Genomic DNA, 111,293 nt, shown 5'->3' with positions numbered 1-111,293 from the left:
CTGGTCTCGCGCAGGTCGCTTTCGATGGCTTTGCGCTCGGTGATGTCGAAGATGTGGCCGTGCCACAGCACCGTGCCATCGGGCATGCGCTGGGGCAGGGCGTGGCCTTCCACCCAGCGCTGCGCGCCATCGGCATCGAGCATGCGGAATTCCTCGTGCCACGGCGACAAGGCCGCCGCCGACGCTTCGCTCGACGCCAGGAAACGTTCGCGCTCGTCGCGATGAATGTGTCGCAAGAAGCTCACAGCGTCGGCGCGCGCGCTTTCCGCGTCCAGGCCGCACAGCCCACGAATACCTTCACTGACGTAGGTCAAGGTGTATTGACCGTCGGGCTTGCGCTGCAGCTGGTAGACCATGCCGGGCACGAGATTGGCGATGCCCAGCAGCCGTTCCTCGCTCAGGCGCCGCTCGCTCACGTCCCAGGTCACGCCGATCAGGCGCCGCGGTTGGCCGTGGACATCGCGCTGCAGGCGGCCCTTGGATTCCAGCCAGCGATGCACACCGCCTGCTCCGACGATGCGGTACTTGGGGCCGTATTCGTCGTTACGGGCCAGCGTGCTGGCCAAGGCTGCTTCCAGCACGGCATGGTCGTCCGGATGGACGACGGTCAGGAAGTCGGCGAACTGCCAATCGGTGCGGCCGCGCTCGAGGCCGAAGAACGCACCGTAATTGGCCGACGTGCGCACGGCGCCGGTCACGAGATCGCGATCCCAGAACACCACGTTGATCGATTCCATGGCGATATCGAGCCACGCGCTGTTGTCTTCGAGCTGTTCGTTCAGCACCGCGACGTCGGTCACATCCATGACCAGGCCGAAGCGATAGCGCTTGCCGTGGTCACGGATCTCGCCGTAGCGCGCCTCGATGTTGCGAAGCGCGCCGTCGGGTCGACGGATGCGGTAGCGGATGGCACGCGAGGCAAGATGCGCTCCACCCTCGCAAAGCCTGATTTCGTCGAGGTAGTCGGCGCGGTCCTCCGCGACGATGCGCGCCACGAAATCGGCGAACGGCCAAGGACCCTCGCGGTCCTCGAAGCCGAAAATTTCTGCGCACGACGGCGAGCCGCTCACCAGGCCCGAATCGACATCGCGCTCGAACCAACCCATGCGCGAGCCGGCGAGCGCCACTTCCAGGCGTTTCTCGATGCTGGCGAGGACAGTCGTCGGACCGTCGGGGTCAAGTACTTGCACGTTGCGAGAGTGGCTCATCGGCAATCTCCTGAGCACGGGGGGTCCGTCCGGCACTACTCTCGCGCTGCGAGGGCGCGGACAGGGGCGGGCGCGGTGGACCGTTCAAACTGGCGCCGCGGACACGCGGCGGGCCCCCGACTGGGGCAAAGGCATGCGGTGAAGGGCAGGTCGAAGGCGCGACCACCATGGCGTGGGGTGGAGGGCCGGTCCGGGGCATAATGCCACACGGCGCGTGCCGTATATCGGCCAGCGGCGCTGAAACTTGCATGGCGCCGACGATGGCGCGCGCCCGCGCCCGGGATTGGAGGGCGGGCACATGCTTCGCCATGGGCATGGAGCCGTGCTCGCCGTACCGATAGTCTGACTGCATTGCCACACGGGAACCGTCATGCCGCTGTTCGACCGCATTGAATCCCACGCTTCCCAGGACCGTCTCGAACGGCTGATCGAAGACAGGCTGGCGCCGGGCGCCGACACCGCGGCCATCGATGCGGTGATCTGGAAGCTGTTCGGCGAGCGCTGGGCGGTGATGTTCACCGACCTCATCGGCTTCTCGCGCCATGTCGCCGAGTTCGGCATCGTGCAGTTCCTGCAGACCATCCATATTTCCCATCGCCTGCTGGTGCCGTGCCTGGAACGCGGCGCGGGCATCCTGCTCAAGACCGAAGGCGACAGCATGCTGGTCATCTTCCGCAGCCCCGGCGATGCCTTGCACGCCGCCATCGACATGCAGCGCTGCCTGTCGGCCTACAACGCCGTGCGGCCGCGCGCCGAGCACGTGCTGCTGGGCGTCGGGGTGGGCTATGGCGACGTGCTGCGCATCGGCGATGCCGACGTGTTCGGCGCCGAGGTCAATGCCGCCGCCAAGCTCGGCGAAGACACTGCCGTGGCCGGCGAGATCCTGTTGACCGCCGCCGTGCACGAGGCGGTGGCGGCGGACGGTCACGATGGCTTCGAGGCGCTCGAAGTCGCGCCGCCCGGTACGCACGCGGCCTATCGCCTGCGCTATCGCGTCTAGCCGTCGCGCTGGACCCCCCGCGCCGCGCTCGGGCAGAATGCCGCGCTGCGACGAACCTCGAAGGGCAGGGCATGACGCTTCCGGAAAATGGCTTGTGCGAACACCGCGTGACGGTCGGCCGTGACTGGCTCGATTACAACGAGCACATGAACGTCGCTTATTACCTGAAGGCCTTCGATGATGCCGGCGAAGGTTTGACCCTGGTCATCGGCATGGGCGCTGATTACACGCGACGCACGAATAATTCCTGGGTCGCGCTCGAATCCCACATCACGTTCCAGAACGAAGCGCTGCTGGGCGACGAACTGCGCATCGAATCACGCGTGCTCGATTTCGACGACAAGAAGATGCATCTCTACCAGGAGATGTATCGCGGCGACGAATTGCTCGCCACCCACGAGCAACTGGGCCTGCACTTCGACACCGTCGCGCGCCGCGCCAGCGCTTTCACGCCGAGCGTGCGCGCAGCCCTAGAACAATTGCATGAAGCGCAGCGCCAACTGGCGCGACCGGTGGCCGTCGGGCGCTCCATCGGCATCAGGCGCAACAAGCCGGCGGCCTGAACGCCGGCCCGTACCGTATCCGGTCCCGGAGATTGCGATGCGACTGAACACCCACGCGCGACAGGCCGGCTGGCTGCTGCTGGCCGTGGTCGCGCTGCTCGGCACCTGGTCGCAGATCCTGGACTATCTCGAGCTGTCGTTCCTCGACGCGCAGCGCCAGTTCTGGCGCGACACCTTGCTGCATCCCGCCAGCCGTTTCGCCACCATCGATTTGATCTTCGTGTGTATCGCCGCGAGCGCGTGGATGCTGGCCGAAGCGCGCCGCCTGCGTATCGGCATGGTGTGGGGCTACGTGGTGTTCGGCTGCCTGGTCGCGTTCAGTGCGGCCTTGCCCTTGTTCATGTTCGCGCGCGAACGCGCCCTGGCGCGGCGCTGGGAAGACGAACGTTCGCTGGCGACGGGCGACCAGTTGGGCGTGCTGCTGTTGGTCGCGTTCGGCTTAGGCTACCTGTGGATGGCGACGCGCGCCGCCTTTCCCGGCTGAGCGCGCGCCGCTCAGAAGCGGCCGTTGCGCAAATCGTCGACCGCCTGCATCAACTCTTCGCGCGTGTTCATCACGAACGGGCCGTAGCGGGCCACCGGTTCGTTGAAGGGCTTGCCCGCCACCACGATCACTTTCGCGCCCTCGTCGCCGGCGGTGAGCGCGACCGTCGGCCCGGCCGACAGCACCGCCAGGCGCCGATGTCCGACCAGCGTCGGGTCGGCATCGCCGACCGTCACCGCGCCCTGGTAGCAATACACGAAGGCATTGTGCGTGCCGGGCAAGGCCACCGTTTCGCGCGCGCCGGCGCCGAACTCGATGTCGACATACACCGGTTCGGCCTCGATGCCCGCCACCGGCCCTTGCGCGCCGTGAAACGCGCCGGCGATGACTTTCATGCGATTGCCGGCGGGCGTGATGACGACCGGAATGTCGGACGGCGCAATGTCCTGGTAGCGCGGCGCCATCATCTTCGAGCGCGCCGGCAGGTTGACCCACAGCTGGAAGCCCCACATGAGGCCGTTCTCCTGCTCCGGCATTTCCGAATGCAGGATGCCGCGCCCGGCCGTCATCCACTGCACGCTGCCGGCCTGCAGCAGGCCGCTGTTGCCCTGGTTGTCGCCGTGGCGCATGCGGCCCGCCAGCATGTAGGTGACGGTCTCGAAGCCGCGATGGGGATGGTCCGGGAAGCCGCCGATGTAGTCGTCCGGATCGTCCGACACGAATTCGTCCAGCAGCAGGAAGGGATCGAGCTCCGGCAGCGTCTGGCCACCGATGACGCGAAACAGGCGTACGCCCGCGCCGTCGGAAGTGGCCTGGCCCTGCACGATGCGGGTGACGCTGCGCTCGGTGTGAGTGGGGTTCATGGGCGGGCCTGGTGGGGGGGGTGGGGCACGATACGAGCCAGGAACGCCGGAATCCCGCTCAAATTGTGGGTCAGACTTCAGTCTGATGCCCGGCAGCGGGCTTCGGTCCGTATTCGGCGCGATGTCAGACTGAAGTCTGACCCACAAAGGGTGGCAATGCCACCAATCTAAAGGGTGGCAATGCCACCAATCTCCAGCTCATGCATGGCCGCTCTCGATGTCGACATGCGGCGCGACGAAGGCCATGAGGCGCGCCAGGTCGACGGCGCCCGACTGGCGCGCCACTTCGAAGCCATCGCGAAACACCACCAGCGTCGGGATGCTGCGAATGTTGTGCTGATGGGCGGTGCGCGGCGCGGCCTCGGTATCGACCTTGGCCAGGATCACGCGTGGCGCAAGGCGCTGCGCGGCCTGCGCGAACACCGGCGCCATCATCTTGCACGGCCCGCACCAGGCGGCCCAGAAATCGACCACCACCGGCAGCTCGCTGCGGCCGACGTAGCGCTCGAAGTTGCGATCGTCGAGCACGATGGGCGCGGTGCTGAGCAGGGCCTGCTTGCAGCTCCCGCAGCGCGGCTGGTCGCCGAGGCGGGCGCTGGGTATGCGGTTCAATTGCGCGCAGTGGGCGCACACCAGGATGACGGCTTCGTTCATGGCGCCTAGATGGCGGCGCCGCGCGGCATTTCAAGCGCGATAGGCGCGCCGCGCGAACTTCGCTAGGATCGCGGCCGCCGCGGTGCAGGCCGCGCGATGGCTCGCCAGCCTTTGCGCCGCATTCTGTAGGTGCGAATTCATTCGCACATTCGACACCGGGATGAGGGTGTTCGACGAGGTGAGTGAATGTGCGAATGAATTCGCACCCGCAGGAACGCGCGGACGTGCCGGGCGACAGACAAACCGCGCCGCGCGCGCCGAGCTTCGGCGAGGCGCTGCGCTATTGGCTGCGCCTGGGCCTGATCAGCTTCGGCGGGCCGGCCGGGCAGATCGCCATCATGCACCAGGAGCTGGTCGAGCGACGCCGCTGGATCTCCGAGCGCCGTTTCCTCCACGCACTCAACTACTGCATGCTGCTGCCCGGGCCCGAAGCCCAGCAGCTCGCCACCTATATCGGCTGGCTGTTGCATCGCACGGCGGGCGGCATCGCGGCCGGCGTGCTGTTCGTGCTGCCGTCATTGCTGCTGTTGATCCTGTTGTCGTGGCTGTACGTCAGCTACGGTCAGCTGCCGCTGCTGGCGGCGCTCTTCTACGGCTTGAAGCCGGCGGTCACCGCCATCGTGCTGCAGGCCGCCCATCGGATCGGCACGCGCGCGCTCGCCAATCGCTGGCTGTGGGGGCTGGCGGCGCTGTCCTTCATCGCCATCACGGTGTTGCACGTGCCGTTTCCGTACATCGTGCTGACGGCGGCGCTGCTCGGCGCCGCCGGCGGCCGCTGGTGGCCGGCCTTGTTCGCGGGCGGTGCGCGGCATGCCGCGCAACAGGCCAGCTACGGCGCGGCGCTCATCGACGATCACACGCCGCGTCCGGCCCATGCGCATTTCCGTTGGTCGCGCCTGGTTGCCGTGGCGCTGCTCGGCGTGCTGCTGTGGGCGGCGCCGATGGCGGCGCTGCACCTGCTGCGCGGCGCCGACGACACCCTCACGCACATGGGCTGGTTCTTCACCAAGGCCGCGCTGCTGACCTTCGGCGGCGCCTACGCGGTGCTGCCCTATGTCTACCAGGGCGCGGTGACGCATTACGGCTGGCTGACGCCGGCGCAGATGATCGATGGCCTGGCGCTGGGCGAGACCACGCCCGGGCCGCTGATCATGGTGGTGGCCTTCGTGGCCTTCCTCGGCGGCCACGGCGCGAGCCTGCCGGCCGGCGTCGCACCGCTCACCAATGCCGTGCTGGCGGCGCTGCTGGTCACCTGGTTCACGTTCCTGCCGTCGTTCCTGTTCATCCTGGCCGGCGCGCCGCTGGTCGAATCGACGCGCGACGCCCTGCATTTCACCGCGCCGCTGACCGCCATCACGGCGGCGGTGGTCGGCGTGGTCGCCAGTCTCGCGGTATTCTTCGCCCACCACACGTTTTGGCCGGCGGGCCTGGACCAGGCGCCGGACTGGCCGTCGCTGGCGGTGGCGGTGGCGGCGTTCGCCGCCTTGTTCCATTGGCGCATCGGGATGGTGCGCGTATTGGCGAGCTGCGCGTTCGCCGGCATCGTCATCAAATTCCTGTTTTGACCGCGGCTGCATCCGCACGCGCATCGCCACGATGCCGCGGGCGCCGCCCAACCCGGAGCATTCCAGCGTGAACCAGCCCGCTTCCCCCCAAGCCCACGACGACACCGACCAGGACGTGGCGCAACTCATGGCCGACAGCGCCGCCGATTTCTGCGCGCGCGCCTTGCCGCGTTCGCGCCTGCGCGCGCTGCGCGGCGCCAGCCCGGCCTTCGATCGCGCGCACTGGCAGGCCATGGCCGAGCTCGGCTGGACAGGCCTCGTGGTGCCGGACTATTGCGGTGGCCTCGGCGCGCCGGTCGCGGCAATGCTGGCCGTGAGTCGTCAGCTCGGCGCGGTGGCCGCGCCCGAGCCGCTGCTCGAGAGCGCGGTCGCCGCCGCCGCCCTGCTCGGCGAGATGGCGCCCGACGATGTGCTGCTGCCGGCGCTGCTGTCCGGCCACCAGGTGTTGGTGGCGGCCCTCGATGAGCGCGGCGGTGAGCTGTTCGCGCGGCTCGAGGTACGCGCCGGCCGGCATGCCCATGTTCTCAGCGGCACCTGGCCCCAGCTGCCGCTGGGGCGCGATGCCGACGGCTGGCTGTTGCCCGCCATGCTGGGCGGCAAGCCGGCCTGGTTTCACGTCGCGTGCGGTGCGCCCGGCGCCGAGCTCGAGGATCTGCCGCTCGCCGATGGCAGCCGCGACGCACGCCTGGTGCTCCGCGAGTGCCCGGCGCGCCTGCTCGGCAGCGACGAGGTGGCGCGCGATGCCGCGAACTACGCGCGCGTGACGGTGGAGCTTGCCTCCAGCGCCTACCTCTTGGGGCTTGCCCATGCGCTGTTCGACATCACGCGGGAATATCTCGGCACGCGCCAGCAGTTCGGCGTGCGCATCGGCAGCTTCCAGGTCTTGCAGCACCGCATGGTCGACATGTACCTGCAGCTGCGCCTCGGCGACGCGGTGGTGGCGGAGGGCGCGGCGCTGGTCGAACAGGGCGGCGCGGTCGCCGCGCGCGCTGCCAGTCGCGCCCGTCACCGCGCCTGCCACGCGGCGCTGCTCATCGCCCGCGAAGCGGTGCAGCTGCATGGCGGTATCGGCTATACCGACGACTGCGATGTCGGCCTGTATCTCAATCGCGCGCTGGTGCTGGCGGCGCGTTACGGCAATGCCGCCGAGCACCGTGCGCTGCTGGCCGCGCAGCGCGGCGCGCTCGTTGCCGAGTCCGCCAAGGCGGTGACGGTCGATATCGATGCCGCCGCGCCCGACGGCGACTGGAACAGTCTCAGTGACGACGCCTTCCGCGCCACCGTGCGCGGTTGGTTCGAGACCAACTACCCGGCGGCCCTGCGCAATCCCTCGGTACGCCTGCGCTGGGCGCAATGCCGCGACTGGTACGCCGCCCTGTATACGCGCGGCTGGGCCGCGCCCGCCTGGCCGACCGCGCACGGCGGCATGGGGCTCAACGCCGACAAGCTCATGATCTTCACCGAGGAGAAAGAGCGCTGGGGCGTGGCACGCACGCCGGACCAGGGCATCATCATGATCGGCCCGGTACTGATGCGTTACGGCACTTCCGAACAGCAGGCTTATTACCTGCCGCGCGCCTTGTCCGGCGAGCACATCTGGTGCCAGGGCTATTCCGAACCCAACGCCGGTTCCGATCTCGCCTCGCTGCGCACCCGTGCCATTCGCGATGGCGACGAATACGTGATCACCGGGCAGAAGATCTGGACCACGCTCGCCCAGGACGCGACGCACATGTTCTGCCTGGTGCGCACCGACGTCGACGCCAAGCCGCAGGCCGGCATCAGCTTCGTGCTGATCGACCTGTCGGTGCCGGGCATCACCATCCGCCCGATCCGCAACATCGCCGGCGACGAGGAATTCTGCGAAGTGTTCCTGGACGGCGTGCGCATTCCGGTCAGCGCGCTGGTCGGGCGCGAGAACGACGGCTGGACCATCGCCAAGGCGCTGCTCGGTTTCGAGCGCATCTTCGTCGGCAGCCCCAAGACCTGCCAGTACGCGCTCAATCGCCTCGACGCGCTGGCCACCGCGCGCGGCCTGTATGCCAACCCGGTGTTCGTCGACAGGCTCACCGCCTACGCGCTCGACGTCGCCGATCTGGAGTCGCTGTACAAGGAATTCGCCGCCATCATCAAGCGCGGAGATACCTTGGGCGCCGACGTCTCGCTGCTCAAGATCTTCGCCAGTGAATCGTTCTCGCGCTTGAGCGAATTCATCCTCGAATGCGGCGGCGCGGCCGGCGCCTGCGTCGGGGAAGCGCGCTTCGGCGAGGCTGGCGTCGACGTGCTGAGTCCTTACTACAATGCGCGGCCGACGCCGATCTACGGCGGCAGCAACGAGATCCAACGCAACATCATCGCCAAGCAGGTCCTGGACTTGCCGTCGCGTTGAAATCGAACAGCGCGCCCAGGCGCCGAGAGCCCGCATGAAAAAAGATCACGAGCAATTGCCCACCGACAACGTTACCTACGGCGATCTGCCGAGCGTCACCGGCGGACCATTGTCGGCCATCCGGCCCGAAGATCGCGCCGCCGCCCGGCGTGGCGCGCAGATCCTCGCCGCCGCGCTCAAGGCCGAGGGCGTCGATTGCCTGTTCGGCTACCCGGGCGGCGCCAACGTCGAGATCTTCGACGTGCTCGACGAGTTCGACATCCGTTGCTACCGCACCGAGCACGAGCAGGGCGCGGTGCATGCCGCGCAGGGCTTCGCGCGCGCCACCGGCCGCATCGGCGTATGCCTGGCAACCTCGGGCCCGGGCGCCTGCAACCTCGTCACCGGTCTCGCCGATGCCAACAGCGATTCGACGCCGGTGGTCGCCATCACCGGCAACGTGCCCAGCCACCTGCTCGGCAAGAACGCCTTCCAGGAAGCGGACATCTGCGCCATCACGCGGCCCATCACCAAGGCCAGCCTGCAGGTCGAGCGCGTGGTCGACATTCCGCAGGTGGTGCGCAACGGCTTTGCCTTGGCCGGCGGCAATCGCCCCGGCCCGGTGCTGCTGGACCTGCCCAAGGACATACAGCAGCACGTACCGCGCGACCCCGAAGGGCGTTACGTGGCGCCGCGCATACCGGCCGTTATCGATGCGCCCGAAACGCCGCTGGGCGGCATCGCCGAACCCGTGCTCAAGCAGTGCGTACGCATGATTGCCGAAGCCGAACGCCCGGTGATCTATGCCGGCGGCGGCGTCATCAGCAGCGGCACCGAGGCCGAACTGGTGGCGCTGGCGGAAAAACTCGGCTGCCCGCTCACCACCACCATCATGGGCCTGGGTGCGGTGCCGGCCGGCCATCCGCTGTGGCTGCACGTGCTCGGCATGCACGGCAGCTACGCCGCCAACGTCGCCGTCAACGAAGCCGATCTCGTGATCGCGCTCGGCGTGCGCTTCGACGATCGCGTGACCGGCAACGTCGCCGAGTTCATCAAGCACGGTCAGATCATCCACATCGACATCGACCGCAACGAGATCAACAAGAACAAGGTCGTGACCTTGGGCGTGAGCGCCGATCTGCGTATTGCCATGGCGCAGCTGCTGGCGGCGGTCCAGCCCGCCCGATGCGACGCCTGGCGCAGCTACCTGGACGAGCTGAAGAGCCGGCATCCGCTGGTGGCGCGCCATCAGGACACGCTGACCGGGCCGGCGGCCATTGCGCTGCTGTCGGACATGACCGGCGGCGAGGCCTTGGTCACGGTCGGCGTCGGCCAGCACCAGATGTGGGCCATGCAGCACTACGCGGTCAAGCGCACGCGTTCGTTCCTGTCGAGCTCAGGCTTCGGCACCATGGGTTATGGCCTGCCGGCCGCCATCGGCGCCAAGGTCGGCGCGCCCGGGCGCATGGTCATCGACATCGACGGCGACGGCTCACTCAACATGAGCATCCACGAGCTGTCGACCCTGCATCGTTATGGCCTCGGCGTGAAAGTGGTGTGCATCAACAACCAGTGGCTGGGCATGGTGCGCCAGTGGCAGGACATGATCTACGGCGGCCATCGCGCCGAATCGTCATTGGCCGATCCGATGAGCGTAAAGCGCAGCGACGACACCGACATCTATCCCGATTTCGTGACCATCGCCGCCGGCTACCGCGTCAAGGCCGAACGCGTGCGCACACGCGCCGAACTGGCGGCCGCCTATGCGCGCATGCTCGAAGATCCCAATGAGCCGTACCTGGTCGACGTGATCGTCGACCAGGAACAGAACGTCTACCCGATGATCCCGGCCGGCGGTACCTACAAGGACATCATCCTGGAACCGTAGGTGCGAATTCATTCGCACATTGCGCTTGTCAGGCTGAAGCCTGACCCACAAGGAAGCCACTGGCCAGCCAGGTCGAATGTGCGAATGAATTCGCACCTACAGCGTCAGGTGCCGCGTCTCACCGTGGCGCATGAGCCAGAAGTCGTCGTCCGTCAGATTCGCAGCGGCCAGCGCACGCCGCAGCCGCTGCGGCGGCTCGTCCAGCGGCTCATCGGTCAATACGAAAGTGCCCCAGTGCATGGCGACCGAATGGCGGGCATGCAGATCGTGGTGGATCTGCACGGCCTCGTCGGGGTCGGTGTGCATGACCTGCATGAACCAGCGCGGCGCGTAGGCGCCAATCGGCAAGGCCGCGAGATCGACCGCGCCGAGGCGCGCGTGGATGTCCTTGAAGTCCGGTGAATAGCCGGTGTCGCCGGCGAAGAAGAAGCTGAAGGACGGGTGATCGAGGCGCCAGCCGCCCCACAGTGAGCGGTCGCGGTCCCAGGTGCCGCGCGCGCTCCAGTGCTGCACCGGCGTGAAGGTCAGCGTCACGCCGGCGTGCGAAAAGATCTGCCACCAGTCGAGTTCGGTGACGCTGTTCAAGCCGCGCCGTTTGAACCACTCGGCAAGCTTCAAGGGCACCATGTAACGTGGCGGTCCGCCGGCCTGGCGCGCGAGGCGCGTAACCGTGGCCTCGTCGAGATGATCGTAGTGATTGTGCGAAATGAGTGCGAGGTCGATGTGCGGCAGCGCTTCGACTTCGATGGCCGGCGGCATCCAGCGTTTCGGTCCCATTCGCTTGAACGGCGAGGCGCGCGGCGACAGATGCGGATCGGTGATGACGTTGAGCCCGCCTATCTGCAGCAGGAACGTCGAGTGACCGAGCCAGGTCAGGGTCGGCACGTCGCGATTGGCGCGCAGCCATGCGCTGTTCGGCACGTCGTGCGGAAACTGCCAGCCACCCGGCGGCGGCTTCGGCACGCCGTCTCGCCAGCGCTCGCGTTGCCAGGCCCAGAAGCTGCCGCGCTTCCAGCCTTCGGGATAGTTGTTGCGGAACCCGGTATCGGTGTGATGAAAGGGGCGCTCGGTCATGGCCGCATCATACGCCGACAATCGCCAGAAGCTTCTTGTGGGTCAGCCTTCAGGCTGACAAGCAAAATCAAACCGAGGTCGGCCTCGACTCGAATGTCAGACTGAAGTCTGACCCACAGAAGATCGCCTAGCGCACCATGCTGAAATCAGCCGGCGGGTAGTAGGGCGTGTCGCCGAGCGCATCGACCGCTGCCCAGAACTCCGGGCCTGAATTCAACTGGCCGACCTTGTCGGGGTCGAGCATGTTGGACTGGCGACGGTAGTTCCAACTGTCGGGACACAGGCGCACGGCTTCCTTGAAGTGATGCTTGGCACGTTCGAGCTGGCCGTGGGTGTAGAGATGACGGCCGAGCTTGACGTGGGTCGCCGCCAGCACGTCTTCCTCCTTGGGCCCGCGCATGCGCTTGCGCACTTCCTCGGGTGACAGCACGTAGCGACTCTTGGCGCCGTTACGCGCCCAGTCACGCACCGCGTCGACATAGGCATTGCGTATGCTCATGCCCTCGGCCGCCGCGGCGTCCGGGATCTCGAAGGTTTCGCGGTTCATGTGCCTGACCATGTCGGCGCTGCCGGCCGATTCGGCGGGGCGCACGATATGCCCGTTCTCATCGATCCACACGCCCTGCGGCACGTTGACCATGCCATACAACTCGGCGACCACGTGCGCTTCATCGATGAGGCAGGTATAGGTCGGCGGTGCCTGGCGCGCCCACAGATCCTCGGACCAACCCATCAAACGCGCGAGCATGGCCGGGCGTTCCTTGCAATCGACGGCGCGGATGCCGGCTTCGACGGCGGCCTTGCCGGCGGTATCGAAGGCGACGGCGATGATCTCGAAATTCAAACCCTTCAGCTCTTCGTACACTGCCTGCCACACGGACAGGTCAAACGAACAGCCTCAGTAAGAGCCCCAGGAATACATGAAGACTTTCTTGCCGCGAAAGTCCGACAGCTTGTGCAGCTTGCCGTCGATATCGGGCAGGCAGAAGTCGGGCGCTTCGAGCGAGAACAGCGAATCGCGACGCTTGCCCAGCGATTCGCCGAAGGCATAGGCCTGGCTGTCGTGGAGCATGGGCTGGCCCATGTAGGCCGCGAACGCGGCGAGATCGACCCGGCCCTGGCCGTCGGTCCACGCCGGCTGCGTGCGCACGCAGGCGTCGCCACGGCACAGGCCTTCAGGTTCGACTTTCCAACCGGTGGCCTGGGCGAGGTCGGCCGCCGTCAGCCACAGGTGAGCGCCGTCGGCGACGGCGTTGATGCCCTCGCTGACCCGCTCGTCATAGAGAATGGTGCTGGTACTCACGCTGGATTCCTCCTCCTGCTAGGCGCGCTGCGCGCGGGAGAAATCTAAGCTGTTTGGGCGCTCAAGGGGAAGCGGCGGCGTGTCCCCGGTCCAGGCGGCCCACCAGCAGCGCGGCGAGCAGCGCGATCAGCGCGCCGGCCCAGAACGTCGCGGCCGCGCCAAAGGCCTGCCACAGTCCGCCGGCCAGCACGCTGGCGAACAGCATGGCCACACCGCTCGTGAGGTTGAACAGGCCGAAAGCCGAGCCGCGCAGGGCGGCCGGCGCGTGTTCCGCCACCAGCTTGGCGAGCAGGCCCTGGCTCAATGCCATGTGCAGGCCCCACAGCGCGATGCCGCTGAACACGAGCGCCAGGCCATCACCGAGCGCGAGCAGCACATCGGCCGCCATCAAGGCCGCCAGCGAGGCCAGCAACAGGCCGCGCGCGCCGATGCGGTCCGACAGCGCGCCAGCCGGGTAGGCGCCGAGAGCGTAGACCACGTTCATCGTCACCAGCACCAGCGGCGCCAGCGCCAGCGGCAGCCCGCTGTCGTGCGCCTTGAGGATCAGGAAAGCCTCGCTGAAGCGCGCCAGAGTGAACACCACGCCGAGTGTCACCACCCGCCAGTAAGGCGCACCGAGGCTCGCCAGTTCGGCGAGCCGCAGCGGCGGCGCGCGCGGCGCGTGCGCCGCGGGCCGCTCGGCATCCTCCACGCCGACCAGCACGCACAACACCGCGAGCGCGGCCGGCAGCGCCGCAAACCAGAACACGCTGCGCATGTCGTTGGCGAACACCTGCATGAGCACGATGGCGGCCAGCGGCCCGATGAACGCGCCGACCGTGTCGAGCGCCTGGCGCAGACCATAGGCGCGGCCGCGCTGCTCCAGCGGCGTGACGTCGGCCACCAGCGCATCGCGCGGTGCGCCGCGCAATCCCTTGCCGATGCGATCGATGAAACGCGCGCCGAACACCAGGCCGGCGCTGGCGGCGAGCGGGAACAGGGGTTTGGACAGCGCGCCGAGGCCGTAGCCGAGCAGGATGAGCGGTTTGCGTCGGCCCATGCGATCGGACAGGTAGCCGGAAAACACCTTGGCGATGGCGGCGGTCGCTTCGGCCACGCCATCGATGATGCCGACCAGCATCACGCTCGCGCCGAGGGTGGTGGTGAGGAACAGCGGCAACAGTGCATGGATGGTCTCCGACGAGGCATCCATCAACAGGCTGACCACGCCGAGCGCCCAGACCGTGCGCGGCAGGGGACGGTGTGCATCGGCGCTCGCATTCATCGCCGCACCTTGCGTGGCGTGGTCAAGAAAAGCAATGCCCCGCGCGCGGCGTGCACGCATTTGGGGCCGCGACGATCACGGCGGTGCAAGGGCGCGCCGTTGTCACGAATGCAGGTGGCCTAGACGCGGTAATCGCAGGCTTTTTTTGCTGGCCCCGATATTGCTAAGTCTTCGACGGGAGATGGCCCAATGCCGGGCTCGGTTGATTCGCAACCGTTCCCTGCCGGTTGCAACGGCGCACCGGGTATGTGCTCGCGCGTGATGTCCACGAGGTCCGCGCGCCGCACCCCAAGCCGACAGCAACCGCATGAGGAACCGAGCGTGAGCACGACATCCCGACGCCATCGCGAGATGGCCAGCATCTTGATGACGATGATGATCATGGCAGTAATGCGCAACGCGCCGGCCGACGATTTGTGGCGGGCCTTGAGTGGCGGCAAGCCCGATTTGCTTCTGCGCTATCGCTTCGAAAACGTCGACGACGGCCAGCAGCCACGGCTGGCCGATGCCTATGCCAATACCTTGCGCAGCGCGCTCGGTTACAGCACCGGGCTCTACCATGGCTTCGGACTATATGGCCAACTTGAAGACGTACGCGCGCTCGGTGACGAGGATTTCAACGACGGCGGCCACAACGGCGTGCTGTCGCGCGCGGCGGTGGTCGACCCGCAGGGCACCGAGATCCAGCAGGCCAACCTGCGCTACCGAGGCCTGCCCAAGACCCAGGTCACGCTCGGGCGCCAGGAAATCGAACATCGCGCCGCGCCGTTGCATCGCTACGTCGGCAACGTGCTGTGGCGCCAGAACTGGCAGAGCTACGACGCGCTGCGCGTGGTCAACGACAGCATTGCGGCACTGCACGTCGACTATGCCTACGTGTGGAATGCCAATCGCATATTCGGCGAAGACAATCCCCTGGCCGATCGCGCCGACTTCGATCTCGATGCTCATCTCATCGATCTGAGCTGGCGCGGCATTCCGTATTCGACGCTCGAACCCTACGCCTACCTGCTCGATTTTGGCGACAACCGTCTGGCCGCCACCCGCGCGCTCTCGACCGCGACCTACGGCGCGCGCTTGCAGGGCGCCTACGACCTGGTCGGCTCGGCCTCGAAGCTGTTGTACGCGGTCGAATTCGCCCATCAGCAGGACTACGGCAGCGACACCCCGGTCGACATCAGCGTCAATTACACCCTCGGCGAGATTGGCGTCACGCGCGCGTTCAACCACCCGTGGCTGGAAACGCTCACGCTCAAGGCCAGCGTCGAAGTGTTGGGCGGCGACGGCGCGGTGACGGTCGGCAAGGGCAAGGTCGCGCGCGCCTTCCAGACGCCGCTCGGCACCAACCACGCCTTCCAGGGCTGGGCGGATCGCTTCCTCACCACGCCCGCCGATGGCGTGGTCGACGTCTACGGCACGCTCGCCGTGAAGACCATGGGCGCCAACTTGATGGTTGTCTACCACGACTTCGACGCCGAGCGCGGCGGTTACGACTACGGCAGCGAGTGGGACGTACAGCTCACACGGCCGTTCTTCGAGCACTACACGCTGGGCATCAAGCTCGCGCGTTACGAAGCGTCGGGCAACGCCACCAACCTCGCGCGCAACGGCGCCGCCAGCGCCGGCAAGCAGGCCTACGATCTGACCAAGCTGTGGCTGTGGGCGGAGATGAAGTTCTGATGCGCATCCTGCTCGTCGATGCCTACCCGGAGCGCGCGGCGGTACTGGAAAAGACCCTGCTCGCGGCCGGTCATCACATCGTCGCGCATTTCGATCACGGGCGTTGCCTGCGCGAGCAGGTGCTGCGCGTCGCGCCCGACATGGTGATCATCGACATCGACTCGCCCAATCGCGACATCCTCGAGGACATGCACGCCTTGAATCGCGAACAGCCGCGGCCGGTCGTGATCTTCACCCAGGATGGCGACGAGAGCCTGATCAAGAACGCCCTGGCGGCCGGCGTCAGCGCCTACGTGGTGGGGGATCTCGAGCCGGCGCGGGTGGCGCCGGTGTTGACGGTCGCCATCAGTCGTTTCGAACAGTTCCAGGCGGTGAAACGCGAACTCGACGACGCGCGCAGCGCACTTGCCGAACGCAAGCTGGTGGAAAAGGCCAAGGGCATACTCATGAAGCAGAAAGGCATGGACGAGGGCGCCGCCTACGCGGCGATGCGACGCATGGCCATGGATCGGAATCTCAAACTGGTGGAACTCGCGCGCTCGCTGATCGCCGCCGCCGAGCTCCTGGCCTGAAGCGCGCGGGAGCGCCATCACCATGACCCATACCATCAAGCGGCGCGTCGAACACGAACAAGTGCGCGTCGGCTACCTGGCCCTCACCGATTGCGCGCCGCTGGTGGTGGCGGCCGCGCTCGGCTTCGACGCGCGTCACGGCATCCGCATCGTGGCGTCGCGCGAACCGTCGTGGGCGGCGGTGCGCGACAAGCTGCTGGGCGGCGCGCTCGATGCCGCGCAGATGTTGTACGGCCTGGTGTACGGCGTGGAGCTCGGCATCGGCGGTCCGCGCCGTGACATGGCGGTGCTGATGACACTCAACCAGAACGGCCAGGCCATCACGCTCGGCAACAGTTTGCGTGCGTTGGGCGTAACCAGCGGCGCCGAGCTCGCCGACTATCTCGAACACAGCGGCGAGGACGCGCATTTCGCCCACACCTTTCCGACCGGCACCCACGCCCTGTGGTTGTACTACTGGCTGGCGGCGCACGGCATCGATCCGTTGCGCGATGTGCGCACCTCGACCGTGCCGCCCATGCAGATGGTCGAACGCCTCGGCGAGGGCAGCATCGACGGCTACTGCGCCGGCGAGCCGTGGAATGCCCGCGCGCTCGCCGCGGGTGTCGGCTACACCGTCGCCACCTCGCAGCAGGTATGGCCCGAGCACCCGGAAAAGACCCTCGCCGCCACGCGCGCCTTCGTCAGCGCGCGGCCGCGCGCCGCGCGCGCGCTGGTCATGGCGGTACTGGAGGCATGTCGTTATCTCGACGAACTGCCCAACCGCGTCGGCGTCGCCAACCTGCTGGCCAGCGAAGACTGCCTGGGCTTGCCGGCCTCGCTGATCGCGGCGCGCCTCGGCGGCGACTACATCGATGGTCTCGGTCATCACTGGCAGGACGAACACGCCATCCGCTTTCACGACGCGGGCCGCGTGAACTATCCCTACCTGTCCGACGGCATGTGGTTCATGACCCAGTTTCGACGCTGGGGCCTGCTCCATCACGACCCGGACTACGCGGCGGTCGCGGCCGCGGTCAACCAGTCGGCGCTGTACGCGGATGCGGCCGCCGCGCTCGGCGTGCCGCTGCCGGCCTCGCCCCTGCGCAGCGCGCGTCTCATCGACGGGCGCGTGTGGGACGGCAGCCAGCCGGCCGCCTATGCGCGGGAATTCGACATCGCGTTTCGCGCCGATGCGCGCGCCTCGGCGTGACAGGCGCTGGTGCATGACGCACACAAATGGCGCGCGCGGTCGGCCAGGCATCGCCAGGACGGCGGGCAAACCTTCGATTTTCCCGCATGCGAGGCCCGGTCACGTATTGGCAAGCATGTTGCAACTGTGAAAGCAGACGGATGCACGCGGCGCCAGTGAGCGCCACCCGTCGCGAAGAACGCAGCGCTGCGTTCCATTGAACGATGCTGATGGCGGTCCAACGGCGGGCCTCCATCAACGACCAGGACAACGGTGTCTCGCGCACGACTTTCGAGTCGCTGCCGGACGCCGTTTTTTTTTGCCCGCGGCCAGCACGAGCGCCGCCTGCGACGAGGAATACGAGATGCCGAACACCGCCGTCACCTGCCTGCCACGACGCCTCGCGGCCGCCTGCCTGGCGCTCGCCGCGCTGTGGAGCGGCGGCACGCTCGCCGCCACGCCCGAACAACAGGAACTCAAGATCGGATTCATCAAGCTCACCGATTGCGCACCGCTGGTAGTGGCCTACGAGAAGGGCTACTTCGAAGACGAAGGCCTGTACGTGACCTTGGAAGCGCAGGCCAACTGGAAAGTGGTGCTCGATCGCGTGGTCGACGGTTCGCTCGACGCGTCGCACATGCTGCCCGGCCAGCCGCTGGCGGCCGCCGCCGGTTTCGGCCCGCCGGCCGACCTGGTCGGCGTGGCGGTGATGGGCGTCAACACCCTGGCCGTGACGCTCGGCAACGAAGTGTGGAGCGCGCTCAAGCCGACACTGCCGCTTGCCGACGGCCTTCCCGTGCATCCCATCACGGCCGATCACCTGAAGGGCGTCGTCGATGGCGTCAAGGCCGGTGGCAAGCAGTTCGCGATGGGCATGGTGTTTCCGACTTCCACGCACAATTACCTGTTGCGCTACTGGCTGGCGGCGGGTGGCATTCATCCCGGTTTCTACACCGCCACCGACAGCACCGGTACCACCGATGCCGAGGTGCTGTTGTCGGTCACGCCGCCGCCGCAAATGCCGGCCACGCTCGGTGCCGGCACCATCGCCGGCTTCAGCGTCGGTGAACCGTGGAATCAGCAGGCCGGATTGAAGGGCATCGGCGTGCCTGTGATCACCGCCGCCGAGATCTGGTCGCGCACGCCGGAGAAAGTGCTGGGCCTGCGGCGCGACTTCGTCGACAAGAATCCCGAGACCGTCAAGGCGCTGGTCAAGGCGGTGATCCGCGCCGAGCAGTGGCTGGATGCCGATCGCGGCGCCAACCGCGCGGAACTCGCCAAGATGCTGGCGCGCCCCGAATACGTCGGTGCCGATGTGACGGTGTTGAGCGGGCCGCTGCGCGGCCAATACCAGTACGAAAAAGGTGACGTGCGCGCCACGCCCGAAGCGAACGTCTACTTCGCGGCGCACGCTGGTTATCCCTTCTACGGTGACGCGGTGTGGTATCTCACGCAGATGCGCCGCTGGGGACAGCTGCCGAAGGCGCAGAGCGACGCCTGGTACACCGACACCGCGAAGAAGGTGTACCGCGCCGATGTCTACCGCGCCGCCGCCGAGGAACTGATCGCGGCCGGCGGTGCCGACGCGTCGCTGCTGCCGCCGGCCGACAGCGCGGTGGCGGGCGCGTCGAAGTTCATCGACGGCATCGAGTTCGACGCCGCCCAGCCCAACGCCTACCTCGCCAGGCTCGCCATCGGCCAGCAGGGAGGTGCGAAATGAGCTTCGCCTCTTCCGCCAGTTTCTGCGAGCGCATCGGGCTCGACTGGTTCGCGCCGCTGCTGCGCCTCATCGGCGGCGAACATCCGGCGCGGCAGTTGAAGGCCATGGCTGAACTGTGCGGCGTGCCGCTGCTCGCCATCGCGCTGTTCCTCGGCGTGTGGCAGCTCATCGCCGGCAATGTCGAGACCAGTCTCGGCGCCTTGCCGGGGCCGCGCGCGGTGGCGGCGGAGTTCGGCAAGCTGGTTGCCGAGCACGGCGCCGAACGCGACAAGGCGGCGGCCTTCGCCATGCGCGAGGCCAAGCGCAATGCCGAGCGCGTGGCGCGCGATCCGGCCTTCAAGCCGGTGCAGCGTGCGTGGACCGGCAAGCCGACCTTCTTCGACCAGATAGTCACCAGCCTTGTCACCGTGTTCACCGGTTTCGTGCTGGCGACCTTGGTGGCGGTGCCACTCGGCCTGCTGTGCGGCAGCAGTCGCGTGGTGCAGGCGGCGCTGAATCCGCTCATCCAGGTCTTCAAGCCGGTGTCGCCACTGGCGTGGCTGCCGATCGTGACCTTGCTGGTGAGCGCGGCCTACCAGGGCAACGACGGCTGGCTGTCGAAGTCCTTCCTGGTGTCGGCCATCACCGTGACGCTGTGTTCCTTGTGGCCGACGGTCATCAATACCGCGCTCGGCGTGGCCTCGGTCGACCGGGATCTGATCAACGTCGCGCGCGTGCTGCGACTGTCGTGGCCGCGGCGTATCACGCGCATCGTGCTGCCGGCGGCGCTGCCCTTGATCTTCACCGGCATGCGCCTGTCGCTGGGCGTCGGCTGGATGGTGCTGATCGCGGCCGAGATGCTCGCGCAGAACCCCGGCCTCGGCAAATTCGTGTGGGACGAATTCCAGAACGGCAGTTCGCAATCGCTGGCCCGCATCATGGTCGCGGTGCTGGTGATCGGCTTGGTCGGCTTCCTGCTCGACCGTCTCATGTACACCTTGCAGCAGCTCGTCAGCCGCGGCGCGACGGCGCGCTGAGCGCGGGAGGACTGGTCATGGCATTTCTTGAACTCGACGCGCTGTCCAAGCATTACGCGCAGGGCGCGACACGCATGGAGGTGCTGCGCGATATCAACCTCGAAGTGGCGGAGGGCGAGTTCCTCGCCATCGTCGGTTTCTCCGGCAGCGGCAAGACCACCTTGCTGTCGCTGCTCGCCGGTCTCATTTCCCCCGACAGCGGCAGCATTCGCCTGCGCGGCGCGGCGGTGAGCGGCCCCGGCCCCGATCGCGGCGTGGTGTTCCAATCCTACGCGCTGCTGCCGTGGCTGACGGTGCGCGACAACATCGCGCTTGCGGTCGATGCGGTATGCGCCGCGCGCTCGCGGCGCGATCGCGCGGCGCTGGTCGAGCACTACATCGAACTGGTGGGCCTCGGCCACGCGGCGCTGCGCAAACCGGCGGCGCTGTCGGGCGGCATGCGGCAACGCGTGGCGGTCGCGCGCGCGCTCGCCACCCAGCCCGATATCCTGTTGCTCGACGAACCCTTGTCGGCGCTCGATGCCCTGACCCGCGCGCGCCTGCAGGACGAGATCGAACGCATCTCGCAGGCCGAGGGCAAGACCGTCATCCTCGTCACCAACGATGTCGACGAAGCGCTGTTGCTGGCCGATCGCATCGTGCCGCTGACGCCCGGGCCGGGCGCCACGCTCGGGCCGCAATTCATCGTCAACCTGCCGCGGCCGCGCGAGCGCGCCAGCATGAACGATCACGCCGGCTTCAAGGCGCTGCGCGCCGAGGTCACGCGCTGCCTGCTCGGTTACGCCGAGCAGCAGGCGCGCGACACGGAGACCAATGCCAACACGCCCTTGCCGGCGGTCACGCCCATCACGCAGCTCGTCGAGGCGCCGCCGCGTGCCTACCAGGACGCCGCGCGCTCCGCCATCACGCGCGGCTACGTCGAGTTCCATGACGTCACCAAGACCTATGCCACGCCGGACGGCCCGCTGAACGTGGTGGAGGGCTTCAACCTCAAAATGGAACGCGGCGAAGTGGTGTCGCTGATCGGTCACTCCGGCTGCGGCAAGTCGACGGTGCTGTCGATGATGGCGGGCCTCACCGAGATCTCGGGCGGCGGCATCATCCTCGATGGCCGCGAGATCTGGCACGCCGGCCCCGATCGCGCGGTGGTGTTCCAGGCGCCGTCGCTGCTGCCGTGGCTGTCGGCGCGCGACAACGTGATGCTGGGCGTGGACAAGGTCTATCCCCATGCACAGTCCGGCGAACGGCGCGACATCGCCGAGTACTACCTCGAGCGTGTCGGCCTCGGCGCCGCCATGGAGCGCCTCGCCGGCGAGCTGTCCAACGGCATGCAGCAGCGTGTCGGCATCGCGCGCGCGTTCGCGTTGTCGCCCAAGCTGCTGTTGCTCGACGAACCCTTCGGCATGCTCGACAGCCTGACGCGCTGGGATCTGCAGGAAGTGCTGATGGAGGTGTGGAAGCGTACCCAGGTCACCACCATCTGCATCACCCACGACGTCGACGAAGCGCTGCTGCTGGCCGATCGCGTGGTGATGATGAGCAACGGGCCGCGCGCCCGCGTCGGCCACGTGATGAGCGTCGACCTGCCGCGGCCGCGCACGCGCCAAGCCTTGCTCAACCATCCGCGCTACTACGAGCTGCGCCGCGAGGTGCTGAACTTCCTCGGCGAGCACGACCACGTCGCAACGCCCGGCGCCGCGACACCGAACACCAACACGCCAGCCAAGCCGGGGGTGCGCGGCGCTCCCAAGCAGGCGGCCTGAACATGAATTCCTCAATGGGAGCGACGACGATGCGCGAAAAACTCGTGATCATCGGCAACGGCATGGCGCCCGGGCGCGTGCTCGACGAACTGTTCGATAACGGCGTCGACCGTTACGACATCACCATCTTCAACGCCGAGGCGCGCGTCAATTACGACCGCATCATGCTGTCGCCGGTGCTGTCCGGCGAGAAGCGTTTCGAAGACATCATCATCCACGACGACGCCTGGTACGCGGCGCACGGCATCACCCTCTACAAGGGCAAGCCGGTGATGGCCATCCATCGCGCCAGCAAGACCGTGACCGCGATCGACGGCAGTTCGGTGCCCTACGACAAGCTCCTGATCGCGACCGGCTCGCGGCCCATCATTCCGCCCATGCCGGGCCATGATCTCGTTGGCGTGGTGAGCTACCGGGATCTCGACGATGTCGACGCGATGCTGGCGGCGGCGCGCCGCGGCGGTCGCGCGGTCGTCATCGGTGGCGGCTTGCTGGGCCTCGAAGCGGCGGCGGGCTTGAAGGAGCGCGGCATGCAGGTCACGGTGCTGCATCTCGCCGCCACGCTCATGGAGCGCCAGCTCGACAGCGCCGCCGGTCACCTGCTGGCGCAGGCCTTGAGGCAGCGCGGCATCGAAGTGGTGACCGAGGCCAACACCCGCGCCGTACTCGGCGACAGCCACGTGCAAGCGGTGGAACTCCACGACGGGCGGCGCTTCGACGCCGACCTGGTGGTGTTCGCCATCGGCATTCGTCCCAACACCAGCCTCGCCGCCGCCGCCGATCTGGACGTGGCGCGCGGCATCGTGGTCGGCGATGACCTGCGCACTTCCGATGCCGACATCTTCGCGGTCGGCGAATGCGTCGAGCATCGCGGCCAGTGCTATGGCCTGGTGGCGCCGTTGTACGAGATGGCGCGGGTGGTGGCATCGGAACTGGCGGGCAACAAGGCCGCCTACGCTGGCTCGCAGGTCTCGACCAAGCTCAAGGTGACCGGCATCGACGTCTACTCGGCCGGCGACTTCGCCGATGGCGAAGGGCGCGAGGAGATCGTGTTGCGCGACGCCGCGCGCCACACCTACAAGCGCCTGACGCTGGCCGACAATCGCATCGTCGGCGTGGTGCTGTTCGGCGATACCCGCGACGGCGCGTGGTTCTACCAGCAGATGCGCGAAGCGCGTGACGTCAGCGACACGCGCGACACGCTGATCTTCGGCCAGCACTACGCCGGAGGCGCGGCGCTGGACCCTACGGCGGCCGTTGCAGCCTTGCCCGATGACGCGGAGATCTGCGGCTGCAACGGCGTATGCAAGGGCAAAATCGTCAAGGCCATCGCCGGCCAAGGCTTGAAGACGCTGAACGATGTGCGCGCCCATACCAAGGCTTCGTCGTCCTGTGGTTCCTGCACGGGCCTGGTCGAGCAACTGCTGAAATCGCAGCTCGGCGCCGCCTACAGCGTCGACGCCGTGCCGGCCATGTGCGGCTGCACGCGTCTCGGTCACGACCAGGTGCGGCGGCTCATCCTCGCCAAGGAACTGAAATCCATTCCGGACGTCATGCAGAGCCTGGAATGGACCACCTCCTGCGGCTGCGCCAAGTGTCGACCGGCATTGAACTACTACCTGCTGGCGGCGTGGCCCGGTGAATACCAGGACGACGCGCAGTCGCGCTACATCAACGAGCGCGCGCACGCCAACATCCAGAAGGACGGCACGTTCTCGGTGGTGCCGCGCATGTGGGGCGGCATGACCACGCCGGCCGAGCTGCGCGCCATCGCCGATGTCGCCGAGCGCTTCGCGATCCCGGCGGTGAAGGTCACGGGCGGACAGCGCATCGACCTGCTCGGCGTGCGCAAGCAGGACCTGCCGGCGGTATGGGCCGAGTTGAACGCGGCCGGCATGGTCTCGGGGCACGCCTACGGCAAGGCCCTGCGCACCGTCAAGACCTGTGTCGGCAGCGACTGGTGCCGTTTCGGCACGCAGGATTCCACCGGCCTTGGCATCCGTCTCGAGAAATACCTGTGGGGCGCGTGGACGCCGCACAAGGTCAAGCTCGCGGTGTCGGGCTGCCCGCGCAACTGCGCGGAAGCGACCTGCAAGGACTTCGGCGTGATCTGTGTCGACAGCGGCTACGAACTGCATTTCGCCGGCGCCGCCGGCATGCATCTCAAGGCCACCGAGATCCTGTGCAACGTCGCGACCGAAGACGAAGTGGTGGAGTACTGCGCGGCAACCCTGCAGCTCTACCGCGAGCAGGGCCATTACCTGGAACGCATGTATACCTGGGCGGCGCGGGTCGGCGTGGCGACGGTGCGCGACACCATCGTCACGCGCGCCGATCTGCGCGCGGCGCTGGTGGCGCGTTTCGACAAGGCCCAGCACTACGCCAGGCACGATCCCTGGGCGCAGCGCGCGCACGGTCGCGAGAACGGCGAGTTCCGCTTGATGGCGCGCGTGGCGCGGCCGAGGGTCAGCGCATGAACGCACCGCACAGACATTGGCTGGACGTGGGCCTGGTCAGCGACATCCCGCGGCGCGGCGCGCGGCGCGTGGAAACGCCGTGGATGGCCATCGCGTTGTTTCGCACCATGGACGACCGGGTGTTCGCGCTCGAAGATCGCTGCCCGCATCGCAACGGCCCCTTGAGCCAGGGCATCGTGCACGGCGCCCATGTGACCTGTCCCTTGCACAACCAGGTCATCGGTCTCGAATCGGGCCGCGTGCAGGCGCCCGATCACGGCTGCGTGACCAGCCTGCCGGTCAAGGTCACGGACGGGCGCATCACGCTTGGCCTGCCGCTCGCCATCGGCGCGGAATAGACCGTGGGCGCGCACGGCGTCAAGACCACCTGTGCCTACTGCGGCGTCGGCTGCGGCATGCTGGTCAGCGTCGCCGCCGACGGTGCGGTGAGCGTGGCCGGCGATCCCAACCATCCGGCCAATCATGGCCGCCTGTGCGCGAAGGGCGCGTCGCTGGGCGAGACTCTTGCGACGGAGGGGCGCCTGCTGAAGCCGCGCGTGCACGGCGTGGAAGTGGATTGGGAAGCGGCGCTCACCGAAGTCGCGAAGGGCTTCACGGCCACCATCGCCGCCCATGGCCCGGACTCGGTGGCGTTCTACGTGTCGGGCCAACTCGGCACCGAGGACTACTACGTCGCCAACAAGCTCATGAAGGGCTACATCGGCAGCGCCAACATCGATACCAACAGCCGCCTGTGCATGGCTTCGTCGGTGGCCGCCCACAAGCGCGCCTTCGGAGAAGACGTGGTGCCCGGCGTGTACGCCGATCTCGAGCAGGCCGCCCTGGTGGTGCTGGTGGGGGCCAACCTCGCGTGGTGTCACCCGGTCCTGCATCAGCGCCTCATGGCCGCGCGTGAACAACACGGCACGCGCATCGTCGTCATCGACCCGCGCGCCACCGCCACCAGCGAACACGCCGATCTGCACCTGGCGCTGGCAGCGGGCAGCGACGTGGCCTTGTTCAACGGCCTGCTGCGTTTTCTGAACGACGCGGATCGGTGCGCGCGTGACTACATCGCCGCCCACACCCGCGACTTCGACGCGGCGCTGGCCTGCGCCCACGACTACGACATCGACACCGTGTGCGACATCACCGGCCTCGAACGCGAGGCGGTGACGCAGTTCTATCACTGGTTCGCGGCCGAGCCGCGCACGGTGAGCGCGTGGTCGCAAGGCGTCAACCAATCGAGCGCCGGCACCGACAAGGTCAATGCCATCATCAACTGCCATCTCGCCACCGCGCGCATCGGCCTGCCGGGCTGCGGCCCACTGTCGCTGACCGGCCAGCCGAACGCCATGGGCGGGCGCGAAGTGGGCGGCATGGCCAACACGCTGGCGGCGCATCGCGAGTTCGACGAAGCCGGCGCGGCGGCGGACGTGCAGGCGTTCTGGCACAGCCCACGCATTGCCACGCGCGCCGGCTTGAAAGCGGTGGAGATGTTCCAGGCCGTCGCCGATGGTCGCATCAAGGCGCTCTGGATCATGGCCACCAATCCGCTCGTGAGCCTGCCCGACAGCGCGGCGGTGGCCGCCGCACTCGCGCAGTGTCCGCTGGTGGTGGTGTCGGACATGAGCGCGGAAAGCATCACCGCCGAAGCCGCGCACATCGTGTTGCCGGCCGCCGGCTGGGGCGAGAAGGACGCCACCGTCACCAATTCCGAACGGCGCATCTCGCGACAGCGCGCGTTCGTCGCCGCGCCGGGCGAGGCGCGGCCGGACTGGTGGATGGTGTGCGAAGTCGCCAAGCGCATGGGTTACGGCGCGGCCTTCGATTACCAGGCGCCGTGGCAGATCCTGCGCGAGTACGCGAGCCTGACCGCGCAGGGCGGCACGCGGGTATTGGACCTCGGCGCGCTCGCGAGCTTGAGCGCCGAGAGCTACGACGGTCTCACGCCGCGCCAATGGCCGCTGCCGGCCGGCTGCCTGCCGCGCGCCGAGCGGCGCCTGTTCGCCGACGGCCACTTTGCCCATGCCGACGGACGCGCACGCTTCGTCGCCACGCCTTACCGCGGGCCGCGGGCGCGCGCCGATGCGCGCCATGCCTACACCATGAACAGCGGCCGCACGCGCGATCAATGGCACACCCTCACGCGCAGCGGTCGCGTGCCGCGTCTCGGCAGTCATTGCGCCGAGCCTTACGTCGACATGCACGGCGCCGACGCCGCCGCGCTCGGGCTCGGCGACGCGGCCCTGGCCTGCCTCGAGCGCGATGGGCAGGGCGTGCTGCTGCGCGTGCGCGTAAGCGCCGCGCAAAGCCCAGGCACGGTGTTCGTGCCCATGCATTTCTCCGCTGCCCATGCCAGCAATGCCGGCATCAACGCGCTGGTGCCGGCGGTCACCGATGCGATTTCCGGCCAACCGGAACTGAAGGCCGCGCGCGTCGCGGTGCGCGCCTTCAACGCCGCCTGGTACGGCTTCGCGGTCACGCGTAGCGATGTCATGCCGAGCAGCGCCTACTGGGCGCGCATGCGCTGCGCCGCGGGCTGGCGCATCGAGTGCGCGGACACGCGTGAACTCGACGATATCGACGCCTGGTTCGCAGGCCTGGCCGGCGAGCAGCGGGCCGACGATGACATCGTCGTGTGTCGCGACCGGGCGCGCCATGCCTGGCGCGGCTACCTGTTGCGCGATGGTCGCCTGCACGCCGCGCTGTACGTGGCGCGCACGCCGGTCGCGGTGGCGCGCGAATGGCTGGTGGCGCAGCTCGGCTGCGTCATCCAACCCGCGCAGCGCATGGCGCTGGTGGCGGGTCGCGATGCGTCGAGCGCCGCGACGGCGGGTGCGCCGCTATGCGCGTGTCGGGCGGTCGTCGCCAGCCGCATCCGGGAAGCGGTGCAGGCCGGCCATCACAGCTTGAGCGCGATCGCGCACGCGACCGGCGCCGGCAGCCAGTGCGGCGGCTGTCGCATCGAGGTGCAGCGCGTGATCGACGCCGAACGCAGGTCCTTGCTCGGCGTCAGCTAGGCGCACATTCCTTCGCGCCCGCGGTTGGCGAAAGCGGGCCGCCAGCGTGACAATGGCGTCCATGAATCGCGTAGCCCCCATCCGCGGACTATCGCGCCTGCTGTGGATGCTGGCGGGCGCGGCGCTGTTTGCCGTGGGCGCGCTGGGCGTGGTGTTGCCGGTGTTGCCGACCACGATTTTCTGGTTGGGCGCGGTGGCCTGTTTCGCGCGCAGCCATCCGGCGCTGGCGGAGCGCATCCTGGCGCACCCGGTGTTCGGGCCGCCGCTCAGGCGCTACCGCGATCACGGCGTCATCGAGGCGCGCGGCAAGCGCGCCGCCATCACGGCGATGGCGGTGTCGGGCCTCGCCACCGTCGTCATGACGCGCTCGCTGGTGATCAGCGCCGGCGTATGCGGCACCTTGGCGCTGGTCGCCTTGTACATCGCGACGCGGCCCGAAGCGGCGCCTTGCGCGCCGCGCGACGAACGTCTCGACAAGTTGCCCGAGCGCGGTTGACGCGGTCTCGACCGCCGCCGCACCCCGCTTCGGGGGCTGGTGCGCGCATGACTTCCGTTGGGATGATGTCGCGCATCTTCATCCGCAACCAGGGAGCCTAGCCATGCGCCTTTCCGCGCCCCGTATTCCGCCGCTCGAATCCGACCAATGGAACGCCACCGCCCGCGAAGCCATGCAGCCCTTCATCAAGGCCGGCAGCGACTTCAACATCTTCAAGACCATGACCAACCACGCCGATCTGATGAAGCGCTGGATGGTGTTCGCCAACCATGTGCTGTTCAAGCAGAGCCTCGCGCCCCGCGAGCGCGAACTGCTGATCCTGCGCATCGGCTACCTGTGCAAGGCCGGCTACGAGTGGGGACAGCACGTGCAAGTGGCGCGCGGCTATGGCATGACGGATGACGAGATCCGCAGCGCCAAGAGCGGGCCGTCGACGCCGGGCCTGTCGGAGCTCGACCGCCTGTTACTGCAGGCCACCGACGAACTGCATGCCGATGCGTTCGTCAGCGACGCGACCTGGAATGCGCTGGCCAAGCTGCTCACCACCGAGCAGTTGATGGACATGGTGTTCACCGTCGGCCAGTACAACCTGGTGTCGATGGCCTTGAATTCTTTCGGTGTGCAGCCCGACGAGGGCTTGCCGGGGTGGGATATCTGAGGGGTAAACAAATTGTGGGTCGGACTTCAGTCTGACACCGACACGATCAGCGCATGGGCCGCTGCGTGCATGTCAGACTGAAGTCTGACCCACAGTGAAACGGACTCAGCGGAACGCTTCAGCCCTTCGAATGCGAGCCGTCGCACATCGGTTGCTTGGCGGTCGCCTTGCAGCCGCAGAAATAGACCTTCTTGGATTCGGTGGCGTCGTATTTCAGCGGCGTGATGCCGGTGTCCTTGTGCGCGCCGTCGCAGAACGGCTGCTTGGCGCTCTTGCCACAGGCGCACCACCAGTAGCTCTTGCCGGCTTCGACGTCGACGGCGTAGGGGGTGTTCGAGGCGCGGACGGGTTCAGTCATGTCTATCTCCCTGGTGTTGGCGGCGCGTCGCGCCCGGCTTGATGGCCGGGCGCCGGGCGCGGTTTTACTTCTTGGTGCCTTCGATGCCGAAAGTCAGTTCGACGGAGGTCGAAGCCGGCCCGAGCTCGTAGTTCACGCCGAAGTCGGCGCGCGTCATGGTGTAGGTGCCGATGAAGCCGGCGCGGTAGCCGCCCCACGGGTCCTTGCCTTCACCGACCTTGCTGACCGCAACTTCGATGGGCTTGTCGACGCCATGGAAGCTCAACACGCCGGACAGCACGCCCTTGTCGGCCGTGCCCTTGTAGCCGGTGCTCTTGAAAGTCGCCTTGGCAAACTTGTCGACTTCCAGGAATTCCTTGCTGCGCAGGTGCTTGTCGCGCTCGGCGTGATTGGTGTTGATCGAGGTGGTGTCGACCTCGATGGCGATGCTGCTCGCTTCCGGCTTGGCCGGATCGTAGCTGAAGTTGCCGGCCAGCTTGTCGAAGCGGCCGAACATCCAACTGTAGCCCAAATGCTGGATCTTGAATTCGATGAACGAATGGGTCGGATCAATCTGGAAGTCGGCGGCCGGCGCGAGCGCGCTGAACGCGCCGGTCAGACCGAAAACCGCGGCCGCGAGCGTGCCCTTGGAAATGAGTTGCATGATGTTCTCCTGCTGCGTTGATGAAAGGCCGCGTCGCCGTCAATGAACGGCGGCGTGACCGGAACGAAAGGCATAGGCATCCATGGCCACCACACCGTACATGTAGCTGTGGTGCAGCCGCTCGCCCGACCATGACACGCCGGCGGCGCCGAGTGCGACATGCAAGGGCAGGAAATGTTCGGGACTCGGATGGGCGCGTGCGCCGTGCGGGGCGCAGTCGCGATAGCCAAGCACCGCGTCGCTGTCGCCGGCGGCGATGCGCGCCGCCAGCCACTCGCAGAATTGTTCGCAATAGGGCGGCGTGTGTTCGGCCTGCGCGGTGCCGCGCTGGGCGCGGAAATCGGCGAGGTTGTGCGTGACCGAGCCCGAGCCCATCACCAGTACGTTGTCATGGCGCAGCCCGGCCAGCGCGCGACCCACGCGGAAATGGAACAGCGGTGACTGGGCTGGGCACACCGACACCTGCACCACCGGGATGTCGGCGGCCGGGTACATGCAGGCGAGCGGTATCCAGGTGCCGTGATCGAAGCCCCGGCTGTCGTCGCAACGGGCGGCGATGCCGGCCGCTTGCAGGCGCGCCGCGATGTCGTGGGCGAGGGCGGCGTCGCCGCTTGCGTCGTAGCGCATGTCGAACAGCGCCTGGGGAAAGCCGAAGAAGTCGTGGATGGTAGCGGGCCGCGCGCCGCTCGCCACCTGTACTTCGTCGGTCTCCCAATGGGCGGTGACGGCGACGATGGCGCGCGGCCGCACCAGCGTCGCTCCGAGGCTGTGCAAGAAGTGCCGCGCCGGCCGGTCTTCCAGCGCGATGGTGGGCGCGCCGTGGGAGACGAACAAGGATGCGATGTGATCGATGACGGCCGTCCCGGGGGCAGGGGGGTGCGCAGGGCACAAGCCCGGCATTATGGACCCTGACCAAGGCGATACAATCCCGCCCGAACGAAATTCGTTGTTTCGTTTTCGAAGACAATACAGAGGGACGGATGGACAAGCTGAGTGCCATGCGCGCATTCGCCAAGGTGGCCGAAAGCGGCAATTTCTCCAGCGCCGCGCGGCTGCTCGGTCGCTCCAAGGCGGTGGTCAGCAAGCAGGTCGCGATGCTCGAAGCGTCCCTTGGCGTGCAGCTCCTGGTCCGCACCACCCGCCAGGTGCGTTTGACCGAGGCCGGGCGTCGCTACCAGGAGCGCTGCGCACAGGTGCTGGCCGAACTCGACGATCTCGAATCGAATGTCCGGCAGAGCGAAGCCTCGCCGCGCGGCCTGTTGCGGGTGGCCGGCCCCCAGACCTTCGCCGAGTTGCACCTGTCGGCCGCCATGCGCGAGTTCCTGCGCCGCTTTCCCGATCTCAAGGTGGAACTGGTGTTGACCGATCGCATCGTCGACCTGGTCGACAACGGCTTCGATGTCGCGATCCGGGTCGGCCAGCTGGAGGATTCGAGCCTGCTGGCACGGCGTCTGGCCTCGAGTTCCATCATCACCTGCGCGGCGCCGGAATACCTCGCCAGGCGCGGCGTGCCGCGCACCCCGGAACAGCTCGCCGCGCACGACCTGGTGCTCGACGCCAACCTGCGCCAGCCCGGCACCTGGCGATTCCGGCGCGGCACGCGAACCATCAACGTGCGCGTCAGCGGCGCGTTGCAGGTCAACAGCGCATTGATGGTGCGCCACTTCCTGGTCAGCGGCGCGGGTATCGGGCTGTGCCCCGAGTTCGTGGTGCGGGACGATCTGGAAGCGGGGCGGCTGGTGCCGCTGCTGGAGCAGTTCAGTGGCTATGATCTCGGTGTGTACGCGGTCTACCCGCATACCCGTCACGTGCCGAGCCGCGTGCGGGTGTTCGTCGACTTCCTCGCCGATTACCTGGCCGGCGCGTCGTGACGGCGCGCCGGCCGGCACATCACTTCACCGGCTCGAGCACGATGACCGGGATCTCGCGCGCGGTCTTGGCCTGGTAGGCGGTGAAGGGCGGGTACATGGCCGCCATCTGGTCCCAGATGGCCTTGCGCTCGGCGCCGCTCGCCACGCGTGAGCGCGCCTTGAAGACGTCGTCGGCGACCTGCACCTTGCATTCGGGCTGCTTGGCCAGGTTGTGGTACCAGCCGGGATGCTTGGGATCGCCGCCCTTCGAAGCGATGATGGCGTAGCCGCCGGAGACCTTGCCGTACAGCAGCGGCATCACCGATTCGGCGCCGGACTTGGCGCCGGTGGTGGTCAGCAGCAGGGTCGGCAGTGGGCCCGGGCCGCCGGCGAAGGTCGAATCCCACAGGTGGCCGGCCGCGCCGTCCTTCAGGTATTTTTCGCGGTGCTGGGCAATCCAGCCAGATTCGCTGGCTTCACGTATCGGGTCACTCATGGACGGTTGGCTCCTGTTTTGACGTGCACGGCCGGCGGCCGGGCTGGCCGCATTGTGCGATGTTCCCCGCCTGATGCAAGCCGTCGAACGCGCCGTCGCGCTGCCGCTAGAATTGATCGCCATGAGCAACCCCAAGCTGTTGGAAGAATTTCGCGCCTTCGCCGCCGCGCCGCGCGGCGCAGTCGAAGCCGCGCTGCTGGTCGGACGCGCCATCGCCAAGGATTTCGATGCCGACTGGTGCCGCGCCGAATTGACGCGCCTCGCCGCCGAGGCCGGCGACGATGCCGCGCACATCGCCGCCTGCCTGCAACGCGCGGGCTTCGCCGGCGCCAGCGACTACTACCGCGTGGCCAACAGTTCGCTGGTCGAGGTCTTGCGCAGCCGGCGCGGCATACCGATCTCGCTGGCCATGGTGTTGATCGGCGTGGCCGAGCGCCGCGGTCTCGCCGCGGTCGGCATCAATTTCCCGCGACACTTCCTGGTCGCCATCGATGGGCAACTGGTCGACCCCTTCACCATGCAGCTCACTTCGCGTGACAACTGCCAGGCGTGGCTGGCCGCCAACGCATTGCCGGACGAGGGCGCCTTCCAGGTCGCGTCGCCCATCGACGTGATGCTGCGCATGTTGAACAACCTGCGCCTGTTGGCGCTCGGCCAGGGCAATCACGCCGAGGTCATCGAGTTGTCCGATTACCAGCTGGCGGTGGCGCCACAACCCTTGGCCATCCACATGGAGCGCGTCGAATCGTGGCTGGCCTTGGGCGTGCCGGGCATGGCGCGCCATGAACTCGAATGCGCCATCGAGCTCGCACCGCACGATGCGCTGCGCGCGCAACTCACCGCCAGGCTCGCGACCATCGAAGCGAAGCCGTCGAGTTTGAATTGAGCACGGCGAGGCATGCGTCACCCTGTAGGTGCGAATTCATTCGCACATTCAAGCTGGTTGGCCAGTGCTCTCCTCGTGGGTCAGGCTTCAGCCTGACAAGCGCAGTGTGCGAATGAATTCGCACCTACGGTAAGAGCGCCTCGATATTGGCGGGCCCCATCGCGCGTTGCCCGCTTTCAATCTCTTCGATCATCTTTGCTATGCGTGCGTTCAAGGGCGCGGGCCGGCCGATGGCCGCGGCCTTGTCGGCCAGGTAACCATTGAGGTAGGGGATCTCGGTGCGGCGTCCGCGCCGCAGACTTTGCAGGGCCGACGGCAGCACCGCGCCATAGCGCTCGACGAGACCGGCCACCGCGTCGCGGCATGCCGCGCGGGTTACCGGCCCGGCGTCGCGCGGCAGGTAGAAACGCGCATGGTCGATGACGATGCGCTCCTCGTGGATGCCATAGGCGTGCGCGGTATCGAGCGCTTCGCGATACACGCCAAGAAACGCTTCCTGGCCGCTCGGCGTCACCACCAGTTCACCGAGCACGGTGTTGGCCACCGCGCACAGGCCCGACACCGCGCAGTTCCACGCGAGCTTGGCCCACAACACGCCTTCGATGTTGGCGCTGATGGTGGTTGGCGCCGCGACATCGAGCAGGGCCTTCAAGGCGGCGAGGCGCGGCGTCGGCTCATGCACGCCGGGCTGGCCGATGAACAGCGCGCCACGCGTGTTGCGCGTGTAGCAGCCCGGCGCGGTCATGACGGCGCCGAACACCACGCTGACATTCACCACCCGCTCGGCGCCGCACAGCGCGGCGATGCGCTCACCGACCATGCCGTTCTGAAACGACACGAGGCTGCCATCGCGCGTCAGCCATGGCAGGGTGGCGCGCGCCGCATCTTCCACCGCGCCGGCCATCATCAGCAGCCAGGCGCTGTCGAAGCGCGCATCGCGCGGCAATTCGTCGAGCGCCGTGTAGGCCTCGGCGGCGACCGTGTAGCGCTGTTCGGGCGTTTCGATGGCCAGACCGCGGGCGCGGATGGCGTCGGTGATGGCGACATTGCCGGTGACCAGGGTGAGGGCGTGACCGTGATGCAGCAGTTCGCCGGCCAGGAGGCCGCCGACGCTGCCCACGCCTTCGACGAGGATGCGTTCAGTCATGCTGCGCGAGTCTTTGGTTGGCGGCCAGCACGCCTGGCCCAGGCCGCGCATGATAGCGCTTCGACTTTGCGCCGTGTTTTGCTCTAATCCAGGTCCCTATCACGCCGAGGACAGGCCATGACCCAACCCTTGTATACCGTGCGCCAGCTTGCCTACGTGGTGCGCGACCTCGATGCCGCGCTCGACTACTGGACCGGCATGCTGAAGGTCGGGCCGTTCTTTCGCATGGATCATGCACCGCTCGCCGACCAGCGTTTCTACGGCAAACCGTCGAACGTGGATATTTCGCTCGCGGTCGGTAACAGCGGCGACCTGCAGATCGAGCTCATCCAGCAGCACAACGACGAGCCGTCGGTATACAAGGAATTCCTCGATGCCGGTCGCGTCGGCGTGCACCACTTCGGCTTGATGCCGGTCGACTATGCCGCGACCTGCGCTCATTACGTCGCCAAGGGTCACCGCGCCGCCTTCCAGTGCACGCTGGGCGGCGCCGAGCTGACCTACTTCGATACCGTCGCGAGCGTCGGCCACTACATCGAGCTGTGGGACAACAACGACGTGTTCAAGAACCTGTTCCTGATGGTCGAGGACGCGGCCAAGGGCTGGGACGGCAGCAACCCGGTGCGTTCGTTCCCCGCGTGAGCGGTCTTGCCGCCAGCCATCACCACCATGGCGGCGAACAGCAGGCCGGCCACGGGCGCGGCGCCAACCGGCTGACCCTGGTCATCGTGCTGGCGCTGCTGGCCGGCAGCGTGTGCGGCTACGTGGTGCATGCCGGCTGGCCGCAGCAGGCCGCGCGTTTCGCCGACGGCGTCGCGCTGCTGCCGTTCATTTTCCTGCGGCTCATCAAGATGATCATCGCGCCGCTGGTGTTCGCGACCCTGGCGGTCGGCATCGGACGCATGGGCGACGTGGTGACGGTCGGACGCGTCGGCGGCAAGGCGCTGGCGTGGTTCGTGTTCGCGTCGTTGATCTCGTTGACGCTGGGTCTCGTGCTGGTGAGCTGGTTCGAGCCGGGACGCGTCATGCAGCTCACGCCGCCTGGCGACACCGGCAGCGGCGTCGAGACCGCCGCGCTGTCCTTGAAGGGGTTCATCGAGCACACCATCCCGGCCAGCGTCATCGACGCCATGGCCAGGAACGAGATCCTGCAGATAGTCGTATTCGCGGTGTTCTTCGGTACCGCCATGGCGGCCTTGGGTGAACGCACGCGCCTGCTGGCCGACGTGCTCGACGTGGTCGGTCACGTGATGCTGAAAGTGACGTCCTACGTGATGCTCGCCGCGCCGCTGGCGGTGTTCGGCGCACTCGCCAGCGCGGTGGCGCGCGAAGGCCTCCACATCATGGCGGTGTACGGCGTGTTCATGGCCGAGTTCTACCTCGGCCTGCTCATCCTGTGGGCCGTGTTGATCGCGTTCGGCGCGCTGTTCCTAGGGCCGCGCGTGCTGCGCCTGGTGCGGCGCCTGCGCGAACCCCTGCTGCTGGCCTTCTCCACCGCGAGTTCCGAGGCGGCCTATCCCAAGACCCTGGAAGAAGTGGAGCGCTTCGGCGCCAGCAACCGCATTGCGAGCTTCGTGCTGCCGCTCGGCTATTCGTTCAATCTCGACGGCTCGATGATGTATTGCACCTTCGCCGTGATGTTCATCGCGCAGGTCTATGGCATCGAATTGTCCGTGGCGCAGCAGGTCGCGATGCTCGCCATCCTCATGCTGACCTCCAAGGGCATCGCCGGTGTACCACGCGCCTCGCTGGTGGTGATCGCGGCGACGCTGGCGCAGTTCAACATACCCGAAGCAGGATTGCTGCTGCTGCTCGGCATCGATCATTTCCTCGACATGGGGCGCTCGGCCACCAATGTCATCGGCAACAGCATCGCCACCGCGCTGGTGTCGAAATGGGAAGGGGAGTTGGGCGACGGTCACAGCTGAGCGCTGCGCGGTTCTAGCCGTTGCCTGGTGTATGCCCGGTCAAGGGCACGAAACGTACGGCCAGCACGTCGCGAGACTCGAACTCGCCATCCGCCATCCTGTCGATGACGCGCAGCTGCTGCTCGTCGGCTCGCAGTTCGACCGGCATGACCATGCGCCCGCCCTCGGCCAGCTGCTCGTACAGCGCCGGCGGCACCGCGCCGCCGGCGGTGACCACGATGGCGTCGTAGGGCGCGTGCTCGGCCCAGCCCTGCTGGCCGTCGGCGGCGCGCACGCTGACATTGGTATAACCCATGCGCGCCAACCTTGCCGCCGCTTGCAGCGCCAGCGGTTCGACGATTTCGATGCTGTAGACCTGCGCGGCGAGACAGCTCAATACCGCTGCTTGATAACCGGAGCCGGTGCCTATCTCGAGCACGACGGAGCGGCGGTCGAGCTTGGCGAGCTGGGTCATGAGCGCGACGATGAAGGGCTGCGATATGGTCTGCCCATGGCCAATCGCCAGTGGCCGGTTGTCATAGGCGAATTCGCGATCGAACTCGGCTACGAAGGCTTCACGCGGCACACGCCGCAAGGCGCTCTCGACCTGCGCATCGAGATCGGCGCAGCCGGTGGAGAAGGCGGTCGCGCGAAAGTCGCGCCTGATCGCTTCGATCAGGCGCTCGCGAGATTCGGCTTCGGTCCTGCTCACCATGTTCCCTGTGCCATACCTGCGGCGACGAGCACGCTGCGCTCAAATCCAGAAGCGGGCGTCCTGCAGCCAGGATGCGAGGTCCCCATCGGCGACGTGTACCAGGTCCTTGTCGAGCGAGGCGCTGACAATGGCCGCGGTGCCGGTAGTCAGTGCCGCACGCAACAGGCCGAGCATGTGGGGCTCGGCGACCAGCGCCAGCCGCTCGAGGCGGTGCTCGAGGCGCGCCGTTTCCAGGTAATCAGCGATGCGCTCGGCGAACATGCGCACCGATGTCTCGCTCGCCGGCGTTTCATTGGTCATGGCGTGGCGTCCCGAGCGCGAACTGTCCGTGGCGCGACCTGGCCTGTCGCTGCCGAACTCGCGCTCGTGCAAATGTGCTTGCGGATGCTCGAAACGGGCCACGCATTCGAGGCTGTGGGGCGTGTCGCCGTGGCAGAAAATGCGCGCTCCCGCGCGATGTGCGACCACCAGCCAGTTGTTCTTGCTCATCGGTTTGAACCTCGCGCGGTAATTCGTCGCCGCCTCGTGTGATGTCGGTGGGCGGATGACTGGAGCATGTGGTGCGGAGATCGAGGAACGATGCCCGCGATCTCCGCGCGCCACCTTACTTGACTTCGATGCGCCGCGCGGCGGGCGCCTTGGCGTGGCCCTTGGGCGTGGTCACCGTCAACACGCCGTCCTTGAACGATGCCTGGATGTCACCATCATTGACGTCGCCACCGACATCGAAGCTGCGCAGGAATTTTCCGTAGCGCCGTTCCTGGCGAATGATCTTGCCGTCCTTTTCTTCCTTGTCTTCCTGCCGGGTCTCGGCTTCGATGGTCAGCATGCCGTTGCGCAGGCTGACGTGTATGTCTTCCTTCTTCACGCCGGGCAATTCGGCGGTGACCTCGTAACGGTCGTTCTTGTCCTTGATGTCGACGCGTGGCATGAGGGTGCCGGTGTCTTTCCATCCGGAGCGTAGCGGGCCCCACAGGTCCATCATGTCGTCGAAGTCGAAAAATCCGCGGCCGGGTACCAGGTTCATGGCGGTTCTCCTCGTATTTGAGCCAGGGACAAAAGATTGCGCACTTGGCCCGCCCGTCACTCTGACCCCAATCAGATCCGTGATGAGTGGCGGGCCGGGATGGCCGCGGCCGTCGCCCATGCGGCGCCGCGCAGGGGCGCGGGTGCGTCAGTCGAATACCGCGAACAATTCTTCGAAGGCCTGCATTTGCCCGCCCTTGACGGCGCTCGGCACCAGGATCGGGGTCTTCACGCCGGCTTCGTACCAGCGCTGCAGTTCTTCGCGCACGCGCGACGGCGGGCCGGCGATGGTGGTGTCGTCCAGCCATTGATCGGACAGCGCGTGACCGACCTGGTCGAGGCGATTGTCGGTGATGCAGCGTTCCACCGCGTCCATCTCGCTGCCATAACCCGCCTCGCGCCAGTAGTTGCGATAGTTGGGTAACAGCGCGTAGCTCGCCAGGGTGCGGCGATTGATGGCCCGCGCGGCGTCGAGCGAGTCGTTGACGCAGGTCGGGATCATGTTGCCGATGTAGAAGTCGTCGTCGGCCGCGCGGCCGGGCGGCAAGGCGGCCAGGGAAAACGCCATGTGACTGCGCGCGGCGTTGGCGAACACCATGCCGTCGGCGATGCGTGCGGCCAGCGCGATCATCTTGCGGCGCAAGGTGGCGAGCACCAGTTTCGGCAGTTCACCGGCGCGTGGCGTGGCGCGCAGGCGCGACACGAAATCCTCCATGTCGGCCAGCGGCTTGCCGCCACTGAGGCCGCGGTTGGCCAAGGACGGCGCGTGCGCCACGCCGATGCCGAAGCTGAAGCGGCCCGGCGCGATTTCGTTGATGAAGGCGATGGTCTGCGCGTAGTCCTCGACCTGGCGGTAGTAGATCGGCTGCACGCTGGTGCCGAAAGGGATGCGGGTGGTGACGTGGGCAATGCCCTGGCTCAAGGCCAGGCCGTCACCGAGACTCGGACAATAGATACCGGCATAGCCGCGCTGTTCGATTTCGCGCGCGAGTTCCAGGGTGCGTTGGCGACGGCCGGGAACGGCGGTGAGACTTAGGGCGGGTTTGGCGAGCGACATGCCGGGGATCCTTGGTGAAGCGAAGGGCCGCCATTGTATCGGCTTCTCTTCGTTCACCAAGGCGGCGGGCGCCGCGCGTCAGCGCGCGGCGCAGGATCACACTCAGGCGGACTGGCGTCGCGCCTGGTTGCCGTTGGCGTGGCGGGGCGCGACATTGCCGTTGGCATTGCCGGCGCGGTTGCCATTGGCGTTGTTCCCGCCGCGATTGCCGTTGGCATTGCTGTTGCCGTTGGCGTTGGCTTGGCTGGCGCCACGCTTGCGACGACGGTTGTTCTGCGCGGCCGGCTTGCTGCCATTGGCCTTGCGCGCGGCGGGCGGCGGGTTGGCGCGTGCGCGGCGCTGCTCGGCCTCGGCAGCATTGTCATCACGCAGCGCGGATGCCGACTGCGGCACGAAGCCCTGCGCCGTTGCCACCGGCAGGCGACGCTTCAGCAAGCGCTCGATGCCGCGCAGGTCGCCCGTTTCCTCGCGTTCGACCAGCGACACCGCATGACCGTTGGCGCCGGCGCGGCCGGTGCGGCCGATGCGGTGCACATAATCTTCCGAGACGTGCGGCAGTTCGAAGTTGACCACCTGCGGCAGTTGATCGATGTCGATGCCGCGCGCCGCGATATCGGTCGCGACCAGCACCTGCACACGGCCGGCCTTGAAGTCATCGAGCGCACGGGTGCGCGCGTTCTGGCTCTTGTTGCCGTGAATGGCGGCCGATTCGATGCCGTCGCGCACCAGCTTGCGCGCGAGGCGGTCGGCGCCGTGCTTGGTGCGCGTGAAGACCAGCACCTGGTGCCAGTCGTGCTGCTTGATGAGGTGCGACAGCAGCGCCGGCTTCTGATCCTTGTCGACGTGGTAGATCTCCTGCGTGACGGTGTCGGCGGCGACCCGCTCCGGCGTCACGGTGATCTCCAGCGGCCGATCGAGCAGACCCTTGCCGAGCTGGCGGATCTCATCGCTGAAGGTGGCCGAGAACAACAGGTTCTGGCGCTTGGGCGGCAGCACCTTGAGGATCTTGCGGATGTCGTGGATGAAACCCATGTCGAGCATGCGATCCGCTTCGTCGAGGATCAGCACTTCGAGCTTGGAGAAATTCACTTCGCCCTGACCGTAGAGATCGAGCAGGCGGCCGGGCGTGGCGACCAGGATGTCGATACCTCGGCGCAGCATGTCGATCTGCGGGTTGATGCCGACGCCGCCGAAGATGACGGCGCTCTTGATCTTGAGGTTGGCGCCGTACTGGGTCAGGCAATCCTGGATCTGCGCGGCCAGTTCGCGGGTCGGGGTCAGGATCAGCGCGCGCGGCGTGCGGCGCTGGGCCGGGGCGTCGGCCGCCAGACGCTGCAACAAGGGCAGCGAGAACGCCGCGGTCTTGCCGGTGCCGGTCTGGGCGGCGGCCATGATGTCGCGGCCGGACAGCACCGCCGGGATGGCCTGCAACTGGATGGGGGTCGGGGTGGAATAGCCTTGCGCCTCAACGGCGCGCAACAACGTCTCGGCGAGGCCGAGTGAAGAAAAAGTGGTCAAAGATTTTACCTTGCTACAAAGGCCGGCACGTGCTGCCGGCGAGCAGTGTGTCGAGTCGATGCGTAGGAACGGAAGGGCTGGACACCAGCGACACTGCGTCGCTGCGCCCCGCAGCTTAGCCCATCGCGGCGCCCGTGGCGAGCACCGCGCTAGTTCATCCTGATATTGAACGCCACCGACACGCGTTCCTGGTCGGTCAGGTTGGGCGTGACCCAGTGGCGCAGCCAACCCGGGAAGAACAGGATGTCGCCTTCCCTCGGCGTGACCGTGACCGCCTGCTCGGTGAGCGGCGTCGAGTCATTGAGCCGCGTATAGCAGCGCCAATGGGAGGTCGGGCTGCCCTCGCGCGCGTCAAAGAACTGGATGGCGCCCTGGTCGGCGCTGTCGACCTTGAGGTAGATGCAGCCCGACAGGATAGCGTCGGGGTGGGTGTGCATGGCGTTGAAGTCGCCACGTCGGTTGACGTTGGCCCACAAGATGCCGTCGTCGAAGCTGGCCTTGGCCGAGAATTGCGGCGCCACCTGGTTGGCCAGCGCCATGATGCGCTGGGTCAGCCAGTTGAATTCGCGATGCTTGTACAGGTCGTCATCGCTCTGCCAGCCGCCGAAATTGGTGCGCTGTACGCCCTGGCCCGCGCTCTCCAGCGCCCGAATGCGCTCCAGCATGGCGGCGCGCAGCGTTGACCAGTCGGCCTGGTCCTCGGCGACATTGGTCTGCCACACCGGCGTGTAGAACAGGCGCATCTCTTTCACGGTCAGCCCTCGACGCGAATTCCCTGGGGTAGCTGGCGATTCTAGATCACGCCCGCCGGCAGAGCCGAGGGCCGCGATGCTGCGTCTTGTAATACAAAATTCTGGACATGCGGATTCATCATGTAATACGTTAGCGCCCGCGCTGTCCCATTCCGGGGCAATGTTCCCTGCCAACCCAGCGAGGCGCTAGACCCATGGCCGCTACCTCACCGCCCGATGCCCTGTCCCGTTTCGAGCGCACCATCGCCGCCGAAGAGAAGATCGAGCCGCGCGACTGGATGCCGGACAAGTACCGCCTGAACCTCATACGCCAGATCTCGCAGCATGCCCATTCGGAAGTGGTCGGCCAGCTGCCGGAAGGCAACTGGATCACGCGCGCGCCGAGCCTGCGGCGCAAGGCCATCCTGCTGGCCAAGGTGCAGGACGAGGCCGGCCATGGCCTGTATCTGTACAGCGCCGCCGAGACCCTCGGCATTTCCCGAGAAGAGATGCTCGACGACCTCTTATCGGGCAAGGCCAAGTACGCCAGCATCTTCAACTACCCGACCTTGAGCTGGGCCGATGTGGGCGCCATAGGCTGGCTGGTGGACGGCGCCGCCATCGTCAACCAGATCTCGCTGTGCCGCACGTCCTACGGGCCCTATGCACGCGCCATGGTGCGCATCTGCAAGGAAGAGAGTTTTCACCAGCGCCAGGGCTTCGAGATCATGCAGACCCTGGCCGCCGGCTCGCCCGAGCAGAAAGCCATGGCGCAGGACGCGCTCGACCGCTGGTGGTGGCCGAGCCTCATGATGTTCGGTCCGCACGACGCCGAATCGGCCCATACCCAGCAATCCATGCAATGGAAGATCAAGCGCCAGTCCAACGATGAACTGCGGCAGAAGTTCGTCGACCAGACCGCGGTGCAGGCCGCGCATATCGATCTCGTCATTCCCGATCCCTTGTTGAAGTGGAACGACGCGCGTGGCCATTACGACTTCGGGCCCATCGACTGGGAGGAATTCAATCGCGTGGTGGCGGGCCATGGCCCGTGCAATCGCGCGCGGCTGGCGGCACGCCGCAAGGCCCACGAGGATGGCGAATGGGTGCGCGACGCGATGCTCGCCCACGCCGACAAGCAACGCGCCCGCGCCACCGGCGCCGCGGCCTGAACGCGAGGTACACGACAATGAGCAGCAAGCATCTCCCGCTGTGGGAAGTCTTCATCCGCAGTCGCCGTGGTCTCGACCACAAGCACATCGGCAGCCTGCATGCCGCCGACGCGGCGCAGGCCATGCAGTCGGCGCGCGACACCTACACCCGTCGCCAGGAAGGCGTGAGCATCTGGGTGGTGCGCTCCAGCGACATCCACGCCAGCCAGTTCGAGGACGACTCGGCGTTTTTCGATCCGGCCGCCGACAAGGTCTACCGTCATCCGACCTTCTACGACGTGCCCGAAGAGTTGAAGCTGTGAACGCCGCGCATTTCGAATACGTGCAGCGGCTCGGCGACAACGCGCTGATCCTGGGCCAACGCTTGTCGGAATGGTGCGGTCACAGCCCGTTCCTCGAAGAGGACATCGCGATGGCCAACACCGCGCTCGACCTCATCGGTCGCGCGCGCATGCTGTACAGCCATGCGGCCGCGCTGGAGGGTAAGGGCCGCGATGAAGACGCGCTGGCCTACGGCCGCGACGAGCGCCAGTTCGGCAATTTCCTGATCTGCGAATTGCCCAACGGCGACTATGCCGCGACGCTCATACGCCAGTACCTGGTCGATGCCTATCACCATGCGCTGTACAAGGCGCTGTGTGCGTCCAGTGATGCGACGCTGGCGGCGATCGCGGGCAAGGCGGTGAAGGAGTGCGCCTATCACCTGCGTCGCAGCGGTGACTGGGTGGTGAGGCTCGGTGACGGCACGGCCGACAGCCACGCACGTTGCCAGGCCGCGCTCGACGAGGTGTGGGCCTACACCGCCGAGATGTTTAACGGCGATGCCGTCGACGACGCGATGGCGGCGGCCGGCATCGGCGTGGCGCCGGCATCCATGGCTGCGGCGTGGCGCGATGAGGTCGAAGCGCATCTCGCGCTCGCGACCTTGACGGCGCCGCGCGACGATTGGTCGGCCAGCGGTGGTCGCCAGGGGCTGCACACCGAGCACATGGGTCGCCTGCTGGCGGAACTGCAGTTCGTGCAGCGCGCCTATCCCGGGCAGAAATGGTGATGGCGAGCGTTGAGCCGCCCGCCCATGGCGACGCCATCGCGGCGCTGCGCGCCGTGCTGGACGAGGTACATGACCCCGAGATCCCGATCCTGACCATCGCCGATCTCGGCGTGCTGCGCGACGTACGTATCGAAGGCGGGCGCGTGGTGGTGGTGATCACGCCGACCTACAGCGGCTGTCCGGCCATGCATGCCATCGAGGATGACATCCGCCACGTGCTGGGCGCTGCCGGCTACAGCGACGTCAATGTCGAGACGCAGCTGGCGCCGGCCTGGGGCACCGACCAGATGTCGACGGCGGCGCACGCCAAGCTGCGCTCGGTCGGCATCGCGCCGCCGACCACCATCACCACCGACAAGCGCGCGCTGCTGGGTGAGCACGTCATGTGCCCGCGCTGCGCGTCGCGCCAGACCGAACGCGTGAGCGAGTTCGGCTCGACGGCCTGCAAGGCGTTGTATCGCTGCAAAAGCTGTCTCGAGCCTTTCGATTATTTCAAATGCCTGTGAGGACGCCATGGCCGCTGCCGGATTTCATCGCCTGACTGTCGCCGACGTACAACGCGAGACCGACGACGCGGTATGCGTACGCTTCGAGGTGCCCGCCGAATTGCGCGATACCTTCCGGTTCGTACAGGGCCAGTACCTGACCCTGCGCCGCGACATCGATGGCGAAGACGTGCGCCGCTCCTATTCAATCTGCAGCGGCGTCGACGACGACGCGCTGGAGGTCGCCATCAAGCACATCGAGGGCGGACGCTTCTCGAGCTATGCCAACGCCGAATTGAAGGCCGGCGACAGTCTGGAAGTGATGCCGCCCGACGGCCGCTTCAGCACCGAGCTCAAGGCCGACAACGACCATAACTACCTGTGTATCGCCGCCGGCAGCGGCATCACGCCGATCCTGTCGATCGTCAAGTCCATCCTGTCGCGCGAACCGCGCAGCCACGTGACCTTGCTGTACGGCAACCAGCGCGTGGCCAGCATCATGTTTCGCGACGAGCTCGAGCGCCTGAAGAACCGCTACATGGAGCGCTTTCAGCTGATTCATGTGCTGAGCCGCGAGAATCGCGAGGTCGACATCCTGAATGGCCGCATCGACAACCGCAAAGGCGCGGCGCTGTGCCGCAACCTGCTGGATCTGAAAGCGGTCGATGAATTCTTCCTGTGCGGCCCGGAAGGCATGATCTCGGAAGTCTCGCGCGGGCTGCGCGGCGCCGGCGTCGACGAAGCAAGCATCCATTACGAGTTGTTCGGCGCGTCGGCGGCCGACGCGCAGACCGTCATCGAGCGCCACCACGAACGCGCGCGGCGCTATGCCGGCAAGGTCAGCCGCGTGACGGTCAAGGCCGATGGTCGAGAGACTCATTTCGAATTGTCGCCCGATGGCGAGAACATCCTCGACGCGGCGCTCGATGCCGGCGTCGATCTGCCCTTCGCCTGCAAGGGCGGCGCCTGCGCCACCTGCAAGTGCCGGGTCATCAAGGGTGAAGTGGAGATGGACGTGCGCCATGCGCTCGAAGACAGCGAAATCGCCGCCGGCTACGTGCTGAGCTGCCAGGCGCATCCGGTGTCGGACGAAGTGCTGCTGGATTTCGACCAGGCGGTGTAAGCCATGACCGAGGCGCTGCGCGTGTCACCCTCGCTGGACTCGGCGCTCGCCGATCTGCTGGTGACATTGACGCCGCGCGCCGGCTCGTTGGCGGTGACCATCTTCGGCGACAGCATCGCCCACCAGGGCAACAGCGTGTGGCTGGGCGGACTCGTGACGCTCATGCAGGACTTCGGTCTCAATGCGCGCCAGACCCGCACCGCGATCTTCCGGCTGGGCCGCGAAGGCTGGCTGGCGCCGGCCTTGAGTGGCCGCCGCAGCTATTACAGCTTCACCGACAGTGGCGCGCGCCAGTACGCGCGTGCCGCTGAACGCATCTATGCGCCGGCTGCCGCCGAGTGGGACGGGCTATGGACCTTGGTCACCGCGGTGGGTCTCGAGGGCGTGGTGCGCGACGAACTGCGACGGCGTCTCGGCTGGCTGGGCTTTGGTGCGCTGGCGAGCGGCCTGCTGGCCCACCCGCAGGCGGCGCCCGCCACCGTGCAGGACGTGGTGCGCGAACTCGGCTGCGAAGCGCAGGTGGTGATCTGGCGGGCCAGCACCACGCTCGACGCCTCGCTGGCGGCACTGGTGCGCGCGAGCTGGCGCCTGGACGAGCTCGCGGCGCGTTTCGCCGGCTTCGTCGAGCGCTTCGCCCCGTTCGAGCGCTTGCTGGCGGTCACGCCGGCGCCGCGCGATGCCTTCGTGCTGCGCACCCTGCTCATACACGAATACCGCCGCGTGCTGCTGAAGAGTACCGAGCTGCCGCCGGCGCTGCTGCCACCGGCGTGGCCGGGCCATGCCGCGCGCGACATCACGGCGCGCCTCTATCGCCGCCTGCACGCGAGCGCCAGCCGCTACTGCCAGAGCGCCCTGCAAAACGCCGCCGGGCCCTTGCCCGCGCCGAGCGCCGCTTTCCACCAGCGCTTCGGTGGCCTCGACTGAGACCATGATCGCCGGACTTGGTCGACCACGAACCGCCCCGCCATGCATGAATTGACGTAGCATTGGCCGCCAGGGCGGGCCGACATTTCGCCGGTTGCGCCGCGAACTCGGGAGGTTCGGCACGATGGTGGCGGTCAATGCGAAACTGCGTGCGGTGTCGGCCATGCCGGGACCGCGAGGACTGCCGCTGCTGGGCAGCATCCACGAGATCGATCTGAAGGCCTTCCACCAGATCCTCGAGGGCTGGGCGGCGGACTACGGCAAGCTCTACCGCTTCCACATGGGACCGCGTGCCATCGTCGTGACCAGCGACGCGGAAACCATCAAGCGCATGTTTCGCGAACGGCCGGACCTGTTCCGCCGCACGCGGCGCCTCGCCAACGCGGTGTCGGAGCTGCGTTTCAACGGCCTGTTCTCCGCCGAGGGCGACGACTGGCGACGCCAGCGCAAGCTGGTGGCGATGGCGCTCAACACCGCCCACTTAAAGCCGTTTTTCCCCAAGCTGCGCACCACCACCGAGCGTCTGTTGGCGCGCTGGGAACGCGCGGCGGACGAGGGCACGAGCATCGACCTGTGCCGTGACCTCATGCGCTTCACGGTCGACGTCACCACCCAGCTTGCGTTCGGCATCGACGTCAACACCATCGAAACCGACGGGCCGGTCATCCAGCAGAAGCTCGACAAGGTGTTCCCGATCCTGAACTCGCGGGTCAACGCGCCGTTTCCCTACTGGCGCTACCTGCGGCTGCCCAAGGATCGCGACCTTGATCGCGCGCTGGTCGACATCGAGGCCAAGGTCAACGAGATGATTGCCGATGTGCGCCGGCGCATGGCCGCCGACCCGTCGCTCTACCAGGCGCCGAGCAATTTCCTCGAGGCGATCATCGCCGCCAAGGAAGCGGAGGGCATCGAGTTCTCCGACGCCGACATCTTCGGCAATGTCTGCACGCTGCTGCTGGCCGGCGAGGACACCACCGCCAACACCATCGCCTGGGCGGTCAACTATTTCATCGAGTATCCCGAACATTTCGCCCGCGCCCGCGCCGAGGTCGACGCGGTGCTGGGCGAGGCGCGCTCGCCGCAGGAGCTTGAACAGACCGCGGCCTTGCCATTCATCGAGGCCTTCTACAACGAGACCATGCGCTTGAAGCCGGTCGCGCCCTTGAACGCCATGGAGCCGCTCGAAGACATCGAGGTGGATGGTTACCTCATTCCCAAGGGCACCATCATCATGATGCTGACGCGCCGCATCGCGGTGGACGATGCGCGTTTCGGTCACGCCGCCGAATTCGACCCCGATCGCTGGCTGAAAAGCGAAGCCGAACGCGGCTGCCCGCACGACACCACCGCCTTCGTGCCTTTCGGCAGCGGCCCGCGTTTCTGTCCGGGGCGCAACCTCGCGTTGCTCGAGATCCGCACCGTGCTGGCCACCTTGTGTCGTAATTTCGATGTGAGCCTGGCCGACAGTGGGCGCGCGGTGGAGGAACTGCTGGCTTTCACCATGATGCCCAAGAATCTCGAAGTGCGCTTGCGCAAACGACCATCGTAAGGGGAGTGATGAGCATGAGAATCAACGCGGGAATATTCGTCGCCGGGCTGTTGACGTCGGGCGCGGTGCTGGCCGCCGACTGTGCCGATGACAGCGGTCCGCGCAAGGCGCTGGAGAATTACATCACCGCCATGCAGGCGCACAAATTCAATGACGCCTACAACTTCGTGACGAGCAACATGACCGACGGCAAGTCGCGCGAAGACTGGGCCGCGCAACAGAAGCTCTTCTACGAGGGCGGCGAGGTCAACATCCTGTCCATGGACATCCGCAAGGCCCAGGGCACGGACGACGATGCCACGTGCGGGGCCAAGGCCAACGTGCCGAACATCCTGAAGTCACGCGACAAGTTCAACAACCAGGGCACCACGGAATTCGAGGTCTACGTGACCGTCAAGGACGGCAACACCTGGAAGGTCGATTCCCAGGAGACATTGTTCGACGCCGAAGGCGTGCAGAAATGGTTTCCGGGCGAGAAGGTGCCGGAGTTCAAAGACCAATACTGAGAGCGTGTTAATCGCCGCCCGCAGGCGGGCGGCGATTAGCGCATCGCTTCACGCGGCCACACTTGCCTTGGCCATGTCGCGCAGCGCCTGGCCGTGATCGGGAAAGTGTCCGAGCATTCCTTCGCAGAATTTCCGCATCTGGTCCGCCTGGTAGACCTGGACGTCCTTGGACGGCTTCTTCGGCTTGTCGTGGAAGCGCCCCATGCCGGCCAGGATGCAGTACCACGAGGTCGGGCTGTAGACCTGGCGCGCGGCTTGCGAGTGCAGCTCGGCCAGCAGGTCGCCGCCGTGATCCCAGGTGTAATAGATGCGTTCCAGGTCGGCGCTCGGCTTGGTGTTCTCGCGCGCGTTGATCCAGTAATCGGTGTCGCTGCGCGAATTCAACTTGTAGTGCGTGAAAACATAGTTCTTCACGCCGTCGAAGATGAGGTTGACCTTGTCGTTGAAGTCGGCGCGATAGCGCTCGCTGAAGCCGCCTTGCTCGTAGCGGGTCATGAAGGTTTCGACGGTGTCCTGCACGATCATGAGGGCGGTGGCTTCCAAGGGCTCGATGAAGCCCTGCGAGAGCCCGACCGCCAGGCAGTTGCGCACCCAGGATTTCTCCACGCGCCCGACGCGCATCTTCAAATGACGCGCCTCGACCGGCGAATCGAGCATGCCTATGCTCTCGCGCAGTTCGCGCTCGGCGGCGTCCTTGTCGATGTAATCCGACGAATAGACATAGCCGTTGCCATAGCGGTTGGTGAGCGGAATCTTCCATACCCAGCCATATTTGAGCGCCTTGGAGAGCGTTTCCGAGGGGATCGTGCCGTCGGCATCCAACGGCGTCGGCATCGCCACCGCGCTGTCGTTGAACAGGATGTCCTTGTAGGAGTTGAACCGCACGCCCAAGGTCTTGCCGATGAGGAGATTGGCGAAGCCGGTGCAGTCGACGAAGAAATCGGCGTCTATCGCGCCGTGCTCCGGCGTGTTGACGCCGGCAATGTCGCCGTTGTCCTTGACCCGCACTTCATTGACCGTGCCGACCAGGTGCCGCACGCCGTGGGCGACGGAATAGCGCTTGAGCATGTCGCCGATCAGGGACGCGTCGAAATGATAGGCGTAGTCGCAGGTGTAACCGCTGCGTGCGTCGGGCAGCGGCGCGCGCCGATGGCCGGACAGGAAATTGGAGACGAAGAACGCGTCGGGATGGGCGTGCACGTCGACGTTGCGACTGCGCAGCGAGGCATTCTGGTAGAAGGCACGGATCGGGCCGTCGTCGCTCTGCGAAAAGAACGGATGGTAGTAGGTCGAGTAACCGGGCACGGTCGACCAGCCCGGGAAGCGGATGCCGCACTTGTAGGTGGCATTGCATTGCGGCATCCATTCCGCTTCGGAGATGCCGAGGCGGTCGAAGAAACGCCGCATCTTGGGCGTCGAGCCTTCGCCGACGCCGATGATGCCGATGCTGTCCGATTCGAGCAGCGTGACATTGAAGCCGTGCTTGGCCCAGCCGTGGGCGAGCAGGGCGGCGGTCATCCAGCCGGCGGTGCCGCCGCCGACGATGAGGATATTGCGCCCCTGCATGGGGTGTACGGTGCTGTCTTGGTTCGTCATCACTCTACCTCGTGGACTCTTGGCAAGGGTTGGTACCGGCTTTGCCGCAGTATGGTTCGCCTTCGCGCCCATGGCTTGATGGGAGCCAAGTAAGGCAAAAAAAAACCGCGGGGTGGTTGCCCATCCCGCGGCCTTTGGTGCACTGGTGTGCTGTCGGGTACTAGGTACCCAGACGGCGCATCGCGGACTGCGTGATGTAATCAGAGATGAACTTGTTCGGTTCAATCTGATCGTAGCCCGACTTCCAGCCGCCCTGGCAATGCTCGGACTGGCAGAAGCGGGTGACACGCTTGGACTGGATATCGTTCGAGATAACCCAGTTCCAGCTCCACTCGGTACGGCCGTCGCCAGCCTTCACCACGTGATCGCCGCAATCCGGCACGCCGGTGTTGCCTTCCTTGTACATGTTGGTGTTGTACATCGAGAAGCCCGGTTCGAAGGACTTCCAGATCTCACCACGGCGGTCATAGGAAATGGCCTGCGGGTACTCGAGGTTACGCGCATCGAGATAGATGCGGCGCTTCTGCAGCGGTGCGCGCGGGAAGCCGGTGGGCTCGCCTTCGAGCACGATGACTTCCGGGATGAGCGACTTGCCGACGTTGTAGTAGGTGGTGCCCTTCGGACCGCCGACGGTCGGATGGGTCCAGTTGTCGAGGTTCGGACGCCACTGGTAGTGCATTGCGCCCAGGAACGGACCGCGGTGCACGATCTTCCAGTTGCCCCAGGTCAGCATCGGGTCGCCAGCGGCCCATGCGTCGGAGAGGAACAGGTTGAGACCGGCGACGAGCGGCTCGAAACGCTGGTTGGTCGGGAACCGACGCACGCGCTTGAAGGCCGGCAGGTAGCCGTAGAGTTCCGGGAACTTGGCCTGGTCGTAGTACCACTCGTTCATGAACGCGGTACCCTTGATGTCGTTCGGGGCGGTGAACCACACCGACTGGAAACGAATCATGTCTTCGTGGCCCGCCAGGAAGGTGGCGCCGCCGGCGGAAGCCGGATTCACCAGACCCTGGGTCTGCTGCTGGGCCCACACGAAGTGGTATTCGTACTGCACGTCGCCTTCGGAGTCCAACGCGTAGGTCGGAATGGCGAAGATGTCCTGGTCATGACGGCCCCAGGAGAGGGTCACGTTGGCGATACATTCCTGGCCGGTCTGCGCATCCGGGAAGGGATGGCCGCCGATCCACGGCTTGCCGTCCTTGGTGTACACGTTGCCGTCGGAGCCGAACTGCGCCTGGCCCCAGTTCTTGAGGGTCGCATCGAGGTAGTAGGGCGGAAACTGTGCTTCGGTCGCGGTCTGGGTGCCGAAGATGGTGAAGGTACGGCCGTCCTGGCTGACTTCCTGGAACAGCATCGGATCGATGAGATCCTGGACCAGTTCGACGTTGTCCTTGCTGATGGTGTCACCGACCTTGATCTTGCCCTTGGTGTAGGCCTCGATGTTGGTCAGTTCTTCCGGGTAAGCCTTGAAGCTGTCACCGGACTGGGCCATCAATGGCCACAGCGCGCTCAGGATACCGGCGCTGCCGGCACCCTTGGCCGTCTTCTCCATGAATGCGCGACGGCTGTATTCGAAATCGTATTTCTTGATATGCATTGTTTCCCCTGCCTTTCCGAATGGAATCGGTAGTACTAGTCAGACCTAGAGACCTTGCCCCGTAGCTGATGTAGCACCCCTTCAACGATGCGAGAACGTATCGCTAGCCGCATAAGGTAACGCAGCGGGCGGTATCGTCCAATACCTTTGAAGGGTTTGGACCACGGTCCTAACGTCCGGTAAGTGCCGGGGCTGTCGCGCGCGGTTCAAATTATTTTTCCGGCGCGCGGCGAGGGTCGTGGAGAGCGGTGACCCGGGCCTGCCATGGTGCGCTGCCGCAGAGCAGGGTGCCGCGGCTGGCGATGCCCGTGGCCGGACCTGGCACGGCCGCCATGATCCTGTTCGCGCAGGCCTCGGCGCAGTCGGAGCAGGTCGCGATTTCCAGTACGATGGTGCCATTCCATTCTTGGCAGCGGGGCACGGCGGCATGGTGACGGCGATCGTACTTATCCAGACTCGTCACGGACGGACCAAGGACGTCGCCGAGGCGTTGGCGGCGTTCCCGGAGATCTCCGAGGTCTACTCGGTGGGCGGCAGCTACGACGTCGTCGCGCTGGTGCGCGTCAAACAGAACGAGGACATCGCCGACATGGTCACCGAGCGCATGGTCAAGGTCGACGGCATCGAGCGCACCGAGACCATGATCGCGTTCAAGACCTACTCGCGGCACGACCTCGAGAACGTGTTTTCCCTGGGGCTGGAATAAGCCCCGCGCGGGGCGGAGCGCGGGCACGGGATGCTCAACTACTGGCGCGAACACGTGGTGACCTGGGGCGAGTGCGACCCTTTCGGCCTGGTCTACTACCCGCACATGCTGGCCTGGTTCAACGACTGCGAGCATGCCCTGTGGCGCGCGCTCGGCCATCCCATCGATGACATGATCGCGCGCGATCGCACCACCTTCGTGATGGGCGAGGTGGCGTTCCGCTTCACCGGCCCGATTCGCTATGGTGAGCCGGTGTTGTGCCGGGTGTGGGTCGAACACATCGGCCGCAGTTCGTTGAAGTGGGGCAGCGAATGCGTGGCGGCGGGCGATGGCGCACCGGTCTATGTCGGCAGCGCGACCCGCGTCTACGCCCATATCAATGACGACAACAGCCTGACCGCGGCGCCCATCACGGACGCATTGCGCGCCCTGCTCGAAGGCCCGTCGCCGCCTTCGACGCCCTTGGCGCCGACCCTCGCGGCACGCCTGGGCTGGTGAACCGCGGCGCGCCGGCCCCCTGATATAGTCACGCGGGTCGACTCCCGCTTGAGTGCATGACCCGATGTCCGTGATCGCGATCCCCCATGGCGCCTACTGGTGCACCCCTTTCGCCCGCTGGCAGGGCAGTCTCGCCCATCTGCACAGCCTGCGTTTCGCCGCCCGGGTGGCGCGCGAGGCGCTGGCCGCGCGCAACATCGACGCGCGGGTCTTCGACTACGGGGTGCTGGGCATGACGGTCCCGCAGCGCAATTCCTTCTATGGCCTGCCGTGGCTGACCGGTGAAATGGGCGCCGCCCACATCGGCGGCCCGACCATCATGCAGGCCTGCGCCACCAGTGCGCGGGTGCTGGTGCAGGCAGCACAGGAAGTGGCCAGCGGCGCGGCGGGCTGCGCCCTGACCATCGCCGCCGACCGCGTGTCCAATGGCCCACATCTTTATTATCCCGATCCCCTCGGGCCGGGCGGCAGCGGCGACAGCGAGGACTGGGTGCTCGGCAATTTCGACAAGGATCCGCTGGCCGGCTGCAACATGCTGGCCACCGCCGAGAACTGCGCGCGCAAGTGGCAGGTGAGCCGCGAGGAGCAGCATGCGCTGGTGCTGCGCCGCTACCAGCAGTATCGCGCGGCGACCGCGCCCGATACCGAGGGCCGGACTTTCCAGAGCCGCTACATGGTGACGCCGCTGGCGGTGCCCGACAGATTCGGCAAGCGCGTGGTGGCGACCTTGACGGGCGATGAAGGCGTGCACGAAACCAGCGCCGAAGGCCTGGCGAAGCTCGCGCCGGTGCTGAAAGACGGCACCGTCAGCTACGGCGCCCAGACCCATCCCGCCGACGGCAATGCCGGCATGGTGGTGACCACCGCCGAGCGTGCGCGCGAAGTGGCACGCGATCCGTCGATACGCATCGAACTCGTCGCCAGCGGCCAGGCCCGCACCGAGCTGGCGTTCATGCCCGCCGCGCCGATAGGCGCCGCGCAACGCGCACTCGCCGCCGCCGGCCTCGCCATGAGCGATCTCGCCGCCATCAAGTCGCACAACCCGTTCGCGGTCAACGACATCATCTTCGCGCGCGAGACCGGCGCCCCGCTCGAGACCATGAACAACTACGGCTGCTCGCTGATCTGGGGCCATCCGCAGGCGCCGACCGGCATGCGCGCGATCATCGAACTGATTGAAGAGCTGGTGCTGCGCGGCGGCGGCTACGGCCTGTTCCATGGCTGCGCGGCCGGCGACACCGCGATGGCGGTGGTGTTGCGCGTGCATTGACGCGGCCATGGACGTCGAAGGCGAATACCTGCTGCCGGCGTCGCCGGCCGCGGTGTGGCACGGTCTCAACGACCCGCAAGTGCTGGTGCGCTGCATTCCCGGCTGCCAGCGCATGGTGCGGATCAGTTCGGTGCATTTCGAATGCGAGATCCGCGTGAGCTACGGTCCGATCAAGGCGACCTTCATGACCGACATCCTGTTGTCGAACGTGTGCGCGCCCGATTCCTATACCTTGACCGGCCGTAGCCAGGGCGGACTGTCGGGCTTTGGGGAAGGCGTGGCGGACGTCAGGCTGCTGGCAATTGAAAGCGGCACGCGCCTGCGCTACGCGGCGCGCCTGTCGGCCGGCGGGCGCATCGCGAAGATTGGTACACGTTGGTTGAACGGCGCCACGCGGCGCATGACCGAGAAGTTCTTCGGCGCCTTCGCGGCGACGTTCGAGAAGCGGGCTCAGGGCGGTCGGCGTCAGACTGAAGTCTGACCCACAATTCATCTTGCCTGTGGGTCGGACTTCAGTCCGACATCCTTGTCGCTCACCGGCGTAAATCCAGGGTAAACGGCATGTCCGGCGTAATCTCCGGCGTGCGCCAGTCGAGCGGCCCTTGCGTGTGTCCCTGCCGTTCGAACCTGGCCAGGCGTCGTGCTTCCGCTTCGCGCGCATTGACCGGGTAGGTGTCGTAGTTGCGTCCGCCCGGATGGGCGACGTGGTAGCGACAGCCGCTCACCGCGCGCCGATTGGCGATGTCGACCAGGTCGAAGGTCAACGGCCCGTGCGAGCGGATGGTCGGGTGCATGGCCGACGGCGGGTCCCAGGCCTTGAAGCGCACGCCGCCGACGTAGTTGCCGCGCACGCCGGTAGGCTGCAGCGGCACGGCGCGGCCGTTGCAGGCAATGCCGTAGCGCTCCGGCACGAAGCCCGTCACTTCGACCTGCAGCCGCTCCACCGATGAGTCGACGTAGCGCGCGGTGCCGTTGGCGCCGTTCTCTTCGCCAAGCACGTGCCAAGGTTCGAGCGCGGTGCGCAGGTTCAAGGCCATGCCGCGATACGCGATGGCGCCGAAGCTCGGAAAACGGAACTCGAAGAATGGCTCGTACCAGGCCGTGTCGAACGCGTAGCCGCGCGTTTCGAGCTCTTCGACGACCTCGCGAAAATCATTCCACACGAACCACGGCAGCATGAATTTGTCGTGTAGCTGTGTGCCCCAGTGGATGAGCTTGTGCTCGTAAGGCGTCTCCCAGAAGCTTGCCACCAGCGCGCGCAGCAGCAGCATCTGGGTCAGGCTCATGCGCGCATGGGGCGGCATTTCGAAGGCGCGCAATTCCAGCAGGCCGCGCCGTCCGCCGCTGTGATCGGGCGAGTAGAGCTTGTCGATGCAGAACTCGGCGCGGTGGGTGTTGCCGGTCAGGTCGATGAGCTGGTTGCGCATCACCCGGTCGACCAGCCACGGCGCGACCTCGGCATTGCCGCGCGGCAGCTGCGCGAGCGCGGTGGCGAGTTCATGCAGGCGGTCGTCGCGCGCCTCGTCGACGCGCGGCGCCTGGCTGGTCGGGCCGATGAACAAGCCCGAGAACAGGTAGGACAGCGACGGGTGGTTCTGCCAGAACCGCACCAGCGAAGCCAGCAGGTGCGGACGTCGCAGCAACGGCGAATCGGCGGGCGTGGTGCCGCCGAGCGTCACGTGGTTGCCGCCGCCGGTGCCGGTATGGCGACCGTCGAGCATGAATTTTTCCGTCGCCAGGCGCGACTGCCGCGCGTGCTCGTAGAGCGAGGTGCTGAGCTCCACCAGTTCATCCCAACTGCGACTCGGTTGCACGTTGACCTCGATCACGCCCGGGTCGGGCGTGATCTGCAGCAACGCCAGGCGCGGATCGCGCGGCGGTTCGTAGCCCTCGATCACCAGCGGCTGGCGCAAGGCCTCGGCGGTCGCCTCGACGGCGTGCAGCAATTCGACGTAATCATTCAAGTTCGCCAGCGGCGGCAGGAACACGTGCAGACGCCCGTCGCGCACTTCGGTGCAAAGCGCGGTGCGCACCAGGGCGTCGTCGGGCGCGGCCGGTGTCAGTGTCGGAGGCGGCGGCACGCGCACGCCCGGCGCCTGGCGATACCAGTGGCGCGGCATGAGTGGTTGCGGCGGCGCGAAGGGATCGCTGACCGGCAGGTCTTCGCGCGCGGCGTCGGCGGCCGCCGGCAGCGACTGCATGGGCAGGCGCAGGCCCAGCGGTGAATCGCCCGGGATCAGGAACAGGTGGCCGCGGCGCAAGGGCCAGGCGCCGCTGCGCCAGCCGCCGGCGATGCCGCGCGCCAAGGGCAACACGTAGCCCGCCGGGCGATTGAGCGCGCCATCGAACAGGCGTCGCAGGCGTGCGCGCTCCGCCGGGCTGGCGAGACGCGCATCGGTCGGCTCGATGTTGAGCGGCAGCGTGCCTTCCTTCCACAGGTAGTAATAGCTGTCCTCGAAGGCGGTGTGCACGTGCTGCAGCGGCAGGCCCAGGCGCTTGGCGAGTTCAACGGCAAAAATCTGCTCGATGCCGCGCATCAGCGGTGCGTCGGGGCGCGACAGGTGGGCGAGCAGGGCAGGGTTGTCCCACAGCGGCTCGCCGTCCTTGCGCCACAACAGGCTCAAGGCCCAGCGCGGCAGTTCTTCGCCTGGGTACCACTTGCCGATACCGTGATGGACGAGCCCGCCGGGCGCGTAATGCCGGTGCAAGCGTTCCAGCAGCACCTCGGCGGCGTGGCGTTTGCCGGGGCCGTCAGCCGCCACCGTCCATTGCGGGCTCTCGAAGTCGTCGACGGAAACGAAGGTCGGTTCGCCGCCCATGGTCAGGCGCACGTCGCGCACTTCGAGATCCGCGTCCACCTGGCGACCGAGAGCGTCGATACGCTGCCACTCGGCATCGCTGTAGGGCTTGGTGACGCGCGGGTCTTCGTGCACGCGCACCACGCTGTTGCGGTAGTCGAGTTCGACTTCGCATCGCTCGGTGGCGCCTTCCACCGCCGCCGCGTGACTGAAATGCGGAGTGGCGGCGAGCGGGATATGGCCCTCGGCGGCGAACAGGCCGGAGGTCGGGTCGAGCCCCACCCAGCCCGCGCCGGGCAGGTAGACCTCGGCCCAGGCATGCAGGTCGCTGAAGTCGGCGCTCGGCCCGGACGGCCCGTCGAGGGCCTTGATGTCGGCCGTCAGTTGCACCAGGTAGCCCGACACGAAGCGGCTGGCCAGCCCCAGGTGCCGAGCAATCTGTACCAGCAGCCAGGCGCTGTCGCGGCACGAACCGCGGCCGCTGGCCAGCGTCTCTTCGCAGCTCTGCACGCCCGGCTCGAGGCGCACGATGTAGTCGATGTCGCGCTCGAGGCGCTGGTTGAGGGCCACCAGGAAGTCGATGGTCGGCATGGGCTCGCGCGGCACCTCGGCGAGCCACGCCGCGAGCCGCGGGCCATGGTCGGAAATCACGCGGTAGGGCGCGAGGTCCTCGAGCAGCTCCGGCGCATAGTCGAAGGGGCAGTGCATGGCGCCCTCTTCGAGGAAGAAGTCGAAGGGGTTGATGGCCACCATTTCCGCGATCACTTCGACATCGATGACCAGGCGCGAGCTGCGCTCGGGGAACACCACGCGCGCCAAGTGGTTGGCGTAGGCGTCCTGCTGCCAGTTGATGAAATGGCCGCCGGGTTCGATAGTCATTGAATAGGATTCGATGCGCGTGCGGGTATGCGGCGCAGGTTTCATGCGCAGCACGTGCGGACCCAAGGCCACGGGCCGGTCGAAGCGGTAGTCGGTGTGATGGCGGATGGCTACGCGAATGCTCACGCGATCGATTCCTCAATGCCTGCAAGTACGAGGGAGAGCGATGGCGCTCGCCCCTGACGCGGAGATGGCATGAATCATGCCAAGAGTGGTTTATGAAATTCTCCTGGCAGAACTACAACAGTCGCGGCTTCTACGATGAACTCATCGCCGAGCGCGGCACGCCGCGTGCGGCGGGAAGCGCCGTTGCCAAGCATATCCGTTCATTGACCATGGACGAGATCCGCGAGCGCCAGCGCGCCGCCGAACTCGCGGTCAAGACCATGGGCATCACGTTCACGGTCTACAGCGAGGGCACCAATATCGATCGCGCCTGGCCCTACGACATCATTCCCCGCACCATTTCGGGGAGCGATTGGGACAAGGTCGAGGCCGGGCTGGTGCAAAGGCTCACCGCCCTCAACCTCTTCATCGACGATGTCTACAACGAGCAGCGCATCCTGCGCGACGGCGTGGTGCCGCGCGAACTCATCGTCGAATCGGGCAACTTCCGCGCCGCCTGCGTCGGCATGCGCCCCAAGCATGGCGTGTGGGCGCACATCTGCGGCAGCGACCTCATCCGCGATCGCGACGGCACCTTCTACGTGCTGGAAGACAACCTGCGCGTGCCGTCCGGCGTGTCCTACATGCTCGAGAACCGCAAGGTCACCAAGCGTGTGTTCCCGGAGCTGTTCGCGTCCGACAGCATGCGCCCCATCGGCGAATACGCCACGCACCTGTTCGCGATGCTGGCCTCGCTGTCGCCGCGCCAAGGGCAGCGACCGGTGGTGGTGGTGCTGACGCCCGGCATCTACAACTCCGCCTACTTCGAACATTCCTATCTCGCCCAGCAGATGGGCGCGGAGCTGGTCGAGGGCAGCGATTTGTTCGTCGGCGCCGACGACTGCGTATACATGCGCACCATCGCCGGTCCCGCGCGCGTCGATGTCATCTACCGGCGCATCGATGATCTCTATCTCGATCCCGAGGTGTTCAACCCCGAGTCGACGCTGGGCGTGCCGGGCCTGATGCGCGCGTGGCTGCGAGGCAACGTGGCCCTCGCCAACGCGCCGGGCGCGGGCGTGGCCGACGACAAGGCGGTCTACACCTACGTGCCGGCCATGATCCGCTACTACCTCGACCAGCAGGCGATCCTGCCCAATGTCGAAACCCTGCGCTGTGCCGACAAGGAACCCTGCGCCTACGTGCTGCAGCATCTCGACAAGCTGGTGGTGAAACCGGTCAACGAATCGGGTGGCTACGGCATGCTGATGGGGCCGAGCGCGAGCGCCGAGGAACGCCACGACTTCGCGCGTCGCCTGCGCGCCAATCCGCGCAACTACGTCGCCCAGCCTTTGATTTCGCTGTCGACCTGTCCGACCGTGTGCGGCGACGACATCGAACCGCGCCATCTCGATCTGCGGCCCTTCGTCCTGCAGGGCGCGCAACATTACGTGACGCCGGGCGGCTTGACGCGGGTGGCCTTGAAGAAGGGTTCGTTCGTGGTCAACTCGTCCCAGGGCGGCGGCAGCAAGGACACCTGGATCGTGGATTGCCCATGAGCATGCTGTCGCGGGTCGCCGAACGGGTCTACTGGCTGGGGCGCTATCTCGAGCGCATCGAAAACACCGCGCGCCTGGTCAGCGTGTATGGCAACGTGCTGCTCGATCTGCCGAGCTCGGCCAAGCTGCGCTGGGAATCGCTGATCGCGATCACCGGCAGCGCCGAACAATTCGCCGCGCGGTACAGCGTCGCCGACGAACACAACGTGGTGCGTTTCTACCTGGCAGACCGCGACAACCCCACCGCCATCGTCAATTCGGCCGACAGCGCGCGCGAGAATGCGCGCACGGTGCGCGAGATGGTGCCGGTCAGCATCTGGGAAGGCATCAACGATCTGCACATCTATCTCAACGATCACGTCGACACGGCCTTGTCGCGACGCGGACGCGATGCCTTCCTCGGGCGCGTCATCGAATCGTGCCAGTTCCTGGTCGGCTGCATGGCGGGCAGCATGAGTCGCGACGCGGCCTATCACTTCCTGCGCGCCGGGCGTTACCTCGAACGCGCCGACATGACTTCGCGCATCGTCGACGTCGGCACCGCCAATGTCTTTCCGTGGGGCTCGGGCGGGCGCGCCGACCACCTGGCCGCGCGTGAATCGGATCCCTACGAAAGCATCCTGTGGATGAACGTGCTGCGCTCATTGAACGCGCTGCAGATGTATCGGCGCGCGGTGCCGGAGCGCATCTGCGCCGAGGAGGTGACGGCCTTCCTGTTACAGGACGAGAACTTCCCGCGCGCGGTGGCCAATTGCCTGCAGGCGCTGAAGTCCTGCCTGCGCCATCTGCCTCACAACGAGGCGGCGGTCAGCACCGTGACGGCGGCCATGGCGCATGTCGCGCAGGCCAATCTCGCCGAGCTATTGAAACAGGACGGGGTACACGACTTCATCGACCAGATGCAGATCGAGTTCAACGCCCTGCACGCGGTCATCAACGCCAGCTGGTTCGAGCCGCGTGCCTGAGGTGCGGCGAGCGCGCCGGGTTCAGCGTTGCTGTTGACCGAGCGCCTCGCCGTCCGCCTGGTCCCACATGGTGGCCCACGCCGGCGGCGGCAGCGAACGGAACGCGTCCTTCAGGCGTTCGTCCCAGTTGCGCTTCAATTCGCGCAGGTAATCGCTGTCTTCTTCGAGGACGAGGCGGTTCGGCATGACATAGCGAGTCGGTCTTGTAGGCCAGCACCTCGATGGGCGGACCGACCGTGACGTTGCTGCGCATGGTCGAATCCATCGACACCAAGCCACACAGCACGGCGGTGTGCAAGGCGGTGTCGGGCTTCAGGATGCGATCGAGGATCGGCTTGCCGTACTTGCTCTCGCCGATCTGCAGGAAGGGCGTGGTGCGCGAAGTCGCGATGTGATTGCCCTGCGGGTAGATCAGGAACACGTCGGGCGCGCCGCCGAGGATCTGTCCGCCGAACAACACGCTCGCTTCGAAGTCGATGCCGCCGCCCGCCTTCTTCTGCTGCATGATGCTCAGCTGCCCGATGTAATCGGCGGCTTCGTCCATGCCGGACAGCGTCATGAGACTTATCGGCATGCCGTGATCGATGTCATGGCGGATCTGCGCGACGATGCCCTGGGCGGTGGCGAGATTGCCCGAGGTCAACAGACAGAACTGCCGCGCGCCATCCAGGCCGAAAGTATGCATCTTCGAATAGGTGCTGATCTGATCGACGCCCGCATTGGTGCGTGAGTCGGACAGGAACACCAGTCCGGCATTCAGTTTAATCGCTACGCAGTAGGTCATCTGACGAGGGTCGCGGTCTTGAGCCCTGCAAGGGTAGGGGGGCCGTCTGGGCATGGCAAGGGGTTTTGCCGCGGCGCACCGACTTGCAGCGTGAACATGTTTGAATTCGCGCGTGCACGCGCCGCGCTCGGGCTCAGGGCAAGGCGCGATCGATATCGATAGCGATTTCCGCGGCGTCCTTGATGTCGAGCGTGGCGGACTTGCCTTCCAGGTCGCCGCTGCTGGCGTTGGCGGTGCCGCTCTTGGATACGCGCGCCATGACGTAGAACTGCTTGACGTCGGCCAGCGAATGGCCGGGCACCATCGCCATGCTGTCATCCAAGGTGATGGACAAGGGCAGTTCGGCGACAGTGTGGCGCGACACCGCGAGCGGCATGGGCGGCCCATCCACCGCGCGCGCGGCGATGAACACGGCATCGCCCGCTTGCGCGCGCGCAGCGAGCGCGGGCGACAGCGCGACCTTCACTTTCACCGCCACACGCGGCGCGGCCTTTTGCACCGTACCGCCGGCGCGGGCGATCAATTCCTCGATTTGGCTCTTCAAACCCCCGTCCTGGCCGGCCAGGCTCAAGGCCTGCTGCCAGGTCGCGAGCGCGGTGGCGGTGTCGCCTTCCTGCTGTTCGAACAAACCCTTCATGACCAGCGCCGAAGGATTGCCGGGTTCGTTGTGCAAGACCTTGCCGGTCAGGGCCAACGCGCGGCTGCGATGTTCGTCACCGCCGGCCATGAGCAGGGCGTCGACCAGCAGCAGCATGGCGCCGGCGTGCTCGGGCAGCACGCGGTTGAGACTTTCGGCCGCCGCCAGCGCCTCGTTGTAATGACCGAGCTGCATCTCGGTGCGCGCCAGCAGCGCCCAGGCGTCGGCGTCGTCGGGTTGCTTGGCCAACCGCTCACGCACGCGGCCGACGAAATAACTGATGGAAGTCGCCTGGTCGCGCCAGTCGGTGTGCGGATGGGCGGCGCTGAAGGTGGCGAGTTCGGGCGAGCCCAGGTGCCAGTAGAGGCCGCCCGCCGCGAGTGGCGCCATGAGGCACAGCAGCGCCAGCAACGCGCGGCCGCCGCTGCTGACGGGCGCGGCGGCGGACGCGGGCAGGCCGTCGATCACCGCGCGTTCGAGTTCGGCGCGCAGCGCCGGCGCAATGCTGGCATCGATGTCACCGGCGGCGAGCTCGCTGTCGAACTCGCGCAGGCGGCGCAGCTGGTCGTCGGTGGCGGCGGCGGAATCGGCTTGCGCGCGTCGCAGCGGCAGCCACAACAGCGCCAGCGCCAGCGCCGTGAGCGCGGCCAGGGACAACCAGAAACTCATGATTGCTCCCCGCGCTCCGCGAGTGCCTGGGCAAGGCGCGACCGTTCGGCATCGTCGAGCGGCGCGGCCGCCGACGCGCGGCGGCGACTCATCATCAGCACCACCGCCAGCGCCAGCGCCAGCAGCACGAAGGGCCCGACCCACAGCAGCCAGGTGGTGTCCTTGAGCGGCGGGCTGTAGAGCACGAAGTCACCGTAGCGCGCCACCAGGTAGTCACGGATCGCGACATCGCTGTCGCCTTTCTCCAGCAGGCGTTTGACCTCGTCGCGCAGATCCTGCGCGAGCTCGGCATGGGAATCCTTCAAGGTCTGGTTCTGACACACCAGGCAACGCAACTCGCCCAGCAGCACGTCGTAACGGGCCGCGAGCGCGGCATCGGAGAATTCCGCCGGCGCATCGCTGGCCTGCGCGGCGGCGCCGACACACAACAGCATGGCGAGCAACAGCGGGCGCAGGCCGGTCATTGCGCGTCGCGCTCGAGATTGGCGAGCAGCGGCAGGATGTCGCGACTCAAGACGTCCTGGTTCAAGGGACCGATGTGCTTGTAGCGAATCACGCCCTTGGCATCGATGAGGAAGGTTTCCGGCACGCCGTACACGCCGAGATCCAGTCCCAGCTTGCCCTGCGGATCGAACAGCGTCATGCGATAGGGATCGCCGCGCTCGCTCAGCCATTGGCGGCCGGCCTCCAGTTCGTCGTGGTAATTCAAGCCGATGAGATTCACCTGGCCGGCCTTGCCGAGTTCAAGCAGCAGCGGGTGCTCCTCGCGGCACTGCGCGCACCACGACGCCCACACGTTGAGCAGGTAGGCGCGTCCCAGCAGGTCGTCGCGCTGTACCGGTTTTTCCGGCGCGCCCAGCGTACCCAGCGAGAACTGCGGCGCGGGCTTGCCAATCAGCGGCGACGGCACCAGGCGCGGATCGCGCTGCAAGCCGATGCCGAGAAATACCACCAGCGCGCCGAACAGCAGCAGTGGCACGGCGAAGCGCAGCGGTATCTTCTTCACGAGCGCGCGCCCTCGCGACCGGCGCCGGCGGTGGCCGCATGGCGCGCCGTCACGCGCCGGAAACGGCGGTCGCACATGGCGGTGATGCCGCCCGCCGCCATCAGGATGGCGCCCAACCACAGCCAGCGCACGAAGGGTTTAACGCTCAGGCGCACGCTCCAGGCGTTGTTCTCCAGCGGCTCACCGAGCGAGATGTAGATGTCGCGGGTGAGGCCCGGATCGATGCCGGCCTCGGTCATCGGCATGCCGCGCACATGGTAATTGCGCTTCTCGGCCGACAGCCGGATTGGCGCCGCGCCCGGCCGCGTCACTTCGAACTGGGCGTCGGTGCCGGTGTAGTTGGGGCCCTTGAGCGGCGCGGTCGCGACAAAATGAAAATCGTAGCCGGCCAGCGTCATGCGTTCGCCCGGCGCCATGCGCGTGTGCAGGTCGACGGTGTTGAGACTGACCAGCGTCACGCCGACGATGGTCACCGCGAAACCGATGTGGGCGAGATGCTGACCGAGGTAGGCCGCCGGCAAGCTGGTGAAGGCGCGCCACGCCGACTGGCGCTGACGGCAGCGCTGGATGACACCGCCGACGCTGGTGCACACCACCCACGCCGCCAGGGCCAGACCGAACATCGCGCGCGGCGAACGCGCGTCGCTGAACGCCGCGACCAGCGCGCCGAGCAGCAGCACGGTGCCGAGCAGGGGCATACGCAGCTCGCGGCACAGGGTCGCGAAACGGTCCTGTTTCCAGCGCGCGTGCTGGCCGAGACCCAAGAGCACCACCAGCGGCGACATCACCGGCACGAACACGCTGTTGAAATAGGGCGGACCGACCGACAGCTTGCCGAGATTGAGCGCATCCAGCACCAAGGGATACAGGGTGCCGAGCAGCACCGTCGCACAGGCCACGGTCAACAGCACGCTGTTGGCGAGCAGGAAGGTTTCGCGCGAGGTGGTGGCATAGCTCGCGCTGACGCCCATGCTGGCGCCGCGCCACGCGTAGAGCATGAGCGCGCCGCCGATCACCAGCACCAGGAAGGCGAGGATGAAAACGCCACGCGCCGGATCGCTCGCGAACGCATGCACCGAAGTCAGTACGCCGGAACGCACCAGGAAGGTGCCGAGCAGCGACAGGCCGAAGGCGCCGATGGCGAGCAGCACCGTCCAGCTCTTGAACACGTCGCGTTTCTCGGTGGCGGCCAGCGAATGGATGAGCGCGGTGCCGAGCAACCACGGCATGAAGGACGCGTTCTCGACCGGGTCCCAGAACCACCAGCCGCCCCAGCCGAGTTCGTAATAGGCCCACCAGCTGCCGAGAGCGATGCCGATGGTCAGGAAGCACCAGGCGAGCAGGGTCCAGGGTCGCGCCCAACGCGCCCAGGCGCTGTCGAGATGGCCGCTGATGAGGCCGGCAATCGCGAAGCTGAAGGCCACCGAGAAGCCGACGTAGCCGGCGTAGAGCATGGGCGGATGGATGACCAGGCCGAAGTCCTGGAGCAGCGGGTTCAGATCGGCGCCATCGGCGGGTGGCGGCAGTTGGCGCAGGAAGGGGTTGGACGTGATCAGCATGAACAGCAGGAAGCCGATGCTGATGATGGCCATCACCGCCAGCACCCGCGCCACGAACGCCAGCGGCAGACCGCGACTGGCGAAGCTGACGGCGCAGGACCATGCCGCCAGCAGCAGCACCCACAGCAGCAGCGAACCTTCGTGCGCGCCCCACAGGGCCGAGATGCGGAACGCCAGCGGCAGCGCGCTGTTGGAGTTGGCGGCCACGTAGGCCACCGAGAAATCGTTGGTGACGAAGGCATGGCTCAAGGCCAGGAAGGCCAGCGCGATGAACACCAGCTGCGCGCGCGCCGCCGGTCGCGCGAGGGACATCCACAACACGTTGCCGGTTTGCGCGCCGACCAGCGGCACCACCGCCTGCAGGAGGGCGATGGCGAGCGCCATGGTCAGCGCGAAATGACCGAGCTCCGCGATCACGGTTGCGCCGCCTTGGAGGCCTCGCCGTCCTTCAGCGCCTGCGCGACTTCGGGCGGCATGTAGTTTTCGTCATGCTTGGCCAGCACTTCGCTGGCGACGAACACGCCCTGGCCGTCGAGCTGGCCGATGGCGACGATGCCCTGCCCCTCGCGGAACAGGTCCGGCAGGATGCCGCGATAGGCAATCTCGCGTTCCTTGACGAAATCAGTGACCTTGAAGCGTACCGTCAGGTCCTTGGCGTCACCGCGCGAGACGCTGCCCGTGACCACCATGCCGCCGAGTCGGAACGCGCGGTTGCTCGGCGCTTCGCCGCGCGCGACCTCGCTCGGGCTGTAGAAATACATGAGGTTCTGGTTGAAGGCGGTCAGGATCAACGCCACCGCGATGCCGACCCCCAGCACGCACAGCGCGATGATCCACATGCGTTTACGCCGTGGTGTCATGGTTCTCTCCCAGGGCTTCGCGGCGCGCCAGGCGACGCAGCGCGGCCTGTTCCGCGCGGCGCGGCAACACGATATTGATGATCAACAGCAGCGCGGCGAGGCCGTAGGAACTCCATACGTAGGGCGCGTAACCGCCCATGTGCATGAAAGCGTCCAGGCCGCTCACAGGTCGGCCTCGCGGCCGCGGCCGAGTTCCCGCACCCAGCTCGCGTTGCGGTCGTAGTCGAGGATCTCGCCGCGCACGCGCAGCAGCAGCGACCAGGCGAAATAGCACTGGAAGGCGCCGATCATCACCAGCAGCGGGATCAGCATGTCGATGTGGATCGAGGGCTTGGAGAACTTGCTGACCGTCGCGCCCTGGTGCAGCGTGCTCCACCATTCGACCGAGAAATGGATGATCGGAATGTTGACCACGCCGATCAGCGCCAGCACCGCGCCGGCCCGCGCCCCGGCGCGGCGGTCGTCGAGCGCGCCATGCAGGGCAATGACGCCGAGATAGAGAAACAGCAGGATGAGTTCAGAGGTGAGGCGCGCATCCCACACCCACCACGTGCCCCACATGGGCTTGCCCCAGATCGAGCCGGTGACGAGCGCCAGGAAGGTAAACGTGGCGCCGAGCGGCGCGCAGGCGCGCGACACGATCTCGGCCAGCTTCAGTTTCCAGATCAGGGCCACGCCGCCGGCCGCCGCCATGGTCACGTAGACGAACATCGACATCCACGCGGCCGGCACATGGATATACATGATGCGGAAGCTGTCGCCCTGCTGGTAATCGGCCGGCGCCAGCATCAGGCCGCCGACCACGCCCCAGGCGAACAAGCCCAGCGTGGCCACCGCCAGCCACGGCGTCAGCGTGTGGCTCAGGCGATAGAAATGCATGAGCGATGCGTACTTGTGCAGGAACGCGAAATTCACGAAGACCTCATGGACGGGCACGGCGACGCCCTGCGAGGCGCCGGCTTTGGGAGTGGTGCGGGTGCGATAAGTTGCATCAGCTCATGCGGATTCTGAGGGCGGCCGCGGTCGCCCACGGCGTCAGCGTCACGGCCAGCACGAGCAGGCCGGCGAGGAAGTACAGTTCTCCCGCGACCGGCAGTCCGAGCGCGGCATTGGCCGTGGCGGAAGCACCGAAAATGAGCACGGGAATGTACAACGGCAGGATCAACATTGCCAGAAGCAGGCCGCCGCCGCGCAGGCCGACCGTGAGCGCGCTGATGGCGGCGCCGACGAGGCTCATGGTGACGCTGCCGAGCGCCAGGGTCGCGAGCAGGGTACCGAGCAGGCCGGGCTTCAACTCCAGCGACAGGCCGAGCGGGATCGACAGCAGCAGTACCGGCAGCCCCGACAGCAGCCAATGGGCGGCGGCCTTGCCGAGCCCGAGCAGCGGCAGCGACGCGCCGCCCACCACCAGCACCTCGAGCGTGCCGTCGGCATAGTCGGCGCGGAACAAGGCTTCCAGCGACAGGGCGCTGGCCAGCAGCGCCGCCACCCACACCACGCCGGCCGCGACCCGCGACAACAGCGCGCTGTCGGTGCCGAGCGCGAACGGGAACATCAATATGCACAGGGCGAAAAACAGCAGGGGATAGAGCGCCTCGGCCTGGTTGCGCACCGCGCGCAGGAGTTCACGGCGCACCACCGCCGCGAGCACGGTCATGGCCTTCATGGCTGCGCCTCGGCCAACGGTACGGCGCGGATGGCGTGGCGCGATGCGAAGCTCTGGTGGGTGGCTATCAGCACCGTGCCGCCGTGGTCGACGTGGGCGTCGATGATCGACTCGACCAGCGCGCGGCTGGCGTGGTCGAGGGCGGTGAAGGGTTCGTCCAGCATCCACAGCGGCGCATCGAACAGGATGAGCCGCGCGAGCGTCACGCGCTGGCGTTGGCCGGCCGACAGGTAGCGCACCGGGCGCTCGGCAAAGCCGGCGGCGTTGAGCGCGCGCAGGGCCGCCGCGATGCTGCCGCGGCGCGGCGCCGCGCACAGGGTGGCGATGAATTCGAGGTTTTCGTAGGGGGTCAGCTCGGTGTTGAGCCCGCCATGGTGGCCGATGTAGTTGAGGGCGGCGCGGAAGTCCGCGGCGCGGGTCAAAAGCGCGCCGCGCCAGTGGATTTCCCCCGCGTCGGGCGTCACGAGTCCGGCCAGGGTCTTCATGAGCGTGGTCTTGCCGCTGCCGTTGGCGCCCACCAGGTGCACGACGCTGGCGGGCGGCGCGGCGAAGCTCAGGCGCTCGAACAGCACCCGTTCGCCGCGCTCGACGCGGAGATCGCGAACGTCGAGACCCGAGTCATTCATGTTGGGCGCTGCGCGGCGCGCGCCGAGCCGGCGCGCAGCGCCGGGCCAGGCGGCACGGACCTATTCGAGGATGAACTTGCCTCCTGGCCGACCGGGCATGCCGCCCAGCGGGCCGGGGCCGCCTTGGCCTGGCACCACGATGCGCGACGCTTCCTCGCGCGCCATCTCGCGTGCACGTTCGTTGAGTCTTTCGATGGCGCCCTTGATACCGGCCGGGAACAGCGCGCAGGCTTCGGCGAGGGTCGGGGCATCGAGCGGGAACTGCACCGGGATCGGACCCATCTGGGTCATGAGCGTGGTATCGCCGATGAAGCGGCTGGGGCGGGACGGGTCGTCGCTGCCATCGGCCTTGATCGGCACCAGGCGCCGGATGGTGGCGGCGCGCAGGTCGGTGATCGATTCCTCGCGATACAGGTTATCGACATCGACTGTGAAATTATCGGCACTCATGCCTTCGGCTCCGGCCATTGCTTTTCTCCCGCGCGCTGTGGTCGCGGCATGGTAACAGATCCGTGATACAAGACAGATTTAAGGCCGCGCGCTTTCCCACCGATATAAAGCCCGACGGTGTAAAGTACGCCGACTTTACGAGTATCCGATAACGCTATGAAGATCATGGTCACAGGTGCCGCCGGTTTCATCGGCTCGCGCCTCGTTGAACGTTTGCTTGCGCGGGGCGACCAGGTCGTCGGCGTCGACAATCTCAATGACTATTACGAAGTCACGCTGAAGCTTGCGCGACTGGCCCGCATCGAAAAGCATCCCGCTTTCAGCTTCCACAAGCAGAATATCGAAGACCGCGCCGCCATGCCGGCGCTGTTCGCCGCCGAGAAGCCCGAACGGGTGGTGCATCTCGCCGCCCAGGCGGGGGTGCGCTATTCCATCGAGAATCCCCACGCCTACATCGATGCCAACATCGTCGGCACCACCAACATCCTGGAAGGTTGCCGGCACAACGGCGTCGAGCACCTGGTCTACGCGTCCTCGAGCTCGGTGTACGGCGCCAACACCCGCATGCCGTTTTCGGTGCACGACAACATCGATCACCCGGTGTCGCTGTACGCCGCGACCAAGAAAGCCAACGAACTGATGGCCCACACCTACAGCCATCTCTACGGCCTGCCGGTCACGGGCCTGCGCTTCTTCACGGTCTACGGGCCGTGGGGGCGGCCGGACATGTCGCTGTTCCTGTTCACGCGCAAGATCCTGAACGGCGAACCGATAGACGTGTTCAACTACGGCAACCACCGGCGCGATTTCACTTATATCGATGACATCGTCGGCGGCGTGATGGGCTGTCTCGACAACATCGCCAAGCCCAATCCGGCCTGGAACAGCGATGCGCCCGATCCCGGTACCTCCAAGGCGCCCTACCGCATCTACAACATCGGCAACAATTCGCCGGTGCCGCTGATGGACTTCATCGGTGCGCTGGAGGAATGCCTCGGCATCGAAGCCAAGAAGAACATGCTGCCCCTGCAGGCCGGTGACGTGCCGGACACCTATGCTGACGTCACGGCCCTGGTCGAAGACATCGGCTACCGTCCCGGCACGCCGATCAAGCAGGGCATCGCCAATTTCGTTTCCTGGTACAAGGAGTATTACAACATCCCATGAGCGCGCATAACCGAAAAATTGCGGTCATAGGCTTGGGCTACGTCGGTCTGCCGGTCGCGGTGGCCTTTGGTCGCTCGGCCCGTACCATCGGCTTTGACATCAACGCCGCGCGCGTCGCGGAGCTCAAATCCGGGCACGACAGCACGCTTGAAGTCGAGGATGACGATCTGAAGGCGAGCAACATCGCCTTCACCTGCACGGCGACGGACCTGCGCGAAGCGGATTTCCATATCGTCGCGGTGCCGACGCCGGTGGACGAGGCCAAGCGTCCCGACCTGACACCCATGATCAAGGCCTCCGAGACCTTGGGCGCGCACATCAAGGCCGGTGACATCGTGGTCTACGAGTCGACCGTCTACCCGGGCGCCACGGAAGAAGACTGCGTGCCGGTGCTGGAGCGCATGTCGGGCCTGAAAGCCGGCAAGGACTTCTTCGTCGGCTACTCGCCGGAGCGCATCAATCCCGGCGACAAGGATCACACCTTCACCAAGATCACCAAGGTGGTGTCGGGCCAGACGCCCGAAATCCTCGAAATCGTCGCCAAGGTCTATGAGTCGGTGGTCACCGCCGGCGTGCACCGCGCGTCGTCAATCAAGGTCGCCGAAGCGGCCAAGGTCATCGAGAACACCCAGCGCGATCTCAACATCGCGCTCATGAACGAACTGGCGCTGATCTTCAACCGCATGGGCATCGACACCCGCGACGTGCTGGCGGCGGCCGGCACCGCGTGGAACTTCCTCAAGTTCGAACCGGGCCTGGTCGGCGGTCATTGCATCGGCGTCGACCCCTACTACCTGACGCACAAGGCGGCCATCGTCGGCTACATCCCGCAGGTCATCCTGGCCGGGCGCAGCATCAATGACGACATGGGCCGCTACGTCGCGCAGCAGGCCATCCGCCAACTGATCGCCCAGGGCGGCGCCGTCAAGGGCGCGGTCATCACCGTGCTGGGCTTCACCTTCAAGGAAAACGTGCCGGACCTGCGCAACACGCGCGTCATCGACATCGTCAACGAACTCAACACCTACGATGTGAAGGTGCAGATCCACGACCCTTACGCCGACTCGGCCGAGGCCCAGCACGAGTACGGCGTGGAATTGATGCCGACCGAGAAACTGGCGCCGGCGCGCGTGGTGATCTTCGCCGTGCCGCACCACCATTACCTGGAGGATGCCTGGAACACCGTCACCGCGCGCCTGGAAGGCGGGCGTGGCGCGGTCATCGACGTCAAGGGCAAGCTCGATCGCGCCAGCGTGCCGGCCGGCGTGACGCTGTGGAGGCTGTGACGCCATGAAGGTCGTGATGATAGGCACCGGCTACGTCGGCCTGGTGTCCGGCACCTGTTTCGCCGAGTTCGGCGCCGACGTCACCTGCGTCGACGTCGATGCCAACAAGATAGCCAAGCTCGATGCCGGCCAGATGCCGATCTACGAGCCCGGTCTCGCCGCGCTGGTGGCGAGCAACGTCGGCGCGGGCCGCCTGAAATTCACCACCGACATCGGCCCAGCGGTGGCCGGCGCCGACCTGGTGTTCATCGCGGTCGGCACCCCCAGCCGGCGCGGTGAGGGCTTTGCCGATCTTTCTTATGTATACGAGGCTGCGCGCCAGATAGCCACGCACCTCAACGGCTACACCGTCATCGTCGACAAGTCGACGGTGCCGGTGGGCACCGCGCGCAATGTCGCGCGCATCATGCGCGAAACCAATGCCGGCGCCGATTTCGACGTCGCCTCCAACCCCGAATTCCTGCGTGAAGGCGCGGCCATCGCCGACTTCATGCGGCCGGACCGCGTGGTCATCGGCTGCGAGAGTGCGCGTGCGGAAAAGCGCCTGCGCGAGCTCTACCGGCCGCTCAACCTGCGCGAAACGCCGATCCTCGTCACCAATCTCGAAAGCGCGGAACTCATCAAGTACGCGGCCAATGCCTTCCTCGCCACCAAGATCAGTTTCATCAACGAGATCTCGACCCTGTGCGAAACGGTCGGCGCCGACGTGCACGCGGTCGCCAAGGGCATGGGCATGGACGGCCGCATCGGCTCGAAATTCCTGCATCCGGGGCCGGGCTACGGCGGCTCGTGTTTTCCCAAGGACACCCAGGCCCTGGTGCGCATCGCCCAGGAGCATGGTTCCAGCTGCCGCATCGTCGAGGCGGTGATCGAGGTCAATGCCGCGCAGAAGGCGCGCATGATCAAGAAAATCCGCGAAGCGCTGGGCGGCTCCGAGGCCGGCAAGACCATCGGCGTGCTGGGCCTGACCTTCAAGCCCGAGACCGACGACATGCGCGATGCGCCGGCGTTGTCGATCCTGCCGCCCTTGATGGAGAAGGGCGCCAGCATCCGCGCCCACGATCCGCAGGGCATGCACGAAGCGAAGCAGTACCTGCCGAGCGGCGTGCACTACTGCGACGACATGTATGAGGTCTGCACCGGCGCCGACGCGGTGGTGGTGCTGACCGAATGGAACGCCTATCGCGGCATGGATCTCGCCCGCGTCAAGCGCGCGCTGAAGGGCGCGGTGTTCATCGACCTGCGCAATGTCTACGAGCGCGCCACGCTCGAAGACCTGGGCTTCGCCTACCACTGCATCGGGCGCTGAGTTGGGGCGCGATGTCAGACTGAAGTCTGACCCACAAAGGACAGGCAATTGCATGTGGGTCAGACTTCAGTCTGACATTCCTCGCCCACAGCGCGGGACCCAGGCCGCGCGACAATGAGCTGACAGCGCCACAACAGGCGTGAGCCCGTCTCGCGACAGGGTAAGATGCGCGCCCATGCTCTTCACCACGCAACTGTTCCTGCTGGTCTTCCTGCCGCTGACGGCCCTGGCCTATCACCTCGCGGCCACCGCTCGCGCGCGCCTGTGGGTGCTGCTGATCTCCTCGCTGGTGTTCTACAGCTGGTGGGACGTGCGCTTCCTGCCGCTGCTCATGTTCACCGGCGTCGTCAACTGGTCCATCGCCCAGGCCTTCCGGCGCGCGCCCCGCGATGGCCTCATCTGGGGCGGCGTCGCGTTCAATCTCGGCGTGCTGGCGGTGTTCAAATACACCAATTTCCTGGCCGCCAGCGTGCTCGAACTGTTCGGCGAACCGTTCACGCCGTGGCCCATCGTGTTGCCGCTCGGGGTCAGTTTCTTCACCTTCCAGCAGGTCTCCTACCTGCTCGACGTGCGGCGCGGTCAGGCGGCGGAATACGACTTCCTCGACTTTGCCTGCTACGTGTGTTTTTTCCCGCATCTCATCGCCGGCCCCATCATTCGGCACCACGAACTCATTCCACAGTTCGCGGCGCTGGTGGCGCGCCACATCGATCGTGAGCTGGTGGCCCGTGGCCTGTTGCTGTTCGTGCTCGGCCTCATCAAGAAAGTGTGGCTGGCCGACCAGCTCGCGCCCTACGCGGATGGCGGTTTCGCCGCCGCCGCGCCCGGCGTGGCGCTGGCCTGGCAGGCGGCGCTCGCCTATTCGTTGCAGCTTTATTTCGATTTTTCGGGCTACTCGGACATGGCGCTCGGCCTTGCCGGCATGTTCGGCCTGACTCTGCCCATCAACTTCGACGCGCCGTATCGCGCGCAGAGCATTCGCGAATTCTGGCGGCGCTGGCACATGACGCTGTCGCGTTTCCTGCGCGACTATCTCTACATTCCCCTGGGCGGCAGCCGCGCCGGCGCGGTGCGCGCCTACGCCGCGTCGCTCGGCACCATGTTGTTGTGCGGCCTGTGGCACGGTGCCGGCTGGACCTTCATTGCCTGGGGCGGACTGCACGGCGTGGCGGTGTGCTGCAACCGCTGGTGGATGGGGCGCGGTATCAGCCTGCCGGCGCCGCTGGCCTGGGCCTTGACCATGTTGTTCGTGGTGGCCGGCTGGGTGCTGTTTCGTGCCGATGATTTCCAGGTCGCCGCGCGCGTGCTGTCCGCCATGGCCGGGCAGGGCGGCAGCGGGGCGGCGGACGACGACGGCTGGCCCTTGCTCGCGCTGGCGGCGGCGCTGGCCATCTTCGGTCCGACCAACCTGGAACTGTCGCGCCGCGCGTGGCCCTACCGTCCGCTCATGGCCCTGCCCTTGGCGCTGGTGCTGCTGGTGACGGTGTTGCGCGTCGGCCAGGGCCGCGGCATCGAATTCATCTACTTCCAATTCTGAGATGGCCTGGTCGCGCTACATTCGCGTGTTGCTGTGGGGCTCGGCGCTGCTGGGCGCGCTGGCCTATGGCTTCATCCTGGTGCTCGACCCCTACATGGACGTGCCGTTCTCGCCGGCCCTGCCGCGTGCGCCGGTATCGACCAACCAGCGCTTCGCCTACCCGGCCCTGGCCCGCCTGCAGGATTTCGACAGCGCCGTCATCGGCACCTCGACCATGCGCCTGCTCGACCCGCGTGAGCTCGACGCCCAGCTCGGCGCGCGCTTCGTCAACCTCGCCATGAATTCCGCCACGCCCTACGAGCAGGCGCGCATTCTCGAAGTGTTCCTGCGCCATCATCCGCGCCCGCGACTGGTGGTGCTGGGCAACGATGGCAGCTGGTGCAACCGCGACCCTGACGCCGGTAATTACACCTTCCGCGCCTTTCCGGAGTGGATGTACGACGATGAGCCGTGGAACGACCTTTTGTACCTGTTCAACGACAAGGCCCTGGAAGACGCGGTGCGCATGCTGGAACTGCTGCGTGGCAAACGCGAGGCCAAGTACCGGCTGGACGGCTACCGCGACTTCACCCGTGACTTCGGCCGTTACGACGCCAAGGCCGTGCACAAACGCCTGTACGCCAGCCGCCGCGCGCGTGACGCCAGCAGCGATACCGAGCCCAGCCTGTCGCGCCCCGACTGGCAGTACCCGTGGTTGCCGCGGCTGCACGCCCTGCTGAAATCGGTGCCGGCCGACACCGCCATCGTGCTGATCTACCCACCGGTGCACCGCCATTACCTCGAGAACATGGCGAGCAACATCGCCGAATGCAAAGGCCGCAGCGCGGCCTTGCTGGCCGATCTGCCGAACCTGCGCACGCTCGATTACATGCAGGTCTCGGCCCTGACCCGCGACGACGGCAACTTCTGGGACGCGGTGCATACCACCCGTCCGGTGGCGCGCCTGCTGGAAACCGATATCGCGGCCCTGGTGGCCGGGCGCCGCCCGCCGTCGGGCCATGCCGAGGTGCGCCAGCGCCCCCAACCCTGAGCGCCCCACGGCCGGTGCCACGACAGGTCGCCCTCGCAGGCCTCGCGTGGCACAATATCTAGCGGATTGGGCGCCACGTGAGCAGCACTATGGAATACCGAGCACCGTACATCATCAACGACCGTCGCATCCGTTTCGCGGTGGTCGGCTGCGGGCGGATCTCCGACCGCCATTTCGATGCGCTTGCCGCCCATCGCGAACGCGCCGAACTGGTGGCGGTGTGCGACACCGACCCGCAGCTGGCGCAGGCCGCCAGCGCCCGCCACGGGGTGCCGGGTTACTACTCGATTCCCGATCTGCTGGCCCATTCCGAAGCCGACGTGGCAGTGCTGTGCACGCCCAGCGGCCTGCATCCGCAGCACGCCATGGACATCGCCCGCGCCGGTCGCCACGTGGTGACCGAGAAGCCGATGGCGACGCGCCTCGCCGACGGCAAGCGCATGGTTGCGACCTGCGACGAGCAGGGCGTGCACCTGTTCGTGGTCAAGCAGAATCGCTTGAACCCGACCCTGCAGCGCCTGAAGCGCGCCTTCGTGCAGCGCCGTTTCGGGCGCATCTACATGGTCAACGTCAACGTGTTCTGGACGCGCCCGCAGGACTACTACGACCAGGCGCAATGGCGCGGCACCTGGGAATTCGACGGTGGCGCGTTCATGAACCAGGCCAGCCATTACGTCGACCTCCTGGACTGGCTGGTCGGTCCCATCGAAAGCGTGCATGCCTATACCGCGACGCTCGAACGCAACATCGAGGTCGAAGACACCGGCGTGGCCAACATCAAGTGGCGCTCGGGCGCGCTGGGCTCGGTCAACGTCACCATGCTCACCTATCCACGCAATCTCGAAGGCTCGATCACGGTGCTGGGCGAGAAGGGCACGGCGGTGGTGGGCGGCGTGGCGGTCAACGAAATCAAGCATTGGGAATTCGCCGAGGCCGAGGACGACGATGCCGCCGTCACCGACGCCAACTACAGCCCGACTTCGGTGTACGGCGTCGGCCACCCGGTCTATTACAACAACGTCATCAGCACCATCCGCGGCGAGGCCAGGCCCGAGACCGACGGGCGCGAAGGCCTGCGCTCACTCGAAACCCTGATTGCCATCTACACCTCGGCGCGCGACGGCCGACGCGTGTCCTTGCCGCTCGAGTACTGAGCCCGCCATGAGCGATTCCACGGTACATGCCACCGCCATCGTCGATGACGGCGCCCGCATAGGCGCAGGCACGCGCATCTGGCACTGGGTGCACGTCAGCGCCGGCGCGCGCATCGGCCGCGACTGTTCACTCGGACAGAACGTCTACGTCGGCAACCGCGTCAGCATCGGCGACAACTGCAAGATCCAGAACAACGTGTCGGTCTACGACAACGTCACGTTGGAAGAAGGCGTGTTCTGCGGGCCGAGCATGGTGTTCACCAATGTCTACAATCCGCGCGCCGAGATCTCGCGCAAGGACGAATACCGCGACACCCTGGTGAAGCGTGGCGCCACGCTCGGTGCCAATTGCACCATCGTGTGCGGGGTGACGGTCGGCGCCTATGCCTTCATCGCCGCCGGTGCGGTGGTGCGCGAGGACGTGCCGGATTTCGCCCTGATCGGCGGCGTGCCGGGGCGTCTGCTCGGCTGGATGAGTCGTTTCGGCGAACGCCTGGATCTGCCGAAGAGCGGCGACGGCGCATGCGTCTGCCCCCACAGCGGCGAGCGCTACGTGCTCCGCGCCGGGCGCGTGCATGTGGAAAGCGCGGCCTGAGGCCGCGCTCGACAAGTCAACGCGGTCACGGCCAGCCGCCGCGACCGATGGAGCAATGATGGAATTCATCGATCTCAAGACCCAGTACCAGCACCTGAAGGGCGCCATCGACGAGCGCATCCAGCGCGTGCTCGATCACGGCCGCTACATCATGGGCCCCGAAATTGCCGAGCTCGAGCAGCGCCTGGCCGCATACGTGGGGGTCGAGCATTGCATCGGCGTGTCCAACGGCAGTGAAGCGCTGATGATCGCGATGATGGCGCTCGACATCGGCCGTGACGACGAAGTCATCACCTCGCCGTTCACCTTCATCGCCACCGCCGAGATGATCGCGCTCATCGGCGCCAAGCCGGTGTTCGTCGACATCGACCCCCGTACCTACAACCTCGACCCGGCCAAAATCGAGGCGGCCATCACGCCGCGCACGCGCGCCATCATGCCGGTCAGTCTCTATGGTCAATGCGCGGCGATGGACGAGATCAACGCCATCGCCAGCGCCCACAAGCTGGCGGTCATCGAAGACGCCGCGCAGAGTTTCGGCGCCACCTACAAGGGCCGCCGTTCCTGTGGCCTCAGCACCATCGCCTGCACGAGCTTCTTCCCCAGCAAGCCGCTCGGCTGCTATGGCGACGGCGGCGCGCTGTTCACGGCCGACGCGACGCTCGCCAAGCGCATGCGCGAGATCCGCGTGCATGGCCAGGACCGTCGCTACCACCACCCGCTGCTGGGCGTGAACGGTCGCCTCGATACCCTGCAGGCCGCCATCCTGCTCGCCAAGTTCGACAGCTTCCCGGACGAAGTCGCCGCCCGCGAGCGCCTGGGCGCTGCCTACAGCGCGCGCTTCGAGGCCGCCGGCCCGCACTTCACCACGCCTTACATCGAGCCGCACAACACCTGCGTGTATGCGCAGTACACCGTGCAGGTCGAGCAGCGCGACGCGGTCATCGACAAGCTCGGCGCGGCCGGCATTCCGACCGCCGTGCACTACCCGGTGCCGCTGCACCTGCAGCCGGTGTTCGCCAACATGAATCTCGGCGCGCGCGGCAGCTTTCCGATTTCCGAGCGCACCGCCGAGCGCGTCATGAGCCTGCCCATGCACCCGTTCCTGACGGACGCCGAGCTCGACACCATCGTCGGCGCGGTGGTGGCGGCGGTCGCCAGTGTGTAGCGCAGGCAGGCCGCGGTGCGCGCCGCGGGCATCGCGACGAGTCTGGACCTGACCATGCAGCAATCGAAGATCTACGTGCTGCTTCCCGCCTACAACGAGGAAGCAGCGCTGCCCATACTCATACCGAAGTTCGCGGCGGTGTTGACCCGCCTCGGTAATCCGTTCCTCATCATCGTTGCCGATGATGGCAGCTCGGACGCCACCGGTACGGTGGCGGCAGCCTTGGCGGCGCAATATCCGATGGAAGTATTGACCCATCGCGTCAATCGCGGGCTCGGTGAAACGGCACGTGACCTGTTTGAGCGTGCCGCCGAACTGGCCGCACCCGAAGACGTCATCGTGCGCATGGACTGCGACGATACGCACGACCCCAGCGTGGTGGAAACCATGCTCAAGCGCCTGGCCGTGGGCGATGTCGATGTCGTCATCGGCTCGCGCTTCCAGCCGGGCGGCGGCCAGAGCGGTGTGAACGCCTATCGCGCGCTGATCAGTCGCGCCGCCAACCTGTTCATGAAAGTCTTCTTCCCGATGCAGGGCGTGCACGATTACTCATCGGGTTTTCGCGCCTACCGCGCGCGTATCATCCAGCTCGCCATCGCGGAGTTCGGCAACAACTTCATTCAGCTCAAAGGCCTCGGATTTACCGGCACGCTCGAGAAGCTGGTCAAGCTGTCGCTGCTTGGAGCGAGGTTCGGCGAGGTCGCGATGATGCTGCGCTACGACCAGAAGCTGAGCAGCAGCAAGATGGTCAGCAGCGTGACCACGCTTGGCTACCTGGTGATGGCCGTGCTTTATCACTGGCCCTGGGGCGGCTGGCGGCAGCAGAGCCGGAAGAATCGCTGGCGTCAGCATCACGGCTGAGTCGCGCATCCATGTGCGGAATCGTCGGTATGTTCGGAACCTCCTGCGGCGACGGGAGGCGCGAGCTCGTGGCGCGCATGTCCGAGCGTATTCGCCATCGAGGGCCCGATGGCGAGGGCGCGTTCATCGACGCGCGGGCTGCCATTGGTCACGTCCGGCTGGCCATCATTGACGTCGAGGGCGGCGCTCAGCCCATGCACAGTCGCGATCAGCGATACGTGCTCTCGTTCAATGGTGAAATCTACAATTACTTGGAATTGCGCGCCGAGCTCGAGGCGCTGGGTGAGCGCTTCGTCACCAACTCCGACACCGAAGTGCTGTTGACCATGCTCATGCGCTACGGCAGCGCCGCGCTGCCGCGCCTGAACGGCATGTTCGCCCTCGCGTTCTTCGACCGCCTGGATGGCACCTGGCTACTGGCCCGCGATCCGTTCGGCATCAAGCCGCTGTACCTGAGCGAGGTGCCCGATGGCCTGTTGTTCGCGTCGGAGATCAAGGCGCTGTGGGCGCATCCGCACATGCAGCCGCGCATGCAGTGGGCCGCGTTGCAGGAATATTTGACGTTTCAATACTGCCTGGCTGGCCGCACCCTGTTCGCCGGTGTCCGCCAGGTCATGGCTGGCACTTATGTCCGAGGGCAGGGCCATCGCATCGAGCACGAAGCGCAATATTGGCGCTTGAACTACGAAGTGGATGAAACGCGCGCGGCCGACAGCTACGTCGAGGAGCTCGGCGCGTTGCTGAGTGACAGCGCGCGTCTGCAGATCCGTAGCGACGTGCCGCTCGGCGCTTATGCCTCCGGTGGCATCGATTCGAGTGTCGTCGCCTGCCTGGCGGCGCGCCAGACGGGCGCGCCGCTGCCCTTGTTCCACGGTCGCTTCGATGTTGGTGACGCCTACGACGAGTCGCACTGGGCGCAGATGGTCGCCGCTGCCATCGGTGCGCCCCTCGAGCAGGTCACGCCCAGCGCGCAACAGTTCGTCGATGAGATGCCGCGCCTGATGTACATGCTGGACGAACCCCTGGCCGGGCCCGGCGTGTTTCCCCAGGCCATGGTCAGCCGGCTCGCGGCTGGCTTCGTCAAGGTGGTTCTTGGCGGACAGGGCGGCGCTGAGTTGTTTGGCGGCTACACGCGCTATCTGATTGGTTACCTCGAGCAGGCGTTGAAAGGCGCGATGTATGGCACCCAGGAAGAGGGCAGGAACGTCGTCACCCTGGCGACGGTGATCGAGAATCTGCCGATGTTGCGCGGCTACGAGCCGCTGTTGCAGCATTTCTGGCGCGATGGCCTGTTCGCGCCGATGGATTCGCGCTATTTCCGGCTCATCGACCGCGGCAGCGACATGGATCACCTGCTCACCGACGAGGCACGCGCGCGGATAGACCGCGACGAAGTGTTCGCCGAGTTCCAGGCGGTGTTCAATGATCCACAGACCCGCTCCTACATCAACAAGATGACGCATTTCGACCAGGCGACCTTTCTGCCCGCCTTGTTGCAGGTCGAGGACCGGGTGAGCATGGCGGTGTCCATCGAGGCGCGCGTGCCCTTGCTCGACACGCGCATCGCTGAACTGGTCGCACGCATGCCGCCAGCCATCAAGTTCGCGCACGGCACCAGCAAGCATGTCTTGAAGCGCGCCGCGCGCAACCTGTTGCCGGCGAGCATCGTCGGGCGTCAGGACAAGATGGGCTTTCCGGTGCCGCTCAATGAATGGTTGAAAGGCGGGCCGGTGCGTGACTTCGTGCGCGATGTGCTGTTGGGTACGGCAAGTCGCCAACGTGGCCTGTTCCGCCCCGAGGCTTTGGCGACGCTCGTCGACCACGAGCGTCCCTTCGGCCGTCAGCTGTGGGGCGCGCTGTGCCTCGAACTGTGGCACCAGCAGTTCGTGGATCGCGCGCGGTGAACGGTATGCGGCCGGAGGCGTCGCCGTCTCCGCTCTTCATGCGTCGAACCCTGCCGCTCGCGGCGTTGGCGGTGGTGGTCCTCGCCTGTATTGCCCAGCGCTGGCATTGGTATGCGCCGGAGACCGCATATCGAGGCTATTCGCCGATCGGATGGACTTACGTACACGAACATCCCGCCGACTTCGCCAAGAATCTCCCCAACGGCACCGAAGGCTACGAGCGCTCGGCGGTGATGTGGGTCTACCTGCTGGCCTACCGTCACCTCGGTATCGAACCGGATGCGCTGGTCTACGCGGTCATCGCCCTGGAGATCATCGGTCTCGCCTGGTGCTATGTGCGTCTCAGCCAGAATCTGCTCGACGACGCGCCGTTGTCGCTGGCGGTCGCGATTGCCATGCTCGCCATCGCCTCATCGCTGCGAAATGTCAGTCTGAGTCGTTTCGGCACGCCGTTCTTCGAGGGGCAGTTCTATACCTTCGCCGAGATCGCTCGCAACATGGCGCTGATCGCCTGCTTGCGTGGGCGCTGGGGCAAATCGGCCGCATGGCTGTCGGTGGCAACGGTCAGCCACGTGATACTCGGCGCGATTGGCGCCATGTGCGTGGCGGCAGTCGCGGCAATGCGCTGGCGGCCTGGCGAACGCCTGCGCATTGCGCGCGCCGCGCTCGGCTTCATGGTGGTCAGCGCTGCCTGGATGCTTGGTTTCCACCAGCCCGGCGCGCTGTTCAGCGATCCCGTGCCCGACGAGGTGTGGTACGCGTGGACGCGCCTGTTCAATTTCCATTGGTACCCGATGCTGAACGGCGTGTTCCTCGAGACCCATGACCGCTACCTGGTGCCGTTCATCACCTTGCTGGCGGCGGGGGCCCTGACCTGGCTTCATCCGGCGACCAGGCCGCGCCGCTGGCGGGGCGAGATCGGCGCCGTGATGGCGGTGCTGGGCGTCATGACGTTGCTGGCGGTGGTGGCTTCGGAACAGCGCTGGAGTACCACCCTCATCAAACTCGCACTGCACCGCGGCGCTGACATGATGTTGTCGATTGCGGTGATCTACGCCGTTGCGGGCTGGTGGCATGCCATGACCTCGCTGCCCCTGTGGCGGGCGCTGCCCGCGACGTGCCTGTTGTTCGCGCCGACCTGGGGGCCGGGCGCGCCGAGTGCGCAGCTCGCCTTGCACGGCTGGCTCAATCGCGCGCGCAGTGATGCCTGGCGGCGATGGTCGGGGCGCTGGGTGGCGGCAGTGCCGGTGCTGGTCAGCCTGGGCTATGTCTTGTCCGGCCACGGCGCGGCCTGGACCTCGAGTGGTTACACGGGTGTGAAGCCTTTGCTCAAGGAACCGCAGTGGGGCGTGCCGCTGGCAATCGCGCTGTTGCTCTTGTGGGTCGCGCGGCGCCGCGTCGATCAGCGCGCGTGCGTGCTGGTGGTGACGCTCGCGCTTGGCTGCCTCGCGTGGGTAAAGCACGACATACCCGGCAGCGGAGCGGCGGCGGACGGCGCGGACTACCTCGATGCGCAGCGATGGGCCCGCGAACACACGCCCGCCACGGCGCTGTTTTTCGTCGACCCGACCATCTACTACGGCTGGAGCGATTATTCGCGCCGCAGCAGCTTCGGCAACGTGCGCGATTGGGCGCACAACTGGGCCTACAATTCGCGCCGTGACTGGTGGCAGCGTGGCGTTGAACGCCTGGCCCTGCTCGGTCTTTCGGTGGACGACTATCTCGGCATCAAGCAGGGCGCCGCGCGCCTCGGTCGAGATGCCCAGGCGCGTTTCTATCAAGCCGATGACGAGTGGCGACGCATGCTGGCGCGGGACTGGGGGGTCGATTATTTCGTAATGCGACGGACGCCGGCCAACCATTCAGAGCTTCCTGTCGTGTACCAGAACAAGAAATTCATGGTGCTGGCGGTCGGCGCGCCGTGAGCGCTTTCGAATCGAATACCGCGGCACGCCGAGTCTGGCTGCGCACCGCCCTGCAGCGTTACTGGCCGGGGCATGCCGAGTTAATTTCACAACTCCCCATGGCCGTGGCCGAGATGCCGCCAGAAGCGGCCGCGCCGCGGGTCTGCGAGGTGACGCTGCCGGACTGGGCGCGGGATATCGGCGTGGCGGGAGGCGTGCTGGTGCCGGTCGCAGCGTTGGTCGACGGCGACCAGCCGCACGCGTGGCAACGCTGCGACTGGCTGGGCGCAGCCGCGTGGTATCTCGATGCCGCGGCCGAGCGCGCCCATGAAACGCGCCATGGACCGCTGCATTCCTATGCCGGGCGCCTGGCGGCCTGGGATGAGAGGCTGTGGCAGCACGCCTGGGTCAATCGCATCGCGCTGTTCCTGCGCCGCTGGGCTGCGCGGCGCGCAGATCGCGACGAGGTCAGCTTGTTCGGCGAACTGCCCGGCGCGCGCGTGATCCTCACCCACGACGTCGATGCCCTGGCCAAGACCACGTCCATCCGCCTCAAACAGTCGATGTTCCAGGCCTACAACGCGCTGCGGGCCCTGCGTGATGGCGACTTTGCCGCCGCCGCCGCGCGTGCCCGCCAGTTCACGAGGGTGCTCACCTCACGCGAGTCCTATTGGTGCTTCGAGCGCATCTTCGCCCTGGAAGAGGCGGCCGGCGTGCAGTCGATGTTTTTCTTTCATGCACGCGATCGCGGACTGCGTAGTCCGCACCTGCAATTGGTCGATCCTGCCTATCATGGTCACAGCAAGTCGCTGGCACGTGCGGTGGCGCTGGTGCGTGAGCGCGGCGCCGCCATCGGGCTGCATCCTTCGTTCGGCGCGTGGCGCGATGCCGCCGCTCTGGCCCGCGAACGCGCGAACCTGGAAGCGCTGAGCGGCGCGCAGGTGGCCGCGGTGCGTCAGCATTGGCTGCGATTTTCATGGCAACATAGTTGGTCAGCGCAAGCCCGTGCGGGCCTGCGCCACGATTTCACCGTCGCCTTCAATGACCGGCCCGCATTTCGTCTGGGGGCTGCGCTGACGTTCCAACCATTCGACATGCAGGCCACCCGCGGCTTCCAGGTAACACCAACCGTCATGATGGATTCGCAGTTCTATGACTACGCGCAGCTGAGCGAATGCAGGCGTGTGGCGGCGATAGGCCATTGGTTGCGCGAGTTGCGTGACACCCGTGGCGAAGCCGCGGTCATCTGGCATCAGCAGGTATTCAACCGCGATTACGGTTGGCAGGGGGGGTACCAGGCCGTGCTCGACGGGATGCGAGAGGCGGCATGAAGTTCAAGGCCTTTGCGCACCATCTGCCGCAAATCATGGCGCGGCCGCTGTTCGGGGATCGCCTGCGCCACGGTCTGGTGGTGCGCCACGATGATGCCGATTGGCAGCGTTGGCTGACGAGCATTCCGGCGTTCTACGCCAGCAATCAACGCAGTGGCGTCGGGCTGCGCGTCAACGACGCCGGTTACCGCGTGATGCGCAATGTGCCGTTGCAGGGACGCCGGGTGCTGGAAATCGGCGCCGGTGACATTCGCCACCATGTGCACTGGCAGGGGCGGCCGGCCAGTTACACCTTGTTCGATGTCAGCGAGACGATGCTGGACAAGGGCGCCGATAAGCTCGCCGCGCTTGGTATCGAAGCCGAGCGCGTATTGTGGACGCGCGACAACCCGCGCTGGCCATTCGACGACGGCGCGTTCGATGTCATCCTATCGTTCTACTCCTTCGAGCATATGTACCCTTTTGCGCCGGTCCGCGCGGAGTTGCGGCGTCTGCTGGCGGCCGGGGGCGTGGTGGCCGGCGCAATCCCCTGCGAAGACGGGCTGGCCTGGGGCCTCGGACGCATGCTCACCAGTCGGCGCTGGTTCCTGCGCCATACCGACATCGACCCGGACAAGATCATCTGTTGGGAACACCCCAATTTCGCCGATACCGTGCTCGACGAACTCGCCATTGATTTCGCGACGGTCAGCTTGTCGTGGTGGCCGCTGCGCGTGCCGTCGGTAGATATCAACCTCGTCGTGTCGTTCGTGCTCGAGCGCGATGAATCCCTATCTTGACGCAGTCCACGCCGCCTTGCCGCGGCTGCTGGCGAGTTTCGACCGCGATGCGCTGCGCGCGAGTCGTGGACTCGGGGATCGCAACGCGTGGGCGTGGAAGACCATCGATTTCTTCAACGCCACGCCGCAGGGCGCGGTCCACGGCCTCGCGCGACTGGTCGCCGCCGGACTGCTGCCGGAGGGCGTACGCGGCGCGTCGGTCATCGAACGCATCGACGAGGCGGTCGACGCGGTCGCGCGGCTGACGCGCGCCGACGGCAGCCTCGAGGAGGCGTTCCCCTACGAAGGCTCGTTCTGCGTGACCGCGCTGGTTGCCTATGATCTGCTGGTGGCGCGTGAGCAATTGGACGCGCACTGGTCAGCGGCGATGCGCGAACGCTGCCTGGCGCGGGTCGAACCCCTGATTGGCTATCTCATGCGCGCCGATGAGACCCATGGCTGTATCAGCAATCACGTTCTGACCGCGGTCGCGGCGCTGTGCGCATGGCACGACGCGGTGCCGGGGGCGAGCGAGCAGCGCGCACAGGCGCTGCTGGCGCGGGTGCTCGGCTGGCAGTCGCACGAAGGTTGGTACCGGGAGTACGACGGCGCCGATGCCGGCTATCAGAGCCTCGCCACCTGCTACCTGGCCGACGTCCATCGCCGCCGTCCGCACTGGGGATTGCGCGAGTCGCTGGCTCGTTCGCTGGATTTTCTCGTGCACTGCGCGCACCGGGACGGATCCTTCGGTGGACTTTACGGCAGCCGCAATACCCGCTTCCTGCAGCCGGCTGGTTTCGAGTTCCTGGCGGCGGACATGCCCCAGGCTGCCGCGCTCGCGGTCTTCGCGCGCAAGGCCATAGCACGGCAGAGCTGCGTGACCCTGGCATCCATCGATGCCGGCAATCTCGCACCCTGGTTCAACGGCTATGCGTGGGCGGCGCAGCTCTGCGCAGAGCGTGGGGCGTATGCCACGGTGCCCGCACTGCCGTGCGAGCAGCCGCACATGCGGCGCTGGTTTCCCGACGCCGGATTGCTGTTCGATGGCGATGCCGAGGCCTACACGGTGGTGGCCACCCACAAGGGAGGGGTGGTGGTGCGCAGCGGCAATGATGGGTCGCTGTTTGTCGACGCCGGTGTGGTGATGCGCGACGCCGACGGCCGGCTGTCCACCACTCAACACTATCGCCGCGACAACGTCGTCGAGATCACGGCACAGGAAGTGCTCGTCGATGCGCCGCTCACCCGCTTGCATCACAGCCAATTCCAGCCCGTCGAGATGATCGTGCTGCGCATCCTCAATGTGACGCTCATGCGTTGGCGCCCGCTGCGTGAATGGGTCAAGCGGCGCCTCGCGGCACTGCTGATGGGCGCCCCCGCGCCACTCGCGACGCGCAATCGCCGCGTCGTGCGCTTGCGTCCGAGCTTCTGCGTGGACGACCAGGACAGCGCCGGCCCGTCGTTGACGCGGGTCGAACAGGGCCGGCCATTCACGGTCATTCACATGGCCAGCCAGGGGTACTGGCAGCGAGGCGACGACGCGTGATCCCGCGAATCCATCCGCTACTCGGTTGGGCGGAGGTGGGCGCGGCCCTGCACTGGCCGGGCGCTGACGACGTCGCGCGCTACGAACGTGCCTTCGCCGCGAGCATGGGGCAGCGCCACGCGATCGCTTTTTCCTATGGACGTTCGGCCCTCAGCATCGCGCTGCGCGCCTTGCTGGGCGGCGGCCGGGAAGTGATCTGTCCTGCCTATACCTGCGTGGTGGTTGCGCATGCCATCGTGCAGAGCGGCAACATTCCGATCTTCGTCGACAGCGGTGCCGATGACTTCAACATGGATCTCGGCGCGGTCGAGGCGGCCATCACGCCGCGCACCGGCGCAATCATCGCCACCAGCCTGTTCGGCCACCCGGTGGATCTGGACCGCCTCGATGTATTGCGCGCGACCCACCCCGGCGTACTCATGATCCAGGACTGCGCGCACAGTTTCGACGCGCGTTGGCGCGGCCGCGCGGTGCAGTCCGCCGGCGATTTCGCCATCTTCGGGCTCAACATCAGCAAGCTGCTGACCTCGATTTTCGGCGGCATGCTGACCACCGACGATGATCGCCTGGCCGATGCCATCCGCGGCGCGCGCGAGCGGGAACTCGCCCCGGCAGGCGTGGCCAAGGGGTTGCGGCGCGCGGTGTATCTGGCCGCCGTGCTGCCGGCTTTTCACCCGTGGGCCTACAGCCTGGTCGCGCGCCTGAAGGACTTGGGCCTGCTCGATCGCTTCGTACGCTACTACCAGCCCGACCTCATCGACATGCCATCCGATCACCTGCAGGCCATGAGCCCGATCGAGGCGCGCGTCGGCCGCGCCCAACTGGCTCGGCATCGTGCCATACTCGCCGCGCGTGCACGCCGCGCCGCGGCCTGGCATGCGCGCCTTGCCCACGAGCCCGGGCTGTTGCGCCTGCCCGCACTGGACGTGGGTGCGACTTGGTCCCATTTTTCGTGCCTGGTCGATGACCGCCAGGGCTGGCTCACTCGCTGGCGTAAGCGTGGCATCGAACTCGGGGAATTGATCGAGTACAGCATCCCTGAACTGCCTGCCTATGGCGGGCGGCGACCGGAAAGCTTTCCGCAAGCGGCGCGCTATGCGCGGCACACCGTCAACTTTCCACTGACGAGCGACTGGTCCGATGGTTGATGCCGCGATAGCACGTTGCCGTTCACACGCCTGGATACACCCATGAATTCTGGTGTGCGCTGGAGCGGACGGCTGTTGAGTGTCACGCTGGTGGCAGCGCTGGCGGCATGGATGTTGCGCGACCTCGATGTGCAGGATGCCATTGCGCGTCTGCATCGCGGTCAACTCTACGCGATTGCCCTGGTGCAACCGCTGGTGGTGGTGGCCTATTTCATCCTCGGCTGGCGCTTCGCGCATCTTGCTGCGCCACCGGCCGTGCGTTTGCTGGTGGCGACGCGCGCGGTGGCCTTGTCGGCTGGACTCAATTACCTGCTGCCGGCCCGCACCTCGGAGTTCGTCAAGGCCCTGTACCTCAGGCGTAGCGGTGAACACGGTACGGGCGGTTTGATGGCCGCCGTGGTGGTCGAACGCCTGATGGACCTGTGTATCGTTGCCACGCTCACGACCTTGGTGGTGGCCGCGCGCATGGCCGCGTCGGCGTGGGTCGCGATCGGCGCGGCACTGGGTGCCGCGTGCTGCTTGTGGCTGTCGCCGCATGTCGCGCGGTTGGCGCTGCGCGCATCGGCCGGCTGGCGCTGGGTCCGGGCGCGGGCATTGCTCGGCGATTTCGCCGAACGTATCCATGCTTTGTCGCGTGTGCACCTGGATGCGCGCATCTGGGCGATGGGCGCGGCCGCGTGGGCGATGTCATGGGGCGCGGTGCATGTCGCCATGTGCATGACTCTGGAGCACGACGTGTCATGGAGCGCGTCCGGCCTGGTGTTCGTGGCATCAACGCTCGGTTTTGGCATCCCGGTGTTGCCGGGTGGTGTCGGCACGGTCGAAGTGGCGGCGGTTGCGGCGCAGCGCCTGCTGGGTATCGAGTTGGAGTCAGCGGTGGTGGTGGCGGCGGTGATGCGTCTGCAGCAGGTCATCGTGCCCTTGATGTGGTCGGCCGCGATCCTCCTGCGCGAAGGCGATGTATGGCGCCGCGTCAAGCAGCCTGACGAAATGCGGCTGTCGGACTAGCCACGTCATGGCTGGATCACGAGTCGCCGCGCGCGGGCGTCGGCGCGTAACGTGCGTCGTTCACTGCGCCCGCTCGAGATCGGCCCTGTGCTTCCACAAGTAGTGAGCTCGGCCATCGACGATGATCGTTCCAAGATTCTCGGCCTTGATCCGTTCGTGGGCCTTGTTGCTGACGACGTTTTCGCAGTCTACCGGGCCATAGAACTCGCTGACTCCGCGAGCGTGCATGTCGGCGCACAGTCGTTTGTACAATTCCAGGCCAACGCCATGTTCCCGGTAGCCGGGTGCTACCACCCACGTGATCCATCGTTGCGCGGGGATCGCGATCTGATCCTTGCGGGCCAGGACATTCCTGAGCACGAGCCTTAGCTGCGATGGATGAAGCACCAGCATCTTCAGTCCATACCACAGCAAGCGCAGTGGATGCTTCTGCACTACCAGGCGCGTCATCTTCGAGGCATCGGTGGTGCCTATGATGTAGCCCGCCAGCTTGCCGCTGTCCTGGTCGACGGCGACATGGGCGATGGTGGTCGGGCCCGCCGCGATGGTCGTGAAGAACAGTTCCCAGAACGCGACGTCCATTTGGGAAAACAGACCGAAATCGCGCGACAGCGCCCGCGTGTGCGCCGCCTCCCGTGCATGGGTTTCGCCCATTCTTTCGAATCGGAATCGCGAACTCGAATCGCGGCTTTCGAACAGGGCGCGGCTCACGGCGCTTTCTTTTCCAGTGCAGCGTAGATCATGAAAGGCAGATGACGGTCCAGGAACCGGTGCAGCACGGCTGGAATACGCACGCCGAGGGCCCGCGCCGGAAAGAAATGGAAATAGATTTCGCGCACGCGGAAATGCGGCTCGAGCAGGGCAATGAACTGTTGGCGCGAATAGGATTTGCCGATGGGATTTTCGGCGCCATCGTAGAGCCGCACGATTTCATCGACATCGCGGTTGTCGACCATGTCCTCGCGCCCGCGGCCCTTGAGCCCGATGCCGAGTTTGCGTAACCAGCGTCCGGCGAAATTCAAGGCCGGCCACCAGCGCAGCAGGATGTTCCGGTAGTAGACCGATACGCTGGCGGTGCCGCCCGGACGCAGCACGCGCGCGATCTCGCGCACCGTCGCTTCGGTATCGGGCGTGTGGTGGATCACGCCCAGGCAATTGACGTGGCTGAAATAGCCGTCGTCGAAAGGCAGGGATTCGGCGTTGCCGACCCGAAAGGAGGCCTTGCACTGGTAGATTTCGCAGCGCCGCTGCGCGAGTTCGATGGCCTTGTCGGTGAGGTCGCAGGCCCACAGTTCGTCGCAGCCGCGGCGACCGATTTCCACCGTCCAGAAGCCCGGCCCGCAACCGAGATCGAGCACCCGTTGACGGTAGCCCGCGGCAGGGAAGATGCGTTCGTCCATGACGCCGGCGAAGCAGTCGTCGACGTAGACCTCGCGATGCTCGGCGAAGTATTCGGCCGAACCCACCGCGAACGCCGATTCGCCGCTCCACAGCGGATTGTTCTGCCAGAATCTGCGCACGTCGTCGACGCTGGGACTCATGTGTTTTCCTTCTGTCATGGTTTTGGTCGCAGTTCGCGGATTCGTGTGCTTGCCGCGAGCCGGGCGTACTCGGCCAGCAGGCCCGCCGCTTCGCGTTCGAAGCTGAGACGCTGGCACAAGTCCTGGCGCGCGGCCTCGTCGACATAGCGCTCGCGCTCGCTCATGACATCGCCGAGCGCCGCCGCCAGCGCCGCCACGTCGCCCTGCGCGAAGACCTGGCCGAGGCGATGCCGCAGCACGAAATCACGCATGTCCTCGAGATCGGAAACCACCAGCGGCAGGCCCGCGAACAGCGCTTCGAACAATTTATTCGGCAGCGAATAGCGATAGCTCAGACAGGCGTCGGGCGCCGCGATCACGGCCACGTCGGCGCTGGCGATGAAGTCGATGAGTTCTTCGGGTGGCACCGGCGGCACCGCGTGGACGCGCGCCGCGAGGCCGAGCCGCGCGGCCTGCTCCTGCAGGGCGGCGGCGATGGTCGGCTCGGCGCGCCCGACCATGGCGAGATGAAACCCCGGCAGACGGGCGAGCGCTTCCAGCATCAGTTCGAGACCGCGATGGCGGGTGATGAGGCCGGTGTAGACCACCAGCGGTGTGTCGGCATCGAGGCCCAGCACCGTGCGCAGGCCGCGCGCCGCCGGCCGCAGTTTCGCCAGCCACGGCGTATTGCGCAGCAGCCCGACGGCCGGCAGCTGGTAGGTCGTCTCCAGCGCGCGCGCCACGCCGGGCGAGACCGTGAACACCGCATCGGCGTCGGCGATGTAGCGTTGTTCATAGGCGATGCGCCGCGCGTTCGAGGCCGCGCACCAGTCGAGATTGCGATGGGGCTCGAGCTCGTGGGAGTCGTAAACCAGGCGCGCGCCGCTCGCACGCGCGGCGAGCGCGCAGCTTTCCAGCATCCACAATTCGTGGGCATGGTAGACGTCGGCCTCGAGGGCCAGCAGGGTGGGCAGGTAGGCGTGCGCATAACGGGCGAACAGCAGGCGCACGCTGAATGGCGACGTGGCGGGCCGCACATCGCGCAGTTGATGGCGCAGCCAGGCAGTGAACATGGCGCGCAGGCCCCGCGCCGGCATATCCGTCGCTGCTGCCGCCGCCGCAACGGGCGCGCTGTCGGCGTCGGGAATGCGTTGCGGCGCGCGCACGCGCTGCCACCACAAGGTGCCGCCCGGCACCAGGTCGGGCAGCAGGGCCAGGCGACTGGCGGGCAGGCTGACGCGCACGTAGCGCACACCGTTGCACGTTTCGCGCGTGGCATGGCCGGCGCCGGCCAGGCCCACCACGATCACTTCGTAGCCGGCGGCGGCCAGCACTTCGGCGCTCTTCACCACCCGATAGTCATTGCTGCCGGGATTGTTGACGGCCATCACCACGCGCGTCACGGGGCCGGGCTCCGGTGATGCGTGGTGGCAAAGCGTTCGAGATTGCAGGGCCGGGTATCCAGGGTCGCGTTCGTCGGTGCGGATCCGCAAGCATTGTACGCGTTGCGGGGCGGGGCGCGGTTCCAGAGCCGCCATCGGCCGTGCCACAATAGCGGCCCATGCCTGCACCAGAGTCGCAATGAGTCCATTGCGCGACCATTCCAACCCCCACGACGCGTTGCTTGACGGTGACATGGCCCGCGCGTGGCGGCGCCACGCACCATGACCGCCATCGCCACCTGGTGGCGGGCGCGCCGCGCCGCGCTGGCCGTCCAACTGGCGCGGGTGCGTACCTATCGCACCGCCGTCACGCTGGTGCTGGGCGAGTGCCTGCGCCACTTCAAGTTCCCCATCCTGTGGTCGGTGGTGCTGGGCGTGGTCGGGCTCGGCGCGCAGGTCGGCGCGCTCGGCATCATCGTCTACGTGGTACGCCACTTCGAGCACGACGAGCCGACCGAATTTCACACGCCGCTGTTCGACTTCGTGCTGTCGGCCAACGAGTTCTCGCTGTTCGTGGCGGCGATCTCGGTGCTGTTGCTGCTCGCCACCTACGTGCAGTACCGCGCCCAGAGCGACATGTTCCGCGTGATGCTGGACTACGAGCAGTACGTGTGCCGGCGCGTGTTCGACATCGCCGCGCGACTGCCGGTGCCGGGCATGCGGGCCATCAACGACGTGGCCGACAAGGCACGGCTCGCGCGCCTGCTGGTGACGGTGCCGCGTTACAGCGCGGGCTTCGTCAAGCGCATCGTCGGCGCGCTGGTGCCAATTCTGCAGGCGGTGGTCGCGCTCATTGCGCTGTTCAAGTTCGACATCCTCACCACGCTCGGCGTGCTGGGCATCCTGGCGGTGTCGGGCGTGGTGTTGTACTGGGTCAACGCGCACGCCATCAAGCTTTCCCACGAGCAGGAGGGCGTGATGGGCGCGCTGGCGCAGGAGCGCGGCGAGATCATCAAGGCCCTCTACCAGGACGCCGGCCAGCAGCCCGTCAATTTCGGCGCGCACCTGCGCGGCCTCGCCTATGGGCGCGCCGGTCGCAATTACTACGACAGCCTGCTGGTGATCGATCAGAGCCGGCTGGTGGCGGGCCTCGGCGCGGCAGTGGTGCTGGGCATGGTGCTGGCCATCAAGGGCCGCGAGGTGCTGTTCGGTGGCGGCTCGATCGCGCAGTTCCTGGCCTACGTGATGGCGCTGCATTACTTCTCCACCGGCTGTCGCAACATCGCCGGCAGCTTCACCGCGCTCAACCGCTTCTACCCGGTCATAAGCCGCCACGCCCAACTGCTGCTGGCGGCAGTCGCGGCGCCCGCCACGCCGGCGGTCGAAACCATGAACGTGACGGTGCGCGAAGCAGAAAGCGATAGCGAGCGGCGCCTCACGTGGCGGCCGGGCCAGCGCGTGGGCCTGGTCCTGCCGCGCGCCGCGTCGCGTGAGCAACTGTTGCCGCTCATGAACAGCCTGCATGTGCCGGGCGTCGCGACACGCGTCGGCTTCGTCGATTATCGACTGGTGGAATTGCAGCACGACGCGCCGCCGTCGCGCGCCACGGCGGCGCTGCCGGCGGCGCCGGCAGGCCTGGTGGTGACGACCGCCAGCGCCGAAGTCGATGCGCCGCAGTCGCTGGTCGTGCATTGCGGCACCCTGGCGAACTTCACCGCCGGCAGCCTGGCTGCCCTCGACGACGTACTGCTGGTGCGCGCCGATGGGCGCCTGTTGCGCCTCGAGCCGGCCTGGGCCGAGGCCAACCGCAAAGCGGTGCAGGCCATCATCAACGAAGCCAAGGCCGCGGCCGCGGCGGCCCAGGCCGCGCGCGGCGCGGCGGCGCTGGCGCTGGACGAAGACCTGCTGTGATGGCTGTGTCGCCGCATTCGACAGGCATGCTTGCGCATGGCTGAGCCGCTGTCGGTGCTGATGCTGGTCGGCAATCCCTGCGTCAACGACACGCGCGTGTTGAAAGAGGCGCAGTCGCTGCGTCGCGCCGGCCACGCGGTCAGCGTGTTGTGCGATGACGATCACGGCCGCCTCGGCGATGCCGTGCAGGATGGCGTCGAGCTGCGACGCGTCGACATGTCGATCCTGGCGTCGCTGCCGGCCTGGCTGCAGGCGCTTTTGAACCGCGTGCGCGGCGCCCACGGGCCGGCGACGAGCGGCGCCACCACCACCCGTCCCATTGCTGCGGCGCGGACGCCACGTACGCCGCGCTGGATCAACTACGGGCCCTTGCGCCTAGTCATCAAGCTGCTGCGCCAGCGTGCCATCCGTCGCGCCGCGCAAGCACGCTGCGGCGCGCAGGCGGTCGCGGTGGTGCACGCCCATGATCTCGAAACCCTGCCGGCGGCCGCGTGCCTCGCGCGGCGCGGCGGCGCGCGCCTGCTCTACGACGCGCACGAACTCGAACGACACAGCGTCGGCTTGTCGACGCTGGAGCGCTGGGTGCTGGGCTGGCGGGAATCGCGCCTGCTGCACGGCGTGACGCGCGTGATCACGGTGACGGACTCCATCGCCCGCTACCTCGCGCGCGAGTGCCGCATCACCGAGCCGCTGGTGGTGATGAACAGCCCCAATCTCGACGAGCAGCGCGTGGTCGCGCGCGGCCTGCGTGCCGTGCTCGGCCTCGACGACGCGCAACCGTTGGCGGTGTATGTCGGGCGCCTCGCCGCGCATCGCGGTGTCGATGAAGTGCTGCCGACGCTGGCCGCGTGGCCGGCCCTGCATCTTGCCTGCGTAGGCGGCCGCGATGCGGCCTTTGCCGCCGATCTCGTGCGCCGCGCCGAGGCCGCGGGCGTCGCGGCGCGCTTGCACCTGGTCGACCCGGTATCGCCTTTCGAAGTGATCGATTTCATCCGCTCGGCCGATGTCGCGGTGGTGCTGGGGCAGGGCGTGTGCCTGAGCTACCTGTATTCGCTGCCCAACAAGATCTTCGAAGCGACGTTCGCGGGCCTGCCGATCTGTGCGTCGGACATGCCGGAGCAGCGGCGCTTCATCGAGGATGTCGGTAACGGTGTACTGGTGGACGGCGACGACAGCGCGGCCATCACGCGCGGCCTGCGCGAGGTCTACAGTCGCCGCCACGAGCTGCGTCCTGACGCCGCGCGTCTCGCCGACATCGCCAGGCGGTATGCCTGGCAGGCGCAGAGTCGCAAACTGCTCGAGCTCTACGAGGCTTTGCGATGACGCGTAAGCCACGCCCCGACACCAAGCGCGTGCTGATGAGCAACCTCGTCGACTTCGCGCGCGGCGAGGGCGATGCCGGCCACCAGTCGGCGCTGCTCACGAATTTCGTCGCCCTGGGGCACGAGGTGCGCATGCTGACGCCGGGCCGTGACGGCGCGGCGGCGGCGGTCGCGCGTTTCGGCGCGCTGGCGGTGGTCACGCCGTCGGGCACGCGCTTCGGCCTGCCCGGCATGTTCGATGCGCTGTGGCAATTGCCGAAGATCATCGAGGCGCGCCTCCGCTGGCGCATGAACATCCTCTACGTGCGTGTCACCACCTTGTGCTTCGTGCAGGTGCTGCTGGCGCGCGCGCTCGGCATGCGCGTGGTGGTCGAACACAACGGCTGGACCGCCAGCGAGCGGCGCGTGCGTGGCGGCGGCGCCTTGATGTGCGCGCTGGAACGCTGGACGCAGCTCGCCGCCGCGCGCTGTGCGCATCGTTCGCGCTGCGTGACCGACGGCCTGGCACAGCTGCTGGTGGCGGGCGGCATACCGCGCGAGCGCCTGTTCGTGGTCGGCAATGGCGTGGATCTCGACAAGTTTCGCGTGCTGCCGGTGACACGCGAGGCAGGCGCGCCGCTGCGGCTGGGATTCATCGGCTTGCTCAATCCCTGGCAGGGCGTGGCCACCGCGCTGGCCGCGTTCGCCGAACTGCGCGAGGAGCTCGAACTCGAATTCTGGATTGCGGGCGACGGCCCACTGGCCGACGCCCTGCGCGCCGAGGCGCGGGCCCTGGGGCTCGAACACAGCGTGCGCTTTCTCGGCAAGGTGGCGACCGCCGATGCGCCGGCCGTCATCAACCAGTTCGACATCGCGCTCGCTCCCTACACCTTGGGCCGCAATGCCGAGATCGGTTCGTCGGCCATCAAGGTGCGCGACTACGCGGGCTGCGGCAGGCCGGTCATCGCCGCGCGCCTGCCGGGCATCGTCGAACTGGAAGCGGCCGGCTGGTTGTTCACGCATACACCGGACGATGCGCGCGATCTGGCCAAGGTCATTCGCCGCGTGGTGGCGTTGGGGCGCGAAGCCCTGGCGGCGCGCGGCGCGCTGGCGCGCACCTATGCCGAGCAGAATTTCGATTGGCGCCAGATCGCGCGCTGGGTGATTGCCGAATGTTGAAGCCGCGCCAAGCTGGCGTCGCTCGGTGGCCCGCCGGAACGCGGGCATGAGCATGCGCCTCGGCCACGTCATTACCGGCCTCGGCGCGGGCGGCGCCGAGTTCATGCTGCTGCGCCTGTGCGCGGCGCTGGCCAGGGATCATCAACTCAAGGTCGTTTCCCTGACCAGCGGCGGGCCATTGGCGACGCAGCTGCGGGCGCGCGGCGTGCCGGTGGTGGAACTCGGTGTGCGCGGTATCTTCGATGTGCCGCGCGGCCTCGTGGCGCTGCGCCGCGCGCTGCAGGCTTTTGCGCCCGATGTCGTGCAGACCTGGCTGTGTCATGCCGATCTGCTCGCTGGCCTGGTGGCGCGTTACTCGCTCGGCGTGCCGGTGATCTGGGGCGTGCACCAGGCCGAGATCGATGCCGCCACCACGCCGCTCACCACGCGCGCGGCGCTGCGCGCCTGCGCTTGGCTTGCGAACCGTGTGCCGACGCGGGTGGTGAGCTGCTCCGAGGCCGGCCGCCGCGCGCGTATCGCGGCCGGCTTTCCCGCCGACTTGTTCGAAGTGATCACCAACGGCGTCGACCTCGAACACTTCCGTCCCGACGCGGCTGCCGGCGTGCGCCTGCGCGGCCTGTTGGGCGTGACGCCGGAGACCTTGCTGGTGGGCATGCCGGCGCGCTGGCATGCGGATAAAGATCACGCGCTGCTGTGTGCGGCGGCGGCACGCGTGCTGAAAGCGCGCCCGGCGACCTGCTTCGTGCTGTGCGGTGAGGGCATGGATGCGGGCAATGTCGAGCTGCGACGCTTGATTGAAGGCAGCGGTCACGCGCAAGACTTTCGTCTGCTCGGCTTTCGCCACGACATGGCGGCCTTGCTCGCCGGCCTCGACGTCGGCGTGCTGTCGTCGCGCACCGAGGCATTTCCCAATGTCATCGTCGAGACCATGGCCTGCGCGGTGCCGTTCGTCGCGACCGACGTCGGCGACGTCGCCGCCATCATCGGCGACAGCGGGCGAGTGGTGCCACCGCGCGATGCGGCGGCGCTGGCCGAAGGCTTGCTCGAAGTGCTGGCGGCGCCGGCAGCGGCGCGCGCGGCGCTGGGTAGCCGGGCACGTGCGCGCGCGCTCGAGCGTTTCAGTCTCGATGTCACCGTCAACGCCTATCGCACGCTCTACGACACGGTGCTGGCGCGCGCGAAAGACTCCTCATGTGCGGCATCCTAGGCGCGCTGCGCGCGGACCGAAACGCGGTGGACGCCGCCGCGGCGGCGCGCGCGCTCGACACGCTCAGCCATCGCGGCCCCGATGCGCGCGGCGAATGGCATGACGCCGCGGCCGGCCTGTGGCTCGGCCATCGTCGCCTGGCGGTGATCGATCTGACGCCCACCGGCGCGCAGCCCATGTGTTCACGCGACGGCCGCTACGTGCTGGTGTTCAACGGCGAGATCTACAACTTCAGAAGCCTGCGCGCCGAGCTCGAGCGCGACGGCGTGGCGCTGCGCGGTCATTCCGATACCGAGGTGCTGCTCGAAACCATCGCGCGCGATGGTCTCGCCGCCTGCCTGCCGCGCCTGAACGGCATGTTCGCGCTGGCGCTGTGGGACCGCCAGACCGAGACCTTGCACCTGGCGCGCGATCGCTTCGGCGAGAAGCCGCTGTACTACGGCGTGCTGGACGGCGCCTTGTTGTTCGGCTCGGAATTGAAGGCGCTGGTGTGCCTGCATGGGCGCACGCCCGCGCTCGACCGCGACGCGCTGGCGGCGTACTTTCGCCGCAACTACATTCCCGAGCCGGCCAGCATCTTCGATGGGGTGGCCAAGCTGCCGGCGGGGCACCTGCTGAGCATCGCGCGCGCCGCACTGCCGACGCTGCCGACGTCACGCGCCTATTGGTCACTGGCCGACGAGATTGAACGGGCGGCGCCGGGTGCGTCGTCGATGAGCGATGCGCAGGCAGTGAGCGCGGTGCACGACACGCTGGCGCGCGCGGTCGAGATGCGCATGGTGGCCGACGTGCCGCTCGGCGCGCTGCTGTCGGGCGGTATCGATTCGTCGCTGATGGTGGCGCTCATGCAGCGCGCGTCGTCGCGGCCGGTGCGCACCTTCAGCATCGGCTTCGCCGAAGCGGGCTACGACGAAGCGCCCCATGCGCGCGCGGTCGCGCAGCATCTCGGCACCGAGCATACCGAGCAATGCATCAGCGCCGCCGAAGCGCAGGCCGTCATTCCGCGCCTGGCCGACATTTACGACGAACCCTTCGCCGATTCCTCGCAGATCCCGAGCGTGCTGGTGGCGGCGCTGGCGCGGCGCAGCGTCACCACCGCCATCACCGGCGACGGTGGTGATGAATTGTTCGGCGGCTACTTGCGCTACGGGCTCGCGCTCGATACCTGGCGTCGCTTGCGCGCCTTGCCGGCGCCGCTGCGCGCGCTGTTGATCAAGACCGCCGGCGGCATCGCGCCCGCGCATTGGGATCGCGTGCTGCTCGGCCTTGCGCCGCTGTTGCCCGCGCGTCTGCGCTTTGGTGCGCCGGGCGACCGCCTGCACAAGCTCGCGCGTCTCGCCGCCGCGTCGGATCTCGCGGCCATGCACGCTGCCGCCGCCGAACTCGGTTCGGGCCTCGAACTGGTGTTGGGTACGCAGGGCAAGCGTTGGTCCACCAAATTCGTCGCGCCTGCAGCGCTCGATGATGCCGGCGCCATGATGTTCGCCGATGCGCTCGATTACCTGCCGGGCGACATCCTCACCAAGGTCGACCGCGCAGCGATGGCCGCCAGTCTCGAAACCCGCGTGCCGTTTCTCGACAACGAGGTGGTGGCGCTGGCCTGGCGTTTGCCACCGACCATGAAGCTGCGCGGTGGCCAGTCGAAATGGGTGCTGCGCGAAGTGCTGTCACGCTACGTGCCGCCGGCTCTCACCGAGCGCGCCAAGGCCGGTTTCGCGGTGCCGCTGGATGCCTGGCTGCGCGGCCCCTTGCGCACGTGGGCGGGCGATCTGCTCAGCGAGTCGCGCCTGCGCGCGGCAGCCTTGCTCGACGCGCGGACCGTGCAGCGCCTGTGGCAGGAACACCTGTCCGGCCGTCGCAACCATCAACACGTCTTGTGGGCGCTGCTGATGTTCGAGTGCTGGCGCGCGCGTTGGGGCGGCATGTCATGACGCCAGCCAATGATGCGCGCCCCTGCCTGTTGTTCGTGGTGACGGAGGACTGGTATTTCATGTCGCACCGCGTGGGCCTCGCGCAGCGTGCGCGCGACGCCGGCTGGCGCGTGGTGGTAGCGGCCCGCGAAAGCGAACACGCGGCGGCGATACGCGCTCTCGGTCTCGAGTTCGTGGCCTTGCCCTTCGAACGCGCGCTCACCTATCCGTGGCGCGATCTGCGCCTGTTGTTGACCTTGCGCGGCGTGATGCGTGAACTCGCGCCTAGCCTGGTGCACCTCGTGTCGCTGAAACCGATCCTGCTTGGCGGGCTGGCCTTGCGCCTGCTGCCGCGCGCCTGTCCGGCGGTGCTGGCGTTTACCGGCCTCGGCTACATCTTTTCATCGCGTGCCGGTCTCGCGCGCCTGTTGAAGCCCTTGGTCATTCGTCTGCTGGCGTCGGTCGCGCGCCGCGACGACGCCTGGGTGCTGGCGCAGAATCGCGACGATCTCGAACTGCTGACTCGCTGCGGCATCGCCTCGCCGCGACGCGCCAGTATCATCGCCGGGGCGGGGCTGGACCTCGCCGAGTTTCCCGCCACGCCGCTGCCGCCGCGCGACGGCGCGCTGGTGGTGCTGCCGGCACGCGTGCTGCGCGACAAGGGCGTGTATGAATTCGTGGCCGCCGCCGCCATCGTGCGTGCGCAGCGGCCGGACGTGCGCTTCGTTTTGGTCGGCGCCCACGACACCGCCAATCCCGGCGCGGTCGATGCTCGCGATCTCGACGCGTGGTTGGCCACGGGCGCGGTCGAATGGTGGGGCCATCGGCGCGACATGGCGGCGGTCTACGCGCAGGCCTATATCGTGTGCCTGCCGTCGTGGCGCGAGGGCTTGCCGCGCGCCCTGCTGGAAGCGGCGGCCTGCGCGCGTCCACTGGTCGCCACCGACGTGCCCGGCTGTCGCGAGATCTGCATCGCCGATGAGACCGGTCTCGTGGTGCCGGCGCAGGATGCCGAGGCCTTGGCGGCGGCCCCTGCTGCGCATGCTCGACGATGCCGCGCTGGCGGCGCGCTGCGCGCTGGCGGCGCGCGCGAAAGTCGAACGCGAATTCACCCTCGCACGCATCGCCGACCAGACCCTGGCGCTCTACCGGCAGCTCGGTGGCCGAGCATGAACGCGCGCATTGTCATCGACGAGGTCGGCGGCGCCGGGCCGAAGCGCGTGCTGGTCAGCGGTGCGAACGGTTTCGTGGGCCGTGTGCTGTGTCGTGCGCTGGCCGCGCGTGGCGTGGAAGTGATAGCGCTGGTGCGCGACGCATGCGCACTGCCGGAGGTGCGGCAGGTGCGCGCGGTCGGTGATTTCACCGCGGTCGCCGATTGGCGGCCGTGGCTCGCCGGTGTCGATGCCGTCGCGCATCTCGCCGCCGTCACCCATGACGGCACGCGCGGCGCATCGAGTGCGCACTTTCACGCGCTCAATGTCGATGTCAGTCGCGCGCTGGCCGTGGCCGCCGCCGAGGTCGGCATCCAGCGCTTCGTGTACCTGAGTTCCATCAAGGTCAACGGTGAATCCTCGCCGCGCGATGGCGAGCGTCTGCATCGCTACAGCGCGGATGATGCGCCGGCGCCGGCAGACGACTACGGGCGCAGCAAGCTCGCCGCGGAACAGGCCTTGACGGCCGCGTGGCGCGGCGTCGACGGCGCGCTGACGATACTGCGACCGCCGTTGGTTTACGGACCGGGGCAGAAGGGCAACCTGCCGCGTCTCATGTCGCTGGTGGCGCGCGGCGTGCCCTTGCCGTTTGCCGCGCTCGATAACCGGCGCAGCCTCGTCTACGTAGACAATCTCGCCGCCGCCATCGTGCGTGCGCTCGGCATCGCCACGCCGGGCGTGCGTTGTTATACCTTGGCCGACGTCGAGGTCTCGACCGCCGAACTGGTGCGCGCCATGGCACGCGGTCTCGGTGTGCGGCCGCGGCTCGTGGCCGTGCCGGCGACGCTGTTGGCGCTCGCATCGGCCGTGCCCGGCATCGGCACGCGACTGCGACGCCTGGGCGGCAACCTGGTGGTCGACACGCGCGCCATCGAGCGTGAGCTCGACTGGCACGCGGACCTGTCGTTCGAGCAGGCGATGGCCATCACCTGCGCGGCCTGGCGCGACGCGAACCCATGATCGTGTTCGAGTGCCTCGCGGTGTTGCTGCTTGCCGCGCTGGCCTGCGCGGCGGCGACCCGGCGCCTCATTCCGCTGTTGCAAGGCGCGGCGGTCATCGACGTGCCCAATGCGCGCAGCCTGCACGCGGCGCCGGTGCCGCGCGGCGCCGGCCTCGCGATCGCGGCGGTGGTGCTGGCCATGCACATCGCGCTGCTCGCGAGTGGTGTATGGTCCGGCCCCGCGCCGTGGGTCATGACGGCGGTGGCGCTTGGTTTCGCGGCGCTCGGCTGGGCCGACGATCGCGCCAGTCGCGGCGTGGCGATGCGTTTCGGCGTACAAGCCTTGTTGAGTCTGGTGTTCGTCTACGGCGCATTGCCGGCCGAATACGCTTGGGCCGAGCGGGCGCTGTGCGGCCTGGCGCTGGTGTGGGCGGTCAACCTGTTCAACTTCATGGACGGCGCCGATGGCGTGGCGGGCGTGCAGGCCGGCGCCGCCGCGCTGGGCCTGGCCGCCTTGTTTGTCATGGCGGGCGACACCGGCGCGGCGCTCGCGGCGGTGGCGATAGCCGGCGCGGCGCTCGGTTTCCTGCGCTGGAACTGGCATCCGGCGCGCATCTTCCTCGGCGACGCGGGCAGCTACTTTCTCGGCTTCGAATTGGCCGCGCTGGTGATGCTGTCGGCGCGCGGGCAGGGCGTGCCGTGGTCGGGGCTGGTGCTGGTCGCGCCGTTCGTGACCGATGCGAGCCTGACGCTGCTGGCGCGCGCCTTGCGCGGTGTGCCGGTGTGGCGCGCGCATCGCGAGCATGTCTATCAACGCCTGGTGTTGCAGGGCTGGTCGCCCGCGCGATTGAGCGTCGTGCTGGCAACCTTGCTCGTGCTCCTGTGTTGGCCGGCGGCGGCCTTGGCGCGCGCCCACGGCGCGGCTGTTGCACTGCCGGTGTATGGGCTTCTTGCTATCATCTGGCTATGGCTGCATCGCACCTTGCCACTGTCCCGTTCATGAACCCGGAGCGCTGAACCGGTGTCGTTCACGCCCCGTCTCAAGATCATCCTGCATGACCTGCTGGCCATCGCCTTGGCGTGGATGCTGGCCTTGTGCGCGCGTTTCAATTTCGCCGTGCCGCCCCCGCAGCACCTGCATGCCGGCCTCATGGCATTGCCGGTGGTGGTGGCGGTGCAGGCGGCGCTGGCCTGGCGCTTCGGTCTGTATCGCGGCCTGTGGCGTTTCGCGAGCCTGAAGGACCTGTGGAACATCATCCGCGCGGCGGTGCTGGGCACGGTGTGCATCGGCCTGTCGCTGTTCCTCATCAGTCGCCTGGTCAATATTCCGCGCTCGATGTTCGTGCTCTACCCGCTGTTCCTGATGGCGCTGCTGGGCGGGCCGCGTTTGGCGTTCCGCCTGTGGAAGGATCACTCCTTCAACCTGCGCAGCGTCACCGCCGCGACCCGCGTGCTGGTGGTGGGCGGCGGCGAGGGCGGCGAAGGCGTGGTGCGCGACATGCTGCGCGACGGCGGCTACCTGCCGGTGGGCATCGTCGACGACGATGCGCGACTGGCCCGTTCGCGCATCCACGGCGTGCCGGTGCTGGGGCGCATCGCCGACATTCCGCAGGTCGTCAAACGCCGCGACACCGACATCATCATCATCGCCATTCCGAGCGCCAGCAGCGCGCAGATGCGCCACATCGTCGAACTGTGCGAAGCGAGCGGCAAACCTTTCCGCACCCTGCCGCAATTGCACGACATGGTGTCCGGCCGCGCCAGCATGAATGCCTTGCGCGACGTGAAAATCGACGATCTGCTGGGGCGCGACAAGGTCGTGCTCGACTGGCAGCGCGTGCAATCGGCGCTGGCCGGCAAGGTGGTGCTGGTCAGCGGCGGCGGCGGCTCGATCGGCTCGGAGCTGTGTCGCCAGGTGGTGGCGCTGGGGGTCGAGCGGCTGGTGGTGTTCGAACAGTCCGAACACAATCTCTATCTCATCGAACGCGAACTGCGCGGCGCCTATCCGGCGCGTCATCTCGACTTCGTGCTGGGCGATGTGTGCGATCGCGCGGCGGTGGAACACGTCTTTCAGCGTTTCAAGCCGGCGCTGGTGCTGCACGCGGCCGCCTACAAGCATGTGCCGATACTGCAGAACCAGGCGCGCGAAGCGGTGCGCAACAACGTGTTCGGCACGCTGGAGATGGTCGAGGCCGCCGAGCGTCACGGCACCGGCAGCTTCGTGCTGATCTCGACCGACAAGGCGGTGCGCCCGAGCAGCATCATGGGCGCCACCAAGCGCCTGACCGAACTGTTGTGCGAAACACGCAAACGCCGCGCCGCCACTCGCTACATCACCGTGCGTTTCGGCAATGTGCTGGGTTCGGCCGGCAGCGTGGTGCCCTTGTTCCAGGCGCAGATCGCCGCCGGCGGACCGGTCACCGTCACCCACCCCGAGGCGCGCCGCTATTTCATGACCATCGCCGAGGCCAGCCAATTGATCCTGCAGGCGGCAACGGTCGGCAGCGGCGGCGAGATCTTCGTGCTCGACATGGGCGAGCCGGTCAACATCACCTATCTCGCCGAGCAGATGATTCGCCTGTCGGGCCGCGAGCCTCGTGTCGACATCGAGATCGTCTACACCGGCCTGCGGCCGGGCGAGAAGCTCAACGAGGAATTGTTCCTCGACGCCGAAAAGCTGACGCCGACGCCGCATCACAAGATTCGCCTTGCCCAGCACGTGGAAGTCGAGCCGCGGCAGCTGGCCGAGCTGCTCGCAGCGCTGGCGCGCGCGGTCGAGACCTTCGACGAGGCGGCCATCGAGCGCCTGCTGCGCGAAGCGGTGCCGGATCTCGGCGTCGTGCAGCCGGGCGCCACCGACACCGCCAAGGTCATCGCCTTCAACCGCGGGCCCGTGTAGGTGCGAATTCATTCGCACATCCAGTGACGCGATCGAATGGCCATCCTTGGTGTGCGAATGAATTCGCACCTACAGGGTCACTAGTGATATCGAGATAAATCAGGAGCAGTTACTTTCCATGAAAGTCAGAAAAGCCGTATTTCCCGTCGCTGGTCTCGGCACGCGATTTCTGCCCGCGACCAAGGCCAATCCCAAGGAAATGCTGCCGGTGGTCGACAAGCCGCTCATCCAGTACGCCGCCGAGGAAGCGGTGGAAGCGGGCATAGAAGAGCTGATCTTCGTGACCGGGCGCACCAAGCGCTCCATCGAGGATCATTTCGACAAGGCCTACGAGCTCGAAAGCGAGCTGGAGAAGGCCAACAAGCACAAGCTGCTGGACATCGTGCGCAACATCCTGCCGCCCCACGTGTCCTGCACCTATATCCGCCAGGCCGAGCCCCTGGGCCTGGGGCACGCGGTGCTGTGCGCGCGGCCGGCGGTCGGCAACGAGCCGTTCGCGGTGCTGCTGGCCGATGACCTCATCGACGGCCACGGCACCGGCTGCATCAAGCAGATGGTGGAAATGTACGACCAGCACCAGTGCGGCGTGATAGCCGTGCAGCCGGTGCCGCGTGAAGACACCGACAAGTACGGCATCGTCGCCACCGAGGTCATCAACCAACACCTGAGTCGCATCACCAGCATCGTTGAAAAGCCCAAGCCGGCGGTCGCGCCGAGCACGCTGGCGGTGGTCGGGCGCTACATCCTGCCGGGGGAGATCATGAACATCCTCGCCACCACCAAGCGTGGCGCCGGTAACGAGATCCAGCTGACCGACGGCATTGCGACCCTGCTGGCCAGCCAGCAGGTGCTGGCCTACCAGTTCAAGGGCACGCGCTACGACTGCGGCTCCAAGCTCGGCTACCTGCAGGCGACGGTCGACCTTGCGATGAAGCACCCGGAAGTGGCGCCGGAATTCGCGGCCTGGCTGGCTAGGCGCCAGGGCTGAGGCTCAGCGGCGATCGGGGCGGCGAATGCAGCCCCGGCAAGCGACGGGATGGCCCACGCGCAGACGCGTGGGCGACGGACTCAGAATATGTAGTCGAGCATGGCGCGTTTGCGCGCCAGTTCGGTCTGCAGGAAGGTCAGGGCGCGCAGGGAATGCTCGTCTTCCGGCTCGCCGGCGGCGGCGATCAGTTCTTCCAGCTCCTGCACCTCTTCCTCCAGCTCCTCGCGCTCGTTATCCGAGCCCAGCAGTGGGAAAAAGGATTCGAGCTGCTTGAGCTCCTCGACGAGGTCGTTCCAACCTTCCGAATGGGTGCCGCTTCTCATGCCTGGTGACCTCCGATCGTCCACCAAATAAGTCCATTATCAGTCTTTTCGGATCCACGACCTTATGATGATCGTTTAAAACGCTGATCTTGACGGAAATAATATAGGATTGTCGGAAACGACTTCAACTCCCAAAGCTAATTGAACGCATTCGAAATGTCTGACCGATCACATTCCCTGTTCGACAACGGCCGCGTGATCGCCCACGCCACGGTCGCGCCCGAGGCCAGTCTCGCCATCCTGTCCCAGCGTGAGGTCAATGCTCTGTGCCGCGGCGGCAACCAACCTCTGCACGACCTGTTCCGCCGCTGCGCGCTGGCGGTGCTGTCCAGCGGCGCCGAGATCGACGACGTGCGCGACCTCTACGAGCGCTACCGCGATTTCGACGTCAGCCTGGTGCAGGCCGACCGTGGCCTGCGTCTGAACCTGCGCAACGCGCCGGCCACGGCCTTCGTCGGCGGGCAGATGATCCGCGGCGTGCGCGAGCACCTGTTCGCGGTGCTGCGCGACATCCTGTACATCACCCATGAACTCGAGCGCGGCGTGCAGTTCGACCTGTCGACGCCGGGCGGCATCACCGACGCGGTATTCAAGATCCTGCGCAACGCCGGCGTGCTGACGCCCGACGCGCGCAATGGCCTGGTGGTGTGCTGGGGCGGCCACTCCATCAATCGCATCGAGTACGACTACACCAAGGAAGTGGGCTATGCGCTCGGTCTGCGCGGCCTGGACGTGTGCACCGGCTGCGGTCCGGGCGCCATGAAGGGGCCGATGAAGGGCGCCACCATCGCCCATGCCAAGCAGCGTATCGGCAATGGCCGTTACATCGGCATCACCGAGCCCGGCATCATCGCCGCCGAGGCGCCCAACCCCATCGTCAACGCGCTGGTCATCATGCCGGACATGGAGAAGCGCCTGGAGGCCTTCGTGCGCCTCGCCCACGGCATCGTGGTATTTCCGGGCGGGGTCGGCACGGCCGAGGAGATCCTCTACCTGCTGGGCCTGCTCGCCCACCCCGACAACGCCGCCCAGCCGCTGCCGGTGGTGCTGACCGGGCCGCCCGAGAGCGCCGATTATTTCGCTTCGCTGGATGAATTCATTCGCTTGGTGCTGGGGCCGGAAATCGCCGACCGCTATCGCATCGTGGTCGGCGACCCGCACGCCGTGGCCGACATCCAGCAGGTCGAGATCCGCAACGTGCTGGCCTACCGCGACCAGCAGGACGACGCGCCGTATTTCAATTGGCGCATGGTCATCGACAACAGCTACCAGGCGCCGTTTGCGCCGACCCATGGCAACATCGAAAGCCTGGCACTGTCCCGCGACCTGCCGCGCCATACCCTGGCCTCGAACCTGCGTCGCGTGTTCTCCACCATCGTGGCGGGCAACGTGAAGGAGGCCGGCATCGCCGCCGTCGAGGCCCACGGACCGTTCAGGATCCGCGGCGAGCAGGCCATCATGACGGCGCTGGACGCGATGCTGGCGCGCTTCGTCGCCCAGCACCGCATGAAGCTGCCGGGACGGGCCTATCGGCCCTGTTACGAAATCGTGCGTTGAGGCGAATGCGCGAATCCGTCCGCGCACCGCATGGTCAATACCCGGTCATCTCCACGTAGCCCAGCCCCGCCGCCTGGCCGTCGCGCGTTACGCTCACCGCGCCTTCCCAATACTTGAAGCGGCCGCGCCATTCCTGGTCGGCGAGGCGTGGCGCGAGTTGCATATCGAGGCGGTGAGCGGGCACCTCGAGCCGCCAACCCTGGGGGTAGCGGCGCCCGCTGTGGGGGCTCGTCCACCTACCTTGGACGGTGATGCGCACGTCGTTCGCGCCGAGTGCATGTTGACGCCCCGCGCTGTCGACATAGGTGCCGGCGCTGAACGTGTCGCTGCCGCCATCGTGTTGTCGCAGGCGATAGAACATGAGGCTGGCGCCGTCGGCGAGTTGCACCGCGAACCAGTCCCAGCCCGCCTGCTGGCGCGACAGCGCGCTGGTGCTCCATTCGCGATCCAGCCACGCTTCGCCGCTGACCTCGTGCCGGCCATCGGCCAGCGTCAGCGTGCCCTGCGCCGCAAGGCGCGGTATCGAGTAGTAGTAGGACGCGTTGCCGCGCGTCGCGCTCTTGCGTGACAGTCCTTGCTCACCCTGCAGCACCACCGCGCTTTTTTCGTCGAGCACGAGATCGAGCGCCTGGCCTTGCTGCGCGGCGTGCAGATGCCAGCGGCCGTCGCCGTCGAGTGCGATACGCCAGTCATCCAGCCATACCGCCGGCGGCGTCTCCGACACGCCGGCCATGCCGGGCAGGGCGCGGCTCATGCGTTCGAAGGCGTGGAAGCGTTGGCCCTCGATGTCACTGAGCGCGAAGTGCCCGAGCAACACGCGCGGCGTGCGCCATGCCGATGCCGAGGGCGCGGTAAGCGCCGCGAGTTCGAAGCGGAACAGCGTCAGCTGAAAGCCGAAGGGGCGGCCGGTGGCATCACGCAGGTGGCCGGTGAAGTACCACCATTCCGAGCGGAAATCGGCGTGCACGGCGTGGTCGCGCGGAAACACGAATGGGCGTGGCGCCTCGGCGCGCGCGAAGCCATGGTCGTCAGCATCGGCGCTGAGCGCGGCGATGGCGCTGTCTTCGCCGCGCGCCGGTGGCGCCACCGTGCGATGTCCGCGCAGCAGGACCAGCGCCAGCGCCACGCCACGCGACCAGCAGCAGCCAGCGTGCCCTACTCATAACGCAGCGCCGTGGCCGGGTCGATGCGCACCGCGCGCTCGGCCGGGTAGACGGTGGCGGCGAGCGCTGCCAGCAAGGCGCCGCCGGCCGGCATCAGCAGCGCGCGCACATCGAGACTGAGCTGCATGCTCCAGCCGAACGAGCGGATGTTGATGACGGCAATCAGGAGCTTCGCCACCAGCACGCCCAGCGGCAGCGCGAGGCAGGCGGCGAGCACGGCAATGACGGCGGTTTGCAGGTAGAGCGTGGCGCGCAGGGCGGCGGGCGACAGCCCGGTGGCCAGCAGCATGGCGTACTCGCGACCGCGCTCGAGGTGCAGGGCGAGCAGGGCGTTGAACACGCCGAGCGCGGCGATGGCGGCGGCGAACAGCGTCAGCACATGGGTGATGGCGAAGGTGCGATCGAAGACCGCCAGCGAGCGCGCTTTCAGCGTGGCGTTCGACCACGCCGCCAGGCTGCCGTCGTTCGGCAGCAGGCGCGTCAGTGTTGCTTCGAGTCTCGCGCTGTCGACCCGCGCGCGTGGATAGATGCCTATGCCATGCACGCGCTCGTCCTGCCAGTAGTGACGAAAGCGCGCGAGGCTGATGGCGACCACGCCGCTCTCGCTGCCGTAATCGCTGTAGATGCCGGCGATGCGGAACGCGCGGCGTCCACGCGGCGTCGGGATCTCGATGACATCGCCGACCTGCTTTTGCAGGTGCCAGGACAGCGGCTCGGAGATCATCGCGACGTCCTGCGTCGACCACGCCGGCCACGGCGCGACGCCGTGCAGGAACTGGAAGCCGCGTTGCGCTTCGACGGGCAATTCATAGGCCGCGACGCGCAGTTCGCCATCGCCATCGAGCAGCCGCGCACGGCGGATCTTCGACACCGTCGCGATTTCCGGCAGCCGTGTCACGGTGGCGATGAAGCGCTCGTCGATGCGCGGCGGCGCCTGTTCGTCGAAGCCCGGCGAGATGTAGATCTCGGCGCGCAGCAGCTGGCTCAACCAGTCATCGACCGCGCCGCGAAAGCTCGCCACCATGAGGCCGACGCCGACACTGGTGGCGGTGGCCGCCATCAGCGCCGCCACCGCCATGCCGATGCGGCCCATGGAGCGCGCCGCGCCGCGCACCGCGAGGCGCAAGGGCAGCGGACGCAGGCGCGCGTGGCGATGGGCGAGCAGGCCGAGGCCGCGCTGCGTGAGCCATGGCACCAGCAGCATGGCGGCGAGGATGCAGGCGCCGAGCGCGGCGAAACCCGCGTAGAGCGAACGCGACGACAAGCCGAGCAGGGCGATGGCCAGCAGTACACAGGCAAGGCCTGCGCACGCCGCGCGCCCGAGGCCACGCGCGGCGCTGTCGGCGCTCACCGAGTAGCGCGCGGCGTGGGCCGGATCGGCGCGCAGCGCCGACCACGCCGGCAGCGCCGCGGCCAGCAGCGTGGTGATGGCCGCCAGCGCCACGCCGAGCACCGCCAGCATGACCGGGAACACCAGTTGTCCGCCGCCGGTGGCGAGGTAGTGATCACGCAAGGTCTGGCCCACCGGCGCCATCAGCGCACGCGCCAGGACATAGCCCAGCACACAACCGCATACGCCACCGAGCAGTCCGAGCGCGAGCGCTTCGGCCACGACCAGGCGCGCCAGCGCGGCGCGCGTCACGCCCAGCGCGCGCAGCCGCGCGAACAGCGACTGGCGCTGCATGACCAGGAAGGCCATGGTGTTGTAGATCATGAAGCCGCCGACCAGCAGCGCCAGCAGGCTCAGTGCATCGAGGTTGGTGTAGAAGGCGTCGGTCAGGTTGCGCGCGCCACGCGCCTGGCGTCCGGCGTCGATGATCCCGAGGTGCCGGGGCAGGGCCTGGGTGAGGCTCGCCAGCGTGGCGGCCGCGTCGGCGTCGTTGCCGGCATCGAGTTCGATGCGTGTCAGGCGCCCGGCCTTGTGCAGGCATTCCTGCGCGCTGGCGATGTCGACCAGCGCCACGTCGTCGGCCAGCCTCGACGCCACGGCATCGTTGGTGGCCAGCGTGGCGATGAGTTCCAGCACATGACCATGATCGTCGTGGCGCGCGGTGAGTCGCGCCTTGCTTTGCAGGCCCAGGCGTTGCGCGCCGTGGGCGGTCATCAACATCGCGCCCGGCGCGGTCAGGAACTTCGTCCAGCCCAGGCGACGCACATCGAGTTCGCCGCGCATGGCGAGCGCGTCGACGCCCAGCACCTGCACGGCGCGCTGGCCAGTCGCGCTGTCGACCCGCAGCGTGCCGCTGACAATGGCGGCCGGCATCATCTGTGGCGCAATGCGCCGGATCAGCGCCAGCGCACTTTCATCGAAATCGTCGCCGTCGATGGCCACCACGTAATGACTGGCGTTGCCGAACACGCTGCGCAAGGACTCGGCGAAGGCCTGACGGGCGCTGGCCTGGGTGAGCAGGATGCCGATGACGATGGCGACGCCGAGCGCGATGCCGCTGACGGCCAGCGCGCATTGCGCCGGGTGGCGCGTCAGGAAGCGCAGGCTGGCGCGCCACAACAGCATCACGGGCGGGCGCTGAGCGCGCCGTCGCGCAGTTCCAGCACGCGGTCGGCGTGGCCGAGCATCTCGTCACTGTGGGTGGCCATCAACAGCGTCGCGCCGGCCGCGCGCACGCAGCGTTCAAACAGCGCGATGACTTCGCGGCCAGTGTCGCGATCGAGATTGCCGGTCGGCTCGTCGGCGATGATCAACCGCGGACGATGGGCGATGGCGCGCGCAATGGCGGTGCGCTGCTGCTCGCCGCCGGAGATCTGATCGGGAAAGCGATCGGCCAGCGCCGCAATGGACAGTTCGTCGAGCAGTTCCGCCACGCGCGCCGCTTCGGGCAAGCCGTTGAGCTCCAGCGGCAGCGCGATGTTCTCGCGCACCGTCAGGGTCGGCAGCAGGTTGAAGGCCTGGAACACGAAGCCTAAGCGGGCGCGACGAAAGGCGGTACGTGCGCGGTCGTCCCAGGCGCTCATGTCCTCGCCTTCGAATTCGAGCCGGCCGCTGTCGGGCCGGTCCATGGCGCCGATGAGATTGAGCAGCGTGGTCTTGCCCGAGCCGCTGCGCCCCACCACCGCCACGATTTCGCCGCCGCGAAGTTCAACATTGAGGCCGCTGAGGATCGAGCTCCGCGCGCCGGCGGTGGTGTAGATGCGTGACAGGGACGTGGCGCGGAGCAGGGGCGGGGCGGTCATCGGCCAAGGTTAAGCGAGCGGCCTGTGGTCGGCAAACCCGTCACCCGGCGCGCGCCACGCGCGGAAATCACAATGTTCCACATTCGAAGTGAAGCAGTTCCGGATGGCGGTCGGAGCCGGGCGTAGAGTCGGCTCATCGTGTTTTCCTCCTCATGATTGAGCCCCGCCCCGCGCGGGGCTTTTTTTGTCCCCTCGGCCGCCAGGCCACGTTGACCGTCCCCGGGGTGATGCTCTACGGTGCAGTGCGATTCAAGGACTGCCCACCGGCGGCCGATTAGGGACAACCATGAAATTGAGCGTCGTCATCCCCGCCTACAACGAGCGGCACACCATCGGTCCGTGCCTGGTCAAGGTGATGGCGGCCTTGCCGCACGTCGAAAAGGAAGTCGTGATCGTCGATGACTGCTCGCGTGACGGCACCCGCGACTGGCTGCGCGCGCAGGTCGATGGCCTCAACGGTGACAACGCCGCCCTCGAACTCGACGCGCAGGGCGACATGAAAGTGGTGGCCGGCAACACCCGCTTCACCGTGCGCGTGCTGTATCACGACACCAATCTCGGCAAGGGCGGCGCGCTGCAGACCGGCCTCGCCGCCGCCAGCGGCGACGTGATGGTCATCCAGGACGCCGATCTCGAATACGACCCGCAGGACTGGGTGGGCATGTACGACCTCATCGCCGTGCGCCAGGTCGCCGACGTGGTCTACGGCTCGCGCTTCTACGGCCGCCCGCACCGCGCCCT

General features: G+C 67.0%; 100 protein-coding genes and 1 pseudogene (1 of these 101 running past the window's edge). 62 read left to right on the top strand and 39 right to left on the bottom strand.

Features of this window, described 5'->3' with window-relative positions; genetic code table 11:
* The coding region (locus tag IPM80_23460) for a PAS domain-containing protein (GenBank protein MBK8961304.1) at window positions 1-1,208 on the bottom strand (1,208 nt) is incomplete at its 3' end.
* 370 nt (window positions 1,209-1,578) lie between these two features.
* On the opposite strand from IPM80_23460, the gene IPM80_23455 reads away from it, so the two are divergent.
* From IPM80_23455 to IPM80_23445, 3 genes are all read left to right on the top strand, one after another.
* Window positions 1,579-2,208 carry an adenylate/guanylate cyclase domain-containing protein gene (locus IPM80_23455; GenBank protein ID MBK8961303.1) on the top strand — a complete coding sequence of 210 codons (630 nt, stop codon included), beginning with the start codon at window positions 1,579-1,581 and terminating at the stop codon, window positions 2,206-2,208.
* 71 nt (window positions 2,209-2,279) lie between these two features.
* Complete coding sequence (locus IPM80_23450) at window positions 2,280-2,771, top strand: thioesterase family protein (GenBank protein MBK8961302.1); 492 nt, start codon at window positions 2,280-2,282, stop codon at window positions 2,769-2,771.
* Window positions 2,772-2,808: 37 nt separating this feature from the next.
* Window positions 2,809-3,255: a DUF2834 domain-containing protein gene (locus IPM80_23445; GenBank protein MBK8961301.1), complete on the top strand. Its 447-nt coding sequence runs from the start codon at window positions 2,809-2,811 to the stop codon at window positions 3,253-3,255.
* Between the two features lie 11 nt (window positions 3,256-3,266).
* Here IPM80_23445 and IPM80_23440 read toward each other — a convergent pair whose 3' ends face one another.
* Entirely contained in the window at window positions 3,267-4,118 is an 852-nt protein-coding gene (locus tag IPM80_23440) for a pirin family protein (protein ID MBK8961300.1), read from the bottom strand.
* A 198-nt stretch (window positions 4,119-4,316) separates the two neighbouring features.
* Window positions 4,317-4,772 (bottom strand): thioredoxin TrxC, encoded by a 456-nt coding sequence (trxC, locus tag IPM80_23435; GenBank protein ID MBK8961299.1) that lies wholly within the window; start codon window positions 4,770-4,772, stop codon window positions 4,317-4,319.
* Between the two features lie 194 nt (window positions 4,773-4,966).
* Between trxC and chrA the strand changes: the two genes are divergently transcribed.
* The 3 genes from chrA (at window position 4,967) to ilvB (ending at window position 10,593) form a co-directional block, all read left to right on the top strand.
* Entirely contained in the window at window positions 4,967-6,337 is a 1,371-nt protein-coding gene (gene chrA, locus IPM80_23430; GenBank protein ID MBK8961298.1) for a chromate efflux transporter, read from the top strand.
* A 67-nt stretch (window positions 6,338-6,404) separates the two neighbouring features.
* Window positions 6,405-8,726, top strand: a complete 2,322-nt coding sequence (locus IPM80_23425; GenBank protein MBK8961297.1) for an acyl-CoA dehydrogenase — start codon at window positions 6,405-6,407, stop codon at window positions 8,724-8,726.
* Between the two features lie 34 nt (window positions 8,727-8,760).
* Window positions 8,761-10,593, top strand: a complete 1,833-nt coding sequence (ilvB, locus tag IPM80_23420; GenBank protein MBK8961296.1) for a biosynthetic-type acetolactate synthase large subunit — start codon at window positions 8,761-8,763, stop codon at window positions 10,591-10,593.
* A gap of 96 nt (window positions 10,594-10,689) precedes the next feature.
* Here ilvB and IPM80_23415 read toward each other — a convergent pair whose 3' ends face one another.
* From IPM80_23415 to IPM80_23400, 4 genes are all read right to left on the bottom strand, one after another.
* Complete coding sequence (locus tag IPM80_23415) at window positions 10,690-11,667, bottom strand: MBL fold metallo-hydrolase (GenBank protein MBK8961295.1); 978 nt, start codon at window positions 11,665-11,667, stop codon at window positions 10,690-10,692.
* Window positions 11,668-11,794: 127 nt separating this feature from the next.
* The gene (locus IPM80_23410; GenBank protein MBK8961294.1) at window positions 11,795-12,544 is read right to left on the bottom strand and encodes a thioredoxin family protein; all 750 of its coding nucleotides are present in this window, start codon (window positions 12,542-12,544) and stop codon (window positions 11,795-11,797) included.
* A 21-nt stretch (window positions 12,545-12,565) separates the two neighbouring features.
* The gene (locus IPM80_23405) at window positions 12,566-12,970 is read right to left on the bottom strand and encodes a hypothetical protein (GenBank protein MBK8961293.1); all 405 of its coding nucleotides are present in this window, start codon (window positions 12,968-12,970) and stop codon (window positions 12,566-12,568) included.
* Between the two features lie 61 nt (window positions 12,971-13,031).
* A complete protein-coding gene (locus tag IPM80_23400; protein ID MBK8961292.1) occupies window positions 13,032-14,234 on the bottom strand; it encodes an MFS transporter in 1,203 nt (400 codons plus the stop codon).
* A gap of 321 nt (window positions 14,235-14,555) precedes the next feature.
* Between IPM80_23400 and IPM80_23395 the strand changes: the two genes are divergently transcribed.
* The 11 genes from IPM80_23395 (at window position 14,556) to IPM80_23345 (ending at window position 28,789) form a co-directional block, all read left to right on the top strand.
* A complete protein-coding gene (locus tag IPM80_23395) occupies window positions 14,556-15,914 on the top strand; it encodes a hypothetical protein (GenBank protein MBK8961291.1) in 1,359 nt (452 codons plus the stop codon).
* A complete protein-coding gene (locus tag IPM80_23390) occupies window positions 15,914-16,486 on the top strand; it encodes an ANTAR domain-containing protein (protein ID MBK8961290.1) in 573 nt (190 codons plus the stop codon). Before IPM80_23395 ends, IPM80_23390 begins: the two co-directional genes overlap by 1 nt.
* Window positions 16,487-16,508: 22 nt before the next feature.
* Complete coding sequence (locus IPM80_23385) at window positions 16,509-17,678, top strand: ABC transporter substrate-binding protein (GenBank protein ID MBK8961289.1); 1,170 nt, start codon at window positions 16,509-16,511, stop codon at window positions 17,676-17,678.
* A 343-nt stretch (window positions 17,679-18,021) separates the two neighbouring features.
* The gene (locus IPM80_23380) at window positions 18,022-19,377 is read left to right on the top strand and encodes an ABC transporter substrate-binding protein (GenBank protein MBK8961288.1); all 1,356 of its coding nucleotides are present in this window, start codon (window positions 18,022-18,024) and stop codon (window positions 19,375-19,377) included.
* Entirely contained in the window at window positions 19,374-20,393 is a 1,020-nt protein-coding gene (locus IPM80_23375; GenBank protein MBK8961287.1) for an ABC transporter permease, read from the top strand. The genes IPM80_23380 and IPM80_23375 overlap by 4 nt, the downstream gene beginning before the upstream one ends.
* A 17-nt stretch (window positions 20,394-20,410) precedes the next feature.
* Window positions 20,411-22,156, top strand: coding sequence for an ATP-binding cassette domain-containing protein (locus tag IPM80_23370; GenBank protein MBK8961286.1), 1,746 nt, complete (start codon window positions 20,411-20,413; stop codon window positions 22,154-22,156).
* A gap of 29 nt (window positions 22,157-22,185) precedes the next feature.
* Window positions 22,186-24,633 (top strand): NAD(P)/FAD-dependent oxidoreductase, encoded by a 2,448-nt coding sequence (locus IPM80_23365; protein MBK8961285.1) that lies wholly within the window; start codon window positions 22,186-22,188, stop codon window positions 24,631-24,633.
* Window positions 24,630-24,971, top strand: coding sequence for a nitrite reductase small subunit NirD (gene nirD, locus IPM80_23360; GenBank protein MBK8961284.1), 342 nt, complete (start codon window positions 24,630-24,632; stop codon window positions 24,969-24,971). The genes IPM80_23365 and nirD overlap by 4 nt, the downstream gene beginning before the upstream one ends.
* Window positions 24,972-25,028: 57 nt before the next feature.
* Complete coding sequence (locus IPM80_23355) at window positions 25,029-27,635, top strand: molybdopterin-dependent oxidoreductase (GenBank protein MBK8961283.1); 2,607 nt, start codon at window positions 25,029-25,031, stop codon at window positions 27,633-27,635.
* Between the two features lie 61 nt (window positions 27,636-27,696).
* Window positions 27,697-28,131: a YbaN family protein gene (locus IPM80_23350; protein MBK8961282.1), complete on the top strand. Its 435-nt coding sequence runs from the start codon at window positions 27,697-27,699 to the stop codon at window positions 28,129-28,131.
* A gap of 103 nt (window positions 28,132-28,234) precedes the next feature.
* Window positions 28,235-28,789 (top strand): carboxymuconolactone decarboxylase family protein, encoded by a 555-nt coding sequence (locus tag IPM80_23345; protein MBK8961281.1) that lies wholly within the window; start codon window positions 28,235-28,237, stop codon window positions 28,787-28,789.
* A gap of 118 nt (window positions 28,790-28,907) precedes the next feature.
* On the opposite strand, the gene IPM80_23340 is transcribed toward IPM80_23345, so the two are convergent.
* The 3 genes from IPM80_23340 to IPM80_23330 form a co-directional block, all read right to left on the bottom strand.
* On the bottom strand, window positions 28,908-29,147 hold the full coding sequence (locus tag IPM80_23340; GenBank protein ID MBK8961280.1) for a CDGSH iron-sulfur domain-containing protein: 240 nt from the start codon (window positions 29,145-29,147) through the stop codon (window positions 28,908-28,910).
* A 64-nt stretch (window positions 29,148-29,211) separates the two neighbouring features.
* Window positions 29,212-29,790: a YceI family protein gene (locus tag IPM80_23335; protein MBK8961279.1), complete on the bottom strand. Its 579-nt coding sequence runs from the start codon at window positions 29,788-29,790 to the stop codon at window positions 29,212-29,214.
* A gap of 39 nt (window positions 29,791-29,829) precedes the next feature.
* Window positions 29,830-30,690: a dioxygenase gene (locus tag IPM80_23330; protein MBK8961278.1), complete on the bottom strand. Its 861-nt coding sequence runs from the start codon at window positions 30,688-30,690 to the stop codon at window positions 29,830-29,832.
* 80 nt (window positions 30,691-30,770) lie between these two features.
* On the opposite strand from IPM80_23330, the gene IPM80_23325 reads away from it, so the two are divergent.
* Window positions 30,771-31,661: a LysR family transcriptional regulator gene (locus tag IPM80_23325; GenBank protein ID MBK8961277.1), complete on the top strand. Its 891-nt coding sequence runs from the start codon at window positions 30,771-30,773 to the stop codon at window positions 31,659-31,661.
* A 19-nt stretch (window positions 31,662-31,680) separates the two neighbouring features.
* Here the strand turns inward: IPM80_23325 and IPM80_23320 are convergent, their stop codons facing one another.
* Window positions 31,681-32,136 carry a nitroreductase family deazaflavin-dependent oxidoreductase gene (locus IPM80_23320; GenBank protein MBK8961276.1) on the bottom strand — a complete coding sequence of 152 codons (456 nt, stop codon included), beginning with the start codon at window positions 32,134-32,136 and terminating at the stop codon, window positions 31,681-31,683.
* A 73-nt stretch (window positions 32,137-32,209) separates the two neighbouring features.
* Here IPM80_23320 and IPM80_23315 point away from each other — a divergent pair, with 73 nt between their 5' ends.
* Entirely contained in the window at window positions 32,210-33,022 is an 813-nt protein-coding gene (locus tag IPM80_23315) for a transglutaminase family protein (protein ID MBK8961275.1), read from the top strand.
* Between the two features lie 124 nt (window positions 33,023-33,146).
* On the opposite strand, the gene IPM80_23310 is transcribed toward IPM80_23315, so the two are convergent.
* Entirely contained in the window at window positions 33,147-34,169 is a 1,023-nt protein-coding gene (locus IPM80_23310) for a 2-dehydropantoate 2-reductase (protein MBK8961274.1), read from the bottom strand.
* Window positions 34,170-34,286: 117 nt separating this feature from the next.
* On the opposite strand from IPM80_23310, the gene IPM80_23305 reads away from it, so the two are divergent.
* Window positions 34,287-34,811 (top strand): VOC family protein, encoded by a 525-nt coding sequence (locus tag IPM80_23305; GenBank protein ID MBK8961273.1) that lies wholly within the window; start codon window positions 34,287-34,289, stop codon window positions 34,809-34,811.
* 71 nt (window positions 34,812-34,882) lie between these two features.
* Complete coding sequence (locus IPM80_23300; GenBank protein MBK8961272.1) at window positions 34,883-36,097, top strand: dicarboxylate/amino acid:cation symporter; 1,215 nt, start codon at window positions 34,883-34,885, stop codon at window positions 36,095-36,097.
* 13 nt (window positions 36,098-36,110) lie between these two features.
* Here the strand turns inward: IPM80_23300 and IPM80_23295 are convergent, their stop codons facing one another.
* From IPM80_23295 to IPM80_23270, 6 genes are all read right to left on the bottom strand, one after another.
* Window positions 36,111-36,791, bottom strand: a complete 681-nt coding sequence (locus IPM80_23295; protein ID MBK8961271.1) for a protein-L-isoaspartate(D-aspartate) O-methyltransferase — start codon at window positions 36,789-36,791, stop codon at window positions 36,111-36,113.
* A 39-nt stretch (window positions 36,792-36,830) separates the two neighbouring features.
* A complete protein-coding gene (locus IPM80_23290) occupies window positions 36,831-37,280 on the bottom strand; it encodes a host attachment protein (protein ID MBK8961270.1) in 450 nt (149 codons plus the stop codon).
* Between the two features lie 115 nt (window positions 37,281-37,395).
* Entirely contained in the window at window positions 37,396-37,818 is a 423-nt protein-coding gene (locus IPM80_23285; GenBank protein MBK8961269.1) for an Hsp20/alpha crystallin family protein, read from the bottom strand.
* Between the two features lie 147 nt (window positions 37,819-37,965).
* Entirely contained in the window at window positions 37,966-38,874 is a 909-nt protein-coding gene (locus tag IPM80_23280; protein ID MBK8961268.1) for an LLM class flavin-dependent oxidoreductase, read from the bottom strand.
* A gap of 102 nt (window positions 38,875-38,976) precedes the next feature.
* A complete protein-coding gene (locus IPM80_23275) occupies window positions 38,977-40,392 on the bottom strand; it encodes a DEAD/DEAH box helicase (GenBank protein ID MBK8961267.1) in 1,416 nt (471 codons plus the stop codon).
* Window positions 40,393-40,541: 149 nt separating this feature from the next.
* A complete protein-coding gene (locus tag IPM80_23270) occupies window positions 40,542-41,144 on the bottom strand; it encodes a 2OG-Fe(II) oxygenase family protein (GenBank protein MBK8961266.1) in 603 nt (200 codons plus the stop codon).
* Window positions 41,145-41,338: 194 nt separating this feature from the next.
* Between IPM80_23270 and paaA the strand changes: the two genes are divergently transcribed.
* From paaA to IPM80_23230, 8 genes are all read left to right on the top strand, one after another.
* Window positions 41,339-42,295 carry a 1,2-phenylacetyl-CoA epoxidase subunit A gene (gene paaA / locus IPM80_23265; protein MBK8961265.1) on the top strand — a complete coding sequence of 319 codons (957 nt, stop codon included), beginning with the start codon at window positions 41,339-41,341 and terminating at the stop codon, window positions 42,293-42,295.
* Window positions 42,296-42,312: 17 nt separating this feature from the next.
* Entirely contained in the window at window positions 42,313-42,597 is a 285-nt protein-coding gene (paaB, locus tag IPM80_23260; protein ID MBK8961264.1) for a 1,2-phenylacetyl-CoA epoxidase subunit B, read from the top strand.
* On the top strand, window positions 42,594-43,346 hold the full coding sequence (gene paaC, locus IPM80_23255; protein ID MBK8961263.1) for a phenylacetate-CoA oxygenase subunit PaaC: 753 nt from the start codon (window positions 42,594-42,596) through the stop codon (window positions 43,344-43,346). The genes paaB and paaC overlap by 4 nt, the downstream gene beginning before the upstream one ends.
* Entirely contained in the window at window positions 43,346-43,852 is a 507-nt protein-coding gene (gene paaJ / locus IPM80_23250; protein MBK8961262.1) for a phenylacetate-CoA oxygenase subunit PaaJ, read from the top strand. The genes paaC and paaJ overlap by 1 nt, the downstream gene beginning before the upstream one ends.
* Window positions 43,853-43,859: 7 nt before the next feature.
* Window positions 43,860-44,954 carry a phenylacetate-CoA oxygenase/reductase subunit PaaK gene (paaK, locus tag IPM80_23245; protein MBK8961261.1) on the top strand — a complete coding sequence of 365 codons (1,095 nt, stop codon included), beginning with the start codon at window positions 43,860-43,862 and terminating at the stop codon, window positions 44,952-44,954.
* Between the two features lie 3 nt (window positions 44,955-44,957).
* Window positions 44,958-45,878, top strand: coding sequence for a phenylacetic acid degradation operon negative regulatory protein PaaX (paaX, locus tag IPM80_23240; GenBank protein MBK8961260.1), 921 nt, complete (start codon window positions 44,958-44,960; stop codon window positions 45,876-45,878).
* A 124-nt stretch (window positions 45,879-46,002) separates the two neighbouring features.
* On the top strand, window positions 46,003-47,427 hold the full coding sequence (locus tag IPM80_23235) for a cytochrome P450 (GenBank protein MBK8961259.1): 1,425 nt from the start codon (window positions 46,003-46,005) through the stop codon (window positions 47,425-47,427).
* Window positions 47,428-47,441: 14 nt separating this feature from the next.
* Window positions 47,442-47,933, top strand: coding sequence for a hypothetical protein (locus IPM80_23230; protein ID MBK8961258.1), 492 nt, complete (start codon window positions 47,442-47,444; stop codon window positions 47,931-47,933).
* 48 nt (window positions 47,934-47,981) lie between these two features.
* On the opposite strand, the gene IPM80_23225 is transcribed toward IPM80_23230, so the two are convergent.
* Together IPM80_23225 and IPM80_23220 are read right to left on the bottom strand one after the other, a co-directional pair.
* On the bottom strand, window positions 47,982-49,529 hold the full coding sequence (locus IPM80_23225) for a tryptophan 7-halogenase (protein MBK8961257.1): 1,548 nt from the start codon (window positions 49,527-49,529) through the stop codon (window positions 47,982-47,984).
* 160 nt (window positions 49,530-49,689) lie between these two features.
* Entirely contained in the window at window positions 49,690-51,126 is a 1,437-nt protein-coding gene (locus IPM80_23220; GenBank protein ID MBK8961256.1) for a DUF1329 domain-containing protein, read from the bottom strand.
* 427 nt (window positions 51,127-51,553) lie between these two features.
* Here IPM80_23220 and IPM80_23215 point away from each other — a divergent pair, with 427 nt between their 5' ends.
* The 4 genes from IPM80_23215 to IPM80_23200 all read left to right on the top strand — a co-directional run bounded on the left by IPM80_23215 (window position 51,554) and on the right by IPM80_23200 (window position 54,081).
* Entirely contained in the window at window positions 51,554-51,832 is a 279-nt protein-coding gene (locus tag IPM80_23215; GenBank protein MBK8961255.1) for an Lrp/AsnC ligand binding domain-containing protein, read from the top strand.
* A gap of 30 nt (window positions 51,833-51,862) precedes the next feature.
* Window positions 51,863-52,330, top strand: a complete 468-nt coding sequence (locus tag IPM80_23210) for an acyl-CoA thioesterase (GenBank protein MBK8961254.1) — start codon at window positions 51,863-51,865, stop codon at window positions 52,328-52,330.
* 64 nt (window positions 52,331-52,394) lie between these two features.
* On the top strand, window positions 52,395-53,600 hold the full coding sequence (locus IPM80_23205) for a thiolase family protein (protein MBK8961253.1): 1,206 nt from the start codon (window positions 52,395-52,397) through the stop codon (window positions 53,598-53,600).
* Between the two features lie 7 nt (window positions 53,601-53,607).
* Complete coding sequence (locus IPM80_23200; GenBank protein ID MBK8961252.1) at window positions 53,608-54,081, top strand: carbon monoxide dehydrogenase subunit G; 474 nt, start codon at window positions 53,608-53,610, stop codon at window positions 54,079-54,081.
* A gap of 52 nt (window positions 54,082-54,133) precedes the next feature.
* Here the strand turns inward: IPM80_23200 and IPM80_23195 are convergent, their stop codons facing one another.
* A complete protein-coding gene (locus IPM80_23195; GenBank protein MBK8961251.1) occupies window positions 54,134-57,403 on the bottom strand; it encodes a transglutaminase family protein in 3,270 nt (1,089 codons plus the stop codon).
* A gap of 92 nt (window positions 57,404-57,495) precedes the next feature.
* Here IPM80_23195 and IPM80_23190 point away from each other — a divergent pair, with 92 nt between their 5' ends.
* Complete coding sequence (locus tag IPM80_23190) at window positions 57,496-58,941, top strand: circularly permuted type 2 ATP-grasp protein (GenBank protein MBK8961250.1); 1,446 nt, start codon at window positions 57,496-57,498, stop codon at window positions 58,939-58,941.
* 2 nt (window positions 58,942-58,943) lie between these two features.
* Window positions 58,944-59,906 (top strand): alpha-E domain-containing protein, encoded by a 963-nt coding sequence (locus IPM80_23185; GenBank protein ID MBK8961249.1) that lies wholly within the window; start codon window positions 58,944-58,946, stop codon window positions 59,904-59,906.
* A gap of 21 nt (window positions 59,907-59,927) precedes the next feature.
* Here IPM80_23185 and IPM80_23180 read toward each other — a convergent pair.
* The 11 genes and pseudogenes from IPM80_23180 to IPM80_23130 all read right to left on the bottom strand — a co-directional run bounded on the left by IPM80_23180 (window position 59,928) and on the right by IPM80_23130 (window position 68,181).
* Window positions 59,928-60,690 (bottom strand): annotated as a pseudogene (locus IPM80_23180) (peptidase).
* 133 nt (window positions 60,691-60,823) lie between these two features.
* Complete coding sequence (ccmI, locus tag IPM80_23175; GenBank protein MBK8961248.1) at window positions 60,824-61,996, bottom strand: c-type cytochrome biogenesis protein CcmI; 1,173 nt, start codon at window positions 61,994-61,996, stop codon at window positions 60,824-60,826.
* Window positions 61,993-62,460, bottom strand: a complete 468-nt coding sequence (locus tag IPM80_23170) for a cytochrome c-type biogenesis protein CcmH (protein MBK8961247.1) — start codon at window positions 62,458-62,460, stop codon at window positions 61,993-61,995. Before IPM80_23170 ends, ccmI begins: the two co-directional genes overlap by 4 nt.
* Entirely contained in the window at window positions 62,457-62,993 is a 537-nt protein-coding gene (locus tag IPM80_23165; protein ID MBK8961246.1) for a DsbE family thiol:disulfide interchange protein, read from the bottom strand. Before IPM80_23165 ends, IPM80_23170 begins: the two co-directional genes overlap by 4 nt.
* Before the next feature lie 5 nt (window positions 62,994-62,998).
* Complete coding sequence (locus tag IPM80_23160; GenBank protein MBK8961245.1) at window positions 62,999-64,978, bottom strand: heme lyase CcmF/NrfE family subunit; 1,980 nt, start codon at window positions 64,976-64,978, stop codon at window positions 62,999-63,001.
* Window positions 64,975-65,421: a cytochrome c maturation protein CcmE gene (ccmE, locus tag IPM80_23155; protein MBK8961244.1), complete on the bottom strand. Its 447-nt coding sequence runs from the start codon at window positions 65,419-65,421 to the stop codon at window positions 64,975-64,977. The genes IPM80_23160 and ccmE overlap by 4 nt, the downstream gene beginning before the upstream one ends.
* A complete protein-coding gene (ccmD, locus tag IPM80_23150; GenBank protein ID MBK8961243.1) occupies window positions 65,405-65,566 on the bottom strand; it encodes a heme exporter protein CcmD in 162 nt (53 codons plus the stop codon). The genes ccmE and ccmD overlap by 17 nt, the downstream gene beginning before the upstream one ends.
* Window positions 65,567-65,583: 17 nt before the next feature.
* Entirely contained in the window at window positions 65,584-66,300 is a 717-nt protein-coding gene (locus IPM80_23145) for a heme ABC transporter permease (GenBank protein MBK8961242.1), read from the bottom strand.
* 112 nt (window positions 66,301-66,412) lie between these two features.
* The gene (ccmB, locus tag IPM80_23140) at window positions 66,413-67,087 is read right to left on the bottom strand and encodes a heme exporter protein CcmB (protein ID MBK8961241.1); all 675 of its coding nucleotides are present in this window, start codon (window positions 67,085-67,087) and stop codon (window positions 66,413-66,415) included.
* A complete protein-coding gene (gene ccmA / locus IPM80_23135; protein ID MBK8961240.1) occupies window positions 67,084-67,713 on the bottom strand; it encodes a cytochrome c biogenesis heme-transporting ATPase CcmA in 630 nt (209 codons plus the stop codon). Before ccmA ends, ccmB begins: the two co-directional genes overlap by 4 nt.
* Window positions 67,714-67,773: 60 nt before the next feature.
* Complete coding sequence (locus IPM80_23130) at window positions 67,774-68,181, bottom strand: cytoplasmic protein (protein MBK8961239.1); 408 nt, start codon at window positions 68,179-68,181, stop codon at window positions 67,774-67,776.
* A gap of 138 nt (window positions 68,182-68,319) precedes the next feature.
* Between IPM80_23130 and IPM80_23125 the strand changes: the two genes are divergently transcribed.
* From IPM80_23125 to IPM80_23050, 16 genes are all read left to right on the top strand, one after another.
* Window positions 68,320-69,330, top strand: coding sequence for an NAD-dependent epimerase (locus IPM80_23125; GenBank protein ID MBK8961238.1), 1,011 nt, complete (start codon window positions 68,320-68,322; stop codon window positions 69,328-69,330).
* Entirely contained in the window at window positions 69,327-70,616 is a 1,290-nt protein-coding gene (locus tag IPM80_23120) for a nucleotide sugar dehydrogenase (GenBank protein MBK8961237.1), read from the top strand. Before IPM80_23125 ends, IPM80_23120 begins: the two co-directional genes overlap by 4 nt.
* A gap of 4 nt (window positions 70,617-70,620) precedes the next feature.
* On the top strand, window positions 70,621-71,925 hold the full coding sequence (locus tag IPM80_23115) for a UDP-glucose/GDP-mannose dehydrogenase family protein (protein MBK8961236.1): 1,305 nt from the start codon (window positions 70,621-70,623) through the stop codon (window positions 71,923-71,925).
* Between the two features lie 175 nt (window positions 71,926-72,100).
* The gene (locus IPM80_23110; GenBank protein ID MBK8961235.1) at window positions 72,101-73,462 is read left to right on the top strand and encodes an MBOAT family protein; all 1,362 of its coding nucleotides are present in this window, start codon (window positions 72,101-72,103) and stop codon (window positions 73,460-73,462) included.
* Between the two features lies 1 nt (window position 73,463).
* Window positions 73,464-74,492, top strand: coding sequence for a hypothetical protein (locus IPM80_23105; GenBank protein MBK8961234.1), 1,029 nt, complete (start codon window positions 73,464-73,466; stop codon window positions 74,490-74,492).
* Window positions 74,493-74,581: 89 nt separating this feature from the next.
* Window positions 74,582-75,646: a Gfo/Idh/MocA family oxidoreductase gene (locus tag IPM80_23100; protein MBK8961233.1), complete on the top strand. Its 1,065-nt coding sequence runs from the start codon at window positions 74,582-74,584 to the stop codon at window positions 75,644-75,646.
* Between the two features lie 7 nt (window positions 75,647-75,653).
* The gene (locus IPM80_23095; protein MBK8961232.1) at window positions 75,654-76,241 is read left to right on the top strand and encodes an N-acetyltransferase; all 588 of its coding nucleotides are present in this window, start codon (window positions 75,654-75,656) and stop codon (window positions 76,239-76,241) included.
* Window positions 76,242-76,296: 55 nt separating this feature from the next.
* Window positions 76,297-77,409, top strand: a complete 1,113-nt coding sequence (locus IPM80_23090) for a DegT/DnrJ/EryC1/StrS family aminotransferase (GenBank protein MBK8961231.1) — start codon at window positions 76,297-76,299, stop codon at window positions 77,407-77,409.
* 54 nt (window positions 77,410-77,463) lie between these two features.
* Window positions 77,464-78,270, top strand: coding sequence for a glycosyltransferase (locus IPM80_23085; protein ID MBK8961230.1), 807 nt, complete (start codon window positions 77,464-77,466; stop codon window positions 78,268-78,270).
* 29 nt (window positions 78,271-78,299) lie between these two features.
* The gene (asnB, locus tag IPM80_23080) at window positions 78,300-80,174 is read left to right on the top strand and encodes an asparagine synthase (glutamine-hydrolyzing) (protein ID MBK8961229.1); all 1,875 of its coding nucleotides are present in this window, start codon (window positions 78,300-78,302) and stop codon (window positions 80,172-80,174) included.
* 38 nt (window positions 80,175-80,212) lie between these two features.
* Entirely contained in the window at window positions 80,213-82,099 is a 1,887-nt protein-coding gene (locus tag IPM80_23075; protein ID MBK8961228.1) for a hypothetical protein, read from the top strand.
* Window positions 82,096-83,409 (top strand): hypothetical protein, encoded by a 1,314-nt coding sequence (locus IPM80_23070; protein ID MBK8961227.1) that lies wholly within the window; start codon window positions 82,096-82,098, stop codon window positions 83,407-83,409. Before IPM80_23075 ends, IPM80_23070 begins: the two co-directional genes overlap by 4 nt.
* Complete coding sequence (locus IPM80_23065; protein ID MBK8961226.1) at window positions 83,406-84,188, top strand: class I SAM-dependent methyltransferase; 783 nt, start codon at window positions 83,406-83,408, stop codon at window positions 84,186-84,188. The genes IPM80_23070 and IPM80_23065 overlap by 4 nt, the downstream gene beginning before the upstream one ends.
* Window positions 84,172-85,713 carry a hypothetical protein gene (locus tag IPM80_23060; GenBank protein ID MBK8961225.1) on the top strand — a complete coding sequence of 514 codons (1,542 nt, stop codon included), beginning with the start codon at window positions 84,172-84,174 and terminating at the stop codon, window positions 85,711-85,713. Before IPM80_23065 ends, IPM80_23060 begins: the two co-directional genes overlap by 17 nt.
* Window positions 85,710-86,861, top strand: a complete 1,152-nt coding sequence (locus IPM80_23055) for a DegT/DnrJ/EryC1/StrS family aminotransferase (GenBank protein MBK8961224.1) — start codon at window positions 85,710-85,712, stop codon at window positions 86,859-86,861. Before IPM80_23060 ends, IPM80_23055 begins: the two co-directional genes overlap by 4 nt.
* A 42-nt stretch (window positions 86,862-86,903) precedes the next feature.
* Window positions 86,904-87,869 (top strand): flippase-like domain-containing protein, encoded by a 966-nt coding sequence (locus IPM80_23050; protein MBK8961223.1) that lies wholly within the window; start codon window positions 86,904-86,906, stop codon window positions 87,867-87,869.
* Window positions 87,870-87,929: 60 nt separating this feature from the next.
* Here IPM80_23050 and IPM80_23045 read toward each other — a convergent pair whose 3' ends face one another.
* Genes IPM80_23045 through IPM80_23035 form a run of 3 tightly spaced genes read right to left on the bottom strand, consistent with a single transcriptional unit; the run spans window position 87,930 to window position 90,792 of the window.
* Window positions 87,930-88,580 carry a hypothetical protein gene (locus tag IPM80_23045; GenBank protein ID MBK8961222.1) on the bottom strand — a complete coding sequence of 217 codons (651 nt, stop codon included), beginning with the start codon at window positions 88,578-88,580 and terminating at the stop codon, window positions 87,930-87,932.
* On the bottom strand, window positions 88,577-89,410 hold the full coding sequence (locus tag IPM80_23040) for a class I SAM-dependent methyltransferase (protein ID MBK8961221.1): 834 nt from the start codon (window positions 89,408-89,410) through the stop codon (window positions 88,577-88,579). Before IPM80_23040 ends, IPM80_23045 begins: the two co-directional genes overlap by 4 nt.
* 14 nt (window positions 89,411-89,424) lie before the next feature.
* Window positions 89,425-90,792 (bottom strand): glycosyltransferase family 4 protein, encoded by a 1,368-nt coding sequence (locus IPM80_23035; protein MBK8961220.1) that lies wholly within the window; start codon window positions 90,790-90,792, stop codon window positions 89,425-89,427.
* Between the two features lie 261 nt (window positions 90,793-91,053).
* Here IPM80_23035 and IPM80_23030 point away from each other — a divergent pair, with 261 nt between their 5' ends.
* From IPM80_23030 to galU, 9 genes are all read left to right on the top strand, one after another.
* A complete protein-coding gene (locus tag IPM80_23030) occupies window positions 91,054-92,682 on the top strand; it encodes an ABC transporter ATP-binding protein (protein MBK8961219.1) in 1,629 nt (542 codons plus the stop codon).
* 36 nt (window positions 92,683-92,718) lie between these two features.
* Window positions 92,719-94,005: a glycosyltransferase gene (locus IPM80_23025; protein ID MBK8961218.1), complete on the top strand. Its 1,287-nt coding sequence runs from the start codon at window positions 92,719-92,721 to the stop codon at window positions 94,003-94,005.
* Window positions 94,002-95,162: a glycosyltransferase gene (locus IPM80_23020; protein ID MBK8961217.1), complete on the top strand. Its 1,161-nt coding sequence runs from the start codon at window positions 94,002-94,004 to the stop codon at window positions 95,160-95,162. Before IPM80_23025 ends, IPM80_23020 begins: the two co-directional genes overlap by 4 nt.
* Window positions 95,163-95,208: 46 nt before the next feature.
* Entirely contained in the window at window positions 95,209-96,369 is a 1,161-nt protein-coding gene (locus IPM80_23015; protein ID MBK8961216.1) for a glycosyltransferase, read from the top strand.
* Window positions 96,354-98,300, top strand: a complete 1,947-nt coding sequence (gene asnB, locus IPM80_23010) for an asparagine synthase (glutamine-hydrolyzing) (protein MBK8961215.1) — start codon at window positions 96,354-96,356, stop codon at window positions 98,298-98,300. Before IPM80_23015 ends, asnB (IPM80_23010) begins: the two co-directional genes overlap by 16 nt.
* Entirely contained in the window at window positions 98,297-100,450 is a 2,154-nt protein-coding gene (locus tag IPM80_23005; protein ID MBK8961214.1) for an NAD-dependent epimerase/dehydratase family protein, read from the top strand. Before asnB (IPM80_23010) ends, IPM80_23005 begins: the two co-directional genes overlap by 4 nt.
* The gene (locus IPM80_23000; protein ID MBK8961213.1) at window positions 100,447-101,433 is read left to right on the top strand and encodes a glycosyl transferase; all 987 of its coding nucleotides are present in this window, start codon (window positions 100,447-100,449) and stop codon (window positions 101,431-101,433) included. Before IPM80_23005 ends, IPM80_23000 begins: the two co-directional genes overlap by 4 nt.
* 81 nt (window positions 101,434-101,514) lie before the next feature.
* Window positions 101,515-103,329 carry a polysaccharide biosynthesis protein gene (locus IPM80_22995; protein MBK8961212.1) on the top strand — a complete coding sequence of 605 codons (1,815 nt, stop codon included), beginning with the start codon at window positions 101,515-101,517 and terminating at the stop codon, window positions 103,327-103,329.
* A gap of 118 nt (window positions 103,330-103,447) precedes the next feature.
* Window positions 103,448-104,317 (top strand): UTP--glucose-1-phosphate uridylyltransferase GalU, encoded by an 870-nt coding sequence (gene galU, locus IPM80_22990; protein MBK8961211.1) that lies wholly within the window; start codon window positions 103,448-103,450, stop codon window positions 104,315-104,317.
* A gap of 80 nt (window positions 104,318-104,397) precedes the next feature.
* On the opposite strand, the gene IPM80_22985 is transcribed toward galU, so the two are convergent.
* Window positions 104,398-104,640, bottom strand: coding sequence for a hypothetical protein (locus IPM80_22985; protein MBK8961210.1), 243 nt, complete (start codon window positions 104,638-104,640; stop codon window positions 104,398-104,400).
* Between the two features lie 195 nt (window positions 104,641-104,835).
* On the opposite strand from IPM80_22985, the gene IPM80_22980 reads away from it, so the two are divergent.
* Window positions 104,836-106,197 (top strand): LOG family protein, encoded by a 1,362-nt coding sequence (locus IPM80_22980; protein ID MBK8961209.1) that lies wholly within the window; start codon window positions 104,836-104,838, stop codon window positions 106,195-106,197.
* 34 nt (window positions 106,198-106,231) lie between these two features.
* On the opposite strand, the gene IPM80_22975 is transcribed toward IPM80_22980, so the two are convergent.
* From IPM80_22975 to IPM80_22965, 3 genes are read right to left on the bottom strand one after another with little or no spacing between them, the layout of a single operon-like run.
* On the bottom strand, window positions 106,232-107,323 hold the full coding sequence (locus IPM80_22975; protein MBK8961208.1) for a carotenoid 1,2-hydratase: 1,092 nt from the start codon (window positions 107,321-107,323) through the stop codon (window positions 106,232-106,234).
* Window positions 107,324-107,352: 29 nt separating this feature from the next.
* A complete protein-coding gene (locus IPM80_22970) occupies window positions 107,353-109,878 on the bottom strand; it encodes an FtsX-like permease family protein (protein MBK8961207.1) in 2,526 nt (841 codons plus the stop codon).
* A complete protein-coding gene (locus IPM80_22965; protein MBK8961206.1) occupies window positions 109,875-110,552 on the bottom strand; it encodes an ABC transporter ATP-binding protein in 678 nt (225 codons plus the stop codon). Before IPM80_22965 ends, IPM80_22970 begins: the two co-directional genes overlap by 4 nt.
* Window positions 110,553-110,838: 286 nt before the next feature.
* Between IPM80_22965 and IPM80_22960 the strand changes: the two genes are divergently transcribed.
* Window positions 110,839-111,293, top strand: partial view of a glycosyltransferase family 2 protein gene (locus IPM80_22960; protein MBK8961205.1) — the 5' portion only. Its footprint extends 313 nt past the window's final position; the window shows 455 of its 768 coding nt (coding positions 1-455); the start codon lies at window positions 110,839-110,841; its stop codon lies beyond the right edge, outside the window.

The organism is Pseudomonadota bacterium (genome assembly GCA_016719885.1).
Taxonomy (GTDB): domain Bacteria; phylum Pseudomonadota; class Gammaproteobacteria.
Note: the sequence above shows the minus strand (reverse complement) of the source record. Positions and strands in the feature narration are given on the sequence as shown.

Bases quoted from the DNA above. Each gene is read 5' to 3' on its own strand.
- galU (MBK8961211.1), top strand. From the start codon at position 103,448: ATGAAAGTCAGAAAAGCCGTATTTCCCGTCGCTGGTCTCGGCACGCGA.
- paaA (MBK8961265.1), top strand. From the start codon at position 41,339: ATGGCCGCTACCTCACCGCCCGATGCCCTGTCCCGTTTCGAGCGCACC.
- IPM80_23400 (MBK8961292.1), bottom strand. From the start codon at position 14,234: ATGAATGCGAGCGCCGATGCACACCGTCCCCTGCCGCGCACGGTCTGG.
- IPM80_22985 (MBK8961210.1), bottom strand. From the start codon at position 104,640: ATGAGAAGCGGCACCCATTCGGAAGGTTGGAACGACCTCGTCGAGGAG.
- IPM80_23450 (MBK8961302.1), top strand. From the start codon at position 2,280: ATGACGCTTCCGGAAAATGGCTTGTGCGAACACCGCGTGACGGTCGGC.
- IPM80_23415 (MBK8961295.1), bottom strand. From the start codon at position 11,667: ATGACCGAGCGCCCCTTTCATCACACCGATACCGGGTTCCGCAACAAC.
- IPM80_23315 (MBK8961275.1), top strand. From the start codon at position 32,210: ATGCAAGCCGTCGAACGCGCCGTCGCGCTGCCGCTAGAATTGATCGCC.
- IPM80_23130 (MBK8961239.1), bottom strand. From the start codon at position 68,181: ATGGCCGGAGCCGAAGGCATGAGTGCCGATAATTTCACAGTCGATGTC.
- IPM80_23365 (MBK8961285.1), top strand. From the start codon at position 22,186: ATGCGCGAAAAACTCGTGATCATCGGCAACGGCATGGCGCCCGGGCGC.
- asnB (MBK8961229.1), top strand. From the start codon at position 78,300: ATGTTCGGAACCTCCTGCGGCGACGGGAGGCGCGAGCTCGTGGCGCGC.
- IPM80_23095 (MBK8961232.1), top strand. From the start codon at position 75,654: ATGAGCGATTCCACGGTACATGCCACCGCCATCGTCGATGACGGCGCC.
- IPM80_22965 (MBK8961206.1), bottom strand. From the start codon at position 110,552: ATGACCGCCCCGCCCCTGCTCCGCGCCACGTCCCTGTCACGCATCTAC.
- chrA (MBK8961298.1), top strand. From the start codon at position 4,967: ATGAATTCGCACCCGCAGGAACGCGCGGACGTGCCGGGCGACAGACAA.
- IPM80_22995 (MBK8961212.1), top strand. From the start codon at position 101,515: ATGCTGGCCTTGTGCGCGCGTTTCAATTTCGCCGTGCCGCCCCCGCAG.
- IPM80_23370 (MBK8961286.1), top strand. From the start codon at position 20,411: ATGGCATTTCTTGAACTCGACGCGCTGTCCAAGCATTACGCGCAGGGC.
- IPM80_23065 (MBK8961226.1), top strand. From the start codon at position 83,406: ATGAAGTTCAAGGCCTTTGCGCACCATCTGCCGCAAATCATGGCGCGG.
- IPM80_23380 (MBK8961288.1), top strand. From the start codon at position 18,022: ATGCCGAACACCGCCGTCACCTGCCTGCCACGACGCCTCGCGGCCGCC.
- IPM80_23355 (MBK8961283.1), top strand. From the start codon at position 25,029: ATGCTGGTCAGCGTCGCCGCCGACGGTGCGGTGAGCGTGGCCGGCGAT.
- IPM80_23350 (MBK8961282.1), top strand. From the start codon at position 27,697: ATGAATCGCGTAGCCCCCATCCGCGGACTATCGCGCCTGCTGTGGATG.
- IPM80_23340 (MBK8961280.1), bottom strand. From the start codon at position 29,147: ATGACTGAACCCGTCCGCGCCTCGAACACCCCCTACGCCGTCGACGTC.
- IPM80_23280 (MBK8961268.1), bottom strand. From the start codon at position 38,874: ATGTCGCTCGCCAAACCCGCCCTAAGTCTCACCGCCGTTCCCGGCCGT.
- IPM80_23105 (MBK8961234.1), top strand. From the start codon at position 73,464: ATGGCCTGGTCGCGCTACATTCGCGTGTTGCTGTGGGGCTCGGCGCTG.
- IPM80_23020 (MBK8961217.1), top strand. From the start codon at position 94,002: ATGACGCGTAAGCCACGCCCCGACACCAAGCGCGTGCTGATGAGCAAC.
- IPM80_23110 (MBK8961235.1), top strand. From the start codon at position 72,101: ATGCTCTTCACCACGCAACTGTTCCTGCTGGTCTTCCTGCCGCTGACG.
- IPM80_23025 (MBK8961218.1), top strand. From the start codon at position 92,719: ATGGCTGAGCCGCTGTCGGTGCTGATGCTGGTCGGCAATCCCTGCGTC.
- IPM80_23030 (MBK8961219.1), top strand. From the start codon at position 91,054: ATGACCGCCATCGCCACCTGGTGGCGGGCGCGCCGCGCCGCGCTGGCC.
- IPM80_23075 (MBK8961228.1), top strand. From the start codon at position 80,213: ATGCGTCGAACCCTGCCGCTCGCGGCGTTGGCGGTGGTGGTCCTCGCC.
- ccmE (MBK8961244.1), bottom strand. From the start codon at position 65,421: ATGACACCACGGCGTAAACGCATGTGGATCATCGCGCTGTGCGTGCTG.
- IPM80_23335 (MBK8961279.1), bottom strand. From the start codon at position 29,790: ATGCAACTCATTTCCAAGGGCACGCTCGCGGCCGCGGTTTTCGGTCTG.
- IPM80_23375 (MBK8961287.1), top strand. From the start codon at position 19,374: ATGAGCTTCGCCTCTTCCGCCAGTTTCTGCGAGCGCATCGGGCTCGAC.
- IPM80_23005 (MBK8961214.1), top strand. From the start codon at position 98,297: ATGACGCCAGCCAATGATGCGCGCCCCTGCCTGTTGTTCGTGGTGACG.
- ccmB (MBK8961241.1), bottom strand. From the start codon at position 67,087: ATGAAGGCCATGACCGTGCTCGCGGCGGTGGTGCGCCGTGAACTCCTG.
- IPM80_23325 (MBK8961277.1), top strand. From the start codon at position 30,771: ATGGACAAGCTGAGTGCCATGCGCGCATTCGCCAAGGTGGCCGAAAGC.
- IPM80_23310 (MBK8961274.1), bottom strand. From the start codon at position 34,169: ATGACTGAACGCATCCTCGTCGAAGGCGTGGGCAGCGTCGGCGGCCTC.
- IPM80_23295 (MBK8961271.1), bottom strand. From the start codon at position 36,791: ATGGTGAGCAGGACCGAAGCCGAATCTCGCGAGCGCCTGATCGAAGCG.
- IPM80_23090 (MBK8961231.1), top strand. From the start codon at position 76,297: ATGATGGAATTCATCGATCTCAAGACCCAGTACCAGCACCTGAAGGGC.
- IPM80_23205 (MBK8961253.1), top strand. From the start codon at position 52,395: ATGTCCGTGATCGCGATCCCCCATGGCGCCTACTGGTGCACCCCTTTC.
- IPM80_23230 (MBK8961258.1), top strand. From the start codon at position 47,442: ATGAGAATCAACGCGGGAATATTCGTCGCCGGGCTGTTGACGTCGGGC.
- IPM80_23125 (MBK8961238.1), top strand. From the start codon at position 68,320: ATGAAGATCATGGTCACAGGTGCCGCCGGTTTCATCGGCTCGCGCCTC.
- IPM80_23290 (MBK8961270.1), bottom strand. From the start codon at position 37,280: ATGAGCAAGAACAACTGGCTGGTGGTCGCACATCGCGCGGGAGCGCGC.
- IPM80_23040 (MBK8961221.1), bottom strand. From the start codon at position 89,410: ATGAGTCCCAGCGTCGACGACGTGCGCAGATTCTGGCAGAACAATCCG.
- IPM80_23220 (MBK8961256.1), bottom strand. From the start codon at position 51,126: ATGCATATCAAGAAATACGATTTCGAATACAGCCGTCGCGCATTCATG.
- nirD (MBK8961284.1), top strand. From the start codon at position 24,630: ATGAACGCACCGCACAGACATTGGCTGGACGTGGGCCTGGTCAGCGAC.
- IPM80_23085 (MBK8961230.1), top strand. From the start codon at position 77,464: ATGCAGCAATCGAAGATCTACGTGCTGCTTCCCGCCTACAACGAGGAA.
- IPM80_23320 (MBK8961276.1), bottom strand. From the start codon at position 32,136: ATGAGTGACCCGATACGTGAAGCCAGCGAATCTGGCTGGATTGCCCAG.
- IPM80_23210 (MBK8961254.1), top strand. From the start codon at position 51,863: ATGCTCAACTACTGGCGCGAACACGTGGTGACCTGGGGCGAGTGCGAC.
- IPM80_23455 (MBK8961303.1), top strand. From the start codon at position 1,579: ATGCCGCTGTTCGACCGCATTGAATCCCACGCTTCCCAGGACCGTCTC.
- IPM80_23200 (MBK8961252.1), top strand. From the start codon at position 53,608: ATGGACGTCGAAGGCGAATACCTGCTGCCGGCGTCGCCGGCCGCGGTG.
- IPM80_23235 (MBK8961259.1), top strand. From the start codon at position 46,003: ATGGTGGCGGTCAATGCGAAACTGCGTGCGGTGTCGGCCATGCCGGGA.
- IPM80_23190 (MBK8961250.1), top strand. From the start codon at position 57,496: ATGAAATTCTCCTGGCAGAACTACAACAGTCGCGGCTTCTACGATGAA.
- ccmA (MBK8961240.1), bottom strand. From the start codon at position 67,713: ATGAATGACTCGGGTCTCGACGTTCGCGATCTCCGCGTCGAGCGCGGC.
- paaB (MBK8961264.1), top strand. From the start codon at position 42,313: ATGAGCAGCAAGCATCTCCCGCTGTGGGAAGTCTTCATCCGCAGTCGC.
- trxC (MBK8961299.1), bottom strand. From the start codon at position 4,772: ATGAACGAAGCCGTCATCCTGGTGTGCGCCCACTGCGCGCAATTGAAC.
- ccmI (MBK8961248.1), bottom strand. From the start codon at position 61,996: ATGAGTTTCTGGTTGTCCCTGGCCGCGCTCACGGCGCTGGCGCTGGCG.
- IPM80_23100 (MBK8961233.1), top strand. From the start codon at position 74,582: ATGGAATACCGAGCACCGTACATCATCAACGACCGTCGCATCCGTTTC.
- IPM80_23440 (MBK8961300.1), bottom strand. From the start codon at position 4,118: ATGAACCCCACTCACACCGAGCGCAGCGTCACCCGCATCGTGCAGGGC.
- asnB (MBK8961215.1), top strand. From the start codon at position 96,354: ATGTGCGGCATCCTAGGCGCGCTGCGCGCGGACCGAAACGCGGTGGAC.
- paaK (MBK8961261.1), top strand. From the start codon at position 43,860: ATGGCCGCTGCCGGATTTCATCGCCTGACTGTCGCCGACGTACAACGC.
- IPM80_23185 (MBK8961249.1), top strand. From the start codon at position 58,944: ATGCTGTCGCGGGTCGCCGAACGGGTCTACTGGCTGGGGCGCTATCTC.
- IPM80_23445 (MBK8961301.1), top strand. From the start codon at position 2,809: ATGCGACTGAACACCCACGCGCGACAGGCCGGCTGGCTGCTGCTGGCC.
- IPM80_23345 (MBK8961281.1), top strand. From the start codon at position 28,235: ATGCGCCTTTCCGCGCCCCGTATTCCGCCGCTCGAATCCGACCAATGG.
- paaX (MBK8961260.1), top strand. From the start codon at position 44,958: ATGACCGAGGCGCTGCGCGTGTCACCCTCGCTGGACTCGGCGCTCGCC.
- IPM80_23390 (MBK8961290.1), top strand. From the start codon at position 15,914: ATGCGCATCCTGCTCGTCGATGCCTACCCGGAGCGCGCGGCGGTACTG.
- ccmD (MBK8961243.1), bottom strand. From the start codon at position 65,566: ATGCACATGGGCGGTTACGCGCCCTACGTATGGAGTTCCTACGGCCTC.
- IPM80_23285 (MBK8961269.1), bottom strand. From the start codon at position 37,818: ATGAACCTGGTACCCGGCCGCGGATTTTTCGACTTCGACGACATGATG.
- IPM80_23170 (MBK8961247.1), bottom strand. From the start codon at position 62,460: ATGACCGGCCTGCGCCCGCTGTTGCTCGCCATGCTGTTGTGTGTCGGC.
- IPM80_23215 (MBK8961255.1), top strand. From the start codon at position 51,554: ATGGTGACGGCGATCGTACTTATCCAGACTCGTCACGGACGGACCAAG.
- IPM80_23385 (MBK8961289.1), top strand. From the start codon at position 16,509: ATGACCCATACCATCAAGCGGCGCGTCGAACACGAACAAGTGCGCGTC.
- IPM80_23305 (MBK8961273.1), top strand. From the start codon at position 34,287: ATGACCCAACCCTTGTATACCGTGCGCCAGCTTGCCTACGTGGTGCGC.
- IPM80_23120 (MBK8961237.1), top strand. From the start codon at position 69,327: ATGAGCGCGCATAACCGAAAAATTGCGGTCATAGGCTTGGGCTACGTC.
- IPM80_23115 (MBK8961236.1), top strand. From the start codon at position 70,621: ATGAAGGTCGTGATGATAGGCACCGGCTACGTCGGCCTGGTGTCCGGC.
- paaJ (MBK8961262.1), top strand. From the start codon at position 43,346: ATGGCGAGCGTTGAGCCGCCCGCCCATGGCGACGCCATCGCGGCGCTG.
- IPM80_23145 (MBK8961242.1), bottom strand. From the start codon at position 66,300: ATGCATTTCTATCGCCTGAGCCACACGCTGACGCCGTGGCTGGCGGTG.
- IPM80_23060 (MBK8961225.1), top strand. From the start codon at position 84,172: ATGAATCCCTATCTTGACGCAGTCCACGCCGCCTTGCCGCGGCTGCTG.
- IPM80_23225 (MBK8961257.1), bottom strand. From the start codon at position 49,529: ATGACGAACCAAGACAGCACCGTACACCCCATGCAGGGGCGCAATATC.
- IPM80_23050 (MBK8961223.1), top strand. From the start codon at position 86,904: ATGAATTCTGGTGTGCGCTGGAGCGGACGGCTGTTGAGTGTCACGCTG.
- IPM80_23330 (MBK8961278.1), bottom strand. From the start codon at position 30,690: ATGCCGGGCTTGTGCCCTGCGCACCCCCCTGCCCCCGGGACGGCCGTC.
- ilvB (MBK8961296.1), top strand. From the start codon at position 8,761: ATGAAAAAAGATCACGAGCAATTGCCCACCGACAACGTTACCTACGGC.
- IPM80_23015 (MBK8961216.1), top strand. From the start codon at position 95,209: ATGAGCATGCGCCTCGGCCACGTCATTACCGGCCTCGGCGCGGGCGGC.
- IPM80_23000 (MBK8961213.1), top strand. From the start codon at position 100,447: ATGATCGTGTTCGAGTGCCTCGCGGTGTTGCTGCTTGCCGCGCTGGCC.